The organism is Variovorax sp. 05L425, from assembly GCF_056397705.1.
The window spans coordinates 56008-171350 of sequence record NZ_JBFTNY010000001.1 but is presented as its reverse complement, the minus strand read 5'-3'; the positions used below and the strand labels follow the sequence as shown (position 1 = coordinate 171350).

The following is a 115343-nucleotide window of genomic DNA, read 5'->3' as shown; positions in this document are numbered from 1 at the left end:
AGGCGACAGGTAGGGAGCGATGAAGACGGGCGCGGCATCCTTAGCTTGATCCGCGACGAACTCCCGTAGCTGCAGAAGCGCCAGCCGGACGTGGCGCGGCTGGCCACTGGACTTCACTTCGCAGACCAACGCCTGTCGCCTGCCATACACCTCGAGGTGCGCCACGATATCGACCCCGTGATCGGGGGACAGCGCCTCGTGCTCGATGTCCAGAAGCTTGATCGCGGGCACCTGCTCCAGGAGCAGGCGAAGAGCACTCGCTGCCTGGCGTTCCAAGTCTTTCATCAAATCAGCGGCTTTCAACATTCGTTGAAATTACCATTTTCGATGAAATCGTCAAGAGTATTTCACCAACGGTGCATATTTCAGCATTTGCTGAAATATGTCAAACTGGTGAAATACATCGATTTTAGGGACCGAGGGCAGTGCCGCCTCATCGATGTTCTGGACAGGCCCGCTGAGGTGCAGACAACCCAGTGCGGTCCAGCCTGGCTCCAACAATTGCCGTGATCTGGTGCCACGGCCATGCGTCATCGGCTCATACGCTGCGTACATCGCACAACGCATGAACCGAAACCCGCACGGAGACACACGCATGACCACCCTGCACGCCACCCCGCCCGACGCGCGATTCCTGCGAGCGTTCGCAGACGCCTGGAACGCACACGACATCGACGCACTGATGTCCTTCATGACCGACACCTGCGAGTTCCATGCCGTCGGCGGCCCCGAACTCCTCGGCCGCAGTTTCATCGGCCGCCAGGCCGTGCGGGAAGGCTTCGAACTCGCCTGGAAGAACTTCCCCGATGCCGCCTGGCTCGACGGCGACCATTTCGTCTGCGGCGACCGAGGCGTGTCGGAATCCACCTTCCGCGGTACCAAGGCGGATGGCTCGCGCATCGAGGCGCGCATGGTCGATGTCTTCACTTTCCGCGATGGCCGCATCGCCGTGAAGAACGCCTATCGCAAGGATCGCCCGGCCGTACCGGCCGTGTGATCGCTGGAGTCCATCATGGAAATGAGCGCCCGGCACCTCTCGCCTCTCACCCCCTACGACCCGCAGTACGACCCGCTGGTGGCATCGAACCCGGGCCGGGGACGCAACTACGCGCCGACCTACTGGGTCGGCACGGCCGGCACGCCGCCGCCGGACGATGGCCCCATCCTGGGCGACACTGACGCCGACGTGGTCATCGTCGGCTCGGGATTCACCGGCCTCGCCACTGCCCTCTTCCTGGCGCGCGAGCACGGTATTCGCGCAACGGTGCTGGAAGCCAACCAGAGCATCTGGGGCTGCACCAGCCGCAACGGCGGCCAGGGCCAGAACGCCAGCGGGCGGTTGTACCGCTCGCAATGGATCGAGCGCTGGGGCAAGCCAACGGCGCTCGCGCTCGACGCGGAGATCCGCGAAGGCTTCGAGACCTTCAAGAGCCTGGTGGCCCAGGTGCCCTGCGACGCGCAGCCCGGCGGCCACTTCTACGTGGCGCACCGCGAACACAAGATGGAGTTCCTGCGCAACGAGGCCAAGGTGATGCGCGAGGTGTTCGGCTACGACACGCGCATGCTCAGCGCCGAGGAATTGCGCGCCAGCTACTTCAACGAAGCCGAGGCTTGCGGCGCCATGCTCGAACCCGATGGCGTCGGTGTGCATCCGCTCAAGCTCGCGCACGGCTACCTGCGCATGGCGCGTGCCCTGGGCGTCAAGGTGCATCCGGCCAGCCCGGTGATCGGCATGGAAACGCGCAACGGCGTTCATTATCTGAAGACGCCCGCCGGCACCGTGCGCTCCCGCGCCGTCGGCCTGGCCACGGGCGGCTACACGAGCAACGGCCTGCACAAGAGCCTGGACTCGAAGATCATGCCGATCCTGTCGAACTCGCTGGTGACGCGTCCGCTCACGCCCGAGGAACTGGAAGCGACCAACTTCCGCACCACGACCTTCATCACCGACACGCGCACGCTGCGCTTCTACTACCGCAAGCTGCCCGACAACCGTGTGCAGATCGGCAGCCGCAGCGCCATCACCGGTGCGGACGCGCCCGATCCCCGCCACATGCAGATGCTCGTGTCCGGCTTGCATCGCAAGTTCCCGGCCTTGAAGGGCATCGACATCGACTACTCCTGGTGGGGCTGGGTGGATGTGAGCCACGACATGATGCCGCGCGTGATGCAGCCCGATCCGAAGGAAAGCGTGTTCTACGCACTGGGCTACGGCGGAAACGGCGTGAGCTTTTCCGCCCACGCCGGCCGTCGAATGGCCGAGCGCATCGCAGGCAAAAAGAGCAAAGTATTCGAGTTGCCGATCTACAACTCGCCGCTGCCCTATCCCAATGTGCTCAACCTGGTCGAGTCGCGCGCCTTTGCACCGTTTCGCCGGCTTGGCCAGCGCGCGCTCTACCACTGGTACCACGCCCGCGACGAGCGGCTGTAGCAGGAGACATTCATGCAAGCGCACAAGGATTCGAAGTCTTCCTCGGGGCTGCAGTGCAGCCTCAAGCAAAGACACATGACGATGATCGCCCTGGGTGGCGTCATCGGAGCCGGCCTGTTCGTCGGCAGTTCCGTGGTCATCCGGTCGGCTGGCCCGGCCGCCATCCTCTCGTTCCTGATCACCGGCGGACTCGTCGTGCTGGTCATGCGGATGCTGGGCGAAATGGCGGTCGCCATGCCGGCCGTCGGCTCGTTCTACGAGTACGCGCGGCTCGCCTTTTCCGACCGGCCGTCGGGCGGCGCGCTGGCGGGCTTTCTCACCGGGTGGATGTACTGGTATTTCTGGGTGATCGTGGTGGCAGTGGAGACCGTGGCCGGCGCCAAGCTGCTCTCCTTCTGGCTGCCAGACGTGCCGCAGTGGATGCTGGGGCTGGGCCTGATCGTCCTGCTCACGATGACCAACCTGGCCTCTGTGAAGTCCTACGGCGAGTTCGAATTCTGGTTCGCCTCGATCAAGGTCGCGGCCATCATCGTGTTTCTCTTCCTGGGTACGCTCTTCGTGCTGGGGATGTGGCCCACGCATGTGACAGGCACCGTGTCGCCCGGCCTCTTCAACTTCACGGCGCACGGCGGCTTTGCGCCCAACGGCATCGTGCCGATCCTCACCGGCGCAGTGGCCGCCACCGGCTTCTACTTCGGCGCGGAGATCGTGACGATCGCGGCCGCCGAAGCGGCTGAGCCCGAGAAGGCCGTCGCCAAGGCCACCCATTCGGTGATCACCCGCGTGCTGGTCTTCTACGTCGGCTCGATCCTGCTGGTGGTCGCCATCGTGCCGTGGAACTCGCCTGCGATGGCGACGCCGTATGTCAGCGCACTGGCCGCCATGGGCATCCCCGGCGCAGCAACGGTGATGAACGCCATCGTGCTCACGGCCGTGCTCTCGGCGCTGAACTGCGGCCTCTATGCCTCGTCGCGCATGCTGTTCGCACTGACCAAGCGCGGCGATGCGCCCAAGGCCTTGACCAAGCTGAGCGGCAACGGCGTGCCGGTGCGCGCCATCCTGGTGGGCACGGTGTTCGGCTACGCCTCCGTCGTCATGTCGTATGTGTCGCCCGACCGCGTCTTCCAGTTCCTGGTCGACTCCTACGGCACCGTGGCCATCTTCGTCTACCTGCTGATTGCCGTCTCGCAATTGCGCCTGCGTGCCAGGCTGGAGCGCGAGAGCCCGGAGCGCCTGCGTGTGCGGATGTGGTGCTACCCCTATCTGACCTGGGTCGCCATCGTCGGCATGGTCGGCATCGTGGTGGCGATGGCCTTCATTCCCGAGCAGCGCCAGCCCTTGCTGCTGGGTGTCGCCAGCCTGGGCGTGCTCCTTGTCGCCTTCGGCGTGCGAGCCGTGTTCTGCCGCCGCCCCACGGCGGCCGTGCCGATCGTCCCGGCGCTCGAGCGCTGAAACGCCCGGGGCCGACCCCGGCCTTGGCTCCATCGAAGGTTGCGCCCTGGCTCCACAGCGCCAGGGGAGGCCTCCCTAGCATCCAAGAACCAACCCGCGCTTCCCTTTCCTGGCGCGTCAGGCGCCGCTTTTCCCCAACCGACCCCGAGACCCATTGGAGACTTCAACATGACCAAGCAAGCACCCCGTGTCGACATCCGCAACGTTGCTGTCGGCCCCCAGAAAATGACGCCCTCCGAGGCCTTCGTCGAGACGATGGTCGCCAACGGCGTGACCGACATGTTCGGCATCATGGGCTCGGCCTTCATGGACGCGATGGACATCTTCGCGCCAGCCGGCATCCGCCTGATTCCCGTCGTGCACGAGCAGGGCGCCGGCCACATGGCCGACGGCTATGCCCGCGTCAGCGGCCGTCACGGCATGGTCATCGGCCAGAACGGCCCCGGCATCAGCAATTGCGTGACAGCTATTGCGGCGGCCTACTGGGCGCACAGCCCGGTCGTGATCGTCACGCCCGAAACCGGCACCATGGGCATGGGCCTTGGCGGCTTCCAGGAATGCAACCAGCTGCCGATGTTCCAGGAGTTCACCAAGTATCAGGGCCACGTGACGCACCCGGCGCGCATGGCCGAATACACCGGTCGCTGCTTCGACCGCGCCATGTCCGAGATGGGCCCGACGCAACTCAACATTCCGCGCGACTACTTCTACGGCGAGATCACCGCCGAGATCCCGAAGCCCCAGCGCCTGGACCGCGGCCCCGGCGGCGAGAAGACCTTGAATGAAGCGGCCGAGCTGCTGGCCACCGCGAAGTTCCCCGTCATCATTTCCGGTGGCGGCGTGGTGATGGCCGATGCCGTCGAAGAGTGCAAGGCCCTGGCCGAGCGCCTGGGCGCGCCGGTGGTCAACAGCTACCTGCACAACGACTCCTTCCCCGCGAGCCATCCGCTGTGGTGCGGCCCGCTGGGCTACCAGGGCTCCAAGGCTGCGATGAAGCTCATCGCGCAGGCTGACGTGGTGGTGGCGCTCGGATCGCGCCTGGGCCCCTTCGGCACGCTACCGCAGCACGGCATGGACTACTGGCCCAAGACCGCGAAAATCATCCAGATCGACGCGGACAACAAGATGCTCGGGCTGGTCAAGAAGATCTCCGTGGGCATCTGCGGCGACGCCAAGGCCGCGGCCATTGCGCTGACCGAGCGGCTCGCGGACAAGACCCTGGCCTGCGACGCCACCAAGGCCCAACGCGCCGACAGGATCGCCAGCGAAAAGGCCGCGTGGGAAAAGGAACTCGACGCGTGGACCCATGAGAAGGACGCCTTCAGCCTCGACATGATCGAGGAACAGAAGAAGGAAAAGACGCCCTTCGGCGGCAACTACCTGCACCCGCGCCAGGTGCTGCGCGAGCTGGAGAAGGCCATGCCCAAGGATGTGATGGTGTCCACCGACATCGGCAACATCAACTCGGTGGCCAACAGCTACCTGCGTTTCGAAAAGCCGCGCAGCTTCTTCGCCGCCATGAGCTTCGGCAACTGCGGATACGCCTTCCCGACCATCATCGGCGCCAAGGTGGCCGCGCCGCATCGGCCAGCGGTGTCCTATGCCGGTGACGGCGCCTGGGGCATGAGCCTGATGGAAACCATGACCTGCGTGCGCCACAACATCCCGGTGACGGCCGTCGTGTTCCACAACCGCCAGTGGGGCGCGGAGAAGAAGAACCAGGTCGACTTCTACAACCGCCGCTTCGTGGCGGGCGAGCTCGAGAACCAGAGCTTCGCGGAAATTGCCCGGGCCATGGGCGCCGAGGGCATCACCGTCGACAAGCTGGAAGACGTGGGCCCGGCGCTCAAGAAGGCCATCGACATGCAGATGAACGAAGGCAAGACCTGCATCGTCGAGATCATGTGCACGCGCGAACTGGGCGACCCATTCCGTCGCGATGCCCTGGCCAAGCCGGCGCGCCTGCTCGAGAAGTACAAGGACTACGTCTGACGCCGCAGGCACGCCCCAACGAAGCCCAAGATGTTCAATTCCTTCCTTCTGGACAGCGCAGCCGAGCCATTGGCCACATCGGCCACCGCGCCTGCCCATCCGCATCTTGCGGCGCTCGTCGCGCAGGCACGTGAACGCGGCCCCATCGCGGTGGCGGTGGCCTACCCCTGCGACGTGGCGTCGATCGAAGCGGCGCATGCTGCCGCGCAGGCCGGGCTGATCGAACCTTTGCTGGTGGGCCCGCGCACCCGCATCGAGGCCGCCGCCGCCAAGGCCGGTGTTTCGATCGCCGGCTACGCGCTGCAGGACACCTCCGACGATCCGAACGCGGCCGCCACTCAGGCCGCGCACCTGTGCCGCGACGGCCGTGCGGCGGCGCTCATGAAGGGCGCTCTGCACACCGACGAACTCCTCGGCGCGGCCGTCAGCCGCGATGCGGGGTTGCGCTCCGGCCGCCGTGCAAGCCATGTGTTCGTGATGGATGTGCCCGGCCTTGTGCGCCCGCTCCTCATGACGGACTGCGTGGTCAACATCGCGCCCGCGCTGATGGACAAGCGCGACATCGCCCAGAACGCCATCGACCTCGCCGTCGCGCTCGGCATCGAGGTGCCGCGCGTGGCGATCCTGTCGGCCGTCGAGACCGTGAACCCCGCCATCCCGGGCACCATCGACGCGGCGGCGCTTTGCAAGATGGCCGATCGCGGCCAGATCCGTGGTGGCCTGGTCGACGGGCCCCTCGCGTTCGACAACGCGATTTCGCTGGAGTCGGCGCGCAACAAGGGCATCGCGTCGCAGGTGGCCGGCCGGCCCGACGTGCTGCTGGTGCCAAGCCTCGAGGCCGGCAACATGATCTACAAGGAACTCGTCTACCTGGCCGGGGCCGAATGCGCGGGCCTGGTGCTGGGCATGCGCGTTCCCATCATTCTCACCAGCCGCTCGGATTCCGTGGCCAGCCGCGTCGCCTCGTGCGCGCTGGCGGTGTTGACGAGCCGTGAGTCGGCGCCCAGTCGGCTGGCCTCGATGGAGCAAGCCGCATGACCATCCATCCGGGGAACCCGCCATGACCGAACCGAGCGCCGCCCGACCCGACCGAATGATCTCCGTGCGCGAGGTGTTCGGCATCGACACCGATCTGCGCGTGCCGGCCTTTGCCGAGGGCGAAGATCACGTGCCCGAGATCGACCGCGCCTACCGCTTCAACCCCGACGTCACGCTGGCGCTGCTTGCCGGCTTTTCGCGCGACCGGCGCGTGATGGTGCAGGGGTTGCATGGCACGGGCAAGTCCAGCCACATCGAGCAGGTGGCGGCGCGCCTGAACTGGCCGTGCGTGCGCGTCAACCTCGACGGTCATGTGAGCCGGCTGGACCTGGTCGGCAAGGACGCGGTCGTGCTGCGCGACGGACAGCAAGTCACCGAGTTCCAGGAAGGCATCGTGCCATGGGCCTTGCAGCGCCCGGTGGCGCTCATCTTCGACGAGTACGACGCGGGCCGGCCCGAAGTGATGTTCGTCATCCAGCGTATCCTGGAGCGCGACGGAAAGCTGACGCTGATGGACCAGAACCGCGTCATCAGTCCGCATCCGGGCTTTCGGCTCTTTGCCACGGCCAACACGGTGGGGCTGGGCAACCTGAGTGGCCTCTATCACGGCGCGCAACGACTCAACCACGCGCAGATCGATCGCTGGAACATCGTCGCGACGCTGAACTACCTGCCGCGCGCCGAAGAGATCGCCATCGTCCAAGCGCGCGTGCCGAAGTTTGCCGACGCCACCGGCCGCAAGCTCATCGATTCGATGGTGGCCGTGGCCGATCTCACGCGCAAGGGATTTGCCGCGGGCGACCTCTCGACGCTGATGTCGCCGCGCACCGTCATCACGTGGGCGGAAAACATCGAGATCTTCCGCGACCCGGCGCTGGCGTTCCGGCTGTCCTTCGTCAACAAGTGCGATGAGGCAGAGCGTGCCATCGTGGCCGAGTATTTCCAGCGCTGCTTCGATGGCGAGCTTGACGAGTCGCACCAGCTTGCGAGTCAGGCGGGATGATCCGGTGAGCGGGACGCGGGCGGCGGCTCGGCACCAGCAGAAGGTCGATGAACTCTGTGCGGCATCGATACGGGCAGTGAGCGGCGACGCGGCATTGCACTTTCGCGGACGTCGGCTGTTTCGTGGGAACAAGGCGTTGCCTGTGCATGCGGCGCACCTGCATCCCTCGCCCGAACACGACGACTTCGGATCCTTCCGTGGCGCTGCGGACGGCATGGCGCTGCGCCTCGCGTTGTCCGATGCCGTCTTGCACAAGCACCTGTGTCCCGTCGACGCGGTCGCGCGGATGGTGTTCGAACTGCTGGAGCAGATTCGCGTGGAGGCGCTGGCGCCCGCGGACATGCCGGGCCTTGTGCGCAACCTGCGGCACCGCCATGAGCAGTGGTCGCTGGCCTTTCACCAGAGCGGCCTGACAGAGACGGCCAAGGGCATTCTGATCTACACGGTGGCACAGGTCTGTCGTGCACGCGTGACGGCACAACCCGTGGTCGACGCCACCGAAGGCGTGATCGAGACCACGCGCATGGCCTTGGCGCCGGTGCTGGGCCATGAGCTCGCGGGCCTTCGCCGTCATCGTGCCGATCAGGCCGCCTATGCGCAGCATGCGCTGGCCATCGCCCATGCGGTCGCGCAGGCCATCCATGAAGCCCGTGCCACCGACGAAGACAACGAAGCATCCGACCTCGATGGCGAAAAGGACGAGCGCAAACTCTTCGGCCTCTGGATGGACTTCGAAGGCGAACCCGACGATGGCGTGACGGCGGCGAGCAGCGGCCACAGCCGCGTGCTCGAGGAAGCCGACGACGGCTACTGCGTCTTCACCACCGCCTACGACGTCGAAGTGAGCGCAGCGACGCTGGTGCGCGCCGCGCTCTTGAAGGAATACCGGGCGCGACTCGATCGCCGCATCGCGGCCCAGGGACTCAACGTTGCACGGCTGGTACGCCAAATCAAGGCCGTGCTTGCCGTCGACTCACGCAACGAATGGGAAGGCTCGCAGGAAGAAGGCAGCATCGACGGCCGGCGGTTGTCGCAACTCGTCGCATCGCCGACCGAGCGGCGCCTGTTCCGCATCGAGCGTCAGGAACCGGCGACCGATTGCGTGGTGAGCTTCCTCATCGACTGCTCGGGCTCGATGAAGCAGCACGTCGAAACGGTGGCCATGTTGGTCGACGTGTTCGCGCGCGCCCTCGAACAAGCGGGCGTCTCCAGCGAGGTGCTCGGCTTCACCACCGGCGCGTGGAACGGCGGCCGCGCACTGCGCGATTGGCAGCGTGCGCGCCGACCCCCGCATCCGGGCCGGCTCAACGAGGCGTGCCACATGGTCTTCAAGGACGCCGACACGCCGTGGCGCCGTGCGCGGCCCGACATCGCCGCGCTGCTGAAGTCCGACCTTTTCCGCGAAGGAATCGATGGTGAGGCGGTCGACTGGGCGTGTGCGCGATGGCAAGGCCGCAGCGAGGGACGGCGCCTCCTGATCGTGATCTCCGACGGCAGCCCGATGGACAGCGCGACCCAGTTGGTCAACGACGCGCACTACCTCGATCACCATTTGGTCGAAGTGGTCACCCGGCATGAGAAGCAGGGCGACACGGAGATCTACGGCGTGGGCGTGGGTCTGGACCTGAGCCCTTACTACCGCCGTAGCCTGGTGATCGACACGGCTGCCCCGCTGCGCAATGAAGTGTTCAGCGAAATCGTCGCCATGATCGCGCCGCGTTGAGTTTCAGCGCCTGTGCTCGAAGCCGCGCACCAGTTCGGCCAGCAGCTTGACCCCCGGTTCGATGGCCGCCGGAACGATGGACGAGTAGCCCATCCGAAAGTGTTGCCGGGGCGGCGGGTCGGCCATGAAGAACACCTCACCCGGCTCGATCAGCACGCCACGCTCGCGCGACTGCGCGGCCAGTTCCGAGGCATCGAAGCGCTGCGGCAAGGAGACCCAGCAGGAACCGCCGCCCGAGGCCGGCATCACCGTGCATTGCGGCATGTACCGGGCGAGCGCCGCGCGCAGCAGGTCGGAGCGCTCACGTTGCGCCGTGGCGAGCCGTCGCTGCAGCGCGTCGTAGTGCCCCAGCGATAGAAACAGGGCGAACGCGCGCTGGATCAGGGCGGGAGGATGGCGCAACATCAACCGGCGCAGTGCGCGCAGTTCGGCGATCAGTTCCGCCGGGCCGACCACGTAGCCCATGCGCAGACCGGGTGCCAGCGTCTTCGACAGGCTGCCCACATAAATGACGCGGTTGCTGCGGTCCAGGCTCTTGAGCGCGGGAATCGGCTCGCCGTCGAAGCGGTTCTCGCTCTCGTAGTCGTCCTCGATGATGATGAAGTCGGCGTCGTCGGCCATCTTCAGCAAGGCCTCGCGGCGCGCGAGCGGCATCGTCACCGTGCTGGGGCACTGGTGGTTGGGCGTGGCGTAGACGAAATCAAGGTCGCGCAGCGCTTCCGTCACCGGCAGCCCTTCCGCATCAACCGCCAGCGGCTTCAGCGCCGACGTGCGGCTCGCGAAGATGTTGCGCGCATCGGGGTAGCCGGGTTCCTCCATGCCCACGCGCGTGCCTTCGCGCACCAGCAGGTCGGCAATCATGTAGAGCGCGTGCTGCGCGCCGACCGTGATGACGATCTCGTCGGCCGACGCCCACACGCCGCGCCGGGGCAGCACGCGGGTGCGAATCTGCTGCACCAGCGATTCGTCGTCGCGCGAGATCTGGTCAGGCGCCCAGTCGCGGATGTCGAGCACGCTCAGGCTCTTGATGCAGCACTCGCGCCAGTCGGCCGTGGGGAAGAGCGCGGCGTCGAACTGGCCGTACAGAAAGGGATGCGGGTACTTCTGCCAATCCGAGGGCTTGACGATGCTGCGCTGCCGCGAAGGACGCAGCCGGAAGCGCCCGGCCCAGTCCGTCGCCTGGGTCTCGTCCTGCGCAGGCCGCGCACGCAAGCCGAGCCGGGCGGCCACCATGTCGGTGTTCACGAAATGGCCGCTGCGCTGGCGCGATACCAGGTAGCCCTCGTCCGCCAGTTGCTGGTAGGCCAGCACCACCGTGTTGCGCGCAACGCCAAGCTGCTCGGCCATCTCCCGGCTCGATGGAATCGGCACGCCGGCGGGCAGTTGCCCGTCGAGGATCGACGCCACCAGCATCTCGCGGATCTGCCCCTGCAGGCTCATGTTTTCGCGCGCCGAGCGTTGCAGCAACTGCTTCCACATGACGTCTTTCAGGTGTTGTGCCATTCCTTCGCCCCATTTCGTTCAAGGGTGCATGGTGCCTTGGTATCAGCGATTAGGCGCATCTGGCACCACTGGCCGCAAGCCCTGGTGAAGACACTGCCGTTGACCCCTCACCACAACGGAGACATCGATGCGAACCCTCAAGCAACTTTTCAGCCGGTGCGCCCTCGCCATCGGCATGGTATCGGCCGTGGGCGGCGCCGGCCCCGCGCTCGCGCAAACCCGCGAAGTGACCGTCGCCTACCAGCAGATCGCCGGCCCGATGATCGTGGCCATGACCAGCGGCACGATCGAGAAATCGACCGGCTACAAGATCAACTGGCGGCAGTTCGAATCGGGCGCCAAAGTGGCCACCGCCATGGCTTCGGGCGACGTGCAGATCGGCGTCATCGGCTCCAGTCCGCTGGCGGCGGCGGTGAGCCGCGGGCTGGACCTGCAGCTCTTCTGGATCCTCGACGACATCAACGAGGCCGAGGCACTGGTCGTGCGGAACGGCTCGGGCATCGACAAGCCCGCCGACCTCAAGGGCAAGAAGCTGGGCGTGCCCTTTGTGTCGACGACGCATTTCCACACCATGTTTGCGCTGGAGCAATGGGGACTCAAGCCCAGCGATGTGCAATTGCTCAACATGCAGCCCAACCAGGTCGCGGCGGCCTGGGAGCGCGGCGACATCGACGCGGCCTTCGTGTGGGACCCGGCGCTGGCGCGAATCAAGCAGACGGGCAAGGTGCTCATCACCTCGGGCGAGCTGAGCAAGAAGGGCAAGGCCACCTTCGACGGCATGGCCGTGAGCCGTCCCTTCGCCGAGGCGAATGCCGACTTCATGGCGAAGTTCGTCAAGGCCGTGGCCGATGCGGACGCAGCCTACCGCGCCAATCCGGCCGCGTGGGGCCCTGACTCGGCGCCCGCCAAGGCGATTGCCGGCAAGATCGGCGGCGATGCCAAGGCGAGCGCCGACGCGCTCAAGCTCTACGCCTATCCGAGCGCGGAACAACAAGCGTCGCCCGCGTGGCTCGGCGGCGGACAGGCTGGCGGTGCCGCCAAGGCCCTGAAGGCGACGGCGGACTTCCTGCTCGAACAAAAGCGCATCGACGCGGTGTCCGGCGACTACAGCAAGTTCGTTACCGCGAAGTACGCCGAAGCGGCGCTGCGGCTCAAGTAAGCGGACCCCGCAAGGAGACATCCCATGGCAATGGAACAACTCCAGGTCAAGGACGTGAGCGTCACCTACCCGGGGCGCACGCGCACCGAGCAGGTTCACGCGCTCGACCACATCGACCTGACCATCAACCGCGGTGATTTCGTCGTGGCGCTCGGCGCATCGGGCTGCGGCAAGACAACACTGCTCAGCCTGATGGCGGGCTTCATCTCGGCGTCGAGCGGCGATCTGCTCCTGGGCGGCAAGGCGATTCAGGGGCCGGGTTCCGATCGCGGCGTGGTCTTCCAGAAGCATGCGCTGCTGCCCTGGCTCAGCGTGATGGAGAACACCGAATTCGGGCTCAAGCTGCAGGGCGTGCCCAAGGCCGAGCGGCGCGACCGGGCTGCGCGCAATCTTGCGCTCGTGGGGCTGCAGGACTTCCACAAGCACATGATCTACCAGCTCTCGGGTGGCATGCAGCAACGCGTGGGCATTGCACGCGCGTTGACATGCAACCCGGCCATGCTGCTGATGGACGAGCCGATGGCTGCGCTCGATGCGCTGACGCGCGAGACCATTCAGGAACTGTTGCTGGACGTGTGGCAGAAGACGCAAAAGATGTTCTTCTTCATCACGCACAGCGTGGAAGAGGCGCTGTTCCTCGCCAGCCACCTGATCGTGATGTCGCCGCGTCCCGGTCGCATCACGCACCGCTACGAACTCGACTTCAACAAGCGCTTCCTGCAAACGCGAGATGCGCGGGCCGTGAAGTCCAGCCCTGATTTCATCCAGATGCGCGAGACGGTGCTCGGCATCATCTACGGCGACGAACGTGCCGGCGAAGCACACAAGGAGTTGAGCCATGTCTGACATTGCCATCAAGGCGCCGCACGGCGGCAGCTTCATCACGCGCACCTTTGCCAAGCGTTCGGTGCGCCCTGGTGAGCAGTTCGGCGCACCGGGACAAGGCCGGGCCGGCGCCATCGCCACGGGCACGGTGATCGTCACGCTCGCCCTGTGGGTGCTCGTCACCAACATGGGCTGGGTCAAGCCACTCTTCCTGCCGTCGCCGCAGGCGGTGTTCGCGAAGTTCATCCAGGTGGCGACCGAGGGTTTTGCGGGCGCCACCCTGTTCGAGCACACATGGACGAGCCTGTATCGCGTGTTCGGTGCCTTCTCGCTGGCCTGTCTCACCGCAATCCCGATCGGCGTGATGATGGGCGTGAGCCGGGTCGCGCGCGGCATCTTCGATCCGCTGATCGAGTTCTACCGGCCGCTGCCGCCGCTGGCTTACCTGCCGATGGTCATCATCTGGTTCGGCATCGGCGAGTTCTCCAAGCTCTACCTGATCTTCCTGGCCATCTTCGCGCCGTTGGCGATTGCCGCGCGCTCCGGCGTGCGCTCGGTATCCACCGAACAGATCCACGCGGCCTACTCGATGGGCGCGACGCGTTCGCAGGTGATCTGGCATGTGATCCTGAAGTCGGCCCTGCCCGAGATCTTCACCGGCATGCGCATCGGCATCGGCGTGGGCTGGACCACGCTGGTGGCGGGCGAGATGGTGGCTTCGAACCGCGGGCTGGGCTTCATGGTGCTCAACGCGGCGGAGTTCCTGGCAAGCGACGTGGTCATCATGGGGATCATCGTGATCGGCCTGTTTGCCTTTGGCTTCGATGCGCTGATGCGTCATCTCGAAAAGGTGCTGGTGCCCTGGAAGGGCAAGGTGTAGGGCAGCCCCGACCCAATCGCACAGGAGCAGCAATATGGACACGGTGCAGGTGGTGCTGTTCCTGGCGTGCGTGGGCGTTGCGACCTGCGCGCAATCGCTCACGGGCTTTGCCTTCGGCTTGATCCTGCTGGGGCTTGTCGGGGTGCTTCAACTCGCGCCCCTGCCCGATGCGGCCAACGTTGCCAGCGTGCTGACGCTGGTGCAGGCTTCGGTTGTGCTCAGGGGATCGCGCAAGTCCATCGACCTGGCGGCACTGCGCGACACGGCGGTGGGCAGCGGCATCGGCGTGGTGATCGGGGTGTTCCTGCTGGGCTGGCTCAGCGGCAATGTCGTGCTGCTGTTGCGCGTGCTGCTCGGGATCACGATCCTCGCCTGCGCCACGGTTCTCGTGGTGCGTTCGGCGCCCCTGCGCGAGCGTTCGTCGCGCGCGAGCTTTCGTGCGTTTGGCCTGGCGTCCGGGCTGATGAGCGGGCTTTTTTCAAGTGCCGGTCCGCCGCTTGTTTACCAGTTCTATCGGCAACCCATGAATCCACTCGCCGTACGGCAAACGCTCGTCATGATCTTCGCCTTCAATGCGCTGTTACGCCTGGCGCTGACGGTGCCGACGGGCCAGTTCAGCATTCATGCGACAGGGCTCAGCCTGTTGGCGATGCCAGTGGTGCTGGGCCTGACCTGGCTCATGAAGCGGCACCCGCCTGACTGGTCACCGCGTACCGTGCGCGGGTTGGTGTGTACGCTGCTGGTGCTGGCCGGGCTCAGCCTGGTCGTGCCGGTTGCTGCGATCTATGCGCGCAGTCTGAGCTGAATTCGCGGAAGCGTGGACAAGCGCCCTACGCCTGATATCTTCGAATCTCAAGATTTCCGGGAGACATTCATGTCCTTGTTTTCGCTGGCCGGCAAGGTAGCCATCATCACGGGTTCCTCGCGCGGCATCGGGCGCGCCATCGCCGAGCGCATGGCCGAACATGGCGCCAAGGTCGTCATCTCGTCGCGCAAGCCCGAGCCCTGCGCCGAAGTCCGCGACGCGATCAACCGCAAGCACGGTGACGGCAGTGCCATCTCGATCCCGGCGAACATCTCGTCCAGGCAGGATCTGCAGCATCTGGTGAAAGACACGACGCGGCAGCTCGGAAAGGTGGACGTGGTCGTCTGCAACGCGGCTTCCAACCCCTACTACGGCCCGCTGGGCGGCATCGAAGACGACCAGTTCCGCAAGATTCTCGAGAACAACGTGATCGCCAATCACTGGCTGATCAACTTCGCCGTGCCGCAGATGATCGAGCGCAAGGAGGGTTCGATCATCATCGTCTCGTCGATCGGCGGACTGCGCGGATCGCCGGTGATCGGCGCCTACTGCGTCTCGAAGGCCGCCGACTTCCAGCTCGCGCGCAACCTGGCCGTCGAGTATGGGCCGCACAACGTGCGCGTGAACTGCATCGCGCCCGGCCTCATCAAGACCGACTTCGCACGCGCTCTGTGGGAAGACGCCGAGAACCTCAGGCACCGCACGGCCACCACACCGCTGCGGCGCATCGGCGAACCCGACGAGATCGCGGGCGCCGCCGTCTTCCTCGCTTCGCAGGCGGGCGCCTTCATGACGGGCCAGAGCCTCGTCATCGATGGCGGCGTCACCTGTTGAGCGAGAGCTCTGCTAACGTTCGAACTGACCAACCTCGAATACGCGGTATGCGCCGAGGAGATGGGCAAGGTCAACTTCGCTTCCGAGGTCTTCAACTGCTCGGCGCCCGACACCGGCAACATGGAAGTGCTCATCCGCTACGGCAGCGACGCGCACAAGGCACGCTGGCTGCAGCCGCTGCTGGCCGGCGAGATCCGCTCGGCCTTCCTGATGACGGAGCCCGACGTGGCTTCGTCCGACGCGACCAACATCCAGACCGAGATCCGCCGCGACGGCGACCACTACGTCATCAACGGGCGCAAGTGGTGGTCTTCGGGCGTGGGTGATCCGCGCTGCCAGATCGCGATCGTGATGGGCAAGACCGACCCCGACGCGCCGCGACATTCGCAGCAGTCGCAGATCCTGGTGCCGCTGGACACGCCCGGCATCGAGATCGTGCGCATGCTGCCGGTGTTCGGCTTCGACGATGCGCCGCATGGCCATGCCGAAGTGGTGTTCCGCAACGTGCGCGTGCCAGCGTCGAACCTGCTGCTGGGCGAAGGCCGCGGCTTCGAGATCGCGCAAGGGCGACTCGGTCCCGGACGCATCCACCATTGCATGCGCACCATCGGCAGCGCCGAAGTCGCCCTGGAGAAGATGGTCAAGCGCCTGCAGTCGCGCGTGGCCTTCGGCAAGCGCATTTCAGAGCAGTCGGTGTGGGAGCAGCGCGTGGCAGAAGCCCGCATCGACATCGAGATGACGCGCCTGCTGTGCCTGAAGGCGGCCGACATGATGGACCGGGTGGGCAACAAGGTCGCGCGGCTCGAGATCGCGATGATCAAGGTGGCCGCGCCGCGCATGGCGCTGAGGATCATCGACGACGCGATCCAGGCGCATGGCGCAGGCGGCGTGACCACCGATTTCGGGCTCGCCAAACAGTACGCGAGCATGCGCACGATGCGCCTGGCCGACGGGCCCGATGAAGTGCACAACCGCGCGATTGCCCGGATGGAATACGGCAAGCATCGCCCGGCCTGACGATCCAAGGAAGACGGTGAATCCATGAGCGAAGCAGAAGGACGCGCAGCGTGAGGGCGATGGCGCAGCGCCTGGGTTGAGGGTTGCGCGCTCAGCCGCCACCGCTTCGACCTGCCCGGATGCATTGGCCGGCACCCGCAGGTAGTGCGCTGTGCATACGGCGGCGCTTGGCACCACCGGCAAGGCGCTCATCGCATGAGGGTGAAAGCCCAGATGCGGCACACGCTGCGTGGCACCGGTCTCGTCGAGCCGCGCCACATCGACAAGCCGGGCATACCTGGAATTCTTTTCAGACCGATGCGCTCAGGGCTTGACGAACTTGAGCACGAACTCGTCCTTGGGTTGCGGCGGCTCCGGCGTGTTGCGATCACGCGGGTCCGAAGGATTGCGCATGAAGTTGCCTTCGGCCGCGAGCTTGAACCCAGCTCGCTCGACCTCGGCGCGCAGGAACGCTTCCTCGATGCGGTGAAGCGTTCCCGATTCGGAGATGCCCGTGCCCGGTCGCCCCGAATGGTCCGCGATGACATACATGCCGCCCGGCTTCAGCGCTGCGAACACCGCGCGGTTCACGGCGGCGCGGTCGACGCCAAGATGGCCGAAGTCGTGATAGTTGAACATCAGCGTGACAAGGTCGAGGCAGTTCGATGCGCATTCGGGCGGCGCCGGATCCTCGAAGGGCCGCACGACAGCGATGATGTTGCCCGCGTTCGGATTCTTCGCGCGTTCGGCCAGCGCGACGGGCGATGGCCGCGGGCCGGTGGCGGGACGAGCGGGCGCCGGAGCGCCCATCGGCGCGGGCGCCGCGGCGCCTTCCGGCTGCGCAGGCCGGCTCGTCGCCGGGCGCGGCGGGCTCTGCCCGTATACGCGGCCCGCCGGGCCGGTCGCGCGTGCGATCAACTCTGTCGTGTAGCCGCCGGCTGCGCTCACATCGAGAGCCACCATGCCCGGACGCACGCCAATGAATGCCAACATCTCCTGCGGCTTGCGCCGCACGTCGTTCACACGGTCGGCTTCGCTGCGATCCGGGCTCGTGACGATTTCTGCAATGCGGGCGGGCGGCAGCACGGGCGGCTCGGGTGCGCGCGGGCCCGGGGCCGTGCATGCGGCGAGCGTCAGCGTGATGCCGGCAGCAATGGCTGCGCGCGCAGCCCATCGACGGAGAAAAACGATTCGGCGGATGGGCATGGGTCGGCCTCGCTGGCAACTGGATGATGGACTGCGTCCCGCGCGAAAGCACGGACGCCCGGTCGCCAGTCTATGCGCGCACCGCTCAGGCCGGCGCCGCGGGATTTCCGCTCCAGCGTGTCGCCGGCGGAATACTCTCCCCTTTCATGACCAGCGTCATGGGCCCAAGTTGCGCCCCGTCGTTCACGGTCGCGCCGTACAGCACGATGCTGCGCGGCCCGACGTTCACCCGCGCGCCGATGTTCACGTGATGGATCTTCATCACGCGGTCCTCGAACAGATGGGTCTGCGGACAGGTCATTGCATTGAGCTCGCTGTAGTCGCCGATGCGCACGCAGTCGAACTCCGTGAAGTCGGTGGTGTCCAGATACACGCCGCGGCCGATGCGCGCACCCAGCAGATTGAAGGCGATCGGCAGCCAGGGCGTGCCGCGCAGGTAGTGCATGAAGTTGGGCACTGCGAGGCCTTCGTACAGGTTCGTCGCGGCTTCGGAGAGCCAGACGAAGGGCGTCCACATCGGCACCGCGAGCGGCCGGTAGCGCCGCAGGAAGAGCCACTTGAAGATCGCCACGAACACGAAGGTGGACAGGCCGAAGATCAATCCGTCGATGGTGAGGTACCAGACCACCGAGCCCCAGTGTTCGGCCGCCGCCGAGGGCATCACCGCGAGCACGATGCTGTAGCCCGCCGCGATCACCATGGCGTGCGGCGCGACGATGCGAAAGGCTTCGACGATGCCGCGCCCCACGCGGCGCATCAGCGAAGGATTGAAGGTCAGCGATTCGGGGTGACCGGTGACAACTTCACGCGCCGGCAAGCGCAAGGCGGGCGAGCCGATCCAGGTGTCCCCGCTGCGAATCGCCCCCGGATCGGGCGCGCGACCGAGCACGCCGATCAGCACGTTCTCGGGCAAGGTCGTGCCGTCGGGAAGGTAGGCCCCGTTGCCGACGAAGCTACGCCGCGAAATGACGGTCGGCCGCATCGACATCCAGCCGCCGTCGATCTCCTCGTCGCCCAGGAGCACTGCATCGGCGATGAAGGTGTCGTCGCCGAGCGTGAGCATGTCGGGCACCACGCCGAGCGCGGTCGATATCTCCGCGTTGCGGCCCACCTTGGCCCCCAGCAAGCGGTACCACATCGGTGCGAAAAGCGTCGCGTAGACGCCATGCAGCACCTGCAGGCTCGATTCCTGGATCTGGTTGACCAGCCATTTGCCGCAGTAGACATTGCTGTGCACAGGCCAACTGCCGCTCTTCAGCCGCGGCAGCACGCTCCAGCGGATGCCCGCGGAGATCAGGGCCGTGAGCACGATCATCACCGCGCCCGCCGGCAGCGCCAGCACGAAGTACTTGAACAACTGCAATACGGTGGAGCTGGTTTCGAGCCAGGGGAACCGTTCGGTGTCGTCCAGCACGTCGATCAGCATGAAGGTCGGGAACACCGGCAGGAAGAACAAGGCCGCCACCAGCATGGCGCCGCCGAAGAAGAACAGGGCTTCGCCTGCAAGTCGACGTTTGCTGACCGGCGGGCGTGGCCGCAGCGTGGCGGTGTCGAAGGCACCCGTGTCACGCGCCGGCGAGCCGCTCCAGATGCGCCCGGCCGGCACGGCCTGGCCGTCGCTGAGCGCCGACTGGCCGTCGAGGTGGCCCCAGTTCCCGACACGTGTGTTGCCTTCGAGCACAGCGTAGGAACCGATGTGGGCCTCTGCGCCGATTTCGATGCGACCGATGAGCAGTTCGCCACGCTGCACGCGCACGTTCTCGAAGTTCACCGCGTTGCCGATGCTTGCGCCGTCACCGACCGTGAACAGATCGGGCGCGCGCAGTTTGATCGAGCCGATGCTCACGTCGCTGCCGATGCGCGCGCCCAGCGCGCGCAGCCACCAGGCGTGCAGCGAGGAACCGCTGATGAAGTAGGTCGGCGCCGCATCGACCAGCCGATCGGCCAGCCACCAGCGGAAATAGGTCAGGCCCCAAAGCGGATAGCGGCCAGGCGCCAGCCGGCCCGCGATCAGCCACTTGCCGGCGATCGCCAGCACGAATTCGAGCAAGGTCGCCACGAGGAACACGACCATCGACATCGCGACCGCATACGGGATCGAATCCCCTGCCCCACCGGTGTAGAAGTGATAGGTGAAGAACGGCGCGAGCCACTGCATCATGCGGATGGCCACCAGCGCCGGGATCGCCGCGGCCTGCGCGAGCCCGCAGCGCCAGCGGCGCCACGCCGAAGGCGGCGTCCAGTCGGGCACCGGCGTCGCCTGCCGGGCGCCACAGGCATCCAGTGCGGCGGCGATGCCGCCCACAGTGCGGCGCTGATAGATCTCGCGCACCGTGATCTGGGCGAACCGCGGGTCGGCACGCAGCAAGGACGCGAGCCGCGCCGCCAACAGCGAATGGCCGCCGAGTTCGTCGAAGAAGTCCGAAGCGCGTCGGATCGCGAGGCCGGGAAAGAGTCCGGCCAGGGCCGCGAACAACACGATCTCGGCCGGCGTCTCCGGGACATCCGATCCTTCGGACGGACCCGTCGCCTCGGCCAGCGGGCACGACTTGAGCGTCTTTCGGTCGATCTTGCCGGAACTCAGGCGCGGCATCTGCGGCAGCACCTCGAAGCGGCCGGGCACCATGTAGGGCGGGAGCCGAGCGCCAAGCGCGGAGCGCAATGAAGACGCCGATACGCCAGCAGAGCTCTCGGCCACCAGAAAGGCGATCAACTGGTCGACACCCTCGACCTGGCGCAGCACCACGGCTGCGGTGCCGACGCCCGGCTGCTGCGCCAGCACGGCCTCGATCTCGCCGAGTTCGACCCGAAAGCCACGAATCTTGATCTGGTCGTCGGTGCGCCCGAGGCACTGCACGCACCCGGCTTCGTCGATGCGCGCAAGATCGCCGGTGCGGTAGAGCCGATCGTCGTGCGTGCCGCTCGACCACGGGTTGCGAAGGAATTTCTCGGCCGTCAGATCGGGCCGCCCGAGGTAGCCCGACGCGACGCCGGGGCCGGCAATGCACAGTTCGCCGACCTCGCCGCACGGCAGCAGTCTGAGGCCCTGCTCGACATCGGGCGCGATGACCAGCAGCGCGTAGTTGGGCAACGGCCGGCCGATGGTCACGGCCTCGCCCGCTTGCAGCTCGGCCATGCTGGCCGACACGGTCGCCTCGGTCGGGCCGTAGCTGTTGAAGACCTGCCGGCCGGCAACCGCCCAGCGTTCAACCAGCGATGCGGGGCACATTTCGCCGCCGAGGTTGATCAGGCGCAGCCCCGGCACATCGCGATCGAAAAGGGCCAGCAGCGTCGGCACGGCGTGCAATACGCTGATGCGCTGTTCGATCAGCGCCTTCGGCAGTGCTTCGGGATCGGATGCGATGGCCTTCGGTGCGATCCACAGCGTGGCGCCGACCAGATAGCTCAGCCAGATCTCTTCGAAAGACATGTCGAAGGCGGCCGAGAAGCCCTGATAGACGCGGTCGTCCTCCCGCACGCCCAGCACGGCGTTCTCGCTGCGAAGGAAGTGGCAGATGCTGCGCTGGGTGATGGCGATGCCCTTGGGCTTGCCGGTCGAGCCGGAGGTGTAGATCACGTAGGCAGGGTGATCGGGCAGCGCGCCTTCGCGGCGGCGCAGCGGCGCTTCGGGGTCGCCACCCAGGAGCGCCTCGACAGTCCAGAGGGTCCGTTCGATCGCCAACCGCTGCAGTCCGAGCGCTGCACATCCGACGATGCCGATGGCATCCGCGTCGTCCAGGCACGCGGCAATGCGTTCGGGCGGTGTATCGGCATCGAACGGCAGCCAGGCGGCACCCGTCTTGGCGATGGCGAGCTGCATGACCAGGAGCTCGATGCCGCGCGGCAGCCACAGACCGACGATGTGACCCGGGCGAGCGCCGGCTTCGATCAGTTTCGAAGCGGCCCGATTCGCCTGCGCATCCAGTTCGCCGTAACCGATCTCGCGCTCGCCGAAGATCAGCGCGGTCTGGGCGGGAACCCTTTCGGCGGTGGCCTCGAACAGGTCGGCGAGGATTTCAGATTGAAGCAGGTCCGGCCGATCAGGGCCGTGAATGATGTCGGGGGAGTCGGAGGGGGCGGCGGGGGAATTGGCGTCGGGGTTCGGGCGAAACATCGGCAGTGCGGGGTTGGCAGCGCGGCGATGGAGTAGCCGGCGGCCGAGTGCCCGATTGTCCCCCAAGCGTGGACGAGGCGCCGTCCGAGCCCAGGCCGATACACATGAAACCTATGGCAACGCGTCGAATAGTTGACGGTCGACCTTCCAGTCAGGGCCGTAGGTCGCATCCGCATAGGCATACACGACGGCCGAGCCCAGCATCCCGTGGAGAACATCGCCCTGGGCGGCGCGCCGGCTGATGACCGCCGTCAGCGCGCCCTTGCGTGCCAGGTCCTGCAGGGCCAGGTCCACCCAGCGTTTCAATTGGGCAGGCTCCAGGGCAGCGACTTCCCTCTTCATGGCCTGGATCTGTTCGCGAAGCCAGGCGGCGTTGTCCACGTTCGGGGTCACTGGCGCGACGGGGGGAACGTCCGCGGGCGGCGCGTGCTGGCCGACCGGCGCAGCGGTCGGCCGAGGACCTTCGGTCGCGCTGTCTTGCACAGGCTCGTTGCGCAGCAATGAACGAAGGTAGGAGAAGGCGTTCTCGATCGTCCGCAACGACTTGTTGGCGGCGCGCCGCTCGAGCACCTCGATCTGCGAGCGCACGCGCTCGTCGCCGAACTCCTTGATGAGGCCTTCGAGCTTGATTTCGCGAATGCCGAGCGTCTCGGCCCGTAGCACCAGGGTGGCATCGACCGGCTCGCCCGCAAGCGGCCGGGGCGCCGCCGCCTGGCGCTTCTTGCGGACCGCGAACTGAACTTCGGTGATCACCCTGCCCTGCTTGTGTTCGATGAGATCGATGTCGAGGTCCGTCTCGGCATTGATCTCCACGATCGCATCCTTGACGCGCTCGTTCTTGAACTTTCGCCATTCGCGGCGGTCGGGACCCGGCCCGTTGCTCAGGGCATCGACCCACCAGTTCACGGGCTTGCGGCTGGTCACGCCGCTCGGATTCTCGCGATAGCGCGCACAGATCTCGTAGAGCGCGACCGCCGTGTAGGAGCCCAGCTTGGCCAGGACGTCGAGGTCGATCCTGGCCCAGCGCTGCGGCTCCCTGAGCGCCGCCATGATCGTCGGCGGATAGGACCAGCTCACCCAGTTTTCGCCGCGGCGCTGTTCCAGCGCCACTTCGGACAGCATGGAGAACCCGCGCCACTTGACGCCGTCACCGGGTGCGGTCGACTCCCAGTCGACTTCCAGGCTGCGCATCTCGATCAAGTATTTCTTCGCCGCGGTGCGTTCGCTGCCGCTGGAGCCAGTGGTCCTCAGGATGGCGGCGAGCGGCGCCTCGAACATGAAGTCGGCTGCAGGCATGGCCGGCAAGGCGACAAGTCGCGTCTGGGCGACCTGGAGCAACGCGCTATAGATACGCCGGCCAGTGAGGGTCACGCGCGCCGAGCGCGGCATCATCACGATCATCTCGTGCGGCTTGCGCAGTTCGAGGACCTCGTCCACGCCGGGGCCGAGGGCCGGCTTGTCGACGGGGTTGGCGGCGGGCGTGCTCATGAGGGCTCGATCTTATGTCCAAGGTCGTTTGGACACAAGGCCGCCACGTGAAGCGAAGGGACGGCGATGAAAAGCTGGACAGTTCGGCCTCGACGAGCCCAGCATGGCCGATTAAATGCTGGACGTTTCGCGGTTGAACCATGCGGCGACAGCTTCAGCGCGGCGATCAAAACCCGGACATATGCACCGAAAGCTCTATTTCGGCGCCCTTCCAAGGCCCCCAAGACCCGATGAAACCCTGGACAGTTGCCTTATTTGCACCGCGAGGGTGCGGATCGAGCGCTGTGGATAACCTTTTGTCCGGCCCGATGAGGATGCGGACATCCGGCGATGGAAAGCTGGACGGATGCGATGGAAACCCGGACACAAGCGATGGAAGACTGGACATTCGAGATCGGGTTTACCTTATAACTTATTGATTTCATTGAAGAAAATTCAATTCATCGGCGGCTTAATCTCTTGAATGTATTCAAGATCCTCTCTTAATCTCGGAGGATTTCTGATCAAAAAGAGATCCCCAGGCGCCGATGGAGAGGACGGTTTTTGCAGTGTCGACTGAATTCTTCGTTTTTTGCGGAGTGATGGGCATAATCGCAAGACCGCAAAACTTTCAGGGTACACACGCGTGGACATCAAGCAAACCATCCGACGACAGAATCTCGAAGATATCGAACAGCAAGCGCAGAAGATAGCCGGCATGATGGACCGTATCCGCGCGGCGATGCTGGCGCCGACCGCCGTGAAGTCTGCTCCGACGCTGAAGGCAGTGCAACTGGCGGATCTGTGTGGCGTCGACAAGTCGAAGATCTCCTACCGGCTGACCCGTGGCGACCTGCCCGCCGGTGGGATCCATGGGAACAGCCGCGAATGGTCGATGGCCGACGCGCAGCATTGGGCGCGCGAGCTGCGATCCGAGCACCTGCGGCCGAGCGGCGCGGCCGGCATCACCATCACCGTCGCCAACTTCAAGGGGGGCGTTGCGAAGACCACTTCGGCCGTCACCCTGGCGCAGGGGTTGTCGATGCGGGGGCACAGGGTGTTGCTGGTCGACCTCGATCCCCAGGGCTCGGCCACCACGCTGTTCGGCGTCCTGCCGGATGCGGAGGTCGAGACGGAGCACACGGCCATGTCGCTGTTCACCGGTGAACAGGAAAACCTGAAGTACGCGGTTCGATCGACTTACTGGCCGAACATTGATCTGGTATGTGCTGCGCCGCTGCTCTACGGCGCCGAATTCCATTTGCCCGCACGCCAGGCCAGGGACCCGGGTTTCGAGTTCTGGCGCGTGCTGGATCGCGGTCTGGACCTGCCGCGGGAGGAGTACGACGTCATCGTGATCGACACACCTCCTTCGCTGAGCTACGTGACCATCAACGCGCTGATGGCGGCGGACGGGGTCATCATGCCGTTGCCGCCCTCGGCCCTGGACTTTGCCAGCTCGGCCCAGTTCTGGGATCTGTTCTCGGACCTCTGCAACCAACTGGTTCGCAGCCGCGGCAAGGACAAGAGTTTTGAGTTCATCGACGTGCTGCTGTCGCGGGTGGAGGCGTCGGACACGGCGAGCTCGGTCGTGCGGCAGTGGGTGCTCGAAGGCTATGGCGACAAGGTGCTGCCGATCGAGATTCCGAAGACGGCGATCGCCGCCACGGCCAGCGCCGAGTTCGGCACTGTCTACGACCTGCCTCGAGGATCAGTGAACTCGAAGACTTTTTCGCGTGCCCGGGTCGCCTACGACCGGATGTGCGAATTGATCGAACAGCAAATCGAAGCCGTCTGGGCGCGCCAGGTGGCTGAGCGGCAAGTTCTGGAAACGGCGGTCTGACATGGGACTCAAGGACAAAGCATCCAAGATCGACTTTGCATCGCTGATGCCGGTGTCGCCGCCGAACCCGGAAGCCGCGAAACCCAAGACCGCGCCGGGCGCGATGATGGCGCTGGCGAACGACCAGCGCTCGGAGCTCTTGCGCGAAAACGATGCGCTGCGTCAGCAAGCCGCGAAGGCTGTCGAACTTGAAGGACGTCTCAGCGAGGCGGTGACCGAGCTCAGCGCCTGGGACGGCGCCAAGGCCACGCGCTTGCTCGACCCGCATCTGATCCGGCGCAGCGATTACGCGAACCGTCATGAATCGAGTTTCCAGAGCAGGGCGTTCGAGGATCTGAAGCGCGAGATCAAGGAGGCGGGCGGCAACATCCAGCCGATCAAGGTGCGGGCGATCGCCAGCCCGGGCGAGGGCCCGAAGTACGAGATCGTGTTCGGTCACCGCCGCCATGAGGCTTGCCTGCAACTGGGACTTCAGGTGCTGGTGTTCGTCGACAACCTGGACGACCGTGCGCTGTTCGAGGAAATGGAGCGTGAGAACCGCGAGCGTGCGGATCTGTCGGCTTGGGAGCAGGGCGTGATGTATGCGCGGGCGCTGGACCGCGGGCTCTATCCGTCCTTGCGTCAGATGGCCGCAGCGATCGGTGTTGATCCGACCAATCTGTCCAAGGCACTGGTGCTGGCGCGATTGCCTGAGGGCGTGCTTCGCGCCTTCGCATCGCCGCTGGATCTGCAATTCCGGTGGTCGACGGCATTCAAGGCGGCGATGGAACGTGATGCGGCGGGCGTCGAGGCTCGTGCTGCCGAGATTGCTGTCGATCGAGGGGCGATGGGCGCGAAGGAGATTTTCGCGCGGTTGACGTCGCCGAACGAGACGGTGATGCGCACGCCGTCGCATCCTTCCATCCAATCCTTTGACAAAGGCGGGACCACGGTTGCCACGATGAAAGTCGACAAGGATGGGCGCGCTTCGATTCGGATCCACGTCTCGCTGAACGCCGCTCGCCAACTTGAGCTTGCGGGATTCTTGGAGCGCTTTGCGGCTGCCGGCTGAAGGAACTTCCCAGTTCAAAAAGAAAGGCGCCCTCGTGGCGCCTTTTTTTTTTGAGGGACGGACCGCCCTGTAGTACGGTACTACGGGCAAGTTGCAGCAGTCCTGGTCTCCATCGCAGATCATTTCTGCCCGTGTGCAGGTGTCGATGGGCGGGCCGTAGTACCGTACTACACCGCCGATCACCTTGATCGACCGGTCGCCTCCATCCGCTCCAACGCCGACAGGATCTGATCGATCGTCGACTTGAGAACGCCCATATCCCTGTCTCGTCGGGCTTCGACGATCGGATCGTTCGCTCCAGCTTCACTCCGCGACGCTGCGAGCAACGATTCCCTTGAACGGGCAACAACCTCATCAAGCCGCGTGATCAGGTTGTTCCGCAGGGCTGTGAATTGGGCCATCTCGCGCCTCAAATCTTTCACGTCCAGGCTCAATGTCAAAAGCATCTGCTCGACGCGCTGCTGCCATTTCTCGTGTGGACCGTGGGTCGTGGTGACAGGCTCGGAGGCGATTGCCGCGGATGAGGATGCGTGCGTCGGCGGCGATTCATGCATCAACGGTCGAATTGCAGCCGTGAGTTGGCGCGCGGTCCGAGCGACTGCCTGTTCAAAGACGGCCTTGGGGTCCGAATCCGCCAATTGTGGCCAGAGTTCATAGACCCGTGCAATGGCCTTGTCAGTGACCAGCTGCAGACCCGGGCGACCCGGCTTGGCATGCGTCGGCGCTCCTTTGCGCGTCACTCGTTCGGGACAACCTTCATCTTCAGGTATCGGGTTTTCGCCGATCAGACATTCTCTGAACTCGCCGCTCGCGCTCCACTTCTTCAGCGTGGCGTCGGATGGGGCACTGGCGCCGTGCAGGATGACAAGAATGCGCCCGAGATCGGCAACGCTGCTGACCCGAGGCCACAAGACTTCCCTCGACGCAGCGTCTTCGTCAGGAAGCTGCCAAGCCTCCTCGTTTTCGGATGACATGAATGAAGATGTTTAGTTACTCAATAACCAAATTATGACCTCGACCCGGAAATTGGAGTGCGGAGAAGCCACTTGCGTGAAACATTTCTGGCGTTGAATCAATATTGATTCATAACGTGTTGTTTTCATTGAAAAAATCTGAACATCGACCACAACTCCTTCGGAAAGAAGATGTTTCACGGCGCGCGCTTCACAGGACTGCGGCGTGACTTGCCGTGCGACAACATTTCCCCGCATCGCGAAATCTGCAGCTTTAGGGGTGGGCCGGTCGCCTGAATAACCGTGAGGACGGCTCGCGCCGCCATCTTTGCACTCAGCGGATGAGGCGACCCTGACATCCATGTATCTGGGACTTGGCTGTCTTGGCCCTCAGAGTTCAGCGCGGCTCGAAGCAGAAGACTCGAGCGCCGCACGCATGAAACTCTCGCTGACGCAGATCAGGCTAGGAGCCCGCGACCCTCTTTCCACAGCCTTGGGACCTTCAGCCTGCGCTGACACGTGTGCTGGCAAAGCAATCAACTGTCCAGCTTTTAATCGGCTATCTTTGCTGTCGATGACCAGCCTGCCCACGCCGTCCCAGCTTGCCAGTGTCGACGACGAGCGCCTGGAGCAACTCGCCGCGGCTTGGCGCGCGCAGGCGCTGCGCGGCGACAAAAGCGCGTTTGGCGTTGCGCACGCATTCGAAGTCGAACGCCGTCGGCGCCTGCGCGCGAGCGAACTGCAACAGTTAGAGCCGCTGCAACCCATCGCGCCGTCCAAGCCGTGGTGGAAGTTCTGGTGACCAGGCAAGACTGGTCGGGACAAATCCCAAGAAGCCTTTCCGAAAACGGAGCAGATTGGGGTCAATGAGGCGCCGGCCGCCCGGGACCCTGGGGACGGTTGAAACGTAGCGTCGATAAGTTATCGACACCATGTTTTTGGAATTTGACGAGGCGGCAGAGATGTAGATACATTAATAGCTACATCGGGAGCGCGCTTCCCGCCAATGAAGGGATCACCATGCACACCGCGACGGCCAAACTCTTTGCCAGCGGCGGTAGCCAAGCCGTGCGACTGCCGGCGGAGTTCCGCTTTGAAGACGCCACAGAGGTCTACGTTCGCCGTGACGAGACCACGGGAGACGTGATCCTGTCTGCTCATCCTCCTGCGGACTGGGCCGCTTTCATGCGCCGACGCGCTGAGATCGGTCCTGTCGTACCCAGTGACTTCCTCGATGAAGCGGAGCGAGGGCAGGGCAGGGAGGCGCGCGACCCCTTCGAGGGCTGGAAGGAATGACCCTCTACATGCTCGACACCAATGCAGCCAGCGAAGCCATGCGCGGCCATCCGGCGTTTGATGAGCGGCTGCAGGCCTTGGCGCCGGGCCAGTGGTGCATCTCGGCCGTGACCCGGTCCGAGATCCGCTATGGCGCTGCGCGCCGGCCCGAAGCCGTCCGGTTGCATCGTTTGGTCAGCGAATTCTTGGACATTGCGCCGGTCGTGCCGTGGGATGCCAAAGCCGCCGACAGCCATGGCACGTTGCGCGCCCACCTCAAAAACCAGGGTCTGCCGATCGGTGATTTCGACGAGATGATCGCCGCCCACGCGCTGGCACTTGGCGCTGTCGTGGTTACCGACAACACGCGACACTTTGCGCGCGTGCCAGGCCTGGCACTCGAAAATTGGCTTCGCGCCGGGCACAAGAATTGAAATCACAGCGCCCATGCCTCGCAATGGCCCAGATATCGATGCACTGCGCACACTTGGCGGCAACTACCTGACCGTCTGGGAGCCTGACCTTCGTTCCGGCGGTGACGTAAAGACCAGCCTCTACGATGCATTCGTCACCCAGCGAGATTTCGATGTGAATGCATACCTCGGCATTCGGTGCGGCATCGCGCCGAAGCGTGACCTCCGGTGGCGTGAAATCGGTTCGACCCGGCCCGGGCCGGCAAACCGGTGCAGTCACTAGCTGCGCACCCGGCGGAAATGTCCAGCTTTTAATCGCCTGCGCCCAGAAAAAAACGTCCTCAAAATCCGAGCGTCGGAGACCCTCGCGTCAACTTGCTAAAGTTCGCGTCAGTTCGCAACCCCGTTTGCCATGCTGGCGGGTGGCATTGCGCTGTTTTTCAACCCCTCTTGAGGCCGCTATGACCGCCGGAAAACCCCAGATCATCTACACCCTGACCGACGAGGCACCCCGCCTTGCGACCGCCTCGCTGTTGCCCATTCTCAAGGCCTTCGCCGCACCGGCGGGCATCGACGTCACGACCAGCGACATCTCGGTGGCCAGCCGCATCCTGGGGCAGTTTGCGGAGGTGCTGACCGAAGCGCAGCGCGTGCCCGACAACCTGGCTGAACTGGGCAAGCTGACGTTTCGGCCCGAAGCCAACATCGTCAAGCTACCCAACATCAGCGCTTCCGTGGCCCAACTCAAGGCCGCCATCAAGGAACTGCAGGACAAGGGCTACAAGATCCCGGACTACCCCGAGAGCCCGAAGACGGATGAGGAAAAGAACATCCGTGCGCGCTACAACAAGTGCATCGGCAGCGCGGTGAATCCTGTCCTTCGCGAAGGCAATTCCGACCGCCGTGCACCCAAGGCCGTGAAGGAATTCGCGCGCAAGAACCCTCACAGCATGGCCGAGTGGAGCCAGGCATCGCGCTCGCACGTCTCGCACATGCACCACGGCGACTTCTATCACGGCGAAAAGTCGATCACGCTGGACAAGGCCCGCGACGTGAAGATGGAACTGATCACCAAGAGCGGCAAGGCCATCGTGCTCAAGCCGAAGGTCTCGCTGCTCGAGCGCGAGGTGATCGACTCCATGTTCATGAGCAAGAAGGAACTGGTCGATTTCTACGAGCAGCAGATCCAGGACGCCCACAAGACCGGCGTGATGTTCTCGCTGCACGTGAAGGCCACCATGATGAAGGTGTCGCATCCGATCGTGTTCGGCCACTGCGTCAAGATCTTCTACCGCGAGGCCTTCGAGAAGCACGCCAAGCTGTTCGAGGAACTGGGCGTGAACGTCAACAACGGGATGGTCGACCTCTACAACAAGATCGCCGCCTTGCCCGAAAGCACGCAGGACGAGATCAAGCGCGACCTGCATGCCTGCCACGAGCACCGCCCCGAACTGGCCATGGTGGATTCCGCAAAGGGCATCACCAACTTCCATTCGCCCAACGACATCATCGTGGACGCCTCCATGCCGGCGATGATCCGCAACGGCGGCAAGATGTATGGCGCCGACGGCCGCCTGAAGGACGTGAAGGCCGTCATGCCCGAGAGCACCTTCGCCCGCATCTACCAGGAGATCATCAACTTCTGCAAGTGGCACGGCGCCTTCGATCCCAAGACCATGGGCACCGTGCCCAACGTGGGCCTCATGGCGCAACAGGCCGAGGAATACGGCTCGCACGACAAGACCTTCGAGATCACCGAGGATGGCGTCGCCAACATCACCGACCTCAACACGGGCGAGGTGCTGCTCAGCCAGAACGTGGAAGCAGGCGACATCTGGCGCATGTGCCAGGTCAAGGACGCTGCCATCCGCGACTGGGTCAAGCTCGCCGTCACGCGCGCGCGCAACTCCGGCATGCCCGTGGTGTTCTGGCTGGACGCCTACCGCCCGCACGAGGCGCAACTCATCACCAAGGTCAAGATGTACCTGCACGAGCACGACACCACCGGGCTCGACATCCAGATCATGAGCCAGGTGCGCGCCATGCGTTACACGCTGGAGCGAGTGATCCGTGGCCAGGACACCATCAGCGCCACCGGCAACATCCTGCGCGACTACCTGACCGACCTGTTCCCCATCATGGAGCTCGGCACCTCGGCCAAGATGCTGTCCATCGTGCCGCTGATGGCTGGCGGCGGCATGTACGAAACGGGCGCCGGCGGCTCGGCACCCAAGCATGTGCAGCAACTGGTGGAGGAGAACCACCTGCGCTGGGATTCGCTGGGCGAGTTCCTCGCCCTGGCCGTGAGCCTGGAGGACTTGGGGCTCAAGAACAACAACGTCAAGGCCAAGGTGCTGGCCAAGACGCTCGATGCCGCCACGGGCAAGCTGCTCGACAACAACAAGGGCCCGTCGCCCAAGACCGGCCAGCTCGACAATCGCGGCAGCCACTTCTACCTGGCGCTCTATTGGGCCCAGGCCCTGGCCGAGCAGACCGAAGACAAGGAATTGGCCGCTCACTTCAGGCCGCTCGCCGAGGCGCTGGCTGCCAACGAGAAGAAGATCGTCGACGAGTTGGCCGCCGTGCAAGGCAAACCGGCCGACATCGGCGGCTACTACCTGCCGGACCCGGCCAAGACCGATGCGGTGATGCGACCCAGCGCGACGCTCAACGCGACGCTGGCGGCTGCGGCGGGCTGAGGGCCACCCTCGCAGGTGGTTGACTCAGCTTCGCAGTCACTCTGCCGCGTACTCCAGCGAGTACAGCGGCACGTCTGATCGCTGGCTGAGCCACACGCCGCCGCCAATCTCCTTGAACTGCCGAGACAGCCCGCGCCGATACACCTCGGCGCGATGGCGGAAGAGGTGCGGGTCGGCGAGGTCTTCGTCCACGATGCCGCGTTCGTAGTCCTCACGCACCGCGACCTCCATGTACAGGGCACCGCTGCATAACACCCCCAGATTGCGCAGCGCGCGCTTCAGATCCGGCGGGCTCAGGTAAGCCAGCACGCCCTGGCAGATGACGAAGTCGAACGGCTCTCCAGCCTGGTAGTCCACGACCGAACCGCGTTCCCACCCGTAGCGTTTGCACAGGTACCCGCTGAACTCCACGCCGCGAAAGCTGGCTTGCGGGAAATGCTGCGCCACGATGTCGCGCCACAGCCCGACGCCGCAGCCCACGTCCAGCACCCGACGCACGGGGACGCGCAGGTATTTCAGATAGGCGCAGACAAAGGCCCCCAGGCGTTCGATGTGCTGCGGGTCCGCGACCTTCGTCTTCTTGTCGAAGTAATAGCGCTGGTAGTAGGACTCGTCGAAAGTGGCGGCACGGGCTGATTCCATGTGGGGATCCTTTTTGAACTGGCGGTGGCACCCGCTCATCGTCGCTGATGCCCGACCGCATGATCCAGCCGGTGGCGACGGGGAGCCTTGCCGCGGGCAGCGGCAAAGGCACGACTGAGGGCGCTGGCGCTCGCATAGCCGCACTCGCTCGCCACGTGCGCGAGCGGCAGCCGGGTCGAGGTCAGCAGATGGTCCGCACGTTCAAGCCGCAGGTTCGCGACGTACTGGCGCACGTTGAAACCGACGGCGTCGGCGAATCGGCGTGACAGGCTGCGCTCGCTCAAGCCGACATGATGCGCCAGCGCGGCGAGGCTCGGTACCGGATCGATCTCGCGCTCGAGCATTTCCTGCACCGCCAGGACCTGCGTGTCGCCGTGTCCCTTGTGAGGGGCGCTCCACAGTGCGAGCTTGTTGTCGGCGGGCAGCGCCTCGGTGCTGGTGTGGCGCAGAAAGCGACGTGCGCGCTGCATGCCGAAGAATCGCTCGATCAGGTGCGCACAGGCGTCCACCGTCGGGCCGATGCCGCACACCGTGACGATGTCGGCGGCGGCGACGATCCTGCGCGAGGACTGGTAGCGGACCTCCGGAAAGCGGCGCTGGATGATCGCTCGCTCGCTCAGCAGACCGGTGGCCTCGCGCCCATCGAGCAGGCCCGACTTGGCCAGCAGAAGCGTGCCGCCGAAACTCATCAGCAATGCGCCACCCGCGTGCTGCTTGCGCAGCCATCGGCCGTACGCCGCGTCGTCTTCGGTCGTCTCTGACGCGGGCGCAAACTGGGCAGGCACGACCACCACGCCGAAGACGCCGGCTCGCTTCAGTGTCAGGTCCGGCGCCAGTGGCAGGCCGCCGAAACTGATGACCGGCGCTCTGCTGCGCGCCACCAGGCGCACGTCGAACAGCGCGCTCGCGGCGATGTCGTCATTGCGCGTCGCCAAGGTCCCCGCGGCCTGAAGCAGGTCGCGCACCAGGAGCACCGAGCCTGCCCACGGACGGTGGGGAAGCACGATGGCAACGCGCACCGGCGCGGCGGCCGTGCGTGCTTTCATGTCATGTATCTGGCGCTTCATGACAACAGATTCTGCGCTTGCTTTGCTTCAATCAGGGCATCGAAATCAAGACCGGATGTTCCCCATGAATGACGTACGCAGATTGCTGGCACGCGAAGAACTGCAGGCGCTGCAGCGCAAGTCCAACTGGAAGGCGGCCTGGATGCTGCTGGTCAACTGGAGCCTGATCGCGGCCAGCTTCGCCCTTGTCATCGCCAGCCCGGGCGTCGTCACCGTGGCGCTCGCCATGCTGGTGTTGGCAGGGCGCCAGTTGGGACTGGGCATCCTGATGCACGAGTGCGCACATCGCTCCTTCACGCCCTCACGCGCGTTGAACGACTGGATCGGCCAGTGGCTGTGCGCCGCGCCGGTGTTTGCCGACCTGACGATCTATCGCAGCTACCACATGACCCACCATGTCAAGACCGGCACGGCGGACGATCCGGATCTGCCCAACTACCGTGGCTATCCCGTCAGCCTGGGGTCGTTGGCTCGCAAGGTCTTGCGCGACCTGGTGGGCATCACCGGCCTGAAGGCGGCTGCCACGCTGGCCGTGCTCTATGCGCATGCGGAGCCCGAGAAGCTGCGTTTTGGCTACGCCTACAAGAAGCAGAGCGCCGACACTGTGGCAGAGGGTGGCGATGGTCCCGGAAAGCGCAATGTGCGCTACCTGCTGTGGAATGCCCGCCGCATTCTGCTGGTGCACGCGATGGCATTCGGCCTGTTGTGGGCTTGTGGCCACGCGATGGCCTACCTGCTGTGGCCCGCGACGTGGCTGACCACCTACATGCTGGTCAGCCGCATCCGCAATGCCGCCGAGCACGGCGCGCTGCCCGGCACCATGAGCCAGGACATCTGGTCCAACACGCGCACCGTTCGTGCAGGGTGGTGGGAGCGCCTGCTGTTCGCGCCCAATTTCGTCAATTACCACGTCGAGCATCATCTGGCGCCCACCGTGCCCTCATACAACCTCCGCGGCATGCACGGTCTCTTGAAAGAGAAGGGCGCCTTGAAGCAAGCCCAAGTCGCCGGAGGCTATGTGGAGGTCTTGGGCAGCCTCATCGGCAAACGTTGAGCCGACTCCTCACTGCGCAACGGCAAACAACCGCCACTCGTCGGGGACTCCCTTCAGGCGCTGTATCCCCCGATCCTGGAACGACAGTCCGGATCCCGCCACCAGATCCTTGACGGTGCTCGAAACAAGCACTTCGCCCGTTTGCGCATGCGTCGCCACACGCGCGCCGGTATGCACGGCAATGCCCCCAACCTTCCCGTCTATCACCTCACACTCGCCGGTGTGCAGCCCGGCACGGATCTCGAGCCCGAGCGCACGCACCTCTCGAGAAATAGTGCAGGCACAGCGTACTGCGCGAGCTGGCCCATCGAAGGTGGCCAGGAAGCCGTCACCCGCGGTGTCGATCTCGCGGCCCCTGAAGCGCTCCAACTCGCGGCGAACCAATGCATGGTGACTCTCGAGCAAGTCGTGCCAGCCGCGATCGCCGAGGAAAGCGGCGCGTTCCGTGGACTTCACGATGTCGGTGAACATGACAGTGACCAAAAGCCGCTCGGGTTCACCGCCGAATCGAGTTCCAGTGAGGAACTCTTCAATCTCATCGAGAATGATGTCCCTGTCGCAGCCCCACGGGATGTGATCGATGCCGTGCAGTTCGACCAGCTTCGCTCCGGTGATGTGCTGGCTCATGTATTGGCTGGCACCGAAATCAATGACGAGATCGTTTCGGCTGTGCAGAAGCAGAGTGGGCACGCGCACGGCGGGCAGCACCTGACGGATGTCGATGTCCATGTTCATGCGCAACACCGCCGCTGCGGCCGCCGGGCTCGCACTGGAGCGCAGCCAACGCGCCCACCATTGACGGCATCGCTCGTCCTGGGCTTGGCTCGGCCACCGTTGCTCGATACCGAGAGGGCCGCCCCAGTCACGTTCCACCTCCTCGGCAAAGGCGAGGGATTGTTCCCTCGTCCGTCCCCAGGGGTAGTCGGGCGCCTGTATGCGTCTCGCGAAAGCGCCGCCCATGATGAGTGCCGAGGCGCGAGACGGATAGGTGGCGGCGAACAGCGCGCACATCGCACCGCCCTCCGAGTAGCCGAACAACGCCGCTTGCTGCGATCCGGCGGCGTCCATCACCGCACGCACGTCGTCCATGCGAACTTCAAGGCTGGGCATGTCGGTGACGCGGTCGGACAGACCCGTCCCCCTCTTGTCGAACAGGATGAGCCGGGAGAACGAGGCCAGCCGCTCCAGCATCCGCGCCAGCCCTGGCTCCTCCCAGAAGACATCGAGGTTCGAGACCCACCCCGGAACCAGCACGAGGTCTCGCGGGCCGCTGCCGACCGTCTGATAGGCGATGTTGACGCCACCGCTTTTCGCGTAACGGGTCGTAGGAAGCATGGCGGTTGCACCCTCGGAGCGCCGCCCTTGCGGCGTGTCCGCGGAAGCTTGCCACAAATCGCCGCAGCGGCAAACATGCAACCTGGCCTAGTCCTGGCCTAGTACTTGATGGTCACTCCGGCCTTCACGCCAGCGTTGTTCTTTCCGTCGGAAGTCGCGCCGGCGGAAAACGAAGTCTTGCCGCCGGTGCTCGCGCCCAGCGAATAGCTCGGCCGCGGTCCGGTGGTATCGACACCTCCGTAGGCGCCGGCACCGTCCTTCTTCTCGACGCCAACGGTCATGCCGTTGGTTTCGGCCGAGCGCTCCGTGGATTGGACGTTGGGCGCCACATAGACCGTGCCCTTGTCGTCGCTTTCCACGGGAACCTTGACGGGGTCCGCGAGGGCATTGGTACAGCAGGCGATCAAAGCCAGGGCAGTCACGATGGGGCTGTTCATCGTGTGGGAAGTTAACACCACGCCCGGGCTGGCGCATTCCCGGGATTCCGTTGGGTGATGTAAGGCTGCTCCTACGATTCAGCCGGCGCTGGTTTTCAAGGCATCACCTGCCCGGCGTTGACCTCGATCACCTGCCCGGTGACGTAGCTGCTGGCGGCTGCACTGGCGAGGAACTGGACGATCGCGCAGCCGCGCAACTTGCACTCCGAGAGAGCCCATTCGAACATCTGTCGGCCGATGCCCGCATTGCCAGGGGTGAGGCCGGTCGGAGAGGAAGCGGAGGCGCAAGAAGAGGCCCAGCGGTGTTGCGCCGCTGGGCCAGGACTCCCTTTCATGCTGCATTTGCCTACGAGAGGCCGCGATTGCCTACGTGAGAGGCGCACAGGAAAGTCCCGCTTCAACTCTACGCTTCGAGGCCCGGCCTGTTGCAGGATTGATTGAATCGTTTCGTTTCAGCAAACACAAGGTGTTCGCCTCGTCCGCGGCCCGGGCCCGCCTTCGGCGTGCGCTTTCTCAGGCAGCGACGTCGCCGCTGGGTTCTCGCGGCCGGCTCGACATCCTTTGGGCAACCCAGCGCGCCAGCCGCGGCCCGAAGGCGATGACGACGAACAGCCGCACGGTCTGCAGGCACATCACGAAGGGCAGGTCCACCGGGCTCGAAGCCGCGATGATCGCCACGGTGTCCATGCCGCCGGGACTCATCGCCAGGTAGGCGGTGAGCGCATCGACATGCGCGACGCGCGCAAGCACCCACGAGAGCGCGCCGCAGATCGCGATCAGCGCCGCGATCGAGCCCAGGATGGCGGGCAAAGCGCGCAGTGAATAGCGCAAGGCCTCGCGTGTGAAGCGCAGGCCGATCGTCCAGCCGACCAGCGCGTAGGTTGCCACGAGCAGCAGCGGCGGCAGTTCGATGCGCAGCCAGCCGGCGAGGTGGAGCGCGGCGACGGCAAAGGCCGGCAGCAGCAGCGCGCCGGCCTGCACGCGCAGGCGCAAGCCCAGCCACGCGGCGGCGCCGAGCACGACCAGGGTTTCAGCGCACGCCACGATGTCCACGGGTGCCAGCAGCGCGGGCATGGGCCGCGCCACATTGCCCAAGTGCAACATGAAGTGCGCGATGCCCGCGGCAAACATGGCCACGCAGATCACCCGCAGGTACTGCATGAACGCGACCAGGCGCGCATCGGCGCCCCAGGACTCGGCCATCACCACCATCGCAGTCGCGGCGCCCGGTGTCACGCCCCAGATGGCCGTCGTGCCCGGCAGCACGCGCAGGCGGCTCAAGCCCACGCCGAGCATGCCGCTCGCCAGCAGCGTCGTCAGGATCGCGGCGAGGAAGATCGGCCAGTGGCCGAGAAAGGTCTGCGCGATCTCTGGTGTGATCGTCGTCGCGATCATGCCGCCGATCAGGGCCTGCGCGGCGATGTAGCCGGAAGGGGGTACGCGCACGGCGGCGCCATGCGTGCCCAGCGCGATGCCGGCGAACATCGGCCCCAGCAACAGGGCCGCCGGCAGGCGCAGCGCGAGCAGGGCGGCGGAGATCGCGAGCGACAGCGTCGCGAGCAGCGCCCACTGCGCAGCGCGCGGCCAGCGGTGAAGGACGGAAGGCACGCCCGGCCTTCAGGCGAGGCGGAGGTCTGTCATCTTCACGATACGGCCGAGGCGCGGAAAGATATTCTTGAACGCGAACTCGTGCATCTCGGCTGAAGAGCCCGAGGTCGCGTCCTCGACGAGCACCACGTCGTAGCTGTGCTCGTGCGCGCTGCGTGCCGTCGATTCGACGCCGATGTTGGTCGCGATGCCGCCGATCACGACGGTGCGCACCCCGCGCCGGCGCAGCAACAAGTCGAGATCGGTGCCATGGAATGCGCCCCAGTGGCGCTTGGTGACGACGAGGTCGCCCTGGGCGGCAGGGTCGTCCGGGAAGTCGGCGAAGTCGGGTGGCAGCGGTCCGCGCGTGTGCACGGCGTCGACCTTGCCCGGTGGGGCGTAGGCGCCGCCCGGACCAAAGTCCACGCGCACGCGGACCACGGTTGCCGCGGCCGCGCGGAATCGCTCGGAGAGTTCGATGCCGCGCGCGAACACCTCGGCGCCCGAGTGCGGCGCGACAGGCAGGGCGACAATGCCCTTCTGCAGATCGATGAGGATGAGCGCGGTGGTTTTGGGGTCGAGTTCCAGCATGGGGGCTCCGGATTGGATGGACAGGAGGGGCCGTTCATGGAAACATGAGGAAGCCCTCGTGAAATAATAATATGAGAAATGCCTCACAAATGTCAAGTACACAGGAAGCCCTAGGTGCGCCGCGCGCCCCGCGGCGCAAGCGCGGCGAGCTTCGCGTTGCCTCGTTGCTCGAAGCGGCGGCGGCGGTGTTCGCCGAACGCGGCTATGCGGCGGCGACGATGACCGAGATCGCGGCGCGCGCGCAGGCGCCGATCGGCTCGCTCTACCAGTTCTTCCCGAGCAAGGAAGCACTGGGCACGGCGATGATGCAGCGCTACCTCCAACTTGCCGTGGCGGCGCTCGAGGCCATCGAGACGCAGGCGGCGGCCCTGTCGACCGAAGCGCTGGCCGACGCGCTGCTGCGGGTCTTCACCGATCTCAGGGAGGAACGCGCGGCGGCGATCTCGATGCTCGACGTCAAGCCCGGCCACCGGCAGACAGGCACGGACACATTCCGCACTACCGTGTTGGCGCATATCGTCCGCATCCTGAAGGTGCGCCGGCCTCGGCTGATGCCGCTGCGTGCCAGCGCGATGGCACTGGCCGTGCTGCTGCAGCTCAAGGCTGCAGTGGCGGTGGAATCACACGCTGCCGACGCGAAGGCGGCCACGGCAGCCCTGCGCGAGTTGCGCACGATGCTGGCGCTGTACCTGGACGCGGCCTGACGCCGGTGCAGGCGATGGGCGGACCTGACCAGAGCCTGAACGCGGCCGCAAGCGGTAATTTGCCCTAGTGCTCTTCAGGGCAAAGAGTGCGAGAAATGGTGTGACGCCGATGCACTCGCACGTGTGCAGGCCAAAGAAAGAGACAACCAAGATGACGATGCACGCCCGTTCGCGCCGTTCCTTTGTTCTGCACGCGGTTGCCGCCAGCGTGATTCTGATGGCCTCCGGCGCACCCGCGCTGGCGCAGACCTATCCCGCTCGGCCCGTCACGCTCATCGTGCCTTGGGGTGCGGGCGGCGGCACCGACGCCACCGCGCGCATCGTTGCGAGCCTGCTCGAGAAGGAGTTGAACCAGCCAGTCACCGTCGTGAACCGCACCGGCGGCAGCGGCGTGGTCGGCCATGCCGCCATCGCCTCGGCGCCGCCGGATGGCTACACCATCGGGCTTGCGACGGTCGAGATCGGCATGATGCATTGGCAGGGCCTGACCGAACTCAGCGGCGCGTCGTACACGCCCATCGGATTGGTCAACGCCGATCCGGCCGCGATCCAGGTCCGCGCCGATGCACCTTACAAGAGCGTCACCGAACTGCTGGCAGCCATCAAGGCCAACCCGGGAAAGCTCAAGGCATCGGGCACGGGGCAGGGCGGCATCTGGCATCTCGCGATCGCCGGACTCTTGCGCGACCAGAAGATCGATCCCGCGGCGGTTCCATGGGTACCCAGCAATGGCGCGGCGCCGGGCCTGCAGGACATGGTGGCCGGCGGCGTCGACATCGCGCCGGTGTCCCTTCCCGAGGCGCGGTCGTTGATCGATGCCGGCAAGGTCAAGAGCCTGGCCATCATGAACGACAAGCCATCCTCGCTGTACCCGAACATCCCGACCCTCAAGTCCGTGACCGGCAGCGACTGGACGATGGCCGCGTGGCGCGGCATCGTCGCTCCCAAAGGGATTCCGCCCGAAGTGCGTGACCGATTGGGAGCCGCAGTCAAGAAAGTGGCTGCGAGCAAGGAATACACCGAGTTCATGGCCTCACGCGGATTTGGCGTGGTCTATGCAGACCCGGAGGCGTTTGGAAAATACATGGCCAAGTCCGACGCCGAACTGGGTGCGACGATGAAGGCCGTCGGCATCGCGAAATGACCTGTTCGCGCTTCTGCCGGGTCGTCTCGTGAAGCTGAACGACGCGGTTTTCGGCTGCGTCCTTCTGGCGCTGGGCATTGCCGTGCTGCTGGTGGTGCAGGGCTATCCGCGAATTCCCGGCCAACAGGTCGGACCGGCCCTGTTTCCCGGGATCATCGCCGCCGCCCTGTGCGCGTGCGGCGCGGCCTTGACGATCAATGGCTGGCGCACGCGCCATGACAGTGCCTGGTTTCGCCCGGGCGAATGGGTGAAGTCGCCCAGGCACTTGCTGGCGTTCTGTGCTGTCATCGGGAGCGTCGTGTTCTACATGGTGGCCGTCGACAAGCTCGGCTTCCTGATCACCGCGACCGTGCTGCTGACCGCGGTGATGTGGGCGCTGCAGGTGTCGCTGTGGCGCTCATTGTGGGTCGCGGTCGTCGCGACACTGCTCATTCACGCGGCGTTCTACAAGCTGCTGCGTGTTCCGCTGCCGTGGGGCCTGCTCACCCCGTACGCCTGGTAGCCGGGCCACTTCAACGCCGAAGATCGAACGCACATGTCGACAGCTCTCGGGCAAGCCTTCGCGATGGTGTTCGATCCATACACCCTGGTGGTCATGATCGTGGCTTCGCTCTACGGTCTCTTCGTCGGCGCGGTGCCGGGACTGTCTGCCACCATGGCCGTGGCGCTGCTGGTGCCGGTCACCTTCTTCATGGCGCCGATTCCCGCGATCGCAGCGATGGTGACCGCCACCGCGATGGCGATCTTCTCCGGCGACATTCCGGGCTGCCTGCTTCGCATTCCCGGCACGCCTGCCTCGGCCGCCTACACCGACGAAGCCTTTGCCATGACGCGCAAGGGCCAGGCCGAGGTTGCACTCGGCGCGGGGCTGGTGTTCTCGGCGGTGGGGGGTCTTTTCGGCACGGCGGTGCTGATCGTCGCCTCTCCTGCACTGGCCGACTTCGCACTCAACTTCAGCTCGTTCGAATACTTCTGGCTCGTGCTGCTGGGCCTCACCTGCGCCGTCTTCATCACGTCGGACCGCCCGCTCAAGGGCGTCGTGACCCTCATGCTCGGATTGCTCGTGGCATGCGTGGGCCTGGGCAATCCGGCCGGCTTTCCGCGCTTCACCTTCGGCAACACCGAGATGACAGGCGGCATCGGCATGATCCCGATGATGATCGGAATGTTCGCGATTTCGGAGGTGATCCGTTACGCGGTCGACACGCTGCCGCCGGCCGAGTTGGTGGTCGAAAAGGTGGGCAGTGTCCTGTCCGGCCAATGGGCACTGGCCAAGAAATACCCCGTTCAGATTCTGCGCGGCAGTGCGCTGGGCACGCTCGTCGGCGCGTTGCCGGGCGCGGGCGCCGACATTGCGGCCTGGATGTCCTATGCGATGAGCAAGAAATTGTCGAAAGAGCCCGAAAAGTTCGGGACCGGTCATGTCGAGGGCATCGTCGAATCGGGGTCCGCGAACAACAGTGCCTTGGCGGGTGCGTGGATCCCCGCCCTGGTGTTCGGCATCCCGGGCGATTCGATCACGGCCATTGTGATCGGCGTGCTCTACATGAAGAACCTGAACCCCGGACCGACCCTGTTCACCACCAACCCTCAGAACATCTATGCGGTGTTCATGCTGTTCATCATGGCCAACCTCATCATGATCCCGCTCGGGATCCTGTGCATCAAGGTCTCAAAGCGCATCCTTCGTGTGCCGCGCAACCTGCTGATGCCGCTCATCCTGATCTTCTGCATCGTGGGCGCGTTCGCCATCAACAATTCGCTTTTCGATGTCGGCGTGATGCTGGTGGCCGGCGTCGTCGCCTACCTGCTCGAGGAAAACCAGTTCCCGATCGCTCCTGCCATTCTGGGCGTCGTGCTCGGCGGCATGCTGGAAGAAAACTTCATCACGTCGATGATCAAGTCCGACGGCAACCTCATGGGCTTCGTCTCCCGCCCGATCGCCGCTTCGCTGGCGGTGTTGTCGCTGGTGATCTGGGTGTTTCCGGTGCTGCGAGGACTGCGCCGCAGGCAGTCGCTGCGGACCGTCGCCTGACAAACCGGGGTTCAAGCCTCGCTCGCTGTCGCCTCGGCCGCGATCCAGCGTTCGAAATCGCGCACCCGCTGCGGCACTGGCCGGTCTGCGCGCCAAGCCATGAAATAGCCGCCTTCCGTAGGGACGCGTAAATCGAAAGGCGCCACCAGGCGGCCGCTGGCCAGGTCGTCGCGCACGAACGCGAGCAGTCCCACCATCACGCCCAGTTCCTCGGCCGCCGCCTGGTAGGCCATGGCGGCGTTTTCGAACTTCAGGCCGCGCCTGGTGTCGATGTGCGTCGCGCCGGCCGCCGCGAGCCAGGCCTGCCAGTCGTGAGGCCGATTGAGAGAGCTCAGCAGCGCCTGGTGCGCGAGGTCGGCCGGCTGCTTCAAGGGCGGTTCGCGCTTCAGCAGCGCTGGCGAGCACACAGGCAGCAGCGTTTCACGAAACAGCAACCGGTAGCCCGGGCCGACTGGCGGACTCGGCTCGGAATGAATGCTCACGTCGATGTCGTCGTGATCGAAGTCGGCCGGCTTGTGCGACGTGGTGATCTGTACCTCGATGCGTGGATGCATGGCGTGGAAGCGTGCCAGTCGCGGAATCAGCCAGCGGATGGCAAAGGTCGGCGGCAGTTTGACGCGCAGCAGCCAATCGTCGGGACTCTGCAGCAGCTGGCGGGTGCCATGCTCGATCTGGTCGAGCGCCACGCGCATGCTCGCGAAGTAGCTCTCGCCGGACGGTGTCAGGCGGATGCCGTGTCTTCCGCGCTCGAACAGCTGCACCTTGAGCCAGCCTTCCAGCGTGGCGATGTGCCGGCTGACAGCCCCTTGAGTCACGAACAGTTCCTGGGCGGCGCGCGTGAAATTGCCGCAGCGGGCGGCCGCCTCGAAGGCGCGAAGGGCATTGAGCGGAGGCAGTCGGCGCGTCATTGGGGATGAAGTTTACTCATGCCTGCATGCCTTTATTGTGGTTGCTGGCTCTGCGGGGTCAGGCATAGCATGATAGCTATTCGAAGACAGGAGACATGTCATGAAAGCAATGAAGAAATTGCATGCCTGCTTGATGGCAGCCACGCTGTTCGGCATCCACGCGGCGGCTTCGGCGGACGATGAGGTGGCCAAGGGCTACCCATCCCAGCCGATCAAGCTGATGGTGCCGTGGCCGCCCGGCGGCGGCGTGGACACCACCGCGCGCATCGTGTCCGAGATGCTCGGACATCGCCTCGGCCAGCCCTTCGTGGTGGACAACCGTGCGGGTGCGGGCGGCAACATCGGCACTGAACTCGCGGCGCGGCAGAAGCCCGATGGCTACAACCTGTTGATGTCCTCGATCAGCCCCAACGCGGTGAACATCAGCCTCTACAACAAGCTGGGCTTCGATCCCGTCAAGGACTTCGAGCCGATCATCTACGTCTCGGCGGTGCCCAACATCCTTGTCGTGCCGGCCGATTCGCCGTTCAAGACCGTCAAGGACGTGATCGATGCGGCACGCGCGAACCCGGGCAAGCTCAACTATGCGTCGGGCGGCATCGGTTCGTCGCAGCATCTGGCGGCGGTGCAGTTCTCCGTGGCCGCGAAGATCGACATCGTGCACGTGCCCTACAAGGGCACCGCGCCGGCAGAGGCCGACCTGGCGGCGGGCCACGTCTCCCTGATGCTCGATACCACGACCTGCCTGCCCTTCATCGCCAGTGGCCGCATGCGTGCGCTGGCCGTGGCTTCCAAGACGCGCAACCAGGCCTTGCCGGACGTACCGACTTTCGACGAAGTGGGCCTGAAGGGCGTCTACGCCTCCTCGTGGTACGGCCTGTCCGCGCCGGCCGGCACGCCGCGTCCCATCATTGACAAACTCAACGCCGCGGCCAACGCTGTCCTCAAGTCGCCTGAGCTGCAAAAGCGCATGGCCGCATTCGGTGCCGAAATCGGCGGCGGCACACCCGAGGAGTTCGGGCGCTTCATGGCCAGCGAGACCCAGCGTTATGCGGAGATCGTTCGCGTCTCCGGCGTGAAGCTCGACTGATCCTCTTCCTTCCAGGCCTTTCCTTCATGCCTCTCGCACCCCGCACCCTCTTCGAAAAGATCTGGCAGCCGCATGTGGTCATGCAGCGCGACGACGGCCAGAGCCTGTTGTACGTCGACCGCCACCTGGTACAGGACGGCTCGGCGCCCGCCTTCGAAATGCTGCGCCAGCGCGGCCTTGTGGTGCGTCGGCCGGACCGCGCCTTTGCCACGCCCGACCACTATGTGCCCACCGGTTCGCGCGCGCTGGCAGACATCGCGGACCCCGAGAAGCGCGCGATGGCGCAGGCACTGAAGGACGACAGCGCGGCCGCCGGCATCCGCTTCTTCGGCCTCGACGATCTGCGCCAAGGCATCGTGCATGTGGTGGGTCCGGAGCAAGGGCTGAGCCTGCCGGGCAGCGTGATCGTCTGCGGCGACAGCCACACGGCCACGCACGGCGCACTTGGCGCGCTGGCATTTGGCATCGGCGCCTCGGAAGTGGCGCACGTGCTCGCCACGCAGACCCTGTGGCAGCGCAAGCCGCGCACGCTGCGCATCAGCATCGACGGGCGCCTGTCCGAAGGCGTGTCGGCCAAGGACATCATCCTTGCAGTCATCGCGCGGCTCGGCGCCGCGGGCGGCACCGGCCACGCCATCGAGTACGCGGGTGAGGCGATCCGTGCGTTGTCGATGGCCGGTCGCATGACGGTGTGCAACATGTCCATCGAGGCCGGTGCGCGTGCGGGCATGGTGGCGCCCGACGACACCACGTTCGAATGGCTCGCCGCCCGGCCCGAGGCACCGCAAGGCGCCGCGTGGGACGAGGCGCTCGCGCGCTGGCGGCAATTGCCGGGCGACGGCGGCGCGGTATTCGACGCCGAGCTGCGTCTGCACGCCGACGACATCGCCCCCATGGTCACCTGGGGCAACAGCCCCGAGGATGCACTGCCGATCACCGGCCGCGTGCCGGACCCCTCCCTTGCCGCAACGGTCGACCGTCGTGAGGCCATCGAGCGCACGCTGGCCTACATGGGCCTGCATCCTGGCCAACCGCTCAATGAGCTTGCGGTCGACCGCGTGTTCATCGGCTCCTGCACCAACGGGCGCATCGAAGACATGCGCAGCGCCGCCGAGGTGGTGCGCGGCCGGCGCGTGGCCGAAGGCGTGGAGGCCTGGGTCGTCCCCGGCTCCGGTCTCGTGAAGCAGCAGGCAGAGGCCGAGGGGCTCGACGCCGTGTTCCTTGCGGCCGGCCTGCAGTGGCGGCACGCGGGATGCTCGATGTGCCTGGGCACCAACGGCGACCAGGTGGCTGCAGGCCAGCGCTGCGCCTCGACTTCCAACCGCAATTTCGTCGGCCGCCAGGGGCCTGGTTCACGCACCCACCTGATGAGCCCGGCCATGGCCGCTGCGGCCGCCGTGACCGGACGGCTGACGGATGTGCGCAGCCTTCTTGCCCCGCACTGACAACCCGGAGTCGCAACCCCGATGGAAGCTTTCACACGACTCGACGCGGTGGCCGTGCCCCTGGCCCGTGCCAACGTCGACACCGACCAGATCGTGCCCGCGCTGTACCTGCAGAAGCCGCGCTCCGACAACTTCGGCGACTATCTTTTTCATGATGTCCGACACGATGCGCACGGCCGGCGTCGCGATGACTTCCTGCTCAACGAGCCGGTGTACGCACAGGCGCGCATCCTGGTGGCCGGCCCCAACTTCGGTTGCGGCTCATCGCGCGAACACGCGGTCTGGGCCCTGTACGACGGCGGCTTTCGCGCGGTGATCGCGCCGAGCTTCGGCGACATCTTCTTCGGCAATGCGCTGAAGAATGGCCTGCTGCCGGTGCGCCTGCCCGAGGCCGTGGTGCAGGAGATGCTGGCCGAATTGTTCGCGAACCCCGGCGCGCGACTGCAGGTTGACCTGCGCGCACAGACCGTCACCGACCCGCGCGGCCGCGCGGAGCCTTTCCGCATCGACCCGTTCCCGCGTCACTGCCTGCTGGAAGGCATCGACGAGATCGACTACACGCTGACGCAGCAAGCCTCCATCGACGCATTCGAGCGAAGCCGCGAGCGCGGCACGGCTCTTTGAAGTGAGACCCAGAAAGGTTTGAAATGAAGATTGCAGTGATGCCGGGCGACGGCATTGGCCGCGAGGTCACGGCACAGGCCGTGAAGGTGCTCAAGGCCGTGGTGGGGCAGGTCCAACCCCTGGAGCTGGTGGAAGCGGCGATCGGACAGGCGGGCATCGACGCCGCCGGCGACCCGCTGCCCGCGGCCACGACCGAGATCGCACGCAAGGCCGACGCCATCCTGTTTGGCTCGGCCGGCATGCCGGGCGACGAGGAGATCCCGTTCATGATGCGGCCGGGCGCGAGCCTGCTGCGCCTGCGCAAGGAACTGGGATTGTTCGCCAACTTTCGCCCGGCCTTCCTGTTTCCCGAACTGATCGGCGCCTCGACGCTGAAGCCGGAGGTGGTCGACGGGCTCGACCTGATGATCCTGCGCGAGCTCACCGGCGACGTGTACTTCGGCGAGCCGCGCGGCAGCGGACGCAATGCCAACGGCGAGCGCGAGGCCTTCAACACCATGCGCTATTCGGAGCCCGAGGTGGAGCGTATCGCGCACGTCGCGTTTCGCACCGCGCGCACGCGCAACCGCAAGCTCTGCTCGGTCGACAAGGCCAACGTGCTGGAGGTGATGCAGCTGTGGCGCGAGGTGGTGACGCGCGTGGGCAAGGCGTACCCCGACGTCGAGCTCACGCACCTCTTCGTCGACGCCGCTGCGATGCAACTGATGCGCGCACCCAGGCAGTTCGACGTGATCGTGACCGGAAACATCTTCGGCGACATCCTTTCCGACGCTGCCGCCATGCTCACCGGCTCGATCGGCATGCTGCCCTCGGCGTCGATGGCAAGCGGCACCTTCGGGCTGTACGAGCCGGTGCATGGCACCGCACCCGACATCGCGGGCAAGAATCTGGCGAACCCCCTGGCCTCCATTCTGTCGATGGCGATGATGCTGCGCTTCTCCTTCGATCAAGCCGGCAATGCCGAGCGAGTGGAGAGCGCTGTACGGCGCGTGCTGGCCGACGGCCTGCGAACCGGCGACATCTTCCAGCCCGGCTGCATTCGCGTGGGCACCGAGGAGATGGGCGATGCCGTGGTATCGGCACTTGGAAGGCGCCTGGATGAAGTGGTCCGCACGGCCTAGCGCAATCGGCGTGCTGGTCGTTGGCTCAGTTCGCGCTGCCGAGAAACTCGGTCACCAGCTTGACCGTCGCCTGCGGGTTCTCTTCCATGATCCAGTGGCCTGAACCCGGAACGATGCCCTCAGTGACGTTGTCGGCGGCGGCTCGCATCACGACTGCCATGGTGGGGCCGAACGACTTCTCGCCGCCGACGGCCAGCACCGGAATTGTGAGCTTGCCCTGCGCCAGGAAAGCCTTGTTGTCGATCGCATCCTGATCGAACGCGGCGAACTGCGCGAAGCCCGAGTGCATCGCGCCGGGGCGCGCGTAGAGCTTCGCGTAGTGCCGGCGAGAGGCTTCGTCGAACTTCTTCGGATCGGCCGAGAACTCGTTCCAGAAGCGGTCCAGGTAGATGCGCTCGCGGCCGGCCACGAGGCGCTCCATGTCCGGCCCGCCGAAGCGGAAGTGCCAGAGCAGGGGGTTCTTGAGGATCTCCTCCCACGGGCCGACGCCCGGCACGGGTGCATCGATCAGCACGAAGCGCCCGACGCGGTCGCGGTACTGCGCGGCGAAGGCAAAGCCGACCATGTTGCCGATGTCGTGCGTCACGAGGTCGGTCTTGGCGATCTTGAGCGTATCGAGCACCTGGGCCATGTCGACGGCCTGGTTCTTCTTGTCGAAGCCGCCGGCCGGATGCGCCGAAAGCCCCATGCCGCGCAGGTCGGGCACGACCACGGTGTGGTCCTTCATGAGCGCGGCCGCCAGCGGCGCCCACATGTCGCCGGTCTCGCCGTAGCCGTGGATGAGCGTCACCGCCGGTCCCTTGCCGCCGACGCGGACATGCAGCGTGGTTCCATTGACCGCAAGCTCCTGCGTTCGAAAGCCCGCCGGATAGGGCGGGACTTCCGCGTACGCGACGCCGGAAACAAGGGCGATGGCAAGCCATCGGAACAGGAACTTGAGCATGGGTTCTCCTCGTTGAATCGCTGACGGCAGCGACGAAGGCGCAAGTCTCAGGCCAAGAGGCGGTTCATGGCAAGGTTCGATGTGAAGATCGGCTGGTTCAGCGTCTATGGCCGCGAGCCGCCGAGCGCGCCGGCTGAAAGCGCAAGCGTGGCCGCTGCCGACAGCGCCGTGCTGTAGGCATCGGCGAATGCGTTCCTGGCCTGGAGGAGTTGTGTTTCCGCCAGCGTGACGTCGGTGACGGAGCCGACGCCGCTGCGATACGCGGCCAGGGCCGCATCGAAGGTCGTCTGCGCGGCAGACACCAAGGCCTCCGATGCTTCGTGTGCGGAAAGGCTGGTGCGCAGGGCGTTGTCGGCGAGCACGATCTGACGCACCGCATCCTGTCGAACGCGCGTGAGCCTGGCCTCGGCGCTGTCGGCTTCGGCCTGGGACTGGGCCAGGATCGCATCGCGAGTGCCGCCGTCGTAGAGGGGAACGGTCACGCCCGCGAAAACCGCGGCGCCGAGGCGCTGGCCATTGATATTGACGGTCGGGGCCTGCTGGCCAACGGATGGCAGCGCCGTGACGTCCAGGTGGCCCGAGTTGTAGGCGCCGGTCGCCGAGACGAAAAACTTCGGCTTGAATGCCGCCTCCGCCGCGCGCACCTTCGCAAGGCTGGCTTTCTGGGCGGCGTAGGCGCTCAACATGTCAGGGCGACGCGACAGCGCGTCCGTGATGATGCTTTCAACAGATGCGGACATCGCCGGCGAGAGCTTGCGGTCCGAAACGTCGGCGACCTTGATCTTCGTCAATGGCGAGATGCCCATGGCCGTCAACAGCCTGAGTTGGGCGTCCTGAATTCCGCCCGTCGCCTGCACGAGGGCGAGATTGGCCTGCGCCGCCGCCTGGCGCGCCTGGGCCACCTCGATGACGGTGCCGATGCCGTGCCTGTAGCGATCTTCGGCGGCCGCCTGCACGGCCTTGGCGTTCTTGAGGGACTGCGTCGCCGTTGCGAGGCGCGTGCGCGCCGCGGCGTTCGCGTAGAAGGCCAGGCTGACGTCGTAGATGACCTGCTGATGGGCCGCGGTGAAGGCGATGTTCGAGATGAGGGACGCCTGCTTCGCCGCCTCCACGACGGCCGCTCTGCCACCGAAGTCGAACAGCAGCCATACGAGCGAGACCGCCGAGATGATTCCGCTGGCCGAATCGTTGCCGCTGCCGTTGATGCCGAGCACCGAGTTGTTGCTGCTGCTCGACTGGTAGGCGCCCACGACACTCGCGCTGATGTTCGGCAGGTAAGCGCTCTCCGCGATGCCTGCCGCGAGCGCGACGCGACGCGCGTCGTTCCAGGCGATCCGCGTCACCGGATTGCTGGATTCCGCGAGGTCGATCAGTTCGGGCAGCGTGTAGGCCCTGGTCTCGTCGATCGGTGGCGTTGGGGGGAAGGACGCGAGCGCCGGATTCGCGGGCAGCACGTAGCCGCCGGGCCTGTCCGCGGGACCTTTCTGGTCCGCGACCAGTTCGCCTTCGGCGTTGGTTGCCGGCGCCCAGGGGCGGTCGGGTCGTGACGGTGCCATCTCGAGCGCCGATGTCGCACAACCGGCCAGCCAGCCCACGCAGACGGCACACGCGAGGGCTGCCTCAAGCCGGCGCATGGTCAGCGCTCCCTTCCTGGCTTTCATCGGATCGCTGGACGAGGGCTTGCTCCAGATGCTCGAGGTGGGCATCGATGGGCCGGCGCGTCTGCGGCGCGGGTTCGTCGGTGACGCTCTCGTTGGCGCTGGATGTTTGCGGGTGACCGTCGACGCCGTCGGCAAGCCTGTCGAGCCGATCGGCGATCTTGTGGGCATGCGCAGGATCGAGGTTGGCGCTCATCAGCAGCGGGCCCTGGATCGCGGTGATCGCATGGGTCGCACGGATTCGGCCGCTCAGCCAGTCGTTGCCCGGGCGGATGCCGGCCGGCTCATATTGTGCGAGACCTACGTCCTGTTCGAGCGCGCCCAGCGCCGCATGGGCTTCGCCGGCGAGTGCGTAGCGGCTCGACCGGCCGGCAGCGGTCACCATCGCGCTCAGTCGCCGCAAGACAGCGGCGATGGCAGGATCGATGCGCCGCATGACGCTGACCGGCCAGACCGTCGTGAACATCACATAGATCACCAGGTTGCCGAACAGGATGCCGATGATCCGGTCGCGCGCGACCGTCATGTCGAATCCGGGACCGGCGCCCTGGATCACGCACAGGAAGAAGGCGAACGCGATCTGGAACCCGGCGTACGAGATGCGAGGCGATCCCGCCGCAACCCAGCCTGACGCGAGCGCGGCCATGAAGACGATTGCCAACAGGCCTGCGATCGAGGTCACGTTGGGCATGAGAAAGACGATCGCCGCGAGTCCGGCGGCGGCACCCACCAGGCAGCCCACGATCCGCAGCGTCAGCTTTTCGACGGTCTCGGCCGCCGTGCCGAGAGAAACGATGTAGCAGGTGATCAGGCTCGTATGGATGCCCGGCCAGTCGAGCATCGTGTAGACGACGTAGCAGAACATGGCCGCCGCGGTGGTCTTGAGCGCGTATTGCACATGCTCCGGATTCGTGAAGGCGTCGGGCAGGAAGAACCCGCCGGCGCTCTTCGCCTGTTCCGGCTTCGGCTTCTGCGAGCTTGCCTCCGGCAGAGGAGGCTCGGCAAAGCGGACGAGCGCTTCCTTCATTTCCACCAGGATCGCGGCGCCTTGAGGCGGCAAGGGCCGACCAATGTCCTCGTCGTCGAGCGCGATGTCGACGGGGTATCCGCCGGCGCGCAGGATCGACGCCATCTCGTCGAGCGCGCGCGCCACGCGATCCCGCAGGAGGGCCGGCCAATGGCTGCCATCGTCGCGATCCAGCAAGTCGACAAGCAGGAGGATCTGCGTGACGGAAGCGGCAGCCTGCCGAAGGGCGGCGACGTCTCGTGCCGGGGATGACTTCTCGACAGCGGCCAGCTTCAACCAGGTTTGGATCTCGCCTGTCCCCTCCGACAAAACCTTGCCAAGGGCGCGCCGGGCACTGCGGTCCGGCGCCTGGAGCACGGCGATTGCGATGGCGAGGCGATGCGCCAAGGCGCGCTCCACCAGGCGCCGCGGTGCCGGGCCGATGAGCAGGTTGATCGCCACCGAAACGCCGACGGGAATGCCGACGAAGAGCCACGCGTAGAGGAGGGCGCGTGTTGCGAGTTCACCGATCTGGGCGTTGCTCAGGAGATCGAGCGCATAGGCCACGATCAACGCGAGGATTCCGCCGACCGGCTGCAGCTTGCTCCCGGAGGCGATGAAGAGCAGGCAGAACGAAAAGACGGCCATGGTGCTCACGCGCAAAAGCGGGTGGTCGATGACCACCACGGCGACGAGCATCACCACGCCGACGATCACCGTGATCAGGATCAGCATCGCAATGCTCATGATCACGCTCGTCGCGCGGTCGGGCTTGATGACGAAGAACGAAACGTAAGCGGTGAGCGCAGCCTCGGGCGTCTGATAGATCTCGACGACGAGCGTCGTCAAGGTGCATAGCAGCGCCAGCCTGAACGCGAACTCCAGCCTGCCTGGGGACGGCCCAAGGAGCTCGAGGAAACCCGCGAGAGATCCCCCATGTCGGTCACTTGCACGCGTGGCCATGCTGCACCTCGACAACGGCCGTCGCGCCCAGCCTCATGAGTCCTTCGGGCGGCTCCTCCAGGCGAATGCGCACCGGAAATCGCTGCGCGACTTTCACCCAGTTGAGGGACCGCTCGACATAGGGAAGCGAGCGTGGAAGATTGACCCGGCCGGTATCGAGCACGCCGGACCCAATGCCCTGCACGACGCCCTTGAGGGGCTGCCTGCGATCGATCATCGAGAACACCGTGGCGCAGTCGCCTTCGGCAATCGCACGAAGATCGTTCTCGCGGAAGTTCGCGACCGCGAACCATTCGTCGGTGTTGATCAGCGTGAACAGGGTCTGGGACGGCACGATCATCTCGCCGGGCGAGACGGTGAGGCCCACGACGCGCCCGTTGTGGGGCGCGCGGACCGTGGTGTCTTCGAGCGCTCGCCGCGCGATGCCAAGGGCGGCTTCGCGTGCGCGCACCGTGGCCTCGGCGCCTGCTTCCGTGTCCACCGCGCGCGCGGCCGCGGCTTGCTGTTCCTGCGCCTGCCGAAGCGAGGTTGCCGCATCGCGTTGCGCTGTCTGGGCCTGGTCGAGTTGCTGCACGGGCACGTAGCCCTTGGCGGCAAGCGGTTGAAGCCGTTCGACGGTTCGGGTCGCGTGTTCGAGATTTGTGGTCGCGCGCCTCGTCTGGTCGCCGGCGACGACCACCGTCGATCGCTGCGTCGACAACACGCGTCGCTGCGTCTCGAGCGTGGCCTTCGCGAGATCGAGATCCGCCTGCGCCTGCGCCACGGCGAGTTGGAAGGGCGCCGGATCGATCTGGAAGAGAAGATCGCCCTTGGTCACGGAGACGTTCTCCGCGACCGGAATCTCGATGATCCGGCCACCGACGGCCGAGGCGACGTGGACCACGTCGGCATCGATGGTCGCGTCATCGGACGACGGCAACGCCGAATGGCGACGCAGTGCATAGTTGGCGACAACGACGGCGACGATGATGATTGCCAGCGACACCAGTTTGCCCCAGAGGGGAGCGCGATGGATTCCTGCGGCCTTCATGCTGGCTATGCGAACCAGACGAACCACACCAGGAGTGCGAAGCAGACCCCTATCGCCATGCAAACGAAGAGCTGGAACGGAAGGGCGTTGGAGAGCCCTGTCGCAACGAACACCGCGCGCGCGCCGATCGAAGCGAATATCCCCAGGAATGCGCAGAGCATCCAAGCGGGAAAGTAGGCGCCGAACAGCGCGAACGACGGAGCGCTCCGTTGCGCGCATCCGTTCAGCGTGAACGAGATCAGCGGCAACGGAAGCACTCGCGCATACCTGATCTTCTGGATCCTCGTTCGCATGGATGCTCTCTCCTCGGGAGCATGCTACGGCAGGCGCGCAGTGATCCGCAATATGAATATGGCCCGGGTTCGCTCTCAGAGCGGAATGCTCGCTTCCTTCAGCACACGCAGCACGAAGCTCGACTTGCTGTGTCGGATGCCCGGGATCTTGTAGAGCTTCTCGCGCAGCAGTCGCTCGTAGTCGCGGGTATCGCGCACCGCGATGCGGATGTAGTAGTCGTAGTCGCCCGAGACCAGATAGGCCTCTTGAATCTCGGGGATGGTGGCGAGCACGCGGCCGAACTCGTAGAGCGTTTCGTCGGTGTGGCTTTCGAGCGTGAGTTGAACGATGACGAAATCCTTGTAGCCGAGCTTGGCCGGATCGAGGTCGACCGTGTAGCGCTTGATCACGCCCTGGGATTCGAGCTTCTTGATGCGCGTCCAGCAACTGGTGGCCGACAAGCCCACGATCGCGCCGATCTCTTGCAGGGTCTTGCGCGAATCCTCCCGCAGCACGCGCAGGATGGCCAGATCCACTTGCTCCGATGATTCTTCGGTTGAAGGCGATTTTGAAAGATTGGTTTTCATGTAGTGGCCAAAATCAGGCAAAAAACAGAAGCCTATTCTGATCGATGCACGAAAAAATGGTGTCATGGAACTGCTTTCTCCCCAACGACTTTCGCCGGCCAGCCCCCCGGCCTCGCCACAACGCGTCCGCAACGGCGCGGAGGCGCTGCTCGACACGCTGATCGAATGCGGTGTCGACACCCTCTTCGGCTACCCCGGTGGGGCCGCGCTGCCGCTCTACGACGCACTGCATGGTGAGCCGCGGCTGCGTCACGTGCTCGTGCGCCACGAGCAGGCGGCGGTGCATGCGGCAGAGGGCTATGCACGCACGACGGGTCGTGTCGGCGTGGTGCTGGTCACATCGGGGCCGGGCGTCGGCAACACCATCACCGGACTGCTCGATGCGATGAGCGACTCGATCCCCGTGCTGTGCATCAGCGGGCAGGTCGCCACGACCGTCATCGGCACCAACGCGTTCCAGGAGAGCGATGCCCTGGGCATGTCACGCCCGGTGACCAAGTGGAACCACCAGCCCCGTGTGGCCGATGAGGTCCCGGACGCAATTCGGCGTGCGCTCGACATCGCCGCGTCGGGACGCCCTGGGCCGGTGCTGATCGATGTGCCGAAGGACGTGCAGCTGATGCCGCTTGGCGCGTCAGCCAGGGCGCCTGCCAAACCGATGCGCAAGGCGCGCGAAACCTGCGTCCCTCCGACGAGCTCCTTGCAACGCGCTGCGGACCTGATGTCGACAGCACGTCGACCGATCGTCTATGGCGGCGGCGGGCTGGTGAACTCGGGCGCTGCGGCGTGCGCGGCCTTCACGCGACTGGTGCGCCGCCTCGATGCGCCCTGCACATTGACGCTGATGGGCCTGGGCGCATTTCCAGCGTCGGATGCGCGCTTCGTCGGCATGCTGGGCATGCACGGTGCGCTCGAAGCCAACCTGGCGATGCACGAGGCCGACCTGGTGATCTGCATCGGCGCCCGCTTCGATGATCGCGTGACCGGCAAGCTCGACGAGTTCTGCCCGCACGCACGCAAGATTCACATCGACATCGACCCGAGCAGCATCAACAAGGTGGTGAAGGTCGACGTTCCCATCGTGGGCGATTGCGGTGTGGTGCTCGAGGCCTTGCTTGCCATGCCCGAGCTGCAGGCATTGCCGACGGAACGCCTGGCACCTTGGTGGGAGCGCATCGCGCGCTGGCGCGCAGAGCGCTGCTTCGATTTCCCGGTGCGCGCCGATGTGATCCTGCCGCAGCAGCTGATGGCTTCGCTCCAGCGGGCGGTGCAAGGGCGAGATGCGATTGTCTCGACCGACGTGGGCCAACACCAGATGTGGGCCGCGCAGTACCTGCGCTTCGAGCGACCCGGCCGCTGGCTCACCTCGGGAGGCGCCGGCACCATGGGCTATGGCTTGCCCGCGGCGATCGGCGCCCAGGTCGCGCACGCTGACGCATCGGTGGTCTGCGTGAGCGGCGATGCGTCGGTGCTGATGAACATCCAGGAACTGTCGACTGCGGTGCAGCACCGCACGCCTGTGAAGCTGGTGCTGTCGAACAATGGCTACATGGGCATGGTGCGCCAGTGGCAGGAGCTGAACCATGGCAACCGCCTGAGCCACAGCTGGAACGAAGCGCTTCCGGATTTCGTGGCATTGGCGAAGGCCTTCGGCTGGGGGGCGCGCCGCGTGTCCGATCCGGGCGAATTGGATGCGGCGCTGGCCGAATGCCTGGCATACGACGGGCCATTCTTTCTCGATGTGCAGGTGGCCGCGGAGGAGAACTGCTTCCCGATGATGCCGTCCGGGCATGGCCACCATCGTGTGCTGCTGGGCAAGGACCGATGGTACGAGGAGGAGCCGACCGCTTGATGGCCTGATACCTCGAACCGGATCTCGCGGCTATGCTCCTGTGCTGCCTGCAAGCAGGCCCATGCTTTGTCTATCAGCGACTGGAGGTCATCTTTGAGCAAGGTCACAAGTATCGCGATCCGGAAATTCCTCGTCGCAATCGGCAGCATCGCCGGTTGCGTTGTCTGCGCGGAAAGCGCAAACGCACAGGGATTGATGCAGCCGGGATCCTTTTTCGTTCAGCTGGGAAACGCCAACAGCACCAACAGTGTCACGGGTGGATTGACCTGGGACTGGGACCGAAAGTGGGATCTGGGCTCCGGGCAGTTGAGCGGCTTCTTCGAAGGCTTCCTTTCCGTATGGTCGTATCCCGACGGAACCGCTCCGGGTCACACGCAGCTTGCACAGGTCGGCTTCACGCCGGTGTTCCGCTGGACCCCTTCGCACGGCGAGTCGCCATGGTTCGTCGAAGGCGGCATCGGGCTGACCCTCACGTCGAAGCTTTATCAGCCCACGGGCAAGCGCTTTTCGACAGCCTTCAATTTTGGCGATCAGATCGCGGTGGGGCGCAGCTTCGGTGAGCGTCGGCAGCACGAAGTTTCACTCCGGCTTCAACACTTCTCGAACGGTGCGATCAAGCATCCGAATCCGGGCGAGAACTTCTACCAGGTCCGGTACGCGTATCGATTCCAGTGAAGGGCCTTTGGCGGACACCCCCGCAGCGTGGTCGCCAATATCGACATGCGCGCGGGTGTGCCAAAACGCACATCCGGCCGGATGCGTCCAAGCAAGAATGGGGGCCCGGATTCGGAGAACATGATGCCGTGGCCTTCCATCGCCGAGCTCAGCCGACGTACTCCTTTGCCTGCGGGCTGCCGTTCCGTCGCGGTCTCCGGCGCCACGCCCGCGGCGCTGGCGGCGTACGAAAGCGCGCTTGCTGCGACGCTGGCCTGGCGTACTGGCGCCAGCGCTCCGCTCGAGCGGGCGATCGGCGATGCGCCGGAGTTCGTGATGCCGCTCATCCTGCAGGCCTACACATTGCTGTGCAGTCGCGATGGCGGACGTGTTCGGTCGGCCCGGACGGTGCTGGAGCGCGCGGCCATCCTGCCGGCCAACGAGCGCGAGGCCGCGCACCTGGTGGCGATCGCCAGCGTGCTGGCGGACGACTACGACGCCGCCAAGCACGCGCTGACGGAGGTGTTGCGCCGGCATCCTCACGACGCGCTGGCCTTGCATGCGGCGCATGCCTTCGACTACCTGACCGGCGACGTCGAGCAGCTGAGCGGCCGGGTGGCAGCACTTCTGCCGGAATGGTCGAGCGACATGCCCGGCTACCACGCGGTGCTGTCGATGCACGCGTTCGGTCTCGTCGAGTCCGGTGACTATGACGGCGCTGAAAGCGCGGCCCGCGCAGCGTTGGCATCGAACCCGGCCGATGCACGGGCGCATCACGTGATGGCGCATGTCTTCGAGATGACCGAGCGCGCCGACGCGGGTGTGCAGTGGATGCATGAACACCAGGCGTCCTGGGCCGAAGACAACGTCGCAGCCACGCACTGCTGGTGGCATCTGGCGTTGTTCCTCATTGAAGCAGGCCGGGCTGCCGATGCGCTGGCGATCTACGATCACCGTGTGCGACTCGGTTGCTCGGACGAGGTTGCCGACCTCATCGATGCATCAGCGCTGCTATGGCGCATGCAGCTGCGCGGCCACGACGTCGGTGCACGCTGGGCGGAACTCGCCGAAGTCTGGTCTTCCCACATCGACGATGCGTTCTGCAGCTTTACGGATCTGCACGCGATGCTGGCCTTTGTCGGGGCGCGCGACTGGGCCTGCGCTCGGCGTCTCGAAGGCTTGCTGGCGGTCCGGGCTTCGTGGCCAACGCGTCACGGAAAGACCACGCGTCTGCTGGGCTTGCCGGCCTGTCGCGCCCTGATGGCGTTCGGGCGTGGTGACTACGCGCGCGCGATCAGCCTGTTCGCCAGTCTGCCCGCGTTGGCCCATCGCTTGGGCGGCAGCCATGCGCAGCGCGACGTGATGCACTTGACCTTGCTTCGGGCCGTCGAATGCGTTCGCCGTCCGATCCGTCGCCCCATCGAGCGCGAACGCGCCAGCAAGAAGCTCGGCCGCGCGATCGCCCATTGGGCAAGCCTGCTCTCTGAAAAGGGAGCGCCGAAGCGCTTCGATGTCGCGGCGCAGCCCACGCCAGGAGATTGAAATGTCCTCTTTTTTGAGTCGAATCCACTGGGCCTTTCCTTCGGTACTTGCGGATGGCGGAGCCGCCACGCGGAATCTTCGAGGCGCGTTGGTGGCCCTGGTCGTCGCCATCGCCGCCTTCGTGAGCGCGATCGTGGTTGTCCTCATTCCGCAACCGGTCCCCTATCTGACGCAGGCGCCGCTCGCCTGCAGGGTGGCCCAGGCGCATCCATCGCCGGATGTCGCGATGGCGCGGCCCGTGAGCCGTCTTTCAAGGAGCACCGATGACATTCCCACACCCTCATGTGCGTGAGGCAGGCGCCGGACCCGGTGTCGTGTGCGTCCATTCGAACGCGAGTACTTCGTCGCAATGGCGCGCATTGATGGATCGCCTGTCCCCGGACTTCCGCGTCTTCGCGCCGGACTCGCTTGGCGCGGGCCAAAGCCCTGCGTGGCCACGGGACCGCATCGTGACGTTGAGCGACGAGGTCGCGTTGCTGGAACCGGTCTTCGAGGCGACTGGATCCCCGTTCTCTCTGGTCGGCCACTCGTACGGCGCCGCGGTGGTATTGATGGCTGCCCTGGCCCGTCCGAGCCGCGTTCGCGCGATTGCGATCTACGAGCCGACGCTCTTCGCGCTGCTCGACGAGGAAAGTCCCGGGCACGAAGCCGCGAGCGGCATCCGTTCTGCCGTGGCTGATGCGACCCGCGCCAACGAGGCGCACGACCACGCAGGCGCGGCTCAGGTCTTCATCGACTACTGGATGGGCCCAGGGACCTGGAGTCGCATGCCCGCCGCTCGGCAGGCGCCGGTCGCGGCATCCATGGTCAACATCGCAGGCTGGGCCCGCGCTCTGTTTTCGGAACCCACGCCATTGCGGGCGTTTCTCGCGTTGGAGATTCCAGTCCTGTACATGGTGGGCGGGAAGTCGCCCGCCTCGTCGCGCGGGGTGGCCAGGCTCCTGACGAACACTCTTCCCAATGTCGAGGTGCTCGAGTTCAGCGAACTGGGTCACATGGGCCCCGTGACGCATCCGGAGGTGGTCAACGACGCCGTGGCGGACTTTCTCTCGCGCAACGCGTTGGGTGATCCACTGCTAAGCGCAGTGCATACGATTCAGTTCAACCCCGCAGCCGAGTCGCGATCTGCTGCGCCAGGCTGACGGCGCGCAGCGCGGCAGGCGACATCGTTCGACCCTTGAGCCAGATCGCGTGGATGTTGACGACCACGGGCGCCTTGACCTTGATGTCGAGGCGGCGCAAGTCCAGCTTGTTCGCCTCGGCCATTCCATCGGGCAAGAAGCCCAGCACGTCGGTGTCGGCAACCAGGCGGCCGAGCAAATTAAGGTCATCGCATTCGACGGTCAACGGAAAGTCGTGCGCCGAGTCGAAGCCATAGCTGACGGCGATTTGTTCCATCATCGAGCGCGTTGCAGATATTGCGGCGATGCCGTAGCGTCGCAGGTCTGCGAGGCCGATCTTGTTGCTGCCCTCGATCGGATGGCCGGGCCGGCAGAACAGGGCGCCGCCTTGCACGCCGACCAGCGCGCTGGCATAGCGAGCGCTGCGAGCCAACAGCTTGGGCTCGCCCAGGCAGAAATCGAGTTCTTGCGCTTCGAGTTTTTCGACCAGCCCCATCAGATTGCCGAGACGCACTCGGGTCACCAGTTGAGGGCTACTGCGGCCCAGTTCTGACAACAGACTCGGCATGATGGTCGCTGCCGGAATGGGCGCAGCGCCGATCGCGAGTTCGCCGGCATCCCCCTGCCTCATCAACTCGATGTCGCGCTGCAGGCAGCTGCTGTCGAAGACCAGGGCGCGCGCACGGTCGAGCACCATCTGGCCAGCCCGGGTCAGCGAGACCCGCTGGGCATCACGATCGAACAAACGCATTCCTACCTGGTCCTCGAGGCTTTTGATGCTGCGGCCGAAGGCCGCTTCGCTCAGGTGGACCCGCACCGCGGCGCGCGAGAAGCGTCCCTCTTCGGCCAACGCGATCAAGTGGGTCAAGCGGCGCAGGTCGGTTGCGAGCTTGGGGTCGGGTTGCATGAAACGCAATGTACTCGGGCTATTTTTGCGTTGGACACTTTTTTCCCTCGTCTTCAAACTCCCTCCCTGCGTTCGCCTGTCGGCGTTTCGCCGTTCAAAGACAGGAGACAAATAAATGACGAACAGAAGGGGCAAGGCCCGGAGTTTTTTGTGTTCGCTCGCAATGGCGGCGCTCTTGGTGTCGAGCGTCCAGGCAGCGACGCCGGGCGGCTCCGAAAAGGCAGGGCAGCCTCGCCCGAACATCGTGTTTGTGGTAATTGACGATGCCGGCTTCAGCGACTTCGGCGCCTACGGCAGCGAGATCCAGACGCCCAACATCGATGACATCGCCAAATCCGGCGTTCGATTCACCAATTTCCACACCGCTTCGACCTGCGAATCGTCGCGCGCCATGATGCACACCGGCATTGACCATCATCGGGCGGGCGCAGGCTCCCTGAGGCCGGTCATGGCTGACAACCAGAAGGGCCAACCCGGCTACGAGGGTTTCCTGAGTCCCAACGCGTACAGCCTCGGGCAACTCATGCGGGACGGCGGCTACGCCACTTACTTCGCTGGCAAATGGAACATGGGCGACGGCCTCGAGCATGCGCCGGGTGCGAAGGGGTGGGACCGCTACATCTCGCTCGAGCAGACGGGCGCCGACAACTTCGAGGCCAAGGTCTATGCGCCGCTGAACATGGAGGCCGTCTGGTGGGAAGACGGCAAGCGCGCGGTATTGCCCGCCGATTTCTACTCGACGCGGCACTACGTGGACCGGATGATCAGCTACGTCGAGGACGGCAAGGATGCCCACAAGCCCTTCTTCGCCGTGCTGGCCTTCCAGGCCGTGCACTCGCCGCTGCAGGCGCCCGAGGTGGACATCGACAAGTACAAGGATCGCTACACGCAAGGCTGGGACAAGCTTCGCTCCGAGCGCTACCAGCGTGAGGTCGACATGGGCCTGGTTCCGGCCGGGCTGAAACTGCCCGAAGCGGTGCTGCGCAAGAGTTGGGACAGTCTGGACCCGAAGGACCAGAAGCTCTACGCAAAGAAGATGTCCGTGTTCGCCGCGATGCTGGACAGCGCCGACCAGCACATCGGCCGGTTCCGCGACTACCTGAAGCAGACGGGTCAACTGGACAATACCGTGTTCATCGTGATGTCCGACAATGGCGCAGATCCGTTCGAGCTCAACACGCTCAACTTTCCTTTCAAGCTCTGGTATCGGGTCAACTACGCGCTCGGCATCGAGACGCTGGGGCAGAAAGGCAGCTATGTCCATTACGGCCAGGACTGGGCGGAAGTGTCCAACACGCCTTTCGCGAGCTTCAAGGGCACGTCCGCGGAAGGGGGTATGCGGGTGCCCTTCATCGTCAGCTACCCGCAGCGCATCAAGCCGGGCGGCATGACCGATCAGTTCGCCTATGTGACGGACTTCCTGCCGACCGTGCTGGACATCGCCGGCATTCCGATGCCCGGCGACGAGTACAAGGGCAAGAAGCTGATCCGCCCCACCGGCACGAGCATGCTGCCCTACCTCGAGGGACAGGCGCCTTCGATTCATCCCGCAGATTTCACGCTGGGCTTCGAAGCCACGGGGGCCAGTGCACTGTTTTTTGGCGACTACAAGATCAGCCGCAACGTTGCCCCGTTCTCGGACCACCAATGGCGCCTCTACAACCTCAAGTCGGATCCGACCGAGTCGCGGGATCTCAGCGCAGAGAAGCCTGAACTGCTGAACACGATGCTGGCCAGATACGACGACTACGAGCGGCAAAACGGAGTGATCAAGCCGCCGCCCGGCTACAACCCTCTTCTCCAGTTGCTGAAAAACAATTGGTCGGTGTTGCTTCGGCAGATGGCAGGCATTCTTGCGGGCGCAGCGCTGCTACTGGTCGTGTTGATCGCGGCCGTCGTCTTCGGCGTGCGCAGGTGGCGCCGACGCCATGCGACTGGCGAGCGGGCGATAGGCCCTCGCCGTCATGCTTCCACCTAGAGGCCGCCATGCGCATCCAGCAGCGGAAGCTTGTTGCGATCGCGCTGGCCTTCAGCGTCCTCGTCCTCTTCCTCTTGCTTGCGTGGCTGCTCCTTCGACCCGCAACAGCACCTCACCCAATCGCCTCGGGCGCCGACGCGCCATCGTCGGTCGCCAGGTTCGTCGGGTCCCAGGCATGTGCCGCCTGCCACCAGACTGATTTCCAGGCCTGGCAGGGTTCACACCATGATCTGGCGATGCAGCACGCCACGTCCGCGACCGTGCTGGCGCCCTTCCATGGAGAGACTTTCACTGAGGCTGGCATCACCTCGCGGTTCCGGCAGCGCGACGGCAAGTTCTACGTCGAGACGCAGGGTCGCGACGGACGCGAACAAGAGTTCGAGGTGACTCACACCTTGGGCGTCTATCCGCTGCAACAGTTTCTGGTCCCGATGCCCGACAAAGGCATGCAGGCTCTGACCATGGCCTGGGACACGCGCCCGCTCGACAAGGGCGGCCAGCGCTGGTTCGACCTGCATGCCGGGCAAGACGTCAAGGCCGGTGACCCGCTGCACTGGACGGGCCGCCAGAACAACTGGAACTTCATGTGCGCCGAGTGCCATACGACCAACTTCAAGAAGAAATTCGATGTCGTCACGCGCACTTACGAGAGTACGTGGTCCGAAGGCAATGTCGGCTGCGAAAGCTGCCATGGGCCGGGATCGAGCCACGTGGCCTGGGCGGCCTTGTCTGGGGCGGCCCGGCTGGCGGACGCCACGATGGGCCTGGCGCAACTGCTGCGAGATCGCAAGGATGCGCACTGGACCATTGGCGCGGAAACCGGCAACGCAGCGCGCAGCCTGCCTGTATCGCCCGACCGCGCCGAAGTCGAGTTGTGCGCGCGCTGCCACTCGCACCGAAGCCAGATCTCCGACGACTATGTGCATGGCAAGCCGCTGCTCGACACGCATGTGCCTTCGCTACTCGACAAGGCCCTGTTCTGGCCCGACGGTCAGATGAAGGCCGAGGTCTACAACTACGCCTCGTTCCAGCAGAGCCTGATGTACCAGAAGGGCGTGACCTGCAGCGACTGCCATAACCCGCATTCGCTCAAGCTGCGCGCACCGGGCAACGCGGTGTGCTTTCAATGCCACGCGCCGGCCAAGTACCAGGCAGCGACCCACACCTTCCACGCGCTGAGTTCTGCCGGCAGCAGTTGCGTCGCCTGTCATATGCCGACGACCACTTACATGTCGATCGACCCACGGCACGACCACGGGATCCGGGTCCCGCGGCCCGATCTTTCGGTGGGCACGGGTGTTCCGAATGCCTGCAACAAGTGCCATGTCGACAAGTCGCCCGAGTGGGCGTCGCAGTGGGTGCAGCGCTGGTATCCGGGCATCAACGTGCGGCACCCCCCATTGCAGACAGCATTCGCCGCCTTCGACAAGGGCGACGAGAAATCGCTGTCGCTGCTGTCCAAGGTCTTCGAGGACATCGGCCAATCGTCGATTGCGCGCGCCAGTGCATTGTCGCGGGCCGTGCCCGCAATGGGGCCGGAAGGGCTGAACCAGATCCGCAAACTGCTGCAGGGCCGCGACCCGTTGGTAAGGCGAACCGCGGTGGAGGCGCTGGCTACTGCGCCGCCCGAGATCCGTTCCGAATGGCTGCGTCCATTGCTCGCCGATCCGGTCAAGGGGGTTCGCATGTCCGTTGCGCGCTGGCTGGCTGGCGTGCCGGTCGCGGCCTGGGACGCGAAGGACCAGGCGCAGCTCTCCGCGATCATCGATGAATACGTCAGGGTGCAGTTGTTCAACGCCGATCGACCGGAGTCCTATGACAACCTCGGCACCCTGTATGCGGACCAGGGCAAGTGGGCCGAAGCCGAGGCGGCGCTGAAGAAGGCCATCGACCTCGCCCCGGATCTCGCCGTGTCCTCGCTGAACCTCGCCGATGTCTATCGCGCCCAAGGTCGGGAAGACGATGCCCAGTCGCTCCTGCGGGATGTCGCGGCGAGATTTCCCGGCGATGCCACAACCCAGCACGCCCTGGGCTTGTCGCTGCTGCGCCAACGCCATCTCGATCAAGCGCTCGTGCCCTTGCGTCGCGCTGCGGAGCTTGCGCCGGACAACCCGCGCTTCGCCTATGTCTACGCGCTCGCCCTCGAGCGTGGCGGGCAGGACCGGCTGGCAGTCGCAACCCTGGAGAACGCACTGAAGCTCAATCCCACGGATCGGGATGCCGCCGCGGCCGTCGTCGCGATCTGCAACCGAATCGGCGACGCGTCCTGTGCGAGGCGCTACTCATCGCAATCGCAACATGGATCGCCCGCCACTCGATGAGCGAGATTCGACGGAGCACCGAGTCAACAATGGGCATCGACCACGCCTGGGATCAACACTGGCGTCCATCATGAGCTCGGTGATCGCCACACCCATCGCGATTTCGCGTACATAAGGATTCACAGCAATGAAACTCCCTGTTACGCTTTCCGCGCTTACCTTCGTCTGCTCCTGAAAGGACCGCTACCGATGTATTGCGCCGAATGCGGCACGTTGAACGCACCCACGCATGCGCTCTGTCCGGGCTGCGGCGCCAGCGTCAAGAGAGAACCCACCGGCCGCGGAGGCACGACGCAACGTCCGAGCCTGCTTGGTGGCCTCGACACCGGCCGCGATGCGAGGGAGGGATTGCAGGATCTCTACGCCGCGGCAGTCGGCCCCAGGAACCGCGATCACTACCTCGGGAAGTTCGCTCTCTTCGATCATCGGCGCAGGACTTCGGCCGGCTGGCACTGGCCGGCCTTCTTCGTCACGCTCTACTGGCTGCTCTATCGGAAGATGTGGGGCAAGGCGGCTCTCTATTTCTTCCTGCCCTACATGCTGCTGGTTCCGGCGGCGTTTCTGGGGCAGGCAGTGCCCAGTGCCGTGGCCATCGGCTATCTCGTCTACGTGCTCGCCATCTTCATCGTGCCGCCGCTCTTCGCGGATGCCGCCTACTACCGGCACTGCGAGCGCGTGATCGAGAACGCGCGGGCCGTGAACCGGAGCCAGGAAGGGCAACTCGTGCTCGTCGCGCAGAAGGGCGGGACCAGCAATATCGTGCTCATCCTGGCGTGCATGCTGGGCATTCCGATGGTCCTGGGCATCCTCGCGGCCGTCGCGTTGCCGGCGTACCAGGACTACACCCTGCGCGCGAAGACGACGCAGGCGCTGAGCTTCGGCCGTTCGGCCGCGCGCGCCGTCGGCACCTACTACGAGTCGAACCAGCGCATCCCCGGATCGCTCGCCGAGGCGCGATTCGTGGAGCCCATCCCGACAGTGTTGCAGGACCTGCGGCTGAACACGACCGACGGCATGCTGCAGTTGGTCATGGCCCCGGGATCGCTCGCCGGAAAGACGATACGGCTCGTGCCTGCGACCGATGCGCAAGGGCACGTCATCTGGCAATGTCGGCCGGACCAGATCGCGCCCAGATACCTGCCTCCGGACTGCCGCCAATAGCGTCATCTCGCATCGCTAAGATCGCGCTTCACCGGTCATGACGACACGGAAGGAGGCGATGTGAACCTGAAGCAACGACTGACGCTGATCCTGGTTTCGATGCTGTCCCTGACCGCGGCGGCGGCTGGGATCGAAGGGACGACCTGGCGCCTCACCGGTGTGCGGGGACTCGACGCCAGCCTGCTGCCCTCCGGGCCGCAATCCGTTACCGCGCGCTTCGAGGGAGGCCGTGTCAGCGGCTTCTCGGGCTGCAATCGCTTCTTCGGTTCCTACACGGTCAAGCAGGACCGAATCGTCATCGCGCCGCTGGCCGGGTCGATGATGATGTGCGGCGACGCCGCGATGAAGGTGGAGAACGCGGTGAAGAAGGCGCTCACCGGCACCCTGCGCCCCGTGCAGACCGGCGATCGCCTCGCGCTGATGTCCGAGGCCGGGGACACCGTGATGTCGTTCAAGGCAGAGCCCGTCCCCACGCTCGAAGGCCTGCGCTCCAACATCACCGGCTTCAACAATGGCCGGCAGGCCGTCTTGAGCCCGATGTCGAACACCACGATCTCCCTGTCCTTCATGGGCGGCATCGTGAAGGGATTCAGCGGCTGCAATACCTTCCGAGCGACTTACACCACGCAGGGCGACCGCATCTCCGTGGGGCCGGTCGCGACCACGCGCAGGGCATGCGACAGCGCCGTGATGCAACAGGAGCGCGAGTTCCTGGCGGCGTTGAAGTCGACCACCACGTGGACGTTCAGCGGCGCATTCCTCGACATGCACCGCCCCGATGGCGAACGGACCATGATCGGTAGCCGGGAATCCGACTGATCTCTTCCTCAAAAAGGAGGAGGGCCGCTGCGTCGCCCGAGTCTTGACAAGCCGGCGCCCGGGAAGGATTCTTGAATCAGCCCCGATCGAGGGCGCAAGGAGTCCACGATGGCGGCAAACGCAGAATTCATCGATGCCGCGCAGGCATCGAGAGCCAGCATCCGGTCGATGCCGCTGGAGGCTCTCAACCCCGCGGATCCACAGCGGTTCGTGGACGACACGATCGGCGACGTCCTCGCGCGTCTTCGCCGCGAAGACCCGGTCCACCGATCGCACAGTTCCATCGAAGGCATCGGCGACTACTGGTCGGTCACGCGCTACCGGGACATCATGCACGTCGAGACGCACCACGAAATCTTCTCGTCGGACTGGTCGAAGGGCGGCATCACGCTGATGGACTTCCCGCCCGGCGAGCAGCAACTGCAGATGTTCATCGCGATGGATCCACCCCGGCACGACGAGGAGCGCAAGGTGGTGAGCCCGATCGCTGCGCCTTCCAACCTCGAAACCTGGGAAGGCCTGATCCGCGAACGCACGTGCAAGGTGCTCGACGGCCTGCCGCGCAACGAGACCTTCGACTGGGTCGACCGGGTGTCGATCGAACTGACCACGCTGATGCTGGCGACGCTCTTCGATTTCCCTCTGGAGGATCGGCGCCTGCTGCCGCACTGGTCGGACATGTCCACCGCGAACAAGCGCACCAACCCCGATGCGCCCGAGCCCGAGGTCCGCATGGCCGAGCTGCGCAACATGCTCGCGTACTTCACGCGGCTCTGGAACGAGCGCGTCAACGTGCCGCCGCGTCCCGACCTGGTGTCGATGCTGGCCCACAGCCCGGTCACGCGCGAGATGGGGCCGATGGAGTACATGGGCAATCTCGTCCTGCTCATCGTGGGCGGCAACGACACCACGCGCAACTCGATGACCGGCGGCCTGCTGGCGCTGCATCAGCACCCGGAAGAGATGGCCAAGCTGCGCGCCAACCCCGCGCTGATCGACAGCCTCGTGCCGGAGATCATCCGCTGGCAGACGCCGCTGGCCTACATGCGGAGAACCGCGACGCGGGACACGGAACTCGGCGGCAAGCAGATCCGCAAGGGCGACAAGCTGGCCATGTGGTATCTCTCGGCCAATCGCGACGAGGAGATGATTCCTGACCCCGACCGCTTCATCATCGATCGCGAGCGCCCGCGCCAGCACCTGTCCTTCGGCTTCGGCATCCACCGTTGCGTGGGCAGCCGGATCGCCGAACTTCAGCTCAAGATCCTGTGGGAGGAATTGCTGGACCGCTTCAGCGCGATCGAGGTGATGGGCGAGCCGACGCGCGTGCGCTCGTCCTTCGTGCACGGGTTTTCGCGGCTGCCGGTGCGCGTCATCGCCTGACGGCGGCGGCGCGCTGCGTCATCGCGGCGGGCGGGGTGCGTTGAACACCGCGTTCAGGAGCGTCTGCCAGTCGGTGCCCTGTGGCCAGCGCGACATGACCGCGTCGAGCCGGCCGTCGATCAGCAACATTGCAAAGCCGTGCACCAGCGACCAGGCTGCGATCATCGTCGCCCCCTGTTCGGGCGTGACTGGCGCATCCGCAGCCGGCGCAAGGCCCAGTCGTGCCGCCGCGGCGCCGGCCAGCGCCGCGCGTGCCTGTTCGACCGCGTCGTGCAGGGCAGGGCGCGTCATGTCGAGGCGCTCGCCGCGGAACATGAGCAGGAACATGGCCGGATGCTCGCGCGCGAAGGCGACATAGGCGTGGCCGATGGCATCGAAGCGCGTGCCGGGGGATGCGCCGTCGCTGCCCGCGGCGCGCAACGCGTCGGCGAACTGTCGAAAGCCTACCGCGGCCAGTTCGCTCAACAGGCCGGTCAGGTCGCCGAAGTGGTTCTTCGGTGCGGCGTGCGAGACGCCGGCCGCGCGCGCCGCGGCGCGCAGTGTCAGCGCCTCGAGGCCCTGGCTTTCGACGATGTCCTGCGCGGCCGCGAGCAGGGCGGCATGCAGCGCGCCGTGGTGATAGGGCGTCGAGGCTTCGGCGGCCTTGCGGCGGCTGCGCGGAGCCGGTGAAGCGGCGCGCCGGGGCTTGGGCGATGCAGGCATGAAGATCTTCAGGAGAAACGGGATTCGATATTGACGGCGTCAATTTTACTTGACTTTCATCGCCGATCATCATTCAATGCAGGTATTGACAGCGTCAATATCAACTTCGAGGAATCGCAATGCCACCCGAAAAGTCGACCCCCGCGAATGTCTCACCGCCGCCCCGGCGCGTGAACGGCAGCCCCATCTCCTTCGAGGCCGAAGCCGCCATCCTGCCGATCGTGGGCGAATTGCCCGCCGCCCTCAATGGCACGCTGGTCCGCAACGGTCCCAATCCGCAGTTCCCGAGCGCCGATGCACACCTGTTCGGCGGCGACGGCATGTTGCATGCCTTCGAGTTGTCGAACGGGCGCGCCAGCTACCGCAATCGCTGGATTCGCACGGCCCACTGGAAGGCGGAGCATGCCGCCGGGCGCCGCCTGTTCGACGGCTTCGGTCGTCCCATGCGCGACGAGGGCCTGGCCGCCGGCGTGGCCGATGAAGGCGTCGCCAACACTCACGTGGCGTGGCACGCCGGCCGTTTGCTTGCGCTGGAAGAGGCGCACCTGCCGATCGAGATCGAGCCCGGCACGCTGGCCACGCGCGGTCCCTTCGATTTCGGCGGCGGATTGAAAGGCCCCTTCACCGCGCACCCGAAGACCGACCCGGCGACTGGCGAGCTGCTCTTCTTCGGATACGGCACGACGGGTCCGCTGTCCAGCGGCATGACTTACGGCACCATCGATCCGAAAGGCACGGTGACGCGATTCGACCGCTTCGAAGCGCCCTGCGCGAGCATGGTGCACGACTTCGCGGTGACCGAGGGGCATGTGCTGTTCCCGGTGCTGCCGCTGACGGCGAGCATGGCGCGCGCCGAACGCGGCATGCCGCCGTTCGCCTGGGAGCCCGAACTCGGCGCGCGCGTCGGCGTGATGTCGCGCGATGGACGTATCGAGGACATCCGGTGGTTCGAGGGGGACGCAGGCTATGTCTTCCACGTGATGAACGCGTGGGAAGAGCAGAACGCGCAAGGTGGTATCCGCATCGTCGCCGACGTGATGCGCTATGACGAGCCGCCGCTGTTCCCGTATCCCGACGGCCGGCCGACCGACCCGCGGCGAAGCGTGGCAAGAATGTGCCGCTGGACCTTCGACCTCGCCGGCGCGAGCAACCGCTTCGAGCAGCAGCAACTCGACGACCTCGCCGGGGAGTTCCCGCGCATCGACGAGCGCCGCGCCGGTCTGTCTTATCGCCACGGCTGGTACGCCTGTCAGCGCGAGCCGATCTACGGCGCGGGCAACGAGGGCCTGGCGCATTTCGACGCCGTCACCGGCCGGCGCACGCTGCACTACCTGCCGCCAGGCGACCGCGTGTCGGAGCCGGTGTTCGTGCCGCGATCCGCCGATGCGGAGGAGGGCGACGGCTGGCTGCTGGCGACCGTCTACCGCGGCGCCGAAGGCCGCAGCGATCTGGCGGTGTTCGAAGCGCAGTCATTGGCCGACGGACCGATCGCGACCGTGCAGCTTTCGCACCGCGTGCCGTCCGGCTTCCACGGCAGCTGGCTGCCGGCAGGCGTTGAAACTTCCATCCGCGTTCAGGAGAAACCATGAGCATCCTTTGGAGCTTCTCGCCCTTCATCGTCTTTGCACTGTTGTCGCGCCAGGTGCCGGTGGTGGTGGCCCTGTTCGCCGCCGCCGCGGTGGCCATCGGGCTGATCGTTCGAGATCGCCTTCGCCATGCGGGCAGCCTCAAGATTCTCGACATGGGCACCGTGATTCTTTTTGCGGGCCTGGGCTTCTACGTACTCGGCACGGGCGGTGCCTGGAACATCGTCGAGGTGCGCCTTGCGGTTGACGGTGGCCTGTTCGCCATCGTGATGATTTCCATCCTGATCGGCCAGCCCTTCACGCTGCAATACGCCCGCGAGCGGGTTCCGCCTGAAATTGCCGCGTTGCCGCAGTTCAAGACCATCAACTACTTTCTCAGCGGTATCTGGGCCTTGGCCTTCCTGGTGATGACGGGCGCCGACTTCGTGATGGCGCGCGTGCCTTCGGTGCCGTTATGGGTCGGCGTGGTGGTGACGGTGGCGGCCCTGGTCGGCGCCGTCTGGTTCACGAACTGGTATCCGGAATACCGGCGCCGGCAAGCCCGCAACGCAGCGCTTTGAGCGCTTCGATCATCGCGCTATGCTGCCCGCACCATGGAACCCACCACCCTCGATCGCCCCGCAACCCCGGTGCCGTCAGGCACGCGCCGCCTTGACGACTTGCCGGGTCCGCGCGGCATTCCGGTGCTCGGCAATCTGCTGCAGATCGACGCGCCGCGCATGCACCGGCAGCTGGAAGACTGGTGCGCCGAATTCGGCCCCTTCTTCAAGCTGAAGCTCGGCAAGACTTCCATGCTGATCGTCGGCGACCATCAGGCCGTCGCGGCGATGCTTCGGGACCGGCCGGACGGGTTCCATCGCACCAGCAAGCTGGAAGGCATTGGCAAGGAGATGGGACTGAAGCCCGGCCTGTTCGGCGCCAAGGGCGATGACTGGCGCCGGCAGCGGCGCATGGTGATGGCGGGCTTCGATCCGGCGCATGTCAGGGACTACTTCCCCTCGCTCCAGAAAGTCGCCGAACGGCTCGGCAGGCGTTGGTCGAATGCGGCGCGCGAGGGCATCGCCATCGACCTGCAGTCCGACCTGATGCGCTACACGGTCGACACCATCGCGGGACTGGCCTTCGGCGCGGAGGTCAAGACGCTGGAGTCCGACGGCGACGTCATCCAGAAGCACCTCGACAAGATCTTTCCGGCGCTGCTCAGGCGCCTGACGGCGCCGCTGCCGCTCTGGCGTGTGTTCCCGTCGGCTGCCGACCGCGAACTGGCGCGCGGCGTGGTTGCAGTCAACGCGGCCGTCGAGGGATTCATTGCCGAAGCGCGGCGCCGGATGGAGGCGAATCCCGATCTTCGCGTTCATCCGCGCAACCTGCTCGAAGCCATGATCGGCGCGGCGGACGAGCCCGACAGCGGCATCAGCGACCTGCAAGTGGCCGGCAATGTCATGACCATGCTGCTTGCCGGTGAGGACACCACTGCCAACACCATCGCGTGGATGATCGACCTGCTGTGGCGCCATCCGGCGGCGCTGGCCCGCGCGGTCGAGGAAGTGCGCCGCATCGTGCCAGATTCCGGCGTGCCGACCTTCGATCAGGCGGGAGAGTTGGACTACATCGAGGCTTGCGCGCACGAGACCATGAGGCTCAAGCCTGTGGCGCCCCTGATCGGGTTGCAGGCTGCGCACGACACGGTCGTTGGCGATGTGCGGGTGCCGGCGGGGACGCCGATATTCAGCCTCATGCGCCGCGACAGCGTGAGCGACAGCCACGTGCCCGACGCGGCCGAGTTCAAGCCGGAGCGATGGCTGGACGGCGGCGGCCCCGGTGCCATCGCCAGCAGCGCGAAGCGCACGTCGATGCCCTTCGGCGCCGGCCCGCGCATCTGCCCGGGGCGCTACCTGGCGCTGCTCGAAATGAAGATGGCGATGGCGTTGCTGCTGAGTCGCTTCGACATCGAGCGAATCGACACGCCGGACGGGCAACCGGCGCGCGAACTTCTCTCGTTCACGATGACGCCTGTCGGATTGAGCATGCGGCTGCGCGAGCGCGCTGCAACGACAGCCTCGCAGTAGCTGCCTCCGCGCACGTCAACCGTCGCTCGGCGCCCGGCTCAGCTCGTTGTTGGCGATGACCACCGAGCGGATCATGCGCATGAATTCCTGCTGATCCTTCTTGGACAGCGGCTCCAGGATGCGCTGCTGAGCGCGCATCATGGCCGGCTGGATCTCGTCGAGCAGGGCCAGCCCCTCGTCGGTGAGGCTCAGCAGGCGCACGCGGCGGTCGTCGGGCGAGGAACTGCGCATCATCAATCCACGGGACTCCAGCCTGTCGATGACGCCGGCGACCGTCGAGGTGTCGAGTCCGATCGACCGTGCCAGCGTTCGCTGGTCGATGCCCGGCGACTTGCGGACGGCCTGCAGGCCGGCGTATTGAACCGGCGTCACGCCGTGGGCCTCGGTTTCCTGCAGAAAGATCGCCACGGCGATCTGTTGCAGCCGCCGGATGTAGTGGCCGGGAAGAGTCTCCAGATCAACGGGTGTCGCGCTGTTTTTTTTCATGCAATCGAGTGAATAAGGGTTAACCCTTTGTGGTCCAAATTATTCTATCCCTATACTGATGCTAAGTGTGCTGATGATCAGTACACAAGTTCATCAGGAGACCCACATGAATGCAAAGCAATCCGCGCTTCCAGTCCTGGTTGCCGGTGGTGGTATCGGTGGCATCGCGACTGCCTTGGCGTTGGTGCGGCAAGGGTTCTCGGTCAAGGTGCTGGAACAGGCGGCTGAGCTCGGCGAGATCGGTGCGGGCATCCAGCTCGGGCCCAACGCGTTCGCGGCCTTCGATGCGCTGGGCATCGGCGAGATCGCACGAAGCCGTGCCGTCTACACCGACGAAATGGTGATGCACGACGCGCTCGACGAGACGCTGGTCGGCCGCATCCCGACCGGCGAGGCCTTCCGGCAGCGCTTCGGCAATCCTTACGCAGTGATCCACCGCGCCGACGTCCACATGTCGCTGCTCGAGGGCGCGCAGGCTTCGGACCGCATCGAGGTGCTGACGTCGACGACCGTGCAGCGCATCGAGCAGGATGCGGACGGCGTGACCGTTCACGATGCCAAGGGCAACATCCATCGCGGCGTCGCTTTGATCGGTGCGGATGGCGTCAAGTCGGCAGTGCGTCGGCAGTACGTGGGCGACGAGGCTCGCGTGTCGGGCCATGTCGTCTACCGCGCGGTGGTCGACAAGAAGGACTTCCCGGTCGATCTGCAATGGAACGCCGCCAGCATCTGGGTCGGCCCCAACTGCCACCTGGTGCACTACCCGTTGCGCGGCGGCGAGCAGTACAACGTCGTCGTGACCTTCCACAGCCGCGAGAAGGAAGAGTGGAGCGTGCGCGAAGGCAGCCGTGAGGAGGTCCAGGGCTACTTCGAAGGCATCTGCGCCAAGGCGCGGCAACTGATCGATCTGCCCAAGGACTGGAAGCGCTGGGCCACGGCCGATCGGGAGCCCATCGGCCAATGGACCTTCGGACGCGTCGCGCTGCTGGGCGACGCCGCGCATCCCACGCTGCAGTACCTCGCGCAAGGCGCCTGCATGGCGATGGAGGATGCCGTCACGCTGGGCGAAGCGCTGCGTGTGAACGGCAACGACTTCGGCAAGGCCTTCGAGCTTTACCAGCACTCGCGCGTTGCCCGCACGGCACGCGTCGTACTGTCGGCGCGCGAGATGGGCCGCATCTTTCATGCGAAGGGTGTCGAGCGCCTGGTGCGCAACGATCTCTGGAAGGGCCGCACTCCCGAGCGCTACTACGACGCGATGGAGTGGCTCTATGGCTGGACGGTCGACAACTGCCTGGCCGCCTGAACGCGGCCGAATCATCGCGATCCTCGAAATCCCGTTCCCAGGAGCCACCCCATGACATCGCCCCGGACCATCGACGTCCAGCACTTCATCAATTCGCACAAGCTGTCGCGGACGCAGACCGTCACGCTGCTGCTGTGCTTCTTCATCGTGGCCGTCGACGGCTTCGATACCGCATCGATCGGCTTCATCGCCCCCGCCATCCGCGCCGAATGGGGGCTGAACCCTGCGCATCTGGCGCCGGTCTTCGGTGCCGGGCTGGCGGGCTTGATGGCCGGCGCATTCCTGTTCGGCCCCCTGGCCGACAAATTCGGCCGCAAGACGATCCTGATGGTCTGCGTGGCGTTCTTCGCCCTGGCTTCGCTCGCCTCGGCGTATTCGAATTCGGTGGAGATGCTGATCGTGCTGCGCTTCCTCACCGGTCTCGGACTCGGCGGCGCCATGCCGAACTCGGTGACGCTGAGTTCCGAATACGCGCCCGAGAAGCATCGTGCGGTGCTGGTCACCACCATGTTCTGCGGCTTCACGCTCGGCTCCGCGCTGGGTGGCGTCGCGGCGGCGCACATCGTGGCCGAGCATGGATGGCGCGCCGTGCTGGTCCTCGGTGGCGTGCTTCCGCTTGCGCTGGTGCCGGTGCTTGCACTCGCGCTGCCGGAGTCGGTGCGCTATCTGGTCGTGAAAGGCATCAAGGCCCCGCAGGTGCTGCGGACGCTGCAGCGCATCGCGCCCGGTGAAGATCTCTCCAACGTGAGATTCGCGGTGCCGGAGAAGGCGCAGCCCGGCTTTCCGGTCAAGCACCTGTTCAAGCCCGAGCTTCGCCGCGGCACGCTGCTGCTCTGGCTGGCGTTCTTCATGAGCCTGCTGGTGATCTATCTGCTGTCGAGCTGGCTGCCCACGCTCATCAGCAGCACCGGGCGCTCGCTCAAGGATGCTTCGCTGGTGACTGCCATGTTCCAGGTCGGCGGAACAGCCGGTGCGATCGGACTGGGTCAGTTGATGGACCGGTTCAACCCGCAGCGCGTGCTGGCGGTGGCCTATGCCCTGGCCGCCGCGTTCACGGCGCTGATCGGCAGCAGCACCGGCAGCACCCTGATGCTCGTGCTCGCCGTCTTCGGCGCGGGCGTGTGCATCTCCGGCGCCCAGGTGGGTGCGAACGCGCTGTCTGCCGGCTTCTATCCCACGGCGAGCCGCGCGACCGGCGTGAGTTGGGCCAACGGAATCGGCCGCGTCGGGTCGGTGCTCGGTTCGATGGCCGGCGGCTGGATGCTGGCCCTGGGTTGGAGCCTGCCGACGCTCTTCGCGGTCATCGGCGTTCCGGCGGTGATTGCCGCCATCTGCCTGCTGGCCATGCGGCGATCCGATGAACCCCTGATCCCTGTGCGCGCGCAGCCGGGACATTGAGAAACGCCGGGTTCCGGCTTCTTCAGGAGCGCCGAGGTTTCGGCGCTTTTGCCTTTTTGTCAGCGACTTCGAAGGCCGCCGCGACGACGGCCTTCGCCCATTGAGGCACTTGCTCGAGGCCGATGTGGGAGACGATGCGGCCAGCCTCCATGTGCAGGACCAGGACGGGCTGCGGCCTCATGCCTGCCTTGGGGTCGCCGTCGATGCTGTTGTCATACACGCGAAGGCTCGCAAGATGCGGCAGCAGCTTGATGAGGTTGGCACGGCTGCTCGTGTAGCGCTCCCGGATCTTGGCTTCGGGGATGGCGTGGCCGCCGGCCTTCACGCGTTCCTGCACCCGCTCGATATGCTTTTCGGGTGTGTCGAGGCCCGCATACCAGACATGGACCTGGGCGCCGCCCCGGGCCCCTGCCAGCAGCAGATCAGGAATGGTTCTCGCGCCGAGCGTCGTCTCGAAAGCGAAGTTGAGTCCTTCGGCGAGCGCGCGCTCCAGGCCGGCGCGCCCCATTTCCCAGGCCTGGGCGTTGGCAGCCTCGAGCGTGAGCGAGGAATTCGTGTCCAGCAGCGTGCGCGCCGCGAGATCGGGATTGAAGTAGGGAACCTTGCGTGCCTGGAGTGCTGCGCCTCCGATGCTGCTCTTGCCGGCGCCGTTGACGCCTGCGAGAACGAAGATGCGGGCGACCATCTACCGACCAACTACCTCTTGGCGGACTTGCCGCCGGCCGCGCGGACCGCGGCCTTGCCGAGTTCGGCCGGGGGCATCGCGAATGCGTCTTCCATGGCCTGGGCGGCCTGGTCGCCCTGCATGCGGGCGAACATGTCGTCGAACTGTTGCGTCAGGGCATCCAGGTCGGGCTCGGCCGCCTGCTCCAGCGCCAGGTAGCGGTCGATCGACATCAGCACCATGGCCGGTTCGTCATGGCGGGTGACCACCACGGCGCCGTGCGCCATGACCGCGCTGGTCACCTTTTGCATGCCGGCGACCAGCCGGGTGGCCGAGAAGGCGGGCAGGCCGCGCGTGAAGCGATCGATGGCTTCGGGCCTTGAAATGGCTGCACTGCTGCTGGACATGAGAAGCTCCAATGAATGGCTGTTTTACCCAATTTGGGCATTCTAGCCATTTTGGGCAAAACCTGATGCTCAGGCGCGCAGAGGCAGCGCGACCCCGATGGCGACGAACACGCCGCCGCAAGCCTGGTTGAAGCACCGCCCGACCCGCCGCAGCCACGGGCTGATGCGATGCGCCATGCTGGCGATGAGCAACTCGGTCGCGATCTCGATGGCCGCGAAGGTCCCGGCCATGACGAGGAACTGCAGCCACAGGCTCCGCGCGGGATCGATGAACTGCGGCAGGAAAGCCGCGAAGAACAGGATCCCCTTGGGGTTGGTGAGCGCGGACAGCGCCCCTTGCCGGAACAGCGAGCTGCCGGGCCGGGCCGGCGTCGATTCACGCACCTCGATGCCGATCGGCGGAGCGCGCCAGACCTGGATGCCCAGCCAGACCAGATAGGCGCCGCCCAGCCACTTCATCACCGTCAGCCAGACGAGAGAAGCCTTGAGCAGCGCGCCGATGCCGAACATCGACAGCGCGATCACGATGACGAAACCCAGGGCGCCGCCGAAGATCGTGTAGAGCGCCTTGCGCCGGCCATGCAGCGCGCCGTGCGTCAGGGCCAGCAGCCCGTTGGGGCCGGGCGACAGCGAGAGCCCGACGGCCGCCAGCAGGTAGATGAGCCAAGTGTGGAGATTCATGGGGTCAATGCTCGCGGGCGCGGCGGTCCCGGTCAAGCGTGGGGGGATCGACGCGAAGGCGCGTGCGCCACGACGCCCGGTAGCGTGCGCCGATACTCCTCAACCGCAAGGGCGCCAGAGGGCACCGGCGTGGATAAATTGCCGGCCATGACATCGCCCATCACCTTCACTTTCGGCACTCGGGCTTTCACGCATCCCGAGGATTGGGACGACACGCACTGGCAGGAGCCGGCCGCACCGCGCCGAATGGATGATCCGGCGTCGCTGGAATGGCTCTTCTGGGGCTTCCTCTTGTGCATGGCGGTTGCCGCGCTTCCCTTGGTGGGCATCCGGTGGACGACGCCAGAGGGGCCGCAATTGGGCGGGGTGCTCGACGATGTCGCTCTGCTCGCGATTCCGGTGCTGGTCCCGCTGCCGTTCCTCTTCGCGGGGTGCGTGGGCGTGCTGGCTTCCAATGCCGCATCGCGCACGCCTTCAGCGCTGGCGAGTTTTGCCATGGCGGTGGCGATTGGCCTGGCAGGAATCCACGCGGCGATGGTTTAGACGACGCGTTCGCCGAAGCCGAACAGCCGCCGAGGCGTCTCCCACAGAATCGCGTTCCGGTCTTGTGCCGAAGGCACGCTGCGCTCGAACACGCGCAGCAGCGGCCCGTAGTCCAGGCGCCGCGTCGCTCGCAAATGCGGCCAGTCGGAGCCCCAGAGGCAATGCGACGGCCCGAAGGCCGCCAGCAGCGCCTGCGTGAAGGGCTGCGCATCCGCAAAGGGCAGCGCGTCGTGCGCGAACTTGTCGTAACCCGACAGCTTGACGGTGCAGCGCGCGCTGTCGGCCATGCGGAGCAGGGCATCGAAGCCCTTGCCGTCGATGCCTTTGTCCACATCGGGCCGGCCATGGTGGTCGACGAGGATGTTCGCGCCGCTGCCCAGCAGGCGCGGCGCGAGGTCCGCCATCTGGTCGTCCTGCACCTGGATCTGCACGAACAGGCCGAGCACGGCGAGACGCTCGAAGAGCGGATCGGCATCGGCGTAGTACGGCAGACCCAGCAGCGCCATGTTGAACGCGATGCCGACGATGCCCTGGGCCTGCAAGTCCTGCAACTGCGACGCCGACGCGTCGTTGCCCACGACGGCGATGCCTTTGAAGCGTCCGTCGCCTTGGCGGATCGCGTCGAGCATGCAACTGTTGTCGGGGCCGTAGCCCGAGTTGGGCTGAACCAGCAGCGCATGCCTCACGCCGTACGCCGCCATGACCTCGACGAAGTAGTCGGCCGAGGCAAGCTCGCCGCCCGTTGGGCGATAGAAGACGTCGGGCTGATACGGGAAGGCTGCGGGGTCGAAGAGATGGCAGTGGCAATCGATCTTCGGCGAGGCGTAGATGGTCGTGTCCATGTGGGCATCCTGGCTCAGTTTCGCTGCGACACTGCCGCTCCCGCCAGCGGATCGAGGCGCATCGTCATGAGGGTGGCCGCCGCCATCAGCAGGCCGATCGCGAACCACCCATGCCGGAAATCGGTCAGCGACAGTGCGGAAGCATCGCGCAATGCCTGCGATGCCCCGAGCACCGAAGCGGCCAACGCCACGGCCAGCGCCATCGAGACCTGCTGGAGCATGGTGGCCAATGCGCTCGCGCCGGCACGCATGTCGTCCGGCACATCGGCGAAGGCGAGGGTCGTGATTGCGGTGAAGTTCATCGAACGCACCATGCCGGCGACGAACAACAGCACGCACACCAGCGGCAGCGGATCGCCCGGCGACAGCAGTCCGCAGGCAAACAGCGTGATGGTGCAGAGCGCGCCGTTGACCGACAGCACGCGGCGGAAGCCGAAGCGGCGCAGCACCGGCGTGGTCGCGCTCTTCATCACCAGATTGCCGGCCATGTAGACCAGCAGCATCGAGCCGGCCTGGAAGGCATTCATGCCGAAGCCGATCTGGAACATCAGCGGCAGCAGGAAGGGCGAGGCGTTGATCGCCACCCGCGACATGAAGCCGGCGGTGGCGGAGGCGAGCGTGAAGGTCGGCACGCGGAGCGCCCGCAGGTCCAGCATCGGATGGGCGGCGCGCCGGGCATGGCGCACGGACGCCACCGCCGCCGATGCGCCGACGGCCAGAAGCGCCATGGTGAAACCGTTGCCGTCATGGACTTCTCCCAGGCGCGTGAAGCCTTCGACCAGCAGGCCCAGTGCGAGCGCCGTGAGGACGAATCCAAGCGCGTCGAAGCGCGCCTTGCTGTCGCCTGCGCGGCGCGGGAACAGTCGCAGGATCAGCCACACACCCACCAATCCGATCGGCACGTTGAGCAGAAAAATCCAGCGCCACGATGCATGGGTCGCGATCAGCCCTCCGAGCGGCGGCCCGATCACCGGCGCGATCAGGCCGGGCCAGGTGATCATGCCGATGGCCTCGATAAGCCGGTGCTTGGGCGTCTCTCGCAGGACGACCAGACGCCCGACGGGCGACATGAACGCGGCCGAACAGCCTTGCAGCACCCGTGCGGCGACGAACACCGCAAAGGACGGTGCGAGCCCGCAGATGAGCGAGGCGACGGTGAAGATGCCGATCGCCGTGGCGAACACCGTGCGCGCACCGAAGCGCGCTGCGCACCACCCGGCGGCGGGCACGAACATCGCCATCGCGATGAGGTAGACCGTGACACCCATGCTGGCATCGAGCGTGGTGATGCCGAACCCCGTGCCAATGGCGGGCAGTGCCGTCACGATGATGGTCGCGTCCAGCGTTTCCATGAAGAACGCGGCGGCCACTGTCAGGGCGATGCGGGAGGAAGTGGTGGCGGCCGGGTTGACTTTTTCTTGCGCGCTGTCGTTCATGCCGACAGTGTCGTCGACCGGTGCAAAGCCTGCATGCGGGCCTTGGTGCGTCAGTCCGCGACGCGCGGCGCGGGCCGGGCGCCTGGTTCGATCGAGCCATCGGCTCGCCCCAGGAAGTAGAGATAGATGGCGTCGATGTTCTCGGCAATGAGCGGATTGCCTCGATAGCCCGGCATGCCCCGCGGCGGATTGCCGTCGAGCACCGCGCGCACAAAGGACTCGCGGTTTTGGGTACGGGCGTAGTCAACGATGGATGGCGCGGCCAGGCCCTCGTAACCCTTGCCGTGGCAGCGCTCGCAATTGACGGTGCGTAGCGCTTGCCACGCGCTCGCGATGCGCGGATCGTCCATTGGACGGTGCGCTTCCTGCGCAGAGAGTCGGCCCCATGGTGCGAGTCCCGCGCATAGCGCCACGGTCCAGGTTGCCGCGCTAAGCGTGATGCCGGAGCCGCCGATACGCACGAGTGCCGGTGCCTTTGATCGCATGTTGCGGTTGCTAGCGGCTCGCGTTGGCAATCTGCCCGACGAATCTCCAGCCTTCGTCGAATACATAGATGAAGGTGAAGCCGGTCGGTCCGTCAATGAATACGGTGAGCGGACGCTCCAGTGGCGGTTGCTCGTCGGTCGGCATCGGGGGCGGATTGAGCGCAGTCTTCAGGGGTTGCGCATCGGCGTCCAGCCCGGCATGAAGGCGCCAGCCGGCTTCCGCGGTATAGACCAGTGTCGAAGGATTGCCCGTGGGGCCACTCAGCAAGAGCGTGAGCGGCGTGCCCTGCACCTGAGATGGGGCACGCATTGTTTGGGCGGAAGCCAGTGATGCTCCGCCGGCCAGGGCGCTGGTGATAACGATGGCTACTGGCACGCGCCAGAACGAGCGCAACGCAGTTGACAGCTTCATGATCGACTCCCGGTGAAACAAGGTTGAGTGCAAGGGTTCGCGCGACTTCGCTTCGAACTGTCTGGAATCGTAGGAAGACAGACGCTTTTGCGATGTGCCTTGGCGCACTCAAAAGGTTGGGAGCACCGTTTCTTGTCCCCAGAATGAGGGAGGCGGCCGACGAGTGAACATATCGACCATGCTGTGCCGCGCCCGGCTTGGCCCTACCATCAGGCCTCGCTGAGCAAGCGTGCCGCGGCGCGCGCGAGCGGCTCGTCATCCTCGTCGTCGTAGAAGGTGAATCCCGGCGAGGGATTGACCTCGAAGCAGACCCAGTCGCCTTGCGGCCTGCGACGCAGGTCGATCCCGGCCATGACGAGCCCCAGCGAAGCGGCCAGCGCGCGCAGGCGGGGCCTGAGTTCGTCGGGCACTTGCCAGGGCCTCAATCGAACGCCGGCCGCGCCCGCATAGCGGTAGTCGTCGGCGTCCGATTCGATCGCGTGGCCGTGGATCTCGTCGCCGATCACGTGCACGCGGTAGTCGGTTCCGGGCACGTATTCCTGGAACTGGGTCGGGCAGGTGGGCAGGTGCGCAAGCCGGTCGGCGTCGTCCGGCGACAGGCGCGAGACGATGCTGCGCACGCCGCTGCAGGACTTGTAGATGACGCTGCCATGGCGCTTCCAGAAGCGGCGCAGCGCGTCGGGGTCGTTCGTCACGAGCGTGTCGGGCACTGCGAACCCGGCTTGCGTGATCAATGCCGCCTGGTAGGGCTTGGAGCTGTTCGATCCCATTGCGGACAAACGGTTGACGACGAGCGCCGGCGTCAGCTCGAGCCAGCAGCCCAGGGCCTCGTCGATCGCGGCGGCGTGAAGCCTGGCGCCGGTGGTGCCCAGCGTCGATGCGTCCTCTGCGCGCACCGGGTCCAGGGGCCTCGCGTAGATCGACCGGATGCGATCGAGCTCGCAGCGTTGGTCGCCGACCTGGATCCAGCCCGTGGGGACGCCATCGATCTCGATGTCGATCGACGTTTCGCCGGAGCGCGTCTGGTCGACGAGGAACATCGGCGTTCCGAGGCGGCTCAGCGCGGTGCAGACGGCGGCGATCGGGAGATCGAATGGAGAACCCCACAGCAGAACGGGGCCCGTCGCGCGGTATTCGCTCATAGGAGTACCTTCGTGCTGCGCACTGCGGTGCGAGCTTGCTTGGGGCGGCCCGGCGCGGCGCTCATGGCACGCAATCCATCAAGGCATCGCCGATCGGCTCGTCGGAGAGATCGGGCCAGGGGTCGGCGCCGACGAAGCGTGCGTTGCTGTCTTCCGCATCGAAGAGCACGCCGAGCAGTGGCATGCCGGCGCCATCGGCGAGCCGCCGTGCATGGGCGCGCAATCGCGGATGTGCATGGCCGAGGATCGTCGGGCCGACGACGTCGAGGCGAACGCACGCTTCAGGCGGGGCTTGCAGGCCCGGCATGGGCGCGCCGGGCCGCAGCGCACGCCGCACCGGGGCCGCGGGCACCTCCAGGTCGAGCGCAAGCTTCACCCAGTGTTCCCTGCACCACGCCGGCCCCGACAGGGAAGGGACGAAGGGGCGGTTCATCACCGGGCATGTCAGCGCCGACAGCCAGGCGCCAAGGAAGGCAGTCATCTCGCTCGCCACGTAGTCGCGATCGGCCTGGGCCACGTGCGGCAGCTGCGCCGGCGCGATGGCGGCGAGCCGCGTGATCACCCCGCGAAGCACCGACCCGGGGATGGCGAGACCCTCCACGACGGCGACGGAAGCGGCCGGATCGTCCACGCGATGGCACCAGCCCGCGCACGAGAGGTCCGAGGGCTTCAGCAGGCGCGCGCCATCCTTGCGATGGCGTGCGACGAAGGCCTGCGCCGCGGCATCCCGCTCATCGGCGAGCACGAGCAGCGGCCGCTCAGCCACCGCCGCCCGTGCCCGGGTTGGTGGGCGCTGCCGGCGCCGCGGGAAGCCCGACGTCCGGCCGTTGCGCAGGAGCGATGAAGGAGCGCTGCGGGATCGCCGGCGAAGCGATCACCGCGGGGCCCGCGATCACGGGACTGGCCACGGGCGCGCGCACCACCACGTCGCTGACCTTCTCGGCGAGTACCACCTTGTCGATGCGCACGGCCTTGTCGACAGCGGCCTCCTTGTCCTTGTCCTTGTCTTTCCCCTTGACGCGCACCGTCACCGTGGCCTGGGCGCTTCGCCGCGGGTCGGCGGCGCTCGTCGCGACCACGTTGAACACGCCGGCCGCGCCCGGTGCCACGTAGTTGCCCGACGCGCTGATGGAGCCGCCATTGCAACTCCACGTCACGCCCGTGTCGACGCCGCCCGGGATGGCGACCCCGCTGCTGCCGACGCTGGCCGTGAACTGCTGCGAGGTGCCGGCGAGCAACAGCGCCGTCGGCGGAGACACGGCGACGCTGAGCACCACGACGGTGAAGTTCGTCGTGAGCGAGGTTGTCAACTGCGAATTCGGAATGGCCGGCACGCTGGCCGTCACGTTCACGACGCTGCTCGACGCCGGTGCCGTGACCGTGATCGGGAAGGTCGCGGTGGTCTGCCCCGCCGGGATCGTCAGGGGATTGCCGCCGTTCAGCACGACCGAGATCGTCGGCGAGCTGCTGGCCGCCAGCGTCACCGTCACCGGCGCCTGTGCGACGCTGGCGAGCACGACCTGCCCGGTCACCCCGCCGTCGCCGAGCAGCACCGCCGCGTTGAGTCCGAAGCTGCGCAGCGAGACCGGCGTGGCGGCGAGTTGCAAGGTGAACCAGCTCTCGAAGTCGCTGTAGCGGCGGCCGCAGCCCGAGGGAAAGGCCAGGTCGGTGCGCAGGCTGTTGGTGCGCGATGCACTCAACCCCGGTTGGCCGCGGACTTCGCCGTCGAGATAGAGCCGCTCCTGACCAAGGTCGCCCCAGATGAAGTTGCCCTTCATCCGCACGCGCACGCGCGCCTGCCCGCCGCTCAGCGCGTTGACCACGCTTTGCGCCGCGGGGCTGGGCACCCACAGGAGGGTGCTGGATTTCGCCTGCCAGCTGATCGGATTGCCAGGCAGCACCACCGGTACCGACATCGTCAACGCGGGCTGGGCATTGGCGGGCTGGTTCGGCACGGGGGTTGGAATCTCGACCGTGACGATCATCGAGTTGTCGGAAGCCGTCATCAATGCCACGTTCGTCGGCACCGGCGTGCCCGTGCCCGGGTCGAGGTTGACCGTGTATTGCCCGATCGGCGCCCCATCCATCGAGATCGACAGGCCGGTGACGAACTGCGAGAGCTGCAGCACGTCGTCGTTCTGCCAGCTGATCCCGGTGATGTGGAGCGCGGCAGGCACGTCCGTCAGGGGCGCGAAGGTGGGGCGGCAATCGGTGATCAGGCTGCCCGCCGAGGTGCCCGCCCAGCGAAGCAGCCCGATGCGCGCGAAGTGATGGACGACGCCGCTCGGCGGCTGCGGCGCGGCATGGTTCCATTCGACGCTGGCCGTCGCGCCAGAACGCGCGGGGATGAGCCAGTAGTCGCCGGTCGCGTACTGGCCCGCGGTGAACTGCACCTGCACGCCGAGTTCGAGGTCCAGCCAGCCGCCGCCGCCCGCGGGCACCACGGTGGCGGTGCCGTCCCAGCGCCGCATCTTCGGTTTCAGGGATGCATCGATCGGCGTCGGCGATGCGGCGAAAGTCACCGTCGAGGTGGCGGGCTGGACGGTGGCGATCTGGATCAATTGCCCCGGCCTGCCGTGCAATTCGTCGGCATCGCCGAGGATCTCGACCCACTGGCCGTTCGCCAGGCCCAGTGCATCGTCCGGGCCGGTGCTGTCGACGGTCAGCGTGCTGCCGCTGAACGACTGGATGGGCGTGACGACGCTGCCGTTGTCACGCGACCATTTGAAGGTCGCGTGGCCGTCGGTGCCGGCGGTGTGGATCTCGACCCGGTAGAGCTGGTTCTCGAGCCCGCGATAGCCCCCGCCGGGAGGGATCAGGCAGGGGCCCGTCTGCCCCAGCGAAGGGGCAGCGCGAGCCGAGAGCGCGCCGCTGCCGCCGCCGGTCAGCGCGTCCCATTCGGGGAAGGCCGTGCCGCAGGCCGGCGCATCGGTTGCGGGCGGCGTGACGGCGAGCAGCTTCAGCTGGCAGATTGTCTTCGCGCGAACGGCTGTGTCCGGGCCGCCGAGCGCCGACTCGCGGATGGCGGGGTCGTCGAACGCACTGACGAGGCGCTGCCAGACGTCGAGGTAGGCGACGTAGAGCCCTTTGGGTAGCGCGAGTGCGGCCGCATTGGCGCCGGCCGCAGCCGTCGCGAAGTCGGGGTTCGGAAAGTCGGCTTGCGTCAGGTAGGTCGTGATTCGGCGAAGCACGCCGTTGAAGGTGCCGGTGGCCGGCGTCGGGGGCCGCGTGATCGCGGCACCAAGCGTCAACGTGAGCGCGCCGTCGGAGGCGGCCACGGTAGTGATGCGCAGGATCTGCGACGCATCCGCCGTGACGTTCAGCAGCACCCACTGGCCAACGTGGAAGTCCGCGAGATCGGAGCGCGGCAAGGCCACCTGCGCCTTGTTGTCGCCGGTGCTGCTGAAGGCAAGGGTCTGGCCCGGCTCGATCTCGCACGGGATGCCGTCGACGTAGTAGCGGCCTGACGTGATCGTCAGGTCGCTGCCGTCGGCGGTGAAGCCCAGGCCGAAGCCCGGGTTGTCCTGCGGAGCGCCGCTCGGGCCGATCACGTCGATGCCGAGGCGCTCGCCGCGGTAGGCGTTGATGGCCTGCTGTTCGTTCCAGTCGGCGTCGACCTGCACCCGGCCCTGCTGCTGGAGCACGGCGCTGTAGTGCTTGTGCGGATTGAAGGTATTGCGGCTGAAGTCGGCTTTCATGTTGTTCCTCCTCTTTGGCTCAGTCGGCAAAAAGCAGGCCGCCGTCGAGACCGACGCGCAGGTACTCCGCCAGGCGCAGGCGCAGGTTGCTCTCGCGCTGCTGGGCCATCTGTTCGTGGTGGACGCCCATTTCGGCGCCGTCGTCGGCACCCGTGCGGATCTCGTTGGCCGAGCGCCGGGCAAGTTGGCAATAGGACGCGTCGCCGTAGCGCAGCGAATCGAAGAGGGGCACGACGCGGCTCGCATCGGCCGCCGACGCGGGCTGGCAGCGGTAGCGACGCGGCACGATCGATTCGAGCGGCAGGTACGAGAAGCGCAGGCAACCTTCCTGCCGCCGCTCGGACCACACCGGTGCCGGCCACGGTGTGCCGCCGCCGGAGAGACTTGCACGCGCGTGGAAGATGCAGTTCGAGCCCGAGGCGATCGCCGTGCTGTGGACCCGCCCTATGAGCGTGCAGTCGGTGGCCTGGAGTGCGCCGCCCGCTGCGTCGCCGTCGACGGCCGCGAAGGCCACCGCGGCGGGGTCGCCGGCATCGACGATGCAGTTCGTCAGGCTCACACTGCACTCCGCGGCGATGCGCATCGTGCCGACGACGCAATGGTCCAGTTCGACCCGCGTGCCTTTCGTCTCGACGAGCAGCCCGGAGGTCCCGGGAACGAGCGTGCAGTGCACCAGCCGCAGGGTATCGGGCCCCTGTCCGTTGGCCGTGGCCGCGAGATGCAGCGCGCCGCCGCTGATGACGAGACCGTTGAGTGTCAGTTCGGAACCGGTCGCGCCGCTGATCTTCAGCTCGCCCGACAGTTGCAGGACCGGCCGCGTCTGGTCCGCGGCACGCAGCTCGACGACGGCATTGGCCGCGAGCGCGACGGAAGGCGTCTCGGCCCAGGTCGCGCTGCTCGGGAACTGCACCGCGCCACCGGATGCGACGGCGGTGAGGGCCGTCTGCACGCTGCCGCTCGCGGACGGGACCTCGACCACGGGTTGGAGGCCGAGAGAGAGCGTTGACAGCCGCTCGTATTCACCGCCGCCGATGTCCGATGCGCTGGCGCGATGGAACCAGACCTGCAGTGGTTTCGGCGGCGCCGCGGCGAATGCGATGCGCCCGCGCTGCGGATCGATCAGCGCGCTGCCCGCCACGGGCACGTGGGCCCATTTCGTGCCGCCGGCATCGAGGTCCGACAGATCGGCGGACAGCAGCTCGGTGCCGGCGGGCAGGCCGGCGATGAACATCGACAGGTCCTGTCCGTAGAAGCCGTTCAGGTCGGCCGCCAGCGCGCGGCGGCTGATCGGCACCGGCAGGTTCGATTCGCGCGCCAGCGGCGCGTCGCCCGGCAACGGCTGCGGGCGGTTGAAGAGCTGCGTGTCGGTGCCGAGGGGGTTGAAGAAGAAGCGCAGATCATCCAGTGCGAAAGCCGTGGCTTGTGACAGGCCGGTGCTTTCCTGGGTCCACAGGTGGATGCCGACGTTGGGCAGGTTCCAGCGTCCGCCGCATCCGAGCCCGCGCACTTCGGCCGTGTGGGCCGCGCTGTCGAAGGGCGAACCGATGCGCTCGAGCACCGGCTGGCGCCGCATGTCGACCGTGCCGCCGGCGCCTGCGCGCACGTGCTTCACGCATTGGGTCACCGCGAGCCCGAGGAAGTACTCGACGACATGGGCATCCCAGCCCGTGACGTCGCGGGACAGCCGCTCGAGCACGGTGATCGTGCCCTTGCCGCGCCGCAGGTTGATCGTGTTGGCCACCTCGGCGCGCGGGCTGCTGATGGTCGCGGCCACGCCGTTGAGCTGCCTGTAGCCGATCAGATCGCCGATGTAGGGCACGACCCAATCGGCGCAGGTCTCGATGAACTGGTCGTCGTAGAGCTGGGCCAGGTCTTCCTGCAGCACCTGCACCTGCTCGGCCAGCACGTCGAGCAGCCGCGCGAGCGCGCCGCCCTGGTCGGCATCGCGCAGCCTGTAGATCGCAGGCAGCAGTTGAAGGAGGGCGTCGCCGTCGAGTGTCATGGGGGGGCCTCCGCCCAGGTCGCGACCAGGTTCAACGGCCTCGGGTCCAACGTCAGCAACTCGGCGGCGAGGACGCTCGCGCCGGAGCCCACCTGGGGCAGCGCCGCGTCGATCTGCGCGTTTTCGCGCAGCACGGCGATGCGCGCAGCCGGCACGAAGAGCGCCGTGTCGGTGCGCCGCAGCGCCGAGACCTGCACCGCCACCACGCCCGGCACACCTTGCAGCAGCGCGATGATCTCGCTGCGCGTCACCGCCTGGCCGAAGCCGCGCCGCGCAAAGGAGAACGCATCGCGCGCGGCCTGCTGTGCTGCGGCCAGCACGGCATCCATGTCAAAGGCCGGATCGACCATGAGGTTCGCGCTGAAGGTGAAGGCGCCGCGCCGGTAGCTGCTGAGCCGCACCGGGACGTTCGGCTCGGCCGAATCGCCGATCGCGGTGAGCAGGTGGCCGAAGACCGCGCCGCCCGATTCCACGTCGGCGCCGTCGATGCCGGCGACCGTGAGGAAGACGCCGCGGGTCTGCCCGGACCAGGTCCAGGTGGCGAGCGCCTTGGCGATGCCGCCGAAGGCGCGGGCGAAGTCCTCGTAGTCCTGCAGCGAAACGATGCGGCCGAGCGTGCTCAGGCCGAGCGCTGCGTTCGTGCGGATGTCGTCGGCCGTCTCGGCATCGGTGCCTCCGGTGGCGGGCGTCGGATTGATGACCCCCTGCACGCCGAGCGGGCGCGTCTGCAGCAGCGTGAGCTGGCCCGAAGCAACATTGCCGACCGCGCCGATGCCCTTGCGGTAGCTGGCGACGATGTTCTCCGTGCCGGTTGCCGGCCGAGCGCCGTTGACGCCGTCGCCGAAGCTCAGGCTGGTGCTGCCGTCGTCATTGAGGCGGGCGATGTAGACGCGGTCCCTCGCGGCGCTGCCGTAGAAGTCGTGGACCTCGCTCCACCGCACGCCGTTCACGCGCAGTGCGAGGGTCGATGCGACACCGCTCGGCGTCGCCGCGCTGACGTAGGTGAGCGGCGATTGCCGCAGCGTGAAGCGTTGCGAAGGCAGGCTCGCATTGCCGCTGCCCAGCACTTCGTTCACGCCGCTGCCGTGCGTGGCGGACGCGACGTTGCCGTTGATCGTGACGGTCTTTCGGACATAGGCCTGTGTCAGTGCGCTGACCAGCGACAGCGTGGTGCCGCCGTCGGCGCCGATCGCATGCTCGACCGACTGAATCTGCACCATCTCGCTCGCGTAGTTGCCGGGCGAGTCGGCGAGTTCGCCCGTGACGATCAGCCGCTGGCCGGCGTAGAGGCCGTCGACCCAGGTGTCGAGGTCGATCTGGCTGTCGGCCGGCAGCGGGTCCTCGTTCGGCAGGCGCGCCAGGGGCAGGGCTTCGCTCTCTGCCTGCAGGGTGGCGCCGCGGTAGTTGCTGAAGTTCGGATAGGAGACCGACACGGGCCCGCCGTCGCTCTGGCCGACCACCGACAGCCGAAGCTGGGTGACCTTGCCGCTCATCGTGTATTTCGCAATGCCGTGTTCGGCGACGCCGTCGACATTGGCGACGACCCAGTGCTCGCCCTGGCTGTCACTCCATCTCAGCGCCGCAAAGCTGGGCGCCGCGTCGCCGCCCGGCGCGATGCGCGGGTAGGTGGCATCGAGCAGCGGGTCGAGCGTGTCGGAGGGCGGCTGCCAATCGCCGTCGGTACCGCGGTCGTCCGAATACTGGCCCGCGATGGCGGCTGGCAGACTGCGCGGATCGGGCGCGTTGTAGCCGAAGAGCGAAGCCTTCGTGCGCAACGCATGGACACTCGGCGCGACCGGTGGAGAGTACGCCGCGAGGGTCCTGAACAGTTGGGTGAGCTTGAGTCCGAGGCGCCAGCCGAAGACATTCAGGTCGTCGGCGCGCGCGATGAAAGGCACGTTGGCGGCCAACACCTGCTGCGTCACGAAGGACCAGTTGCGTGGGGCCGCGAACGTGGTCGCAATGTTCAGCGGCACCGTGTCGACGCGCAGCGAATCAATGGCGATCAACGGACGCAGCCGGTGCGGCGGAGGCGGCGCGGGAACCGGTACCTGGGCCCCGGAGATCGCCGGCCGCAGCGTCACGCGGGTCTGCTGCTCGGCCGCCATCGGCGTCACGCCGGACACCGTGCGCAGCACCGGGCGGCTTCCTGGCTCGCTGGGTGTCACGACCACGCTGTCACCGGGCTTGAGGCCCGTCGACACGCCGCTCAGCAGCACATCCGTCGTGTCGGCATCCACCGTCTGTGCAAAGCTCAGGCTCGGCCGGAACGCATTCCACTCGACCCTGGCCGGAACGGTCTCGATGGTCTCGAAGGTCTGCGGCAGGCCGCCGGGCAGCGGGATGCTCTGCACGCGCGTGCCCGCGGGAATGTCGACCGCCGTCGACGGCGTTCCGGGCGCCTGCATCATCGTGAATGCAAGCCAGGTGCTGGCGGCCACACCGGGTTGCGGCACATAGCCGACCAGTTCCGCGAGGCCTGCGAGCGATCGTCGTTCGGTGGCGGTGCGCAGGAAGGATTCGTTGGCGATGCGCTCCTGGTAGAAGCTGAGCACGTCCGCCACGCTGGCCCAGGCGTCGATCAGGCCGAGCGTGAAGTCACTGGTGTCGCGTGTGCGGAGTTCGGGCAGCGTGCCGAGGCGTGCCTGCATGCTTTCCTTGAAAAGCGGCTGCGTTCCGACCCGGTAGCTGATCGACGACAGACCCGCGCGGTTGGCCACGACCCCCGGCGTTTGCGGCGACACGCCAGCGCATGCGCCGCAGGCGTCCAGCACGCCAGGCGAGGGGTTGGAGCTGGTGCTCATTTTCCGCCCCTCACCACGAAGCTGAAGACGCCGCGTTCCGGAAAGTCCGGGTTGTTGTCCAGGCGCGCCACTTCGAGGCGCCCGATCGGCAGCACGCCCGCATCGAGCGCCGCGCGGCCCGCGTCGCCGCGTCGCTGGAAGGTCGTGATCTGCACCGACGCGACGCCGTCGATCGCCATCGCCGCCGCATACAGCGGGCTCGAATACACGTCCTGGCCGATGCGGAAGTTGTCCGGGTGGAAGAGGCCAAGCCGCCCATCCGGCCGCACGCGGCTGTTGAAGACCTCCGACAGCGCCTGCGAGACCTCGGCGCCGAAGTACTCCGGCCGCGCCGTGACCTGCATCGCGATCTCGAGCGGCACCGCGATCGGCGCCTCGATCTCCAGGTCATGGCCGGCCATGCGCAGGCTCTCGAGCGACTGAGCGAGCCGGGCCTCCGCCGCCGCATCCAGCGCGCCGCCGCCGAAGGGATCGACCGTGACGAAGACGCTGCGCCAGCTCCCGGTCCACCGCATCGTGGCGGCCGCGCTTTGCACGCCGGGGAGCTTCGCGGCGAGGCGCGCGTAGTCGTCGGTCGTGACCGCGCGTTGTTGCGTGCGCAGCGCATACGGCGCCTTCGCGCGCACCGAGGCGATGCTTTCGGGCTCGGTGCCGCCACTGGCCGGCAGCGGCTGACGAATGCCGACGATGGCCGGGTCGTCCGTCACGATGCGCACCAGCGTTCCGGCGCCGACGTTGCCGGCGCTGCCCATGCCGACGCGGTAGCTGGCATTGAACACCGTCTCGGACGCCGGGCGCCGCCCGTGCGTGCCATCACCGAAGCGCAGCCACGCCACGCCCGCGTCGTCGGGCTCGACGACGAAGTGCGGATCGTCCGCATGGCTTCCGAGCAGGTCCTGCTGCGCGAACCAGTCGACCGACTGTCCCTCGAGGCTGCCGGCGAGCTGGATGGCGGGCACGGCGCTCGCCGCATCGGGCTGCTGCAGCGCTGCCGCCGATGCGCCGAGGTCCGCGGGATCGAAGGGCACGGCCCAGGTGATCGGCGACTGGGTCAGCCGGGGGCGGAAGCGCGGCGGCACCGGCTCCCGCTGCGACGCAGTGCACATCGTGCCGCTCGCCACCGGCGCGCGATAGAGCGTCGGCTGGGGCACTTCGCCGATGACCTCGGCCGCCGCGAGGCGCTGCCCATGGTCGGTCATCACGATGTTGCCCCGGGCGATGCTGATGTCGCTCACGTCGGTCTCCGTGCTGTTCTTCGCGATGCGCGCAGACAGGCAAAGCGGAAAGGCCAGCGCATCGTCCGCGGCCCACGCGATCTGCGTGACGAGTTGCTTGTAGAGCGGGTCCTGGAGGGGCTGGCCCTTGGCGTCGTTGATCGTGACGCTGACCAGTCGCACCGCCTGGCGATGGGTCGGGTCCGCATCAACGGGCAGTCCCGTCTCGGGCCCCAGCACTTCCTCGAAGACCAGCACGTCGCCCGCCTTCAGTTGGGGAAAGCGCCCGCGCAAGGTCGCCTGCGTCGCGCCCCGGGGCAGCGCACAGCGGCGGTCGCCCCAGGTATGGAAGCCGATCTGCTGATGCGCCTGGAAGAGCGTCGCGGCCTGCGCCGTCTCGAACACGACGGGTTGGCCCGCCAACGCCGCGGCGTAACCGGCCTTCGCGACGACCGGCGTGGCGCCTGCCTTGCCGCCGAGGATCGGCGTATGCGCCGGCAGCACCACGTTGTCCGCCTGCACCTGCACCTGCACCCAGGCGCGGGCGCTGCAGCCTTCCTGCATGAAGTAGTCGACGAGTCGGGCATGTCGCCGCACCGAAGTGCGCAGACGCGCGGTGCCCAGGTAGGCCTCGGTCGCCACCGCATCCTGCTGGTAGCTCAGGTAGTCGCCGACGTAGGCGAGCATCTCGACCAGCGCGACGCCCAGATCGGCCACGTGGGTTTCCTGCCAGCCGGGGACCTGCGTGGCGAGGCGGTCGAGCATGAGCTGGCGGAAGCCCGCGTAGTCCTTCGCCAGGTAGTTGAGCTCCGGCACGGCGGCCACGGTGGGCGCGCAGGTCGCGGCCGGCTGGCAGTCGAAAGGCGAGGGGCAATCCACCTTGAACGAGAACTGCACCGACGACAGCACCGGGTCCATGCCCGCCATCGGCAGGCCGCTGCCGTCCGGCTGCACGAGTTGAAGCGTGTAGGTCGAGAAGTCGCCCGGCTGGTCGACGTGCAGCACCAGCACGTCGCCGTCGTAGGTGGGCGGCTGGTCGACCACGATGCCGGTGAAGCGCTCGCCGCCGCTGATCAGCACATTGGCCGCCGTGATGCCCGCGGGCGCCGGACTGCGCAGGAAGTGCACGCGCAGGCCCTGCTGGAACTGCGCCCCGACGTCGACGACCTCGACGAAATCGATGCCGTTGAGCGTGGTCGAGTTCGCGACGTCGATGCGTCGCTGGGCGTCGCAGCAGATCGTCTGGTCCATCTCAGTCTTCCACCACGCTTCTGCGTGACCTGCTACGCATGGAATGCAGCTTGAATTCGGCGCAGGCGTCCGGGGCGCGTGGCGAGGACACCGGGTGATCCCCTCCGCGAATGTCCCCCGGCTTCGCCTCCTCCTTTATTTCGCTGCGGGGATCACCCGGCATCCTCGCCACGGGAACCGCTGTGTTGTGCCGGCCGATCAAGCACGGCCGTGATGGATCGCGTCGATGGTGTGCTCTGCGCAGCGAAATAAAGGAGGAGGCCGCAGGCCGGGGGACATTCGCGGAGCAGAGTACGCCGTCGACGTGAGCCCGCCCCATCCCTTCCGGATCTGAATGACTGGTCTTCATGCTAGCCCCCGCCCCGGGTGAATTCCGCGGACATGCGCTGCTGCGTTGCCAGCACCACGTACTGCACAGTCACCGTCACCGTGCTGTCCACACTCTCGACCTGCACGCCGGTGAACTTGATCAGGTCCCCGAGCCACTGCTGCAGCGCGCCCTGCACCAGGAACTGGGTCGCGGTCGCCAGCTCGGGGCTCGTCGGCGCGAAGAGCAGCTGAGCGAGCCCCGTGCCGAAGGTCGGGCGATTCACGCGCTCGCCCGGTGCGGTGAAGAGCACCTGCTCGATGAGATCGCGGATGTGATCATCGCCCGCGGCTTGCGCAGTACGGCCCTGCACATCGAATCCGTAGGGATAGCCGAGCTGCATCACGTTCCCCTTGCACGGACCTGCGACGGCGCGACCAGCACGCCGGTGCCGTTGGGCACGCACTGCGCCTGGCTGTCCACCAGCAGCACCGGCGCGCCGCCGGCCTTGACGCGGGTCGCGACGGTCGTCCACATCGCGCTCACGCACGGGCTCGGTGCACCCGAGACATTGAAGGCGCAGGCCGAGACCATGTAGGCCGCGGCTTGGGTGACCACCGCCTGCTTGTTCAAGGTGACACGCGGAAACGGCGCCGTCGCCTTCGCCTGTCCCGCATGCATGCAGGTCACCATCGAAGTCTGGTCGAGCAGGAAGCCGGGCATCAGATGACCTCCAGCGCGCCATCGTTGATCGACACGCCCGTGGCTCCGATCGCGATGCTGAACGCGGCCATCGCGAGCTTGATGCCATCGGCATCGAGCGTGAGCTTGAGCGGCACCCCCACCGCCGGGGGATTGACCTCCAGGATGAAGCCACCCACGCCGGGAAGGTCGCTCATCTGGAGGCTGATGCAGTCGGTCTTGAACACCTTCATCTCCGCGACGGCCGGCATCGCGGGCACCTCGCCAGCGCCCCAGAAGCAGCCGCTCCAGATCGCCTGCTCGGGGTTGCCGCCCTCGAACTCGACCCAGATGTTGGCGCCGACCGGCGGCACGGCGAAGAAGCCCACGCCCGAGCCGCCGTAGGGCGCACAGGGCAGGGCCCACGACAGCGTGCCCTCTCCAAGCACCGCCGCAACGCTGACCTGCACGCGCCCGAGCATCATCGGATCGACGTTGTTCTCGACCTTGCCCCGGTATTTGCCGTAGAACGGATTCACTGGATGACCTCCGTGCTTCGCACTGCGGTGCGAGCTTGCTTGGGGCGGCCCGGCGCAGCGCTCATGGCCTCACCACCGGAACGGTCGATCCCCAGCCTTCGCGCGCGAGCGTGAACGACTGCGAGTAGTTTTCTTTGCGGATGCGGTGCCTCACGTTCTTCACGTACCAGAGCCCGTCGTGCAGGTAGCCTGCACCGCGCACGCCCACGAGCCCGCGCGGCTGCAGGATGTCGCCGTAGCGCAGCGCATCGAGTTCGCCATTGGCGACCACCAGGTCCATCGAATCCTCCAGCAGGGCCTGCGCGCGCCCGTAGGCCTGCATCCCGTCGATGCCCGTCTCGCGGAACTGGGTGGTGCGGACGTTGGGCTGGTCCACGAGCCACGCAGGCAGTGCGGCGAGGGGCGGCCGCAGGCTCGCGAAGAGCCGGATCGGCAACGCCTGGTTGGTCAGGCGGTCCTGCACCTTGCCGCTCACCTGCGTCGGCCCGAGGCCGTTGCTGTGGACGCTGAAGTCCGAGACGTTGCTGTTCGGTCCCATGTTGACCGTGATCGCGCTCTGCGGCAGTCCGACGCGCACGGGCGGGCCCCAATAGGCCGTGTTGGTCATCGGCACGGGACCGGGCACGATGTAGAACACGTAGCCGTGGCGGAGCGCCAGGAAGCGCAGGTGTTCGAGGTCCGTGCGCATCTGCACCGGCACGCGGTCGATGGGCAGCGGCGGATCGATCACCGGCGGCGGGAGCCAGTCCGGAATGAGCCCGTACTCGGCATAGCTGCCGATGAGCTTCAACGCGACCAGCCCGTCGTCGAGGCCCACGTGCTCCGCGCTCTTTTCCTCCAGGTCCAGCTTGACGCTCACGTCGTCGCCCGTCAGCGTCACGAACGAGCGCCCGGGTTCGTCGCTCGCGGAGAACTCGCGTTGCGTCACGAAGCCGTCCATCAGAACGCGCGGCGTGGCATTGAAGGTGACGATCACGATCACGCGGTTCCAGGTCTGCAGCAAGGGACTGGCGAGCAGGGCATAGTCGAGCAGGTCCGCCGGCCCGGAACGCCCGACCTGGAAACGGATCTGGAAGCCCGACCGATCGTCGCCGGTGTGGACCTCCACTTCCTCCAGCGCCTCCATCAGGTCCACAGGCGCCGGCAGCGGCACCGAGGGGCCGATCAACAAGGTCAGGTGGATGCCGAGGAAGTCCATGCTCAGAACTGCGGTGATGCGATGCGCAGCACACGGCCGAGCGTCGAGGTGAGTTCGAAGGGGTCGAGCGCATCGTTGGCATCGCAGATGCGCCAGTACTGTTCCGGGTCGCCGAACGTGCGCGCGGCGATCAGGTCGAGCCGGTCGCCTTGCGTCACCGTGACGCTCATCACGAGCGGCATGCTGCTGCCCGGCGGCAGGAAGCGCCGGCTGAAATAGCTGACGGCGCGCCCGTCCGCGCCGATGCAGGTGAGCACCGGAAGGCTGGCATAGCGACTTGTCGTGGCCATGGCCTACATCCCCGTGCTGACGCCGCCGCTGAACGACAGCGAACCCGACGCCGACGCATTGCCGACCGTGTTGAGCGTGGCCATCGTCTCCTTGGCCACCTGGTGTGCGAGGAAGAGCGCATAGCCGGGATGCGTGATCGGCAGGTCGTTGTAGCTGAGCACGCGAAGGCCGAGTTGCACTCTGGCGCGGGTCGGGTTGAGCTTGACGTCGTAGGCCTCCTCGGTGATCGAGAAGGTGCTGATGCGCACGGGCAGTACGCGCTGCGGCCCCCAGATGAACAGCGTGAAGGGGGCGGCCGGCGGAATGATCTCGATCGTTCCGACAGCCAGCAGGATCGTGTTGGCAATCACGAGGCTGCTCTTCGGATAGACCAGCATTTCCAGTGCCGAGAGCTGCGGATAGATGCCGGAACTCACGGCGAGCGCGTTCGCCTGTTCGAGCTGGTCGGTGGCGTCGATCTCGACGTCGAGCGAGATGGTCTCGACCGGCGCGCCCTTCAGACGCAGCGCCTCGCCCCGGTCGCCGTCGTCCGAGCGTGTGGTCTGCGCCTCGATCTGGCGCGTCATCGTGTCCGGGTTGTATTGGAAGCTGATGATGCTCGCGAGCGGATTGAACGGATCGATGCCGACGATCGCGCCCTTCACGAGCCGTGGAGAACCGGGGAAGCTGCTCATGGCCGGCCTCCGCGCGGTGCGCCCGGGATGGCTTGATGCACCGCGGCGGCGATGCGGTGCGCGAGGGGCTGCCCCGACGCAGGGACATGTTGCGCCGCCGTTCGGGCGTCCATGCGCTGCGCGAGCGCCTGCGACACCTCGCGCGCCAACCGTTCGCGATCGTGGGCAGCGCCGCTTGCCGCGTCGACGACCAGCCGGTCGATGTGCAGTTCGATCTTCATGCGTGCGCTCCTTGCACGGCCGCTGGCCGGAAATCCGCTTCGTTGATGGGCCGGCCGAGCTTGAGAAGCTCGCTGCGCGCAGCCTGGTAGACCAAGTCCATGGTCACGCTGCTGCCGCGGTGCGCGGCGAGGAAGGCGGCGTTCAGCGCGATGCTGTGGATGCTTCCGCCGGTGCAGTCGAGCCGCGCGAGTTGCACCGCATCGAGCCGTTCGGTCGGCGTGTCCGCCGGGAAGGCGCGCTGCCACATCAACGCACGCTCGCGCGGGCCGGGATAGGTGAAGGGCACGACGAAGCGCAGCCGCCGCATGAAGGCCGCATCGAGCGAGCCTTTCAGATTCGTTGCGAGGATCGCCAACCCCCGGAAAGCCTCGATGCGCTGCAGCAGATAGTTGGTCTCGATGTTCGCGTAGCGGTCGTGGCTGTCGCGCACCTCGCTGCGCTTGCCGAACAGCGCGTCGGCCTCGTCGAAGAAGAGGATGCCGCCCCCGTCCTCCGCGGCATCGAAGATGCGCTGCAGGTTCTTCTCGGTCTCGCCGATGTACTTGCTGATCACCGCCGAGAGGTCGATGCGGTAGAGGTCGAGCTCGAGCGCGTTCGAGATGACTTCCGCCGCCATCGTCTTGCCGGTGCCGCTCTCGCCATGGAAGAGCGCGCTGAGGCCGAGGCCGCGGCTCATCTTGCGCTCGAAGCCCCAGTCGCCGTAGACCCTGCGACGCAGGGCGACCTGGGCCACGATCTGGTGCAGCAGCGACAGCGAATCCGCAGGGAGCACGATGTCGTCCCAGTCGACCTTGGGCTGGATGCGTTGCGAGAGCAGGTCCATCTTCGAGTGCGCGCATTGGCGGCAGGCGGTCCAGAGCGCCGTGGCGACTTCGCCAGGATCGTTTCGGCTCGCGAGTCCCGCGCTACGTGCCATGGAGGCGATCTGCGGCAGGTTGAAGTTGAACTGGCTCGCCAGCCGCGACGCGAGCGTGTCGCGCTCGTCGCCGGGCAGGCCGGGCAGGCCGAGCAGGTCGAGCCAGGCCTGCGTCTGCTCGGTGGCCGTGGGCCTGTCGATCGCCGTCACGAGGAGACCCTCGCGGCCGCCGGCGCCGAGCGCGTGCGCGTCCCGCGTCGCGACAAGGGCCAGCGCCTGCAGCCGGTCGAGCACACGCCCCAGCACGGCGGCGCTTGCTTCCGTCGACTCTCCCGGCGCCGCATCGTGCGCGTCGATGTAGAGCGCCAGCGGCATCAGCAGGCTTTCGCGCCGCCAGATCCGGCACCAGGCGTCGAGATCGACGGTTTGCGCGGGCAGCGCGGAAAGCCCGATGCGTTCGAGGCGCAACCCCAGGCTCGCCGCAACGTGGCCTGCCACCAGTTGCTTGCTCGCCGAATCAATGCCGGTCAGCTGCAGGGTGGGCGCGAGCGCCGCGTCGTCGGACCTGTGCACGAATGCGAGCAGGGAATCCACTGCCGACTGCTGCGAGGGCGGGAGCGGCTGCAGGTCGTCCGTGGCGATCGGCAGCAACGCGGGCGCGATGCGTTCGTCCAGGCGGTTGAGGCCCTTGATGTAGTCGACGATCCGGTCATCCGCCCTCAGCGCGCTCATCGTCAAGGGCGTCGCACCGCTGGCGTGCACGTCGATCAGGTGCCAGTAGCGCAGGGGCCGGTCGGGCGAGAGGGCCTCCCACGCGGGATCGTCGAACAGGACCATCGCGAGCGCAAAGCTCGGACTCGACCGCGAAGGCCCGTCGAGCGCCTGCGCGCACAGTGCACCGATGCGCGTGTCGAGCGCCGCCGCGACGCACAGCAGCAAGACGTTGCGCTCGAACGTCGAAAGCCCCAGCCGCTGCTGAAGCACGGCGAGTGTCGGCACGGGAACGAGGTCTTCCCCTTCACCGCCAACCGGAGGCTCCCTCCGATCAGCCAGCCGCTGCAGGCGTTCGCGAAGCCACGCGAGCGCCGCGCCGAGTGCGAGCTCGTTGCTCTGCAGGGGTGTGGCGCCGGCGTTCATGTGAGTGTCACCGTCGGGCCCACGAACTGGTTGAAGGTCGGGCTTGCGGGCGTGGTGTCCGTCACCAGGGCGCTGCACGCGCCGTCGATCATCACGCGGGCCAGGTAGCTGCGCGCGACGAAGCCCGAGGGAATCGGGAACGAGACCGTGCCGCTCGTGTCCGGGTCTCCGGGTGCATGCGGCGCCGATGCGACCTGCTGGTCGTCCAGCAGCAGCACGGCGCGTTGACTGCGGCCGACCGGCGGCGCGACAGCCAGTTGCAGCACCGCACCGCGCGCGACGCTGATCGGCGAGGCCGTGGTGATGCTCGGACTGAGCATGAAGGCCGCGGCGTTGGACTCGAAGCCCACGCCCGGATGGACCACCGGCGGCGATCCCAGAGGCACTTCCTGCACCACCTGCACGGTGTTCACGCCGGCCGGAACGCCCGCGGGGAGCGTGAAGGAGAGCATGCGATCGTCGATCGTCGACGGCGTCACCCGCAGGCCGGCCACGACCACCTGTGTCGTCGCTGCGCCGAGATTCGATCCCGCGAGCGTCATCGTCGCGCCGGGCGCGGCGACTTGCGGCGTCACCTGGTCGATCGTCGGCGTACGGAACGGCGCGACGACGATGCTTGCAGCGCGCACCGGCGGCGCGACCTTTGCGGGCCGGGCGCTGTCGATGAGGACCACGGAGGCCTCGTACGCGGCAGAGAGGCGGTATTGCGTCTGGTAGGCCATCCAGAGCTTCGACATTTCCTCGAAGCCGAGCGAATGCGGCGTGATGCGAACGCGCTCGATCTGGTCCTGCACGTCGGCCGCGCCCAGGGCGTCGGCGAGGTCGGACGGCATCAACAAAGGGTTGTCGTGCAACGCCAGCATGGCGCGGCCGAGCAGCAGTTGCGCGATGAGCTCGTTGTCGTCCTGTCCGAAGGCCGTGAGCATGTAGTGCAGGTTGAGCGCAAGCGGCGGTTCGCCGCCCGCGGGGCCGTCGCGCGGAGGCATGCCGTTGCTCAGTGCCGGGTTGGGCACCGTGCTGTAGAGGTACAGGTTGAGCAGATTGCCGTTCGCTGAGAAGGTGCGCACCTTGTCGAGTGGCAGCGTCGTCACCTGGATCTGCGTGGTGGGCAGGGTGTCGGCCGGAAGGTTGGCGGGCAGGGGCGCCTGCAAGGCCTGGTTGACCAATGCGCGCAGGCCACGCGTCACGCTGGCGATGGCGAGCGCGTTGCTCATCTGCGTCCTTCAGTGCGGCGCTGAAGGTAGTCCTGCAGGCTCATGCGCGGCGCGGCGCGCGTCGGCTTCGCGATGGGCCGGCGCGGCGTCTCGGGCGCGCGGACTTCGAGCCTTCCGATCGTGACCTGCACGACGGCGGGCTTGTCGTCGGGTGCTGCTCCTGCCTTGCCGTGTTGCTGCGGCTTGGCAGTGGGGATGGGACCTTGCGTCGCCGTGCGCGTGTCGGTCGCAGGCCCTGCAGGCCGTTCGGTGGGAGCGCGCCAGGGGGCGATGCGGTCTTCGAATCCTGGAAGCTCGATGGCGTCTTGCGGCGGCGGCTGGGCTGCGAACGAAGCGGGCATCGCAGCGGGGATGGTGGGAACCGCTGCGGGACGACGCGCCGGGGGCGCCTCGAACGGCTCGGCCATCGGCGAGGCAAGGTCGTGGCGTGACCGCGCGCGAACGTCGCGTGCTTCGGCAGTCGAAGCATCGCGGGCGGAGGGCGCAGCGGTGATGTCGTTCGCATTCGTGGCGGAAGCCGGGTGCGGATCTGCATGGGTCGCCGCCGCTTCGGTGGGCAGCGGCGGCGTGGTCGACGCGACCTGCCGGACGACGTCGCCTCGATCGTCCGCGGCAAGCATCGGCCGTGCGCGCAACGTGTCGCCTTCGCTGGCCATGCCAACCTCTTCCACCAACGTGGCGGGCGCATCGGCAACCTCGAAGCGCGACAAGGGACGCGGCCTGATGTGGCTCCGAGGCTCGACGAGTCGCGCCGCGAGTCGGTCGAGGTAGCTGGTCACGACAACACCATTCCGAGATAGGCGTCGCGCCGGACGCGGCTCATCGCGAGGATGTCCGCCTCGCTCCAGCCGTAGCGAGACGCCAATGCATGGACTTCGGCGAGCAGGCGCGGCGCGCGGGCCTCGACCTCGGCCCAGCAGAAGGCCGCGAGATCGAGCGGTTCGTTCAAGACCGTCTCGCACGAAGGGCAAGGCATGGAAATCATGAGCTCCGCAGCGGGGTCAGCGGATTCCATTCGCGCGGCCGCTTCCTGCAGCAGCGGCGGGGGCAGCGCGTCCGGCGCGACGGCCTCGCCCGCTCGCGTCGTGCAGGCCAGGCAGCGTTCCAGCAGCGTCCTGTAGGCCTGCAGGGCGTCGTGGCCGTCGCCGACCACGATGCTGTCCTCCACGGTCGGCAGCCTCATGTCGATGCGATAGTCCTGTGTCTCGATCGACTGCGGTTGCGCCACCTCGGCCGGCGCAGGCCATCCGGTCGAGAGGGCGCGGACATCGAGTTCGAATTCAAAAGTCTCGCCGCATTGCGTACAGTCCGCCACGCAGGACAGCAGTGGCCCAAAGCAGCGCGCATGCAGATCCAGCAACCGGCGCTCCCGCTCGCCCAGGGTCATGCCGGCCAATTGACTGTGCGACATGTCCGGTGTCGCCATGGCGAGCAACGCGGCCGCGCGGCGCGGCAGTGTCTGACGCCACATGGTCTCCCACACGTGGAGCAGGTCGGAATCGGCCAGGGTGCGCATGGCAGAGGCGCTGCGAAGCGAGCGTCCTCGTCAGACGTTGACGGTGGGTTCGGTCGGTTCGGTGACGGACGTGTCGCGCGCCCAGCCCTCGTTCTCCAGCTTCAGGTGCTGGATGGCGATGGCATTCGCGTTCGCGTCGAGATCGGGCAGCGCCTGGAACTCGGACACCCAGCAGCGGTACACGTTGTAAGCCAGCACCTTCTGGCCCGCCTCGTTGTAGACCTCGATGATGATGTCCTTGCGGAAATCCTTGAGCGAGACTTCCGCCCCGAGGCCGCCGCCGAAGTTCCAGACCTTGCTGGCCCATTGCTCGAACTCGGGGTCGTGCGTGACGCCGCGCTCCAGCGTGATGGCGTCGAACTCCGTGCGTCCCGGCGACTTGTGCGACGTGCTGGGATCGCCGCCGTCGCGGTGCTTGACCACCTCCGTCGTCTTCTTGAGCATGCCGACCTTGCTCACGCCGGCGACGTACTTGCCGTCCCACTTGACCCTGAACTTGAAGTTCTTGTAGGGGTCGACGCGGAAGGTGTTGACGGTGAACTGGGCCATGGTCTTCTCCTCAGGCGGCGATCTGGCCGGCCAGTTGCTGCAGGCGGATCACGACGAACTCGGCCGGCTTGAGCGGCGCGAAGCCGACAAGGATGTTCACGATGCCGAGGTTGATGTCGTTCTGCGTCGTCGTCTCGCTGTCGCACTTGACGAAGTACGCCGCCGAGGGTGTCTGGCCCTGGAAGGCGCCCTGGCGGAAGAGGTTCTGCATGAAGGCGCCGACGTTGAGCCGGATCTGTGACCACAGCGGCTCGTCGTTGGGCTCGAACACGACCCACTGGGTGCCGCGATAGAGGCTCTCCTCGATGTAGAGCGCGAGCCGGCGCACGGGCAGGTACTTGTAGTCGTCGGCCAGCAGGTCTGCGCCGCGCATCGTGCGCGAACCCCAGACCACGCGCCCCGAAACCGGGAAGGAGCGCAGGCAGTTGATGCCGAGCGGGTTCAATACGCCGTTGTCGCCGTCGCTCAGGTTGGCCTGCAACCCCTGCACGCCGTTGAGTGCCGCATCGAGGCCGGCCGGTGCCTTCCACACGCCCCGCGTGCCGTCGGTGCGCGCGATGATGCCGGCCACCACGCCGCAGGGTGCGAAGACGTCGGGTTGCCCGTTGAGTTGCGGATCGGACTTGATCACGCGCGGAAAGAAGATCGCGGCATTGCGCGCCGCGTCGCCGGTCAATCCGAGGCTGGCCACGCCCGTGTTCGGATCGGAAGCCTTCGCGGCCGCGGTTTCCTTGACCTGTCCCCAGGCGGCCAGCGGATCGACGAGCAACACCGCGCGGCGCGTCGCGCAATAGGCCATCGCCGCCTGGTAGACGGCCGCGGGCGTGTCGCCGCCACGCGTGTCCGGCGGAATGCACATCAGGTTGAAGAGATCGGCCTTGTCGAGCGCGAAGATGCCTGTCTTCAGGCTCGCGGAGCCGAGATAGTCGGCGTTCGCCAGGTGGGCGCTGTCGACCCCGCCGGCAAACGAAACGGTGCCGGGCAGGGGTCGCGTCGCAGGTGCGATCCAGTGGCCGCTGCTGTCCAGCGCCACCTTCGCGAGGAGCGAGCTGCTGTCGAGCACGCGCGGCACGAAGCGGGGACTGGCGCTGCTGGAGGAGACGTTCAGGAACTTCTCGGTGGCGCCGCCGGCCTGCGTGATCGTGAGGTTGTAGAGCGTGGTGTCGGTCGGGTCGCGCGTCGCGTCGTCGACGACGGCTTTCAACGCATTGCCCCATGTCCCTGGACTCGACGCAACGAGGTCGAGCGCCTCGCTGTTGGCACCGCCAGTGACGAGCGCTGCCGCAGCGGCCGCGGCGCCCGACTGCAGCCGCACGATGACGGCCTGGCTGCCACCGTTGAGGTAGAAGTCCTGCACCGCATAACTCAGCGGATAGTCCATTTGGACACCGCCGAACAGCCGCTCGAAATCGCCGAAGCTGGTGATCAACGCCGGCTCGCTCACGGGTCCCTGCGATGTCCTGCCGATGAACGCGGCGATGGAGGTCGCCACGCCGGTGATGGTGCGCACCCCGCTTGGCACTTCCTCGATATAGACGCCAGGGGACAGCAATGCGGAAGGCATGGTCGACTCTCCTTGTTTCGAATCAGGCCGATCGATCGACATGAAAAAGGGGAGCCGACATTACCCGCGGGAATGGCGGACCGCAATAGAACGAGGGCCATAGACATAGCCACTCGCACTGGCTCAGGGAGGCACGTTGGCCGGATCGAGACTCTTGCGCGCGCCGATGCATTTGTTGCGATCGGCGCCTGCGGGAAATGCCACCGCGCAGACATCTTCGGCCAGGAGCGGGTTGTTGTTGTAGGCCATCTTGCTGTAGAGGTCGCGCGCGCCGGCCGTCTTCTTCATCTGCTCGACGAACCAGTGCAGCCGCATCTCGGGGTTCATGTCGGGATTGCCCGCGTGCGATTCGATGTAGTCGTAGCGGTCCGCGAGACCCAGCGCGTGATGGACCTCGTGCGAGAGCGTGACCGGGCTCGAAGCCCAGTTGCCCGAGTTCGGCCATTCGCAGAACTTCACAGTGAACTCGAACACGTCCGGGCCGGTGCTGTTGACGAACACGATGTCGACGTAGTAGCCCTTCGTCGTCATGGAGATCGAGCGCTCGATCGCATCCTCGAGGCCCTTGACCTTGGAAACCTCGTCGGGTGCGCCGTTGAGCTTGACCTTGATCTTCACGCGGATGTTCATCGGGTCGCTACGGTCCACCTTGTACTTCTTCCCCTGTTCGCCGGTCCTCTCGACCATGCGCGTTGCCGTGGCGACCGCTAGCTCGTCGACATCGTTGTAGGCACCGCCCCAGCGCTCTTCCTCTTTCAGGGCGTCGTCGACAACCTTGCGGTTCTTCGTCGCGGTGTCCGGCGAGCAGCCGTAGCCCGATCCCGTCGTGGTCCCGTGATAGGGCGTCGTGATCGCTTTCAGCAGCTTGTTCAGGTAGTAGAGGCGCTGGCTCTTGGCATCGCCGAGCGGCTTCGTCCTGGCCTGCGCGATGATCCAGGCCACGTTGCCCTTGGCCTCGCCGTTCAGGGCCTTGTATTCGGACGTGGCCAGGATCCGGGTTTCGAGCGCGGTCGCGTCGGATTGCCATTCGGCATTGGTCTTGCACTGCACGAGCGAAACCCCGTGGCCCTGCTGCAGCGTGTGCACGAGTTCATGCGCGAGCAGCAGCCGGCCGGCGTGGTGATCGGGATCGAACTTGCCGCTGCGGAAGTGGATGTGATTGCCGATCGTGAAGGCCTGCGCGTTCAACTGGCGCGCGTGCTCGTTGTCTTCGGCGTTGGCGTGAATGCGCACGGCGGAGAAGTCGGCCCCGAACCGTCGTTCCATGAAGACGCGTGCGGCTGGCGGTAGCGCGCGGCCGCCGCCGGATGTACCGAGGCCGCGCGCGAGCGTCTCCGTGACGGCTTCGCCCGGCTCGGACGACCGCTGCAGGAGTCTTTCCTGCTCTTCCTCGCGCTCGCAGTGGGCGCATGCGCGGCTGATGCGAGGTGGCGCGCGGGTGAAGGAGAGCTCGCTGTCGGGTGATCGCATCACCTTCTCGGCAATGCTGTCGGCCTCGTGTTCGAGCGGATCGTCGACCGACCCGATCGTGAGCTTGCGCTGGATCACGCCTCGCAGCGGCGCGGACATGACAGGCGGTGTCCGGCCCGCAGAGCTTCTTGTCCGTGCCCTGGCGATCTGTGGCGCGTACATGGATCGATCCCTTCCTCTTCGAAGTGGCGGGCGACGAGAAGAACGGTTGGCATATTAGCCCTGTGGTTGCCGCTTGGGGATAGTCCGAAGGTCGGGGGTCCATCGATCCAACGGCAGGTCGCGGCCCCCGACCCTTGCGAGGCAACGCGGATCGGCGCACCATCCGATGCACACCCACGCAGCAAGCAATGACGGTGCTTGCACGGGATTCGTCATTCGCCGGGGGTCCGCTCCATGCATCGCGCAAGTCCTTTGTTGGAAGCTCCGCGTGTGGCGCCTGCAAGGCGGCCCGTGCCCGCACGGGTTGCGGCGTTCGAACCCTCGCAGGTCGAAGCGCCGGCGAGCGTGCATCAAGTTCTGCAGGGCCCGGGAAGCCCTATCGAACCCGCCCTGCGACGCGACATGGAACGGCGCTTCGATGCCGACTTCTCGTCGGTCCGGATTCATTCCGGTCCTGCTGCCGAGGCGTCGGCGAGCGAGGTCGACGCCCAGGCCTACACGGTGGGCCACAGCATCGTATTCGGAGCGGGCCGGCGTGCGGGCGATGTGGGCGAAGGGCGGCGATTGCTTGCGCATGAACTGACCCACGTCGTTCAACAGCGCGGCGCGTCTCCTGCGGGCGTGCAACTGCAGCGGAGACCGCGCGATCCCGACGAGGCCGCCGCGATCACCAAAGAGGAAACGGCGCTCGCGGCGCTGGCCAAGCGCGCCCTGGCTTCCGGCAAGCCGGAGTTTGCCGTGCACGAGGTCGTGTGGCGGCTCATCAATGCCTACGGGCTCGACATGCACTTCGAATTGAACGGGAGCCGATACGACAAGGGCCGCAAGGGCGTGCTCGTCGATTTCAAGGGCAGCGGGCCGAGGACCACGGGCACGATCGTCGCGGGCCCCGACGTATTGCAGCGCATTGCCAAGGGTGACGCACCGGCGGTCGCCAAGGAAATCGAAGCGCAGATCGGGCGGGTCGACACGGCCCGCGGTGCCATCGACTACGTCTTCATCATGGGCAAGGACGTCAAGAAGAGCGACAACAAGTTCTATACGGAGGCGAAGAAGTTCTTCAAGGCCGAATATCCCGGCGCGACGCTGGTGGAGGACGTGCGCGACCTCGACGGCATCAACCAGCGCGTCAACGACGGGGGCAAGCCGGTGGCGGATCTGATCATCGTCTCGCACGCGCACCCGGATGGAACCCTTCAGTTCTCGCTCGATGCGCACGACGCGACGGCGGGCAAGGTGGAGTACGGTGAACTGAAGAAGGCCAACGAGGCTGGCAACATCACGAAGCCCCAGTCGGACCTGGTCGGCTTCTGGACCAACGTCCTCATCAGGGGCTGCAACCTCGGGCGCAGCGAGGAAATGCTGGGCGAAGTGCGTACCGCTTTCGGCGGCAGTGCGCGCGTGATTGCACCGACGCACGGCCAGCGCTATGGCGGCGGCACCGAATCACTGGCTGATCCGTTCTACGAGGAGCCCGGCGCGAGCAAGCTGTCTGACGAGGACGCCTTCAAACAGATGAAGGCCAAGCCCGAGTACGCCTTCATCACCGACTGGGCTGCGATGCGAAAGAAGCTCAGGCGCACCACCGACCAGAGCCATGAGGTAGCGTTCGACGGCATGTTCCCGCAAAGGGGCAAGGAGATGGATCTGCTCAAGGCCCGGGCGAAGAAGCTCAACGTGAAGGACTTCACTTTCGGTTCCAGCCGCGTCGTCGGGAAGGACACGGTCTTCACCTTCACGCCGAAGGACGAGTTCAAGAACGGCCCGGTCGACATCACGGCGGAGACCCCTCCCACCGACAGCGAGGCGATCGCGATGGCGAAGGAGAGCATCGCGCGCCCGTCCGCCTACACGTTCACGGTCAGGCGGATTCCTTCGGGCGTGAACCTGAAGGTCGTCGTCGATGTCGTGCGCACCGAATGGGAACTGCACCACGCGGAGATCCACAAGGGTGGCAAGGGCTTCAACCCGAGACCGGGTTCCAAGCCCTGGTTCGGCGACACGGACTGACAAGACTAGAGGCTGATCGCAGTGGCGGCGCCATTGCTCAGGAGTTCGGCCTTCTGGGCAACGAGAAGACTGCGGAAGACGTTCTCTCCACTGAGATTGATCCGCTCGATCTGATGCTCGATGTCGCGCAACGCTTCCTCGCCGCGGCCGAGTTTCATCAGCACTTCGGCCCTGAGGCTCGCAAACCAGGATTGCCAGTTCTCGAAGCCGGTTGCTTGCCACAGTCGAATGCCTGCCTCCATGTCGTCCAGGCCGGCGGCGAGTTGACCTTGGCGTGCGGTGGCCCATCCACGCGCGATACGCGCCATCCCGACAAATTCGGAGAAGCCCAAGCGCGAGGAGAAGTCTATGCACTGTTCGGCAAACTGAAGAGCGAGCGCCGGCTGATCGCGCATCAGTGCGATCGTGCAATTGGCCACCATTGAAAAACCCAGGGTGTGCGGTTGGTTCAGGCGACCCGCCAGTTCGTAGGCGTCGCGCGCATGCATGCTTGCACGCTCCTCGTCGCCCGTGATCAAGGTGGCCACCGCCAGATAGAAGCGACCGAAGACGCCGAAATCCATCAGATAGATCGGATAGAGCGCGACGTCACGCTGCGGGTCGTAGCGCGCCACCGAGCGCTCCAGATGTGCGCGCGCCGCCTGCGCGTCGCCCAAGCTCAACTTGATCATCCCCATCATCGTGTTGGCCGCCATGACCGCCTCGGCATCATCGTCCTTCGATTGGGCGACTCTGAGAAGGTCTGATGCCAGCACGCGTGCAGTCTCGAGCTCGGTGCGGCCCCAGTGGTAGAGGCACAGACCATAGGTGATCGGAAACTGACGCGGCGCGCCGGGCAACTCATGACACAGCGCAAACGCGCGCCTCTGAACGTCGTGGAACTGTTGGCTGCCCGGCCCTTTGAGCACCATCGTGGTCGGCCCGAGTACCGAGAGCAGCGCAAGCTCGGACTCGCTACGTTCCAGGCCGCGTGGCTCTGCGGAAAGGGTCGCCACTCCATCTGACAGGTGCGCGGCGGCCTCGCGTGGGGCGCCACGGTCAAGGGCTTGCTTGCCTGCCTGGAGGAATTGGCGGCTCGCTTCGAGGTACCTGCTGGCTCTCGACAGATGGCGCGCGGCAAGCTCGGGCTGGCGCGCCATGTCCTCTGCGAATTCGCGCACCAATACGTCGGCGACGCGCCCGTGCAACGCGGTCCGGGTCTTCGGAACAATCGACCCGTAGGCGGCGTCTTCAATCAACGCGTGCCTGAAGGCGAACCGCTCGCCGGTGTTGTCGCCCGGCAGGATGAGACTCGCATCCAGCATCGCATTCAATGCTTCGTCGAACGCGACGCGATCCATGTCCGCGGCGGCAAACAACAAGCGCCGGCGGAACTCGTGACCGATCACCGCACCCACCTGAGCCAGCCACTTTGCCGCGCCCAGGCGATCCAGGCGCTCCATCAGAAGGTCCACCAGCGTGTCGGGGATGTCGGTCAGGCGCAGGTCCGCGCCGCCGCCGAGGCCGCCGTGCGAATCCATCACCATCCGCGTCATTTCCTCGACATACAACGGCACGCCATCGCTGCGCTGAATGATCGTGTCGATCGCTGAATCCGGGAGTCCGATCTCGGCGGCCACTCTCATCGCGATCGCGCGTGAGGCCTGATCATCGAGGCGGCCAAGCGGGATGACCCTCGGGTCCGTCTTGAGTGCCGGTCTTGACTCGGGTCGAGAGGTCATCAAGAGCAGGATCGGCGCGGTCTGAGGTCCGGCCAGGATCTGGTCGATGAGTTCCAGGGACGTTGGATCGATCCAGTGCAGATCCTCGACGATCAGCAGCAGCGGCGCAGGCCTGCCGTCTCCCATCGCGGATGGCCCACAAGCGAGCCCCACGAAATACCGCTGCAATGCATCCTTGGTCATTTGCAGCTGTGCCGGAGGCGGCAAGCTGACTGGCGGATAGCGATCTGCGCTGCGAAGACCCACCAACGACGCCACAAGACTCAGATCCAGGTCCGCCGCGACGCCTGCAATTGCCAGCTGCGCTTCCAGTTTCTCGAGTTGCATCAGCGACGTATCCTCGCGCGCAAAGCCTGCGGCCAGCGCCAGATGCTGGACCCATGGATGCAGCACACTGTTGGCGTGAAAGGGCGAGCACTGAAGCCGCACGGTCGTGTGCACGATCGAGCCCAGCTGCCGATCGAGCTCAGTGGCGAGCCGCGATTTGCCCAATCCAGCCTCGGCAACGACCAAAGCACCCGTGATTTGCGGTGAGTTTGCGAGATTCCAGCAATCCAGAAGCGCCGCCAACTCGGCGTCGCGCCCGACCAATGGGGATTCGGCGTCGTGACCTCGCCAGGCCGAACGGCTGTTCATCGCACCGGACCCCATGACTGCAGTCAGGCGAACAGGCTCGTCGAACCCCTTCAACGCGAAGATACCCAGATCCTGATACTCGAACTGGTTGCCCGCGATACGCCGCGTGCTGGGCGAGATGACGACCTGTCCCGGTTGTGCCTGCGCCTGAATGCGCGCTGCCAGGTTGGGGGTGCCCCCGGCGATTGCCAGCGTCTCCTGCACGCCAACAGCGACCAGCCCCGTGGCAATGCCAACCCGGACCTGCACCGCGGACGCAAGTTGGGCCGCTTCCTTCAGAAGCGCTGCTTCCTCGACGATCGCAAGGCCGGCATGCACAGCGCGCACTGCATCGTCCTCGCTGGCCATGGGGTAGCCGAAATAGACGTCGGCCCCATCGCCGACGATTCTCGCGACCAGTCCTCCGAAGCGGGCGGCTACCCGCTTGACCAGATCGCCGTAAGCCGACAAGACATCGAGCAGATCCTCGGGATCGATCCGCCCGGCCAATTCGGTCGAGCCGACCAGGTCACAGAACAGCACCGTCATCTGGCGGCGCGTCATGCGCGGATTGCCGCCTGGGCCCAGTGGCGCGGGTGCAAGCGAGAGCCCGGCACCGCATTCACCGCAAAACTTCCGGCCGAGTTCATATTCCGCCTTGCACGCGGCGCAGACAGCTTTCATCGATGCCCTCCTCGAGGCGTGCGGCCGGTTGGCGAGGATCATTCTTTGGCGCAGCCCGTCCTTGCGGCCCGAGAAGACGCTGATGAATTGCCGATATATCGCCGATGGATGCTCCGGCCGCACGATGCGCCGGGGCGGCCGGAACGCGCAGAGGACCTTTTGGCGCCCGGGGGCGGTGCTGATAACTGACAAATTCGTCCCGCGCGCGTTTCGAGAGGCACAAAATGTCGGAGCGCGACCGCCGACGCAGCCCCAATGCCGGCGCCGCTGCAACTCCGAGGGGTGGAGGAATGAGCGACGAGCCATCGACGATCAGTCGAGGAATCGGGAATGCGCTGGCCTTCGGTGAGCCGGGCGCTGGAGGCGGTGCGCTCCGCTTTGCGGGCTTCGAGTTCGATCTCCTGCGCGATGAGCTGTGCAAGGGTGGTGTCCCGATCGCCCTTCGGCCCAAGCCGCGCTCGATGCTGCGTTACTTTCTGCGGCATCCGGGGCGGCTCCTCAGCAAGGATGAACTGATCACCGCCATCTGGGGCGGCGTGGTGGTGACCGACGATTCGCTGGTGCAATGTGTTGCCGAGCTGCGCGCCGCGCTGGGGGATCGGGATCAGCGATTGATCAAGACGCTGCCGCGCCGCGGCTACATGTTCGACACCGCGATCGATGAGGCGCGACCAGAGCCTGGCACGAGGCCGACCACGCAAGCCCAGCGTGCGCGCCGCCGGCCGATGCTGGCGTGGTGGCTGGTGGGGAGCCTTTGCGTCTTCTTGCTGGCCATTGCCGGCGCCGCTTGGCGGATGAACGCGGATCCGCCGCTTCACATCGATGCCGAGATCGCCAAGCGCCGCGCCGTTGCGGTATTGCCGGTGATCGTTGCTGATGAAGTCGAAGGTGCGCTGGCCCTTGGTAATGCACTGGGCAGTGACATTGCGACCCAGATCTCGCTGCGCCAATGGATGCGGGTGATGGGCCCGGGCGCTACCGCGCCCTACGACGCGGCGAAGCCCGACATCGCTCGCATTGGCCGCGAACTGAAGGTGCGCTATGTGCTTGGCAGCCGCGTGGTTCGCGACGGCAGCGGCATCGCCGTCGACTCGGAGTTGACTTCGGTCGAGACGGGCGAGGTGATCCGGTTGAACCGCTCCACGTTTGTGACGGCCGGCGACGCGTTGCGCTCGAATCTGGCCCAGCGGATCGCCAGCATGCTCAGAGTGCGCTACTACGAGATCGAGAGCGCGCGCGCCAGCCAGCCCGGTCACAAGCCCGATGCGGTCGATCTCACGCTGATGGGCTGGCGGGACCTGAACCGGTTCACGACGCGAGACGAGGTACTGAGGGCCCGCGGCCGCTTCGAGGCGGCGTCGCGGATAGACCCCACATCCGTGGCGGCCGCGCAGGGACTTGGCTCTTCCTATCTCATAGAGCTCGGCAATTCATTCAACGCCAATCCGCAAGACCTGCTCGACCCATGCGAGCGAACGCTCAAGCGTGCGCTCGACCTCGGGCCTGATGTCCCGGAAAACCTGGTGCCATGGGGCGAATTGCTGATGATTCGCGGACAGACGACGGCGGCGATAGAGGTGTACAACAAGGCGCTCGACATCAACCCGAGCTACGCCACCGGCCACATCGACCTCGCACGCGCGCTGATCAGGCACGGCCAGTTCGAGGAAGCGCAACGGCACATCGACAAGGCGCGCGGGCTCAGCCCGACGGACACGCGCATGCTCTACATGTTCTACGCTGCCTCGGCAGAAGCCGCCTTCGCGCAAGGGCGCGACAGCGAGGCCTACAGCTGGTGGCAGAAATGGGCGGCCGAGTATCCGAACAGCGGGCTTCCCTACGCAATGATGGCTGCCATCGAGGCGCTGCGCGGTGACAATGCCGAGGCGGCTGCGCACATGGTGAGGCACCGCGAGCTGCTGCCCAACGACAGGATGAGCTCGTTCCTGCTGCTGACTCACGGGGACGCCCCCGGCTACCTGAGCCAGCGCGCTCGGCTGGCCGAGGGACTCCGCAAGGCGGGCCTGCCGGAATCCGTTCAGTGATTTGCGGGGCAACGCCAGGGACACGGGACGACCGGCGCCGTCGCCTGCGGCTCAATCCACCGTGAATCGCGTGCCGGTTATCTTGCCGCCAATGTGTTGGAGCAACGTGGTCTCGTCGCCAACTCCAAGCGCGAGCAGGGCATTGCAGATCGGACGCCGCCGAATCGAGTTTCCGTTCGGCGAAGCTTCGCCGCTTCAGCGAGCGGCCAGGCGCATGCGCAAGCCGACAGGATGCATCGTGAACGCCAGGGCTTCTTCGGGCGCAGCCCGGCCCGGCGCGGCGACCTCCAGGAGTTCGAAGTTTCGCGCAAGCATCCCCAACACCAGGCTCATCTCGAGCATCGCCAGGTAGCGCCCCGGACAAAGTCGGGGTCCGGCGCCGAAGGGCATGGAGACGCGCTTGGGCGACTGCGTCGACATGGCACCCTCGCCTCCCAGCCAGCGCTCCGGCCGGAACTCGCTTGCATGCTCGACGTTCGCCTCGTCGACCGCCGCCGGGCGCATCACGCAGAAAACGGTGGTGTCCTTGGGAACGGCCACGTGGCCGACCTGCGTGTCGTGCACCGCATCGAGGAACAGCACCGGCGCCACCGGTCGCAAGCGCATCGCCTCGTTCGCGCAGGCCTCCGCATAGCTCAGTGATCGTGCCTGTTCGAGATCTTGCGGCACCGTCACGTCGTGCAGGATCGTGTCGGCCTCGTCGACCAGCCGGTTCCAGGCGGCCGGGTGGGTGCGCAGAAGGTAGATCGCCCAGGCCAGCGAATTGGCGGTGGTGTCCTGGGAAGCGCTCAACATCGTGAACACATTGCCGGTCACTTCGTCCTCGGTCAGCGCGCTGCCGTCGGCATCGCGCCCCAAGAGCATCGCTTCCAACAGATCGGTGGGTCCTTCGCCTTCCTGCGAGCGCTGCGCGAGTCGATCGCGCGCCTTTGAGACCAGCCCTTCGATGGTTCGATGGATCTCCACCTTGTGTCGATCGTAGGTGCGATCGAACGGGAGGCGTATGTAGCGCCAATACGGAAATGGCATGTTGATTCGGCGCATGAGCATCGGAAAGACGCTCGCCAAATGCTCGTGCAGTTCGCTGCGCTCGTCCTCGATCGTGTTGATGTCCACCCCGAAAGAGAGATTGGACGCAGCGTCCACCGAGAAGCACATCAGCTCGGTCTGGAGGTCCATGTCGATGCCGGCGCGAGCGGCGCGACCCCATCGATCGCGAAGGCGCTCCGTGACGCGGACCAGGGATGGCATGAAGCTGCGCAGGTGCGCCGGATCGAACGCCGTCATCACCATGCGCCGTTGGCGGCGCCAGTCGTCGCCTTCTGCACTGAACAGTCCGTGGCCGCCGGACTCTCGGAAGATCGGCTCGAAGTTCCGCGGTCGTCTCCACGTATCGGGACGCGCCCGCAGAACCGCCGAAATCGCCGCCGGATCCGAGATCACGAGGACGTCGCGGCTCAATAGCTTCAGGCGAAACAGCGGTCCGAACTGCGCCGCCCATTCTTCCAACTGGAGGTGCAGAAGCGGGAGGTCCAACTGCAGCAGGTTTCCGACGACGGGTGCTCGCTTCGGGCCGGGCAACGATTCGATGGCACCGGGGCGCGTCGGCGTCGCAGGCGAGGGTGCGGAGATGGTCATCGGAGGGTCAGGTCCCGCGCCGCGCCTCTTCATACACGCGCGGCTGCGTCAGCACCTCATGGCGAAGCGCGTGCTCCAGCTCCGCCTCGGTCATGAGCTTGCGCCGCAGCACGACTTCGCGGACGTTGGTTCCGTTGGCATAGGCTTCGGCCGCGACCTCGGTCGCTTCCTTGTAGCCGATGATCGGATTGAGCGCCGTGACCAGCGCGATCGATCGCTCGATGCTTTCCTTCAGGCGATCGGGATTGGCGGTGATGCCTTTCACGCACAGGTCGGCCAGGGTCATGCAGGCGTTGGTCAGGTGCTTGAAGCTGCGGAACAGCGCGTTGGCGATGATCGGCTCGAAGGCGTTGAGCTGCAATTGCCCGGCCTCCGCCGCGAAGGTCACGGTCACGTCATTGCCGAAGACCTCGAAGGCCACCTGGTTGACCACCTCGGGGATCACCGGATTCACCTTGCCGGGCATGATCGACGAGCCGGCCTGCATGGGCGGCAGGTTGATCTCGCCGAAGCCCGAGCGCGGTCCGCTGGAGAGCAGCCGCAGGTCGTTGCAGGTCTTCGACAGCTTCACCGCGATGCGCTTGAGCACGCCCGAGAGCTGCACGAAGGCGCCGCAGTCCTGCGTGGCCTCGATGAGGTTCGGCGCGGTGGACAGATCCAGTCCGGTGATCTCGCGCAGCGCGGCGAGCGCCTTGCCGGCGTATTCCGGATGCGCCGTGATCCCGGTTCCGATGGCGGTCGCGCCGAGGTTGATTTCGCGGATCAGCGCCGAGGCTTCGGTCAGCCGCGCGATGTCTTCTTCCACCATCACGGCGTAGGTTGAGAACTCCTGGCCCAGCGTCATGGGCACGGCATCCTGCAACTGCGTACGGCCGATCTTCAGCAGATGCGCGAACTCTTCCGCCTTGACGGCGAACGCCACGCGCAGATGTTCCATGGCCTTGAGCAGCCGCTCGATCGCAAAGCAGGTGGCGATGCGAATGGCCGTCGGATACACGTCGTTGGTGCTCTGCGCCATGTTGACGTGCTCGTTGGGGTGCAGGTATTGGTACTCGCCGCGACGGTGGCCGAGGATTTCAAGCGCGCGATTGCAGATCACCTCGTTGGCGTTCATGTTGGTAGAGGTGCCCGCGCCACCCTGGATCACGTCGACGACGAACTGGTCGTGCAGCGAGCCGCGCCGGATCTCGCGACAGGCGTCGATGATCGCGTCGCGCAGGTTCTCGGGGAGAAGGCCGAGCTCGGTATTGGCCTGCGCCGCTGCCTGTTTCACCGAGGCCAGTGCGCTGATCAGTTCGGGATAGGCCGAGACGGTCGTGCCGGAGATCTGGAAGTTCTCCTTGGCCCGCAGCGTGTGTACGCCGTAGTAGGCATCGTCGGGAACCTCGCGGTCGCCGAGCAGGTCGTGTTCGATCCGTACGTTGCTCATATCGTCTCCTGGTCATGGATGAATGAAAGCGCAATTCGAAAAGACCAGG

Annotated in this window: 98 protein-coding genes and 2 pseudogenes (1 of these 100 running past the window's edge); 46 read left to right on the top strand and 54 right to left on the bottom strand. The window is 66.2% G+C overall.

Annotation, left to right across the window (positions count from 1 at the left end):
* Positions 1 to 306 carry the beginning of a type IV toxin-antitoxin system AbiEi family antitoxin gene (locus AC1DN9_RS00765; RefSeq protein WP_478096339.1) on the bottom strand. Its footprint begins 777 nt before the window's first position, so the window shows 306 of its 1083 coding nt (coding positions 1-306); the start codon lies at positions 304 to 306; its stop codon lies beyond the left edge, outside the window.
* Between the two features lie 289 nt (positions 307 to 595).
* Here AC1DN9_RS00765 and AC1DN9_RS00760 point away from each other — a divergent pair, with 289 nt between their 5' ends.
* The 7 genes from AC1DN9_RS00760 (at position 596) to AC1DN9_RS00730 (ending at position 9639) form a co-directional block, all read left to right on the top strand.
* Complete coding sequence (locus tag AC1DN9_RS00760) at positions 596 to 997, top strand: nuclear transport factor 2 family protein (protein ID WP_478096337.1); 402 nt, start codon at positions 596 to 598, stop codon at positions 995 to 997.
* Between the two features lie 15 nt (positions 998 to 1012).
* Positions 1013 to 2431, top strand: a complete 1419-nt coding sequence (locus AC1DN9_RS00755) for an NAD(P)/FAD-dependent oxidoreductase (RefSeq protein ID WP_478096335.1) — start codon at positions 1013 to 1015, stop codon at positions 2429 to 2431.
* Between the two features lie 12 nt (positions 2432 to 2443).
* The gene (locus tag AC1DN9_RS00750; protein WP_478096333.1) at positions 2444 to 3883 is read left to right on the top strand and encodes an amino acid permease; all 1440 of its coding nucleotides are present in this window, start codon (positions 2444 to 2446) and stop codon (positions 3881 to 3883) included.
* A gap of 168 nt (positions 3884 to 4051) precedes the next feature.
* A complete protein-coding gene (xsc, locus tag AC1DN9_RS00745; RefSeq protein ID WP_478096331.1) occupies positions 4052 to 5875 on the top strand; it encodes a sulfoacetaldehyde acetyltransferase in 1824 nt (607 codons plus the stop codon).
* A 30-nt stretch (positions 5876 to 5905) separates the two neighbouring features.
* Positions 5906 to 6913 carry a bifunctional enoyl-CoA hydratase/phosphate acetyltransferase gene (locus tag AC1DN9_RS00740; RefSeq protein ID WP_478096329.1) on the top strand — a complete coding sequence of 336 codons (1008 nt, stop codon included), beginning with the start codon at positions 5906 to 5908 and terminating at the stop codon, positions 6911 to 6913.
* Positions 6914 to 6935: 22 nt separating this feature from the next.
* The gene (locus AC1DN9_RS00735) at positions 6936 to 7916 is read left to right on the top strand and encodes an AAA family ATPase (RefSeq protein WP_478096327.1); all 981 of its coding nucleotides are present in this window, start codon (positions 6936 to 6938) and stop codon (positions 7914 to 7916) included.
* A gap of 4 nt (positions 7917 to 7920) precedes the next feature.
* Positions 7921 to 9639, top strand: a complete 1719-nt coding sequence (locus AC1DN9_RS00730) for a cobaltochelatase CobT-related protein (protein WP_478096812.1) — start codon at positions 7921 to 7923, stop codon at positions 9637 to 9639.
* 3 nt (positions 9640 to 9642) lie between these two features.
* On the opposite strand, the gene pdxR is transcribed toward AC1DN9_RS00730, so the two are convergent.
* A complete protein-coding gene (gene pdxR, locus AC1DN9_RS00725) occupies positions 9643 to 11142 on the bottom strand; it encodes a MocR-like pyridoxine biosynthesis transcription factor PdxR (protein WP_478096325.1) in 1500 nt (499 codons plus the stop codon).
* Positions 11143 to 11269: 127 nt separating this feature from the next.
* Here pdxR and tauA point away from each other — a divergent pair, with 127 nt between their 5' ends.
* The 6 genes and pseudogenes from tauA to AC1DN9_RS00695 all read left to right on the top strand — a co-directional run.
* Positions 11270 to 12301, top strand: a complete 1032-nt coding sequence (gene tauA / locus AC1DN9_RS00720) for a taurine ABC transporter substrate-binding protein (RefSeq protein ID WP_478096323.1) — start codon at positions 11270 to 11272, stop codon at positions 12299 to 12301.
* Positions 12302 to 12331: 30 nt separating this feature from the next.
* A complete protein-coding gene (locus AC1DN9_RS00715) occupies positions 12332 to 13147 on the top strand; it encodes a taurine ABC transporter ATP-binding protein (protein ID WP_478096811.1) in 816 nt (271 codons plus the stop codon).
* Entirely contained in the window at positions 13140 to 14006 is an 867-nt protein-coding gene (locus AC1DN9_RS00710) for an ABC transporter permease subunit (RefSeq protein WP_478096321.1), read from the top strand. Before AC1DN9_RS00715 ends, AC1DN9_RS00710 begins: the two co-directional genes overlap by 8 nt.
* Before the next feature lie 34 nt (positions 14007 to 14040).
* On the top strand, positions 14041 to 14811 hold the full coding sequence (locus AC1DN9_RS00705) for a TSUP family transporter (protein WP_478096319.1): 771 nt from the start codon (positions 14041 to 14043) through the stop codon (positions 14809 to 14811).
* 69 nt (positions 14812 to 14880) lie between these two features.
* Entirely contained in the window at positions 14881 to 15645 is a 765-nt protein-coding gene (locus AC1DN9_RS00700) for an SDR family NAD(P)-dependent oxidoreductase (protein ID WP_478096317.1), read from the top strand.
* Positions 15646 to 15669: 24 nt separating this feature from the next.
* A pseudogene (locus tag AC1DN9_RS00695) lies at positions 15670 to 16662 on the top strand (acyl-CoA dehydrogenase family protein); the annotation flags it as partial.
* A gap of 303 nt (positions 16663 to 16965) precedes the next feature.
* On the opposite strand, the gene AC1DN9_RS00690 reads toward AC1DN9_RS00695, so the two are convergent.
* The 3 genes from AC1DN9_RS00690 to AC1DN9_RS00680 all read right to left on the bottom strand — a co-directional run bounded on the left by AC1DN9_RS00690 (position 16966) and on the right by AC1DN9_RS00680 (position 23449).
* Positions 16966 to 17847 (bottom strand): class I SAM-dependent methyltransferase, encoded by an 882-nt coding sequence (locus AC1DN9_RS00690; protein WP_478096315.1) that lies wholly within the window; start codon positions 17845 to 17847, stop codon positions 16966 to 16968.
* A gap of 85 nt (positions 17848 to 17932) precedes the next feature.
* Positions 17933 to 21961, bottom strand: a complete 4029-nt coding sequence (locus AC1DN9_RS00685; RefSeq protein WP_478096314.1) for a Pls/PosA family non-ribosomal peptide synthetase — start codon at positions 21959 to 21961, stop codon at positions 17933 to 17935.
* 111 nt (positions 21962 to 22072) lie between these two features.
* The gene (locus AC1DN9_RS00680) at positions 22073 to 23449 is read right to left on the bottom strand and encodes a hypothetical protein (RefSeq protein ID WP_478096312.1); all 1377 of its coding nucleotides are present in this window, start codon (positions 23447 to 23449) and stop codon (positions 22073 to 22075) included.
* A 625-nt stretch (positions 23450 to 24074) separates the two neighbouring features.
* On the opposite strand from AC1DN9_RS00680, the gene AC1DN9_RS00675 reads away from it, so the two are divergent.
* Together AC1DN9_RS00675 and AC1DN9_RS00670 are read left to right on the top strand one after the other, a co-directional pair.
* Positions 24075 to 25271 carry a ParA family protein gene (locus tag AC1DN9_RS00675; RefSeq protein ID WP_478096310.1) on the top strand — a complete coding sequence of 399 codons (1197 nt, stop codon included), beginning with the start codon at positions 24075 to 24077 and terminating at the stop codon, positions 25269 to 25271.
* A gap of 1 nt (position 25272) precedes the next feature.
* Positions 25273 to 26322, top strand: coding sequence for a ParB/RepB/Spo0J family partition protein (locus AC1DN9_RS00670; RefSeq protein WP_478096308.1), 1050 nt, complete (start codon positions 25273 to 25275; stop codon positions 26320 to 26322).
* A 179-nt stretch (positions 26323 to 26501) separates the two neighbouring features.
* On the opposite strand, the gene AC1DN9_RS00665 is transcribed toward AC1DN9_RS00670, so the two are convergent.
* On the bottom strand, positions 26502 to 27296 hold the full coding sequence (locus tag AC1DN9_RS00665) for a hypothetical protein (protein ID WP_478096306.1): 795 nt from the start codon (positions 27294 to 27296) through the stop codon (positions 26502 to 26504).
* A gap of 553 nt (positions 27297 to 27849) precedes the next feature.
* Here AC1DN9_RS00665 and AC1DN9_RS00660 point away from each other — a divergent pair.
* The 3 genes from AC1DN9_RS00660 to AC1DN9_RS00650 all read left to right on the top strand — a co-directional run bounded on the left by AC1DN9_RS00660 (position 27850) and on the right by AC1DN9_RS00650 (position 28984).
* Entirely contained in the window at positions 27850 to 28077 is a 228-nt protein-coding gene (locus AC1DN9_RS00660; RefSeq protein ID WP_478096304.1) for a hypothetical protein, read from the top strand.
* A 218-nt stretch (positions 28078 to 28295) separates the two neighbouring features.
* The gene (locus tag AC1DN9_RS00655) at positions 28296 to 28571 is read left to right on the top strand and encodes an antitoxin (RefSeq protein WP_478096303.1); all 276 of its coding nucleotides are present in this window, start codon (positions 28296 to 28298) and stop codon (positions 28569 to 28571) included.
* A gap of 8 nt (positions 28572 to 28579) precedes the next feature.
* Complete coding sequence (locus AC1DN9_RS00650) at positions 28580 to 28984, top strand: type II toxin-antitoxin system VapC family toxin (RefSeq protein WP_478096301.1); 405 nt, start codon at positions 28580 to 28582, stop codon at positions 28982 to 28984.
* A gap of 55 nt (positions 28985 to 29039) precedes the next feature.
* Here the strand turns inward: AC1DN9_RS00650 and AC1DN9_RS00645 are convergent.
* Positions 29040 to 29138: pseudogene (locus tag AC1DN9_RS00645) on the bottom strand (DapH/DapD/GlmU-related protein); the annotation flags it as partial.
* A gap of 286 nt (positions 29139 to 29424) precedes the next feature.
* On the opposite strand from AC1DN9_RS00645, the gene AC1DN9_RS00640 reads away from it, so the two are divergent.
* Positions 29425 to 31662, top strand: a complete 2238-nt coding sequence (locus AC1DN9_RS00640; RefSeq protein WP_478096300.1) for an NADP-dependent isocitrate dehydrogenase — start codon at positions 29425 to 29427, stop codon at positions 31660 to 31662.
* A gap of 36 nt (positions 31663 to 31698) precedes the next feature.
* Here AC1DN9_RS00640 and AC1DN9_RS00635 read toward each other — a convergent pair whose 3' ends face one another.
* Both AC1DN9_RS00635 and AC1DN9_RS00630 read right to left on the bottom strand, forming a co-directional pair.
* Positions 31699 to 32304 (bottom strand): methyltransferase, encoded by a 606-nt coding sequence (locus AC1DN9_RS00635; protein WP_478096299.1) that lies wholly within the window; start codon positions 32302 to 32304, stop codon positions 31699 to 31701.
* Positions 32305 to 32339: 35 nt separating this feature from the next.
* Positions 32340 to 33371 (bottom strand): GlxA family transcriptional regulator, encoded by a 1032-nt coding sequence (locus AC1DN9_RS00630; RefSeq protein ID WP_478096297.1) that lies wholly within the window; start codon positions 33369 to 33371, stop codon positions 32340 to 32342.
* Between the two features lie 64 nt (positions 33372 to 33435).
* Here AC1DN9_RS00630 and AC1DN9_RS00625 point away from each other — a divergent pair, with 64 nt between their 5' ends.
* Complete coding sequence (locus AC1DN9_RS00625) at positions 33436 to 34425, top strand: fatty acid desaturase family protein (protein ID WP_478096296.1); 990 nt, start codon at positions 33436 to 33438, stop codon at positions 34423 to 34425.
* 9 nt (positions 34426 to 34434) lie between these two features.
* Here the strand turns inward: AC1DN9_RS00625 and AC1DN9_RS00620 are convergent, their stop codons facing one another.
* The 5 genes from AC1DN9_RS00620 to AC1DN9_RS00600 form a co-directional block, all read right to left on the bottom strand.
* Positions 34435 to 35760 (bottom strand): adenylate/guanylate cyclase domain-containing protein, encoded by a 1326-nt coding sequence (locus AC1DN9_RS00620; RefSeq protein ID WP_478096294.1) that lies wholly within the window; start codon positions 35758 to 35760, stop codon positions 34435 to 34437.
* A gap of 98 nt (positions 35761 to 35858) precedes the next feature.
* Positions 35859 to 36197 (bottom strand): hypothetical protein, encoded by a 339-nt coding sequence (locus AC1DN9_RS00615; RefSeq protein ID WP_478096292.1) that lies wholly within the window; start codon positions 36195 to 36197, stop codon positions 35859 to 35861.
* Between the two features lie 95 nt (positions 36198 to 36292).
* Complete coding sequence (locus tag AC1DN9_RS00610; protein WP_478096290.1) at positions 36293 to 36424, bottom strand: hypothetical protein; 132 nt, start codon at positions 36422 to 36424, stop codon at positions 36293 to 36295.
* A gap of 286 nt (positions 36425 to 36710) precedes the next feature.
* Positions 36711 to 37805, bottom strand: a complete 1095-nt coding sequence (locus AC1DN9_RS00605; protein WP_478096288.1) for an AbrB family transcriptional regulator — start codon at positions 37803 to 37805, stop codon at positions 36711 to 36713.
* 9 nt (positions 37806 to 37814) lie between these two features.
* Positions 37815 to 38375, bottom strand: coding sequence for a hydrolase (locus AC1DN9_RS00600; RefSeq protein WP_478096286.1), 561 nt, complete (start codon positions 38373 to 38375; stop codon positions 37815 to 37817).
* Between the two features lie 89 nt (positions 38376 to 38464).
* Here AC1DN9_RS00600 and AC1DN9_RS00595 point away from each other — a divergent pair, with 89 nt between their 5' ends.
* The 4 genes from AC1DN9_RS00595 to AC1DN9_RS00580 all read left to right on the top strand — a co-directional run bounded on the left by AC1DN9_RS00595 (position 38465) and on the right by AC1DN9_RS00580 (position 42258).
* A complete protein-coding gene (locus AC1DN9_RS00595; protein WP_478096284.1) occupies positions 38465 to 39079 on the top strand; it encodes a TetR/AcrR family transcriptional regulator in 615 nt (204 codons plus the stop codon).
* A gap of 157 nt (positions 39080 to 39236) precedes the next feature.
* Positions 39237 to 40223 (top strand): tripartite tricarboxylate transporter substrate binding protein, encoded by a 987-nt coding sequence (locus AC1DN9_RS00590; RefSeq protein WP_478096809.1) that lies wholly within the window; start codon positions 39237 to 39239, stop codon positions 40221 to 40223.
* A gap of 28 nt (positions 40224 to 40251) precedes the next feature.
* On the top strand, positions 40252 to 40725 hold the full coding sequence (locus tag AC1DN9_RS00585; protein ID WP_478096282.1) for a tripartite tricarboxylate transporter TctB family protein: 474 nt from the start codon (positions 40252 to 40254) through the stop codon (positions 40723 to 40725).
* 33 nt (positions 40726 to 40758) lie between these two features.
* On the top strand, positions 40759 to 42258 hold the full coding sequence (locus tag AC1DN9_RS00580; RefSeq protein WP_478096280.1) for a tripartite tricarboxylate transporter permease: 1500 nt from the start codon (positions 40759 to 40761) through the stop codon (positions 42256 to 42258).
* An 11-nt stretch (positions 42259 to 42269) separates the two neighbouring features.
* Here AC1DN9_RS00580 and gcvA read toward each other — a convergent pair whose 3' ends face one another.
* Positions 42270 to 43166, bottom strand: coding sequence for a transcriptional regulator GcvA (gene gcvA / locus AC1DN9_RS00575; RefSeq protein ID WP_478096278.1), 897 nt, complete (start codon positions 43164 to 43166; stop codon positions 42270 to 42272).
* A gap of 100 nt (positions 43167 to 43266) precedes the next feature.
* On the opposite strand from gcvA, the gene AC1DN9_RS00570 reads away from it, so the two are divergent.
* The 4 genes from AC1DN9_RS00570 to leuB are packed head-to-tail and all read left to right on the top strand — an operon-like array spanning position 43267 to position 47446.
* On the top strand, positions 43267 to 44256 hold the full coding sequence (locus AC1DN9_RS00570; RefSeq protein ID WP_478096276.1) for a Bug family tripartite tricarboxylate transporter substrate binding protein: 990 nt from the start codon (positions 43267 to 43269) through the stop codon (positions 44254 to 44256).
* Positions 44257 to 44282: 26 nt separating this feature from the next.
* On the top strand, positions 44283 to 45701 hold the full coding sequence (leuC, locus tag AC1DN9_RS00565) for a 3-isopropylmalate dehydratase large subunit (protein ID WP_478096274.1): 1419 nt from the start codon (positions 44283 to 44285) through the stop codon (positions 45699 to 45701).
* Between the two features lie 21 nt (positions 45702 to 45722).
* Positions 45723 to 46325, top strand: coding sequence for a 3-isopropylmalate dehydratase small subunit (leuD, locus tag AC1DN9_RS00560; protein ID WP_478096273.1), 603 nt, complete (start codon positions 45723 to 45725; stop codon positions 46323 to 46325).
* Between the two features lie 23 nt (positions 46326 to 46348).
* Complete coding sequence (gene leuB / locus AC1DN9_RS00555) at positions 46349 to 47446, top strand: 3-isopropylmalate dehydrogenase (RefSeq protein ID WP_478096271.1); 1098 nt, start codon at positions 46349 to 46351, stop codon at positions 47444 to 47446.
* Between the two features lie 25 nt (positions 47447 to 47471).
* On the opposite strand, the gene AC1DN9_RS00550 is transcribed toward leuB, so the two are convergent.
* From AC1DN9_RS00550 to AC1DN9_RS00525, 6 genes are all read right to left on the bottom strand, one after another.
* On the bottom strand, positions 47472 to 48389 hold the full coding sequence (locus AC1DN9_RS00550) for an alpha/beta fold hydrolase (RefSeq protein ID WP_478096270.1): 918 nt from the start codon (positions 48387 to 48389) through the stop codon (positions 47472 to 47474).
* Positions 48390 to 48493: 104 nt separating this feature from the next.
* Entirely contained in the window at positions 48494 to 50023 is a 1530-nt protein-coding gene (locus tag AC1DN9_RS00545; protein ID WP_478096269.1) for a TolC family protein, read from the bottom strand.
* Positions 50010 to 51902: an FUSC family protein gene (locus tag AC1DN9_RS00540; RefSeq protein ID WP_478096267.1), complete on the bottom strand. Its 1893-nt coding sequence runs from the start codon at positions 51900 to 51902 to the stop codon at positions 50010 to 50012. Before AC1DN9_RS00540 ends, AC1DN9_RS00545 begins: the two co-directional genes overlap by 14 nt.
* A gap of 94 nt (positions 51903 to 51996) precedes the next feature.
* Entirely contained in the window at positions 51997 to 53046 is a 1050-nt protein-coding gene (gene mdtN / locus AC1DN9_RS00535; protein WP_478096265.1) for a multidrug transporter subunit MdtN, read from the bottom strand.
* Between the two features lie 5 nt (positions 53047 to 53051).
* Positions 53052 to 53339, bottom strand: a complete 288-nt coding sequence (locus AC1DN9_RS00530; protein ID WP_478096263.1) for a YtcA family lipoprotein — start codon at positions 53337 to 53339, stop codon at positions 53052 to 53054.
* A 75-nt stretch (positions 53340 to 53414) separates the two neighbouring features.
* A complete protein-coding gene (locus AC1DN9_RS00525) occupies positions 53415 to 53906 on the bottom strand; it encodes an Lrp/AsnC family transcriptional regulator (RefSeq protein WP_478096262.1) in 492 nt (163 codons plus the stop codon).
* 64 nt (positions 53907 to 53970) lie between these two features.
* Between AC1DN9_RS00525 and ilvB the strand changes: the two genes are divergently transcribed.
* The 5 genes from ilvB (at position 53971) to AC1DN9_RS00500 (ending at position 59096) form a co-directional block, all read left to right on the top strand.
* Positions 53971 to 55758 carry a biosynthetic-type acetolactate synthase large subunit gene (ilvB, locus tag AC1DN9_RS00520; RefSeq protein WP_478096260.1) on the top strand — a complete coding sequence of 596 codons (1788 nt, stop codon included), beginning with the start codon at positions 53971 to 53973 and terminating at the stop codon, positions 55756 to 55758.
* A 93-nt stretch (positions 55759 to 55851) separates the two neighbouring features.
* Complete coding sequence (locus AC1DN9_RS00515) at positions 55852 to 56433, top strand: acyloxyacyl hydrolase (RefSeq protein WP_478096258.1); 582 nt, start codon at positions 55852 to 55854, stop codon at positions 56431 to 56433.
* A gap of 123 nt (positions 56434 to 56556) precedes the next feature.
* A complete protein-coding gene (locus tag AC1DN9_RS00510) occupies positions 56557 to 57954 on the top strand; it encodes a tetratricopeptide repeat protein (protein ID WP_478096256.1) in 1398 nt (465 codons plus the stop codon).
* Position 57955: 1 nt separating this feature from the next.
* On the top strand, positions 57956 to 58246 hold the full coding sequence (locus AC1DN9_RS00505) for a hypothetical protein (RefSeq protein WP_478096254.1): 291 nt from the start codon (positions 57956 to 57958) through the stop codon (positions 58244 to 58246).
* Positions 58218 to 59096: an alpha/beta fold hydrolase gene (locus AC1DN9_RS00500; RefSeq protein WP_478096253.1), complete on the top strand. Its 879-nt coding sequence runs from the start codon at positions 58218 to 58220 to the stop codon at positions 59094 to 59096. The genes AC1DN9_RS00505 and AC1DN9_RS00500 overlap by 29 nt, the downstream gene beginning before the upstream one ends.
* Here the strand turns inward: AC1DN9_RS00500 and AC1DN9_RS00495 are convergent.
* Positions 59056 to 59982, bottom strand: coding sequence for a LysR family transcriptional regulator (locus tag AC1DN9_RS00495; RefSeq protein WP_478096251.1), 927 nt, complete (start codon positions 59980 to 59982; stop codon positions 59056 to 59058). The genes AC1DN9_RS00500 and AC1DN9_RS00495 overlap by 41 nt on opposite strands.
* A gap of 115 nt (positions 59983 to 60097) precedes the next feature.
* Here AC1DN9_RS00495 and AC1DN9_RS00490 point away from each other — a divergent pair, with 115 nt between their 5' ends.
* The 5 genes from AC1DN9_RS00490 (at position 60098) to AC1DN9_RS00470 (ending at position 67644) form a co-directional block, all read left to right on the top strand.
* Complete coding sequence (locus tag AC1DN9_RS00490; RefSeq protein ID WP_478096250.1) at positions 60098 to 61960, top strand: arylsulfatase; 1863 nt, start codon at positions 60098 to 60100, stop codon at positions 61958 to 61960.
* 236 nt (positions 61961 to 62196) lie between these two features.
* Positions 62197 to 64281, top strand: coding sequence for a tetratricopeptide repeat protein (locus AC1DN9_RS00485; RefSeq protein WP_478096249.1), 2085 nt, complete (start codon positions 62197 to 62199; stop codon positions 64279 to 64281).
* A 213-nt stretch (positions 64282 to 64494) separates the two neighbouring features.
* Complete coding sequence (locus AC1DN9_RS00480) at positions 64495 to 65442, top strand: DUF2628 domain-containing protein (RefSeq protein ID WP_478096247.1); 948 nt, start codon at positions 64495 to 64497, stop codon at positions 65440 to 65442.
* A gap of 60 nt (positions 65443 to 65502) precedes the next feature.
* A complete protein-coding gene (locus AC1DN9_RS00475) occupies positions 65503 to 66261 on the top strand; it encodes an META domain-containing protein (RefSeq protein WP_478096246.1) in 759 nt (252 codons plus the stop codon).
* Between the two features lie 108 nt (positions 66262 to 66369).
* Positions 66370 to 67644, top strand: coding sequence for a cytochrome P450 (locus AC1DN9_RS00470; RefSeq protein ID WP_478096245.1), 1275 nt, complete (start codon positions 66370 to 66372; stop codon positions 67642 to 67644).
* Between the two features lie 18 nt (positions 67645 to 67662).
* Here the strand turns inward: AC1DN9_RS00470 and AC1DN9_RS00465 are convergent, their stop codons facing one another.
* Positions 67663 to 68346, bottom strand: coding sequence for a TetR-like C-terminal domain-containing protein (locus AC1DN9_RS00465; protein WP_478096243.1), 684 nt, complete (start codon positions 68344 to 68346; stop codon positions 67663 to 67665).
* A gap of 119 nt (positions 68347 to 68465) precedes the next feature.
* Here AC1DN9_RS00465 and AC1DN9_RS00460 point away from each other — a divergent pair, with 119 nt between their 5' ends.
* Genes AC1DN9_RS00460 through AC1DN9_RS00450 form a run of 3 tightly spaced genes read left to right on the top strand, consistent with a single transcriptional unit; the run spans position 68466 to position 72001 of the window.
* Positions 68466 to 69935, top strand: a complete 1470-nt coding sequence (locus AC1DN9_RS00460; RefSeq protein ID WP_478096242.1) for a carotenoid oxygenase family protein — start codon at positions 68466 to 68468, stop codon at positions 69933 to 69935.
* Positions 69932 to 70492: a hypothetical protein gene (locus AC1DN9_RS00455; protein WP_478096241.1), complete on the top strand. Its 561-nt coding sequence runs from the start codon at positions 69932 to 69934 to the stop codon at positions 70490 to 70492. The genes AC1DN9_RS00460 and AC1DN9_RS00455 overlap by 4 nt, the downstream gene beginning before the upstream one ends.
* A 33-nt stretch (positions 70493 to 70525) precedes the next feature.
* Entirely contained in the window at positions 70526 to 72001 is a 1476-nt protein-coding gene (locus AC1DN9_RS00450; protein WP_478096239.1) for a cytochrome P450, read from the top strand.
* A gap of 15 nt (positions 72002 to 72016) precedes the next feature.
* On the opposite strand, the gene AC1DN9_RS00445 is transcribed toward AC1DN9_RS00450, so the two are convergent.
* Complete coding sequence (locus tag AC1DN9_RS00445; protein ID WP_478096237.1) at positions 72017 to 72487, bottom strand: MarR family winged helix-turn-helix transcriptional regulator; 471 nt, start codon at positions 72485 to 72487, stop codon at positions 72017 to 72019.
* A 106-nt stretch (positions 72488 to 72593) separates the two neighbouring features.
* Here AC1DN9_RS00445 and AC1DN9_RS00440 point away from each other — a divergent pair, with 106 nt between their 5' ends.
* Both AC1DN9_RS00440 and AC1DN9_RS00435 read left to right on the top strand, forming a co-directional pair.
* Entirely contained in the window at positions 72594 to 73793 is a 1200-nt protein-coding gene (locus AC1DN9_RS00440) for a 3-hydroxybenzoate 6-monooxygenase (protein WP_478096235.1), read from the top strand.
* Positions 73794 to 73844: 51 nt separating this feature from the next.
* Positions 73845 to 75191 (top strand): MFS transporter, encoded by a 1347-nt coding sequence (locus AC1DN9_RS00435; RefSeq protein ID WP_478096234.1) that lies wholly within the window; start codon positions 73845 to 73847, stop codon positions 75189 to 75191.
* A 22-nt stretch (positions 75192 to 75213) separates the two neighbouring features.
* Here the strand turns inward: AC1DN9_RS00435 and AC1DN9_RS00430 are convergent, their stop codons facing one another.
* The 3 genes from AC1DN9_RS00430 to AC1DN9_RS00420 all read right to left on the bottom strand — a co-directional run bounded on the left by AC1DN9_RS00430 (position 75214) and on the right by AC1DN9_RS00420 (position 76943).
* Positions 75214 to 75876, bottom strand: a complete 663-nt coding sequence (locus AC1DN9_RS00430; protein ID WP_478096233.1) for an ATPase — start codon at positions 75874 to 75876, stop codon at positions 75214 to 75216.
* Positions 75877 to 75887: 11 nt separating this feature from the next.
* On the bottom strand, positions 75888 to 76262 hold the full coding sequence (locus AC1DN9_RS00425) for a hypothetical protein (RefSeq protein WP_478096231.1): 375 nt from the start codon (positions 76260 to 76262) through the stop codon (positions 75888 to 75890).
* Between the two features lie 69 nt (positions 76263 to 76331).
* On the bottom strand, positions 76332 to 76943 hold the full coding sequence (locus AC1DN9_RS00420; protein WP_478096230.1) for a LysE family translocator: 612 nt from the start codon (positions 76941 to 76943) through the stop codon (positions 76332 to 76334).
* 147 nt (positions 76944 to 77090) lie between these two features.
* Between AC1DN9_RS00420 and AC1DN9_RS00415 the strand changes: the two genes are divergently transcribed.
* Positions 77091 to 77486: a hypothetical protein gene (locus AC1DN9_RS00415; RefSeq protein WP_478096229.1), complete on the top strand. Its 396-nt coding sequence runs from the start codon at positions 77091 to 77093 to the stop codon at positions 77484 to 77486.
* Here AC1DN9_RS00415 and AC1DN9_RS00410 read toward each other — a convergent pair.
* The 24 genes from AC1DN9_RS00410 to AC1DN9_RS00295 all read right to left on the bottom strand — a co-directional run bounded on the left by AC1DN9_RS00410 (position 77483) and on the right by AC1DN9_RS00295 (position 105089).
* A complete protein-coding gene (locus tag AC1DN9_RS00410; RefSeq protein WP_478096227.1) occupies positions 77483 to 78328 on the bottom strand; it encodes an amidohydrolase family protein in 846 nt (281 codons plus the stop codon). The genes AC1DN9_RS00415 and AC1DN9_RS00410 overlap by 4 nt on opposite strands.
* Before the next feature lie 14 nt (positions 78329 to 78342).
* The gene (locus AC1DN9_RS00405) at positions 78343 to 79764 is read right to left on the bottom strand and encodes an MFS transporter (RefSeq protein ID WP_478096225.1); all 1422 of its coding nucleotides are present in this window, start codon (positions 79762 to 79764) and stop codon (positions 78343 to 78345) included.
* 50 nt (positions 79765 to 79814) lie between these two features.
* Positions 79815 to 80249, bottom strand: coding sequence for a c-type cytochrome (locus tag AC1DN9_RS00400; RefSeq protein WP_478096224.1), 435 nt, complete (start codon positions 80247 to 80249; stop codon positions 79815 to 79817).
* A gap of 10 nt (positions 80250 to 80259) precedes the next feature.
* Positions 80260 to 80661 (bottom strand): hypothetical protein, encoded by a 402-nt coding sequence (locus AC1DN9_RS00395; RefSeq protein ID WP_478096222.1) that lies wholly within the window; start codon positions 80659 to 80661, stop codon positions 80260 to 80262.
* 209 nt (positions 80662 to 80870) lie between these two features.
* A complete protein-coding gene (locus tag AC1DN9_RS00390) occupies positions 80871 to 81803 on the bottom strand; it encodes an ATP-grasp domain-containing protein (protein ID WP_478096220.1) in 933 nt (310 codons plus the stop codon).
* A gap of 61 nt (positions 81804 to 81864) precedes the next feature.
* Positions 81865 to 82569, bottom strand: a complete 705-nt coding sequence (locus AC1DN9_RS00385; RefSeq protein WP_478096218.1) for a hypothetical protein — start codon at positions 82567 to 82569, stop codon at positions 81865 to 81867.
* Positions 82562 to 85501 carry a DUF6519 domain-containing protein gene (locus AC1DN9_RS00380; RefSeq protein WP_478096216.1) on the bottom strand — a complete coding sequence of 980 codons (2940 nt, stop codon included), beginning with the start codon at positions 85499 to 85501 and terminating at the stop codon, positions 82562 to 82564. The genes AC1DN9_RS00385 and AC1DN9_RS00380 overlap by 8 nt, the downstream gene beginning before the upstream one ends.
* Before the next feature lie 19 nt (positions 85502 to 85520).
* Complete coding sequence (locus AC1DN9_RS00375; RefSeq protein ID WP_478096214.1) at positions 85521 to 87503, bottom strand: hypothetical protein; 1983 nt, start codon at positions 87501 to 87503, stop codon at positions 85521 to 85523.
* A complete protein-coding gene (locus AC1DN9_RS00370; RefSeq protein ID WP_478096212.1) occupies positions 87500 to 90307 on the bottom strand; it encodes a putative baseplate assembly protein in 2808 nt (935 codons plus the stop codon). Before AC1DN9_RS00370 ends, AC1DN9_RS00375 begins: the two co-directional genes overlap by 4 nt.
* A complete protein-coding gene (locus tag AC1DN9_RS00365) occupies positions 90304 to 92772 on the bottom strand; it encodes a putative baseplate assembly protein (RefSeq protein ID WP_478096211.1) in 2469 nt (822 codons plus the stop codon). Before AC1DN9_RS00365 ends, AC1DN9_RS00370 begins: the two co-directional genes overlap by 4 nt.
* Before the next feature lie 350 nt (positions 92773 to 93122).
* The gene (locus AC1DN9_RS00360) at positions 93123 to 93482 is read right to left on the bottom strand and encodes a GPW/gp25 family protein (RefSeq protein ID WP_478096210.1); all 360 of its coding nucleotides are present in this window, start codon (positions 93480 to 93482) and stop codon (positions 93123 to 93125) included.
* Positions 93482 to 93802: a hypothetical protein gene (locus tag AC1DN9_RS00355; protein WP_478096209.1), complete on the bottom strand. Its 321-nt coding sequence runs from the start codon at positions 93800 to 93802 to the stop codon at positions 93482 to 93484. Before AC1DN9_RS00355 ends, AC1DN9_RS00360 begins: the two co-directional genes overlap by 1 nt.
* Entirely contained in the window at positions 93802 to 94299 is a 498-nt protein-coding gene (locus tag AC1DN9_RS00350) for a phage baseplate assembly protein V (RefSeq protein WP_478096207.1), read from the bottom strand. Before AC1DN9_RS00350 ends, AC1DN9_RS00355 begins: the two co-directional genes overlap by 1 nt.
* Before the next feature lie 61 nt (positions 94300 to 94360).
* Positions 94361 to 95497: a hypothetical protein gene (locus tag AC1DN9_RS00345; RefSeq protein WP_478096206.1), complete on the bottom strand. Its 1137-nt coding sequence runs from the start codon at positions 95495 to 95497 to the stop codon at positions 94361 to 94363.
* A gap of 2 nt (positions 95498 to 95499) precedes the next feature.
* Positions 95500 to 95787: a LysM domain-containing protein gene (locus AC1DN9_RS00340; RefSeq protein WP_478096205.1), complete on the bottom strand. Its 288-nt coding sequence runs from the start codon at positions 95785 to 95787 to the stop codon at positions 95500 to 95502.
* A 3-nt stretch (positions 95788 to 95790) separates the two neighbouring features.
* Complete coding sequence (locus AC1DN9_RS00335) at positions 95791 to 96462, bottom strand: hypothetical protein (protein ID WP_478096203.1); 672 nt, start codon at positions 96460 to 96462, stop codon at positions 95791 to 95793.
* Entirely contained in the window at positions 96459 to 96683 is a 225-nt protein-coding gene (locus tag AC1DN9_RS00330; RefSeq protein WP_478096201.1) for a hypothetical protein, read from the bottom strand. The genes AC1DN9_RS00335 and AC1DN9_RS00330 overlap by 4 nt, the downstream gene beginning before the upstream one ends.
* A complete protein-coding gene (locus AC1DN9_RS00325) occupies positions 96680 to 98677 on the bottom strand; it encodes an ATP-binding protein (RefSeq protein ID WP_478096199.1) in 1998 nt (665 codons plus the stop codon). The genes AC1DN9_RS00330 and AC1DN9_RS00325 overlap by 4 nt, the downstream gene beginning before the upstream one ends.
* On the bottom strand, positions 98674 to 99891 hold the full coding sequence (locus AC1DN9_RS00320; protein WP_478096198.1) for a Pvc16 family protein: 1218 nt from the start codon (positions 99889 to 99891) through the stop codon (positions 98674 to 98676). The genes AC1DN9_RS00325 and AC1DN9_RS00320 overlap by 4 nt, the downstream gene beginning before the upstream one ends.
* Positions 99888 to 100670 carry a hypothetical protein gene (locus AC1DN9_RS00315; RefSeq protein ID WP_478096197.1) on the bottom strand — a complete coding sequence of 261 codons (783 nt, stop codon included), beginning with the start codon at positions 100668 to 100670 and terminating at the stop codon, positions 99888 to 99890. Before AC1DN9_RS00315 ends, AC1DN9_RS00320 begins: the two co-directional genes overlap by 4 nt.
* Positions 100667 to 101407, bottom strand: a complete 741-nt coding sequence (locus AC1DN9_RS00310; protein WP_478096195.1) for a hypothetical protein — start codon at positions 101405 to 101407, stop codon at positions 100667 to 100669. Before AC1DN9_RS00310 ends, AC1DN9_RS00315 begins: the two co-directional genes overlap by 4 nt.
* Positions 101408 to 101437: 30 nt before the next feature.
* Positions 101438 to 101956: a phage tail protein gene (locus AC1DN9_RS00305; RefSeq protein ID WP_478096193.1), complete on the bottom strand. Its 519-nt coding sequence runs from the start codon at positions 101954 to 101956 to the stop codon at positions 101438 to 101440.
* Positions 101957 to 101966: 10 nt separating this feature from the next.
* The gene (locus AC1DN9_RS00300) at positions 101967 to 103520 is read right to left on the bottom strand and encodes a phage tail sheath family protein (protein WP_478096191.1); all 1554 of its coding nucleotides are present in this window, start codon (positions 103518 to 103520) and stop codon (positions 101967 to 101969) included.
* A 123-nt stretch (positions 103521 to 103643) separates the two neighbouring features.
* A complete protein-coding gene (locus tag AC1DN9_RS00295) occupies positions 103644 to 105089 on the bottom strand; it encodes an eCIS core domain-containing protein (RefSeq protein ID WP_478096189.1) in 1446 nt (481 codons plus the stop codon).
* A gap of 354 nt (positions 105090 to 105443) precedes the next feature.
* Here AC1DN9_RS00295 and AC1DN9_RS00290 point away from each other — a divergent pair, with 354 nt between their 5' ends.
* Entirely contained in the window at positions 105444 to 107162 is a 1719-nt protein-coding gene (locus tag AC1DN9_RS00290) for an eCIS core domain-containing protein (protein WP_478096188.1), read from the top strand.
* Positions 107163 to 107167: 5 nt separating this feature from the next.
* Here the strand turns inward: AC1DN9_RS00290 and AC1DN9_RS00285 are convergent, their stop codons facing one another.
* Positions 107168 to 110182 (bottom strand): adenylate/guanylate cyclase domain-containing protein, encoded by a 3015-nt coding sequence (locus AC1DN9_RS00285; RefSeq protein ID WP_478096187.1) that lies wholly within the window; start codon positions 110180 to 110182, stop codon positions 107168 to 107170.
* A 290-nt stretch (positions 110183 to 110472) separates the two neighbouring features.
* Between AC1DN9_RS00285 and AC1DN9_RS00280 the strand changes: the two genes are divergently transcribed.
* Positions 110473 to 112227 carry a winged helix-turn-helix domain-containing protein gene (locus AC1DN9_RS00280; RefSeq protein WP_478096185.1) on the top strand — a complete coding sequence of 585 codons (1755 nt, stop codon included), beginning with the start codon at positions 110473 to 110475 and terminating at the stop codon, positions 112225 to 112227.
* A 195-nt stretch (positions 112228 to 112422) separates the two neighbouring features.
* Here the strand turns inward: AC1DN9_RS00280 and AC1DN9_RS00275 are convergent, their stop codons facing one another.
* Both AC1DN9_RS00275 and aspA read right to left on the bottom strand, forming a co-directional pair.
* The gene (locus AC1DN9_RS00275; RefSeq protein WP_478096184.1) at positions 112423 to 113865 is read right to left on the bottom strand and encodes a cytochrome P450; all 1443 of its coding nucleotides are present in this window, start codon (positions 113863 to 113865) and stop codon (positions 112423 to 112425) included.
* A 7-nt stretch (positions 113866 to 113872) separates the two neighbouring features.
* Complete coding sequence (gene aspA, locus AC1DN9_RS00270) at positions 113873 to 115294, bottom strand: aspartate ammonia-lyase (RefSeq protein WP_478096183.1); 1422 nt, start codon at positions 115292 to 115294, stop codon at positions 113873 to 113875.
* Positions 115295 to 115343: the final 49 nt, after the last annotated feature.

Coding starts and splice junctions, on each gene's coding strand:
- AC1DN9_RS00760 (WP_478096337.1), top strand. CDS start 596: ATGACCACCCTGCACGCCACCCCGCCCGACGCGCGATTCCTGCGAGCG.
- AC1DN9_RS00755 (WP_478096335.1), top strand. CDS start 1,013: ATGGAAATGAGCGCCCGGCACCTCTCGCCTCTCACCCCCTACGACCCG.
- AC1DN9_RS00750 (WP_478096333.1), top strand. CDS start 2,444: ATGCAAGCGCACAAGGATTCGAAGTCTTCCTCGGGGCTGCAGTGCAGC.
- xsc (WP_478096331.1), top strand. CDS start 4,052: ATGACCAAGCAAGCACCCCGTGTCGACATCCGCAACGTTGCTGTCGGC.
- AC1DN9_RS00740 (WP_478096329.1), top strand. CDS start 5,906: ATGTTCAATTCCTTCCTTCTGGACAGCGCAGCCGAGCCATTGGCCACA.
- AC1DN9_RS00735 (WP_478096327.1), top strand. CDS start 6,936: ATGACCGAACCGAGCGCCGCCCGACCCGACCGAATGATCTCCGTGCGC.
- pdxR (WP_478096325.1), bottom strand. CDS start 11,142: ATGGCACAACACCTGAAAGACGTCATGTGGAAGCAGTTGCTGCAACGC.
- tauA (WP_478096323.1), top strand. CDS start 11,270: ATGCGAACCCTCAAGCAACTTTTCAGCCGGTGCGCCCTCGCCATCGGC.
- AC1DN9_RS00715 (WP_478096811.1), top strand. CDS start 12,332: ATGGAACAACTCCAGGTCAAGGACGTGAGCGTCACCTACCCGGGGCGC.
- AC1DN9_RS00710 (WP_478096321.1), top strand. CDS start 13,140: ATGTCTGACATTGCCATCAAGGCGCCGCACGGCGGCAGCTTCATCACG.
- AC1DN9_RS00705 (WP_478096319.1), top strand. CDS start 14,041: ATGGACACGGTGCAGGTGGTGCTGTTCCTGGCGTGCGTGGGCGTTGCG.
- AC1DN9_RS00700 (WP_478096317.1), top strand. CDS start 14,881: ATGTCCTTGTTTTCGCTGGCCGGCAAGGTAGCCATCATCACGGGTTCC.
- AC1DN9_RS00690 (WP_478096315.1), bottom strand. CDS start 17,847: ATGCCCATCCGCCGAATCGTTTTTCTCCGTCGATGGGCTGCGCGCGCA.
- AC1DN9_RS00685 (WP_478096314.1), bottom strand. CDS start 21,961: ATGTTTCGCCCGAACCCCGACGCCAATTCCCCCGCCGCCCCCTCCGAC.
- AC1DN9_RS00680 (WP_478096312.1), bottom strand. CDS start 23,449: ATGAGCACGCCCGCCGCCAACCCCGTCGACAAGCCGGCCCTCGGCCCC.
- AC1DN9_RS00670 (WP_478096308.1), top strand. CDS start 25,273: ATGGGACTCAAGGACAAAGCATCCAAGATCGACTTTGCATCGCTGATG.
- AC1DN9_RS00665 (WP_478096306.1), bottom strand. CDS start 27,296: ATGTCATCCGAAAACGAGGAGGCTTGGCAGCTTCCTGACGAAGACGCT.
- AC1DN9_RS00660 (WP_478096304.1), top strand. CDS start 27,850: ATGACCAGCCTGCCCACGCCGTCCCAGCTTGCCAGTGTCGACGACGAG.
- AC1DN9_RS00655 (WP_478096303.1), top strand. CDS start 28,296: ATGCACACCGCGACGGCCAAACTCTTTGCCAGCGGCGGTAGCCAAGCC.
- AC1DN9_RS00650 (WP_478096301.1), top strand. CDS start 28,580: ATGCTCGACACCAATGCAGCCAGCGAAGCCATGCGCGGCCATCCGGCG.
- AC1DN9_RS00640 (WP_478096300.1), top strand. CDS start 29,425: ATGACCGCCGGAAAACCCCAGATCATCTACACCCTGACCGACGAGGCA.
- AC1DN9_RS00635 (WP_478096299.1), bottom strand. CDS start 32,304: ATGGAATCAGCCCGTGCCGCCACTTTCGACGAGTCCTACTACCAGCGC.
- AC1DN9_RS00630 (WP_478096297.1), bottom strand. CDS start 33,371: ATGAAGCGCCAGATACATGACATGAAAGCACGCACGGCCGCCGCGCCG.
- AC1DN9_RS00625 (WP_478096296.1), top strand. CDS start 33,436: ATGAATGACGTACGCAGATTGCTGGCACGCGAAGAACTGCAGGCGCTG.
- AC1DN9_RS00620 (WP_478096294.1), bottom strand. CDS start 35,760: ATGCTTCCTACGACCCGTTACGCGAAAAGCGGTGGCGTCAACATCGCC.
- AC1DN9_RS00615 (WP_478096292.1), bottom strand. CDS start 36,197: ATGAACAGCCCCATCGTGACTGCCCTGGCTTTGATCGCCTGCTGTACC.
- AC1DN9_RS00610 (WP_478096290.1), bottom strand. CDS start 36,424: ATGTTCGAATGGGCTCTCTCGGAGTGCAAGTTGCGCGGCTGCGCGATC.
- AC1DN9_RS00600 (WP_478096286.1), bottom strand. CDS start 38,375: ATGCTGGAACTCGACCCCAAAACCACCGCGCTCATCCTCATCGATCTG.
- AC1DN9_RS00595 (WP_478096284.1), top strand. CDS start 38,465: ATGTCAAGTACACAGGAAGCCCTAGGTGCGCCGCGCGCCCCGCGGCGC.
- AC1DN9_RS00590 (WP_478096809.1), top strand. CDS start 39,237: ATGCACGCCCGTTCGCGCCGTTCCTTTGTTCTGCACGCGGTTGCCGCC.
- AC1DN9_RS00580 (WP_478096280.1), top strand. CDS start 40,759: ATGTCGACAGCTCTCGGGCAAGCCTTCGCGATGGTGTTCGATCCATAC.
- gcvA (WP_478096278.1), bottom strand. CDS start 43,166: ATGACGCGCCGACTGCCTCCGCTCAATGCCCTTCGCGCCTTCGAGGCG.
- AC1DN9_RS00570 (WP_478096276.1), top strand. CDS start 43,267: ATGAAAGCAATGAAGAAATTGCATGCCTGCTTGATGGCAGCCACGCTG.
- leuC (WP_478096274.1), top strand. CDS start 44,283: ATGCCTCTCGCACCCCGCACCCTCTTCGAAAAGATCTGGCAGCCGCAT.
- leuD (WP_478096273.1), top strand. CDS start 45,723: ATGGAAGCTTTCACACGACTCGACGCGGTGGCCGTGCCCCTGGCCCGT.
- leuB (WP_478096271.1), top strand. CDS start 46,349: ATGAAGATTGCAGTGATGCCGGGCGACGGCATTGGCCGCGAGGTCACG.
- AC1DN9_RS00550 (WP_478096270.1), bottom strand. CDS start 48,389: ATGCTCAAGTTCCTGTTCCGATGGCTTGCCATCGCCCTTGTTTCCGGC.
- AC1DN9_RS00545 (WP_478096269.1), bottom strand. CDS start 50,023: ATGCGCCGGCTTGAGGCAGCCCTCGCGTGTGCCGTCTGCGTGGGCTGG.
- mdtN (WP_478096265.1), bottom strand. CDS start 53,046: ATGAAGGCCGCAGGAATCCATCGCGCTCCCCTCTGGGGCAAACTGGTG.
- AC1DN9_RS00530 (WP_478096263.1), bottom strand. CDS start 53,339: ATGCGAACGAGGATCCAGAAGATCAGGTATGCGCGAGTGCTTCCGTTG.
- AC1DN9_RS00525 (WP_478096262.1), bottom strand. CDS start 53,906: ATGAAAACCAATCTTTCAAAATCGCCTTCAACCGAAGAATCATCGGAG.
- ilvB (WP_478096260.1), top strand. CDS start 53,971: ATGGAACTGCTTTCTCCCCAACGACTTTCGCCGGCCAGCCCCCCGGCC.
- AC1DN9_RS00510 (WP_478096256.1), top strand. CDS start 56,557: ATGCCGTGGCCTTCCATCGCCGAGCTCAGCCGACGTACTCCTTTGCCT.
- AC1DN9_RS00505 (WP_478096254.1), top strand. CDS start 57,956: ATGTCCTCTTTTTTGAGTCGAATCCACTGGGCCTTTCCTTCGGTACTT.
- AC1DN9_RS00500 (WP_478096253.1), top strand. CDS start 58,218: ATGACATTCCCACACCCTCATGTGCGTGAGGCAGGCGCCGGACCCGGT.
- AC1DN9_RS00495 (WP_478096251.1), bottom strand. CDS start 59,982: ATGCAACCCGACCCCAAGCTCGCAACCGACCTGCGCCGCTTGACCCAC.
- AC1DN9_RS00490 (WP_478096250.1), top strand. CDS start 60,098: ATGACGAACAGAAGGGGCAAGGCCCGGAGTTTTTTGTGTTCGCTCGCA.
- AC1DN9_RS00485 (WP_478096249.1), top strand. CDS start 62,197: ATGCAGCACGCCACGTCCGCGACCGTGCTGGCGCCCTTCCATGGAGAG.
- AC1DN9_RS00470 (WP_478096245.1), top strand. CDS start 66,370: ATGGCGGCAAACGCAGAATTCATCGATGCCGCGCAGGCATCGAGAGCC.
- AC1DN9_RS00465 (WP_478096243.1), bottom strand. CDS start 68,346: ATGCCTGCATCGCCCAAGCCCCGGCGCGCCGCTTCACCGGCTCCGCGC.
- AC1DN9_RS00460 (WP_478096242.1), top strand. CDS start 68,466: ATGCCACCCGAAAAGTCGACCCCCGCGAATGTCTCACCGCCGCCCCGG.
- AC1DN9_RS00455 (WP_478096241.1), top strand. CDS start 69,932: ATGAGCATCCTTTGGAGCTTCTCGCCCTTCATCGTCTTTGCACTGTTG.
- AC1DN9_RS00450 (WP_478096239.1), top strand. CDS start 70,526: ATGGAACCCACCACCCTCGATCGCCCCGCAACCCCGGTGCCGTCAGGC.
- AC1DN9_RS00445 (WP_478096237.1), bottom strand. CDS start 72,487: ATGAAAAAAAACAGCGCGACACCCGTTGATCTGGAGACTCTTCCCGGC.
- AC1DN9_RS00440 (WP_478096235.1), top strand. CDS start 72,594: ATGAATGCAAAGCAATCCGCGCTTCCAGTCCTGGTTGCCGGTGGTGGT.
- AC1DN9_RS00435 (WP_478096234.1), top strand. CDS start 73,845: ATGACATCGCCCCGGACCATCGACGTCCAGCACTTCATCAATTCGCAC.
- AC1DN9_RS00430 (WP_478096233.1), bottom strand. CDS start 75,876: ATGGTCGCCCGCATCTTCGTTCTCGCAGGCGTCAACGGCGCCGGCAAG.
- AC1DN9_RS00425 (WP_478096231.1), bottom strand. CDS start 76,262: ATGTCCAGCAGCAGTGCAGCCATTTCAAGGCCCGAAGCCATCGATCGC.
- AC1DN9_RS00420 (WP_478096230.1), bottom strand. CDS start 76,943: ATGAATCTCCACACTTGGCTCATCTACCTGCTGGCGGCCGTCGGGCTC.
- AC1DN9_RS00415 (WP_478096229.1), top strand. CDS start 77,091: ATGACATCGCCCATCACCTTCACTTTCGGCACTCGGGCTTTCACGCAT.
- AC1DN9_RS00410 (WP_478096227.1), bottom strand. CDS start 78,328: ATGGACACGACCATCTACGCCTCGCCGAAGATCGATTGCCACTGCCAT.
- AC1DN9_RS00405 (WP_478096225.1), bottom strand. CDS start 79,764: ATGAACGACAGCGCGCAAGAAAAAGTCAACCCGGCCGCCACCACTTCC.
- AC1DN9_RS00400 (WP_478096224.1), bottom strand. CDS start 80,249: ATGCGATCAAAGGCACCGGCACTCGTGCGTATCGGCGGCTCCGGCATC.
- AC1DN9_RS00395 (WP_478096222.1), bottom strand. CDS start 80,661: ATGAAGCTGTCAACTGCGTTGCGCTCGTTCTGGCGCGTGCCAGTAGCC.
- AC1DN9_RS00390 (WP_478096220.1), bottom strand. CDS start 81,803: ATGAGCGAATACCGCGCGACGGGCCCCGTTCTGCTGTGGGGTTCTCCA.
- AC1DN9_RS00380 (WP_478096216.1), bottom strand. CDS start 85,501: ATGAAAGCCGACTTCAGCCGCAATACCTTCAATCCGCACAAGCACTAC.
- AC1DN9_RS00375 (WP_478096214.1), bottom strand. CDS start 87,503: ATGACACTCGACGGCGACGCCCTCCTTCAACTGCTGCCTGCGATCTAC.
- AC1DN9_RS00370 (WP_478096212.1), bottom strand. CDS start 90,307: ATGAGCACCAGCTCCAACCCCTCGCCTGGCGTGCTGGACGCCTGCGGC.
- AC1DN9_RS00365 (WP_478096211.1), bottom strand. CDS start 92,772: ATGGACCAGACGATCTGCTGCGACGCCCAGCGACGCATCGACGTCGCG.
- AC1DN9_RS00360 (WP_478096210.1), bottom strand. CDS start 93,482: ATGCAGCTCGGCTATCCCTACGGATTCGATGTGCAGGGCCGTACTGCG.
- AC1DN9_RS00355 (WP_478096209.1), bottom strand. CDS start 93,802: ATGCCCGGCTTCCTGCTCGACCAGACTTCGATGGTGACCTGCATGCAT.
- AC1DN9_RS00345 (WP_478096206.1), bottom strand. CDS start 95,497: ATGGACTTCCTCGGCATCCACCTGACCTTGTTGATCGGCCCCTCGGTG.
- AC1DN9_RS00340 (WP_478096205.1), bottom strand. CDS start 95,787: ATGGCCACGACAAGTCGCTATGCCAGCCTTCCGGTGCTCACCTGCATC.
- AC1DN9_RS00335 (WP_478096203.1), bottom strand. CDS start 96,462: ATGAGCAGCTTCCCCGGTTCTCCACGGCTCGTGAAGGGCGCGATCGTC.
- AC1DN9_RS00330 (WP_478096201.1), bottom strand. CDS start 96,683: ATGAAGATCGAACTGCACATCGACCGGCTGGTCGTCGACGCGGCAAGC.
- AC1DN9_RS00325 (WP_478096199.1), bottom strand. CDS start 98,677: ATGAACGCCGGCGCCACACCCCTGCAGAGCAACGAGCTCGCACTCGGC.
- AC1DN9_RS00320 (WP_478096198.1), bottom strand. CDS start 99,891: ATGAGCAACGCGCTCGCCATCGCCAGCGTGACGCGTGGCCTGCGCGCA.
- AC1DN9_RS00310 (WP_478096195.1), bottom strand. CDS start 101,407: ATGCGCACCCTGGCCGATTCCGACCTGCTCCACGTGTGGGAGACCATG.
- AC1DN9_RS00305 (WP_478096193.1), bottom strand. CDS start 101,956: ATGGCCCAGTTCACCGTCAACACCTTCCGCGTCGACCCCTACAAGAAC.
- AC1DN9_RS00300 (WP_478096191.1), bottom strand. CDS start 103,520: ATGCCTTCCGCATTGCTGTCCCCTGGCGTCTATATCGAGGAAGTGCCA.
- AC1DN9_RS00295 (WP_478096189.1), bottom strand. CDS start 105,089: ATGTCCGCGCCGCTGCGAGGCGTGATCCAGCGCAAGCTCACGATCGGG.
- AC1DN9_RS00285 (WP_478096187.1), bottom strand. CDS start 110,182: ATGAAAGCTGTCTGCGCCGCGTGCAAGGCGGAATATGAACTCGGCCGG.
- AC1DN9_RS00280 (WP_478096185.1), top strand. CDS start 110,473: ATGAGCGACGAGCCATCGACGATCAGTCGAGGAATCGGGAATGCGCTG.
- AC1DN9_RS00275 (WP_478096184.1), bottom strand. CDS start 113,865: ATGACCATCTCCGCACCCTCGCCTGCGACGCCGACGCGCCCCGGTGCC.
- aspA (WP_478096183.1), bottom strand. CDS start 115,294: ATGAGCAACGTACGGATCGAACACGACCTGCTCGGCGACCGCGAGGTT.